Annotated in this window: 107 protein-coding genes and 6 pseudogenes (2 of these 113 running past the window's edge); 55 read left to right on the top strand and 58 right to left on the bottom strand. The window is 73.8% G+C overall.

Annotated elements, in window-relative coordinates:
* Nucleotides 1-74 (bottom strand): annotated as a pseudogene (locus ACLGIH_RS30230) (NAD(P)-binding domain-containing protein) (it extends 1,008 nt beyond the left edge of the window).
* 94 nt (nt 75-168) lie between these two features.
* On the opposite strand from ACLGIH_RS30230, the gene ACLGIH_RS30235 reads away from it, so the two are divergent.
* The 3 genes from ACLGIH_RS30235 to ACLGIH_RS30245 all read left to right on the top strand — a co-directional run bounded on the left by ACLGIH_RS30235 (nt 169) and on the right by ACLGIH_RS30245 (nt 1,906).
* Nucleotides 169-591, top strand: coding sequence for a YjbQ family protein (locus tag ACLGIH_RS30235; protein WP_416528452.1), 423 nt, complete (start codon nt 169-171; stop codon nt 589-591).
* Between the two features lie 194 nt (nt 592-785).
* The gene (locus tag ACLGIH_RS30240) at nt 786-1,286 is read left to right on the top strand and encodes a hypothetical protein (protein ID WP_416528453.1); all 501 of its coding nucleotides are present in this window, start codon (nt 786-788) and stop codon (nt 1,284-1,286) included.
* Nucleotides 1,286-1,906 (top strand): hypothetical protein, encoded by a 621-nt coding sequence (locus tag ACLGIH_RS30245; RefSeq protein WP_416528454.1) that lies wholly within the window; start codon nt 1,286-1,288, stop codon nt 1,904-1,906. Before ACLGIH_RS30240 ends, ACLGIH_RS30245 begins: the two co-directional genes overlap by 1 nt.
* Nucleotides 1,907-2,142: 236 nt before the next feature.
* Here ACLGIH_RS30245 and ACLGIH_RS30250 read toward each other — a convergent pair whose 3' ends face one another.
* Nucleotides 2,143-2,592 carry a hypothetical protein gene (locus tag ACLGIH_RS30250; protein ID WP_416528455.1) on the bottom strand — a complete coding sequence of 150 codons (450 nt, stop codon included), beginning with the start codon at nt 2,590-2,592 and terminating at the stop codon, nt 2,143-2,145.
* A gap of 3 nt (nt 2,593-2,595) precedes the next feature.
* Nucleotides 2,596-2,901 carry a hypothetical protein gene (locus tag ACLGIH_RS30255; RefSeq protein ID WP_416528456.1) on the bottom strand — a complete coding sequence of 102 codons (306 nt, stop codon included), beginning with the start codon at nt 2,899-2,901 and terminating at the stop codon, nt 2,596-2,598.
* 221 nt (nt 2,902-3,122) lie between these two features.
* Between ACLGIH_RS30255 and ACLGIH_RS30260 the strand changes: the two genes are divergently transcribed.
* On the top strand, nt 3,123-4,556 hold the full coding sequence (locus ACLGIH_RS30260; protein WP_416528457.1) for a WGR domain-containing protein: 1,434 nt from the start codon (nt 3,123-3,125) through the stop codon (nt 4,554-4,556).
* 19 nt (nt 4,557-4,575) lie between these two features.
* Here the strand turns inward: ACLGIH_RS30260 and ACLGIH_RS30265 are convergent, their stop codons facing one another.
* From ACLGIH_RS30265 to ACLGIH_RS30280, 4 genes are all read right to left on the bottom strand, one after another.
* A complete protein-coding gene (locus ACLGIH_RS30265; protein ID WP_416528458.1) occupies nt 4,576-4,998 on the bottom strand; it encodes a DUF350 domain-containing protein in 423 nt (140 codons plus the stop codon).
* Between the two features lie 202 nt (nt 4,999-5,200).
* On the bottom strand, nt 5,201-6,718 hold the full coding sequence (locus ACLGIH_RS30270) for a tripartite tricarboxylate transporter permease (protein ID WP_416528459.1): 1,518 nt from the start codon (nt 6,716-6,718) through the stop codon (nt 5,201-5,203).
* Between the two features lies 1 nt (nt 6,719).
* Nucleotides 6,720-7,256, bottom strand: coding sequence for a tripartite tricarboxylate transporter TctB family protein (locus ACLGIH_RS30275; protein WP_416528460.1), 537 nt, complete (start codon nt 7,254-7,256; stop codon nt 6,720-6,722).
* Nucleotides 7,253-8,236 carry a Bug family tripartite tricarboxylate transporter substrate binding protein gene (locus ACLGIH_RS30280; protein WP_416528461.1) on the bottom strand — a complete coding sequence of 328 codons (984 nt, stop codon included), beginning with the start codon at nt 8,234-8,236 and terminating at the stop codon, nt 7,253-7,255. Before ACLGIH_RS30280 ends, ACLGIH_RS30275 begins: the two co-directional genes overlap by 4 nt.
* Before the next feature lie 155 nt (nt 8,237-8,391).
* Between ACLGIH_RS30280 and ACLGIH_RS30285 the strand changes: the two are divergent.
* A pseudogene (locus ACLGIH_RS30285) lies at nt 8,392-8,640 on the top strand (ATP-binding protein); the annotation flags it as partial.
* Nucleotides 8,637-9,491 carry a response regulator gene (locus ACLGIH_RS30290; RefSeq protein WP_416528462.1) on the top strand — a complete coding sequence of 285 codons (855 nt, stop codon included), beginning with the start codon at nt 8,637-8,639 and terminating at the stop codon, nt 9,489-9,491. The pseudogene ACLGIH_RS30285 and the gene ACLGIH_RS30290, both read left to right, overlap by 4 nt.
* Before the next feature lie 26 nt (nt 9,492-9,517).
* On the opposite strand, the gene ACLGIH_RS30295 is transcribed toward ACLGIH_RS30290, so the two are convergent.
* From ACLGIH_RS30295 to ACLGIH_RS30310, 4 genes are all read right to left on the bottom strand, one after another.
* Nucleotides 9,518-12,388 carry an ATP-binding protein gene (locus ACLGIH_RS30295; protein WP_416528463.1) on the bottom strand — a complete coding sequence of 957 codons (2,871 nt, stop codon included), beginning with the start codon at nt 12,386-12,388 and terminating at the stop codon, nt 9,518-9,520.
* Nucleotides 12,389-12,664: 276 nt separating this feature from the next.
* The gene (locus ACLGIH_RS30300; RefSeq protein WP_416528464.1) at nt 12,665-13,774 is read right to left on the bottom strand and encodes a (-)-alpha-amorphene synthase; all 1,110 of its coding nucleotides are present in this window, start codon (nt 13,772-13,774) and stop codon (nt 12,665-12,667) included.
* Between the two features lie 54 nt (nt 13,775-13,828).
* Entirely contained in the window at nt 13,829-15,256 is a 1,428-nt protein-coding gene (locus ACLGIH_RS30305; RefSeq protein WP_416528465.1) for a cytochrome P450, read from the bottom strand.
* A 275-nt stretch (nt 15,257-15,531) separates the two neighbouring features.
* A complete protein-coding gene (locus tag ACLGIH_RS30310; protein ID WP_473246761.1) occupies nt 15,532-16,113 on the bottom strand; it encodes a TetR/AcrR family transcriptional regulator in 582 nt (193 codons plus the stop codon).
* 244 nt (nt 16,114-16,357) lie between these two features.
* On the opposite strand from ACLGIH_RS30310, the gene ACLGIH_RS30315 reads away from it, so the two are divergent.
* Genes ACLGIH_RS30315 through ACLGIH_RS30330 form a run of 4 tightly spaced genes read left to right on the top strand, consistent with a single transcriptional unit; the run spans nt 16,358 to nt 21,192 of the window.
* The gene (locus ACLGIH_RS30315; RefSeq protein ID WP_416528467.1) at nt 16,358-16,945 is read left to right on the top strand and encodes a 2Fe-2S iron-sulfur cluster-binding protein; all 588 of its coding nucleotides are present in this window, start codon (nt 16,358-16,360) and stop codon (nt 16,943-16,945) included.
* Complete coding sequence (locus ACLGIH_RS30320) at nt 16,942-17,952, top strand: FAD binding domain-containing protein (RefSeq protein ID WP_416528468.1); 1,011 nt, start codon at nt 16,942-16,944, stop codon at nt 17,950-17,952. The genes ACLGIH_RS30315 and ACLGIH_RS30320 overlap by 4 nt, the downstream gene beginning before the upstream one ends.
* The gene (locus ACLGIH_RS30325; protein WP_416528469.1) at nt 17,949-20,081 is read left to right on the top strand and encodes a xanthine dehydrogenase family protein molybdopterin-binding subunit; all 2,133 of its coding nucleotides are present in this window, start codon (nt 17,949-17,951) and stop codon (nt 20,079-20,081) included. Before ACLGIH_RS30320 ends, ACLGIH_RS30325 begins: the two co-directional genes overlap by 4 nt.
* On the top strand, nt 20,074-21,192 hold the full coding sequence (locus tag ACLGIH_RS30330; RefSeq protein ID WP_416528470.1) for an XdhC family protein: 1,119 nt from the start codon (nt 20,074-20,076) through the stop codon (nt 21,190-21,192). The genes ACLGIH_RS30325 and ACLGIH_RS30330 overlap by 8 nt, the downstream gene beginning before the upstream one ends.
* Nucleotides 21,193-21,199: 7 nt before the next feature.
* On the opposite strand, the gene ACLGIH_RS30335 is transcribed toward ACLGIH_RS30330, so the two are convergent.
* The 4 genes and pseudogenes from ACLGIH_RS30335 to ACLGIH_RS30350 form a co-directional block, all read right to left on the bottom strand.
* Nucleotides 21,200-22,975, bottom strand: coding sequence for a glycoside hydrolase family 15 protein (locus ACLGIH_RS30335; RefSeq protein ID WP_416528471.1), 1,776 nt, complete (start codon nt 22,973-22,975; stop codon nt 21,200-21,202).
* 9 nt (nt 22,976-22,984) lie between these two features.
* Entirely contained in the window at nt 22,985-23,773 is a 789-nt protein-coding gene (locus tag ACLGIH_RS30340; protein ID WP_416528472.1) for a polysaccharide deacetylase family protein, read from the bottom strand.
* Nucleotides 23,774-23,927: 154 nt separating this feature from the next.
* Nucleotides 23,928-24,838 (bottom strand): annotated as a pseudogene (locus tag ACLGIH_RS30345) (DMT family transporter).
* A 22-nt stretch (nt 24,839-24,860) separates the two neighbouring features.
* Nucleotides 24,861-25,712: an SDR family NAD(P)-dependent oxidoreductase gene (locus ACLGIH_RS30350; protein ID WP_416528473.1), complete on the bottom strand. Its 852-nt coding sequence runs from the start codon at nt 25,710-25,712 to the stop codon at nt 24,861-24,863.
* A gap of 186 nt (nt 25,713-25,898) precedes the next feature.
* Between ACLGIH_RS30350 and ACLGIH_RS30355 the strand changes: the two genes are divergently transcribed.
* The 3 genes from ACLGIH_RS30355 to ACLGIH_RS30365 all read left to right on the top strand — a co-directional run bounded on the left by ACLGIH_RS30355 (nt 25,899) and on the right by ACLGIH_RS30365 (nt 27,184).
* On the top strand, nt 25,899-26,102 hold the full coding sequence (locus tag ACLGIH_RS30355; RefSeq protein WP_416528474.1) for a hypothetical protein: 204 nt from the start codon (nt 25,899-25,901) through the stop codon (nt 26,100-26,102).
* Between the two features lie 160 nt (nt 26,103-26,262).
* Entirely contained in the window at nt 26,263-26,694 is a 432-nt protein-coding gene (locus tag ACLGIH_RS30360) for a DUF2267 domain-containing protein (protein ID WP_416528475.1), read from the top strand.
* The gene (locus tag ACLGIH_RS30365; protein WP_416528476.1) at nt 26,681-27,184 is read left to right on the top strand and encodes a DUF1360 domain-containing protein; all 504 of its coding nucleotides are present in this window, start codon (nt 26,681-26,683) and stop codon (nt 27,182-27,184) included. Before ACLGIH_RS30360 ends, ACLGIH_RS30365 begins: the two co-directional genes overlap by 14 nt.
* A 122-nt stretch (nt 27,185-27,306) precedes the next feature.
* Here ACLGIH_RS30365 and ACLGIH_RS30370 read toward each other — a convergent pair whose 3' ends face one another.
* Together ACLGIH_RS30370 and ACLGIH_RS30375 are read right to left on the bottom strand one after the other, a co-directional pair.
* Nucleotides 27,307-27,741, bottom strand: coding sequence for a DUF2267 domain-containing protein (locus ACLGIH_RS30370; protein ID WP_416528477.1), 435 nt, complete (start codon nt 27,739-27,741; stop codon nt 27,307-27,309).
* A gap of 151 nt (nt 27,742-27,892) precedes the next feature.
* Complete coding sequence (locus tag ACLGIH_RS30375) at nt 27,893-28,282, bottom strand: DUF5997 family protein (RefSeq protein ID WP_416528478.1); 390 nt, start codon at nt 28,280-28,282, stop codon at nt 27,893-27,895.
* Between the two features lie 82 nt (nt 28,283-28,364).
* Here ACLGIH_RS30375 and ACLGIH_RS30380 point away from each other — a divergent pair, with 82 nt between their 5' ends.
* Nucleotides 28,365-29,138 (top strand): LysR family substrate-binding domain-containing protein, encoded by a 774-nt coding sequence (locus ACLGIH_RS30380; RefSeq protein WP_416528479.1) that lies wholly within the window; start codon nt 28,365-28,367, stop codon nt 29,136-29,138.
* Between the two features lie 96 nt (nt 29,139-29,234).
* Here ACLGIH_RS30380 and ACLGIH_RS30385 read toward each other — a convergent pair whose 3' ends face one another.
* The 4 genes from ACLGIH_RS30385 to ACLGIH_RS30400 all read right to left on the bottom strand — a co-directional run bounded on the left by ACLGIH_RS30385 (nt 29,235) and on the right by ACLGIH_RS30400 (nt 34,266).
* Nucleotides 29,235-29,978: a DUF4142 domain-containing protein gene (locus ACLGIH_RS30385; protein WP_416528480.1), complete on the bottom strand. Its 744-nt coding sequence runs from the start codon at nt 29,976-29,978 to the stop codon at nt 29,235-29,237.
* A gap of 108 nt (nt 29,979-30,086) precedes the next feature.
* Nucleotides 30,087-32,921, bottom strand: coding sequence for a beta-L-arabinofuranosidase domain-containing protein (locus ACLGIH_RS30390; protein WP_416528481.1), 2,835 nt, complete (start codon nt 32,919-32,921; stop codon nt 30,087-30,089).
* Nucleotides 32,922-33,063: 142 nt separating this feature from the next.
* Nucleotides 33,064-33,771, bottom strand: a complete 708-nt coding sequence (locus ACLGIH_RS30395) for an HAD family hydrolase (RefSeq protein ID WP_416528482.1) — start codon at nt 33,769-33,771, stop codon at nt 33,064-33,066.
* 18 nt (nt 33,772-33,789) lie between these two features.
* Nucleotides 33,790-34,266, bottom strand: coding sequence for an Lrp/AsnC family transcriptional regulator (locus ACLGIH_RS30400; protein WP_416528483.1), 477 nt, complete (start codon nt 34,264-34,266; stop codon nt 33,790-33,792).
* 223 nt (nt 34,267-34,489) lie between these two features.
* Between ACLGIH_RS30400 and ACLGIH_RS30405 the strand changes: the two genes are divergently transcribed.
* Entirely contained in the window at nt 34,490-35,980 is a 1,491-nt protein-coding gene (locus ACLGIH_RS30405; RefSeq protein ID WP_416528484.1) for an FUSC family protein, read from the top strand.
* Between the two features lie 162 nt (nt 35,981-36,142).
* The gene (locus ACLGIH_RS30410; RefSeq protein WP_416528485.1) at nt 36,143-37,177 is read left to right on the top strand and encodes a lactonase family protein; all 1,035 of its coding nucleotides are present in this window, start codon (nt 36,143-36,145) and stop codon (nt 37,175-37,177) included.
* A gap of 227 nt (nt 37,178-37,404) precedes the next feature.
* On the opposite strand, the gene ACLGIH_RS30415 is transcribed toward ACLGIH_RS30410, so the two are convergent.
* The 7 genes from ACLGIH_RS30415 to ACLGIH_RS30445 form a co-directional block, all read right to left on the bottom strand.
* Nucleotides 37,405-38,328 carry a sirohydrochlorin chelatase gene (locus ACLGIH_RS30415; RefSeq protein WP_416528486.1) on the bottom strand — a complete coding sequence of 308 codons (924 nt, stop codon included), beginning with the start codon at nt 38,326-38,328 and terminating at the stop codon, nt 37,405-37,407.
* 138 nt (nt 38,329-38,466) lie between these two features.
* Nucleotides 38,467-39,447 carry an N-acetylglucosamine kinase gene (locus tag ACLGIH_RS30420; protein WP_416528487.1) on the bottom strand — a complete coding sequence of 327 codons (981 nt, stop codon included), beginning with the start codon at nt 39,445-39,447 and terminating at the stop codon, nt 38,467-38,469.
* Nucleotides 39,444-40,121 carry a uracil-DNA glycosylase gene (locus ACLGIH_RS30425; protein WP_416528488.1) on the bottom strand — a complete coding sequence of 226 codons (678 nt, stop codon included), beginning with the start codon at nt 40,119-40,121 and terminating at the stop codon, nt 39,444-39,446. Before ACLGIH_RS30425 ends, ACLGIH_RS30420 begins: the two co-directional genes overlap by 4 nt.
* Nucleotides 40,122-40,216: 95 nt before the next feature.
* A complete protein-coding gene (locus tag ACLGIH_RS30430) occupies nt 40,217-41,380 on the bottom strand; it encodes a WD40/YVTN/BNR-like repeat-containing protein (RefSeq protein WP_416528489.1) in 1,164 nt (387 codons plus the stop codon).
* A 105-nt stretch (nt 41,381-41,485) separates the two neighbouring features.
* Nucleotides 41,486-42,289, bottom strand: a complete 804-nt coding sequence (locus tag ACLGIH_RS30435) for a pectate lyase (protein WP_416528490.1) — start codon at nt 42,287-42,289, stop codon at nt 41,486-41,488.
* Nucleotides 42,290-42,647: 358 nt separating this feature from the next.
* Nucleotides 42,648-43,601, bottom strand: a complete 954-nt coding sequence (locus ACLGIH_RS30440; protein ID WP_416528491.1) for an IS481 family transposase — start codon at nt 43,599-43,601, stop codon at nt 42,648-42,650.
* 119 nt (nt 43,602-43,720) lie between these two features.
* A complete protein-coding gene (locus tag ACLGIH_RS30445; RefSeq protein WP_416528492.1) occupies nt 43,721-45,064 on the bottom strand; it encodes an FAD-dependent oxidoreductase in 1,344 nt (447 codons plus the stop codon).
* 196 nt (nt 45,065-45,260) lie between these two features.
* Here ACLGIH_RS30445 and ACLGIH_RS30450 point away from each other — a divergent pair, with 196 nt between their 5' ends.
* Nucleotides 45,261-45,710, top strand: a complete 450-nt coding sequence (locus ACLGIH_RS30450) for a DUF6214 family protein (protein ID WP_416528493.1) — start codon at nt 45,261-45,263, stop codon at nt 45,708-45,710.
* Nucleotides 45,711-45,719: 9 nt separating this feature from the next.
* On the opposite strand, the gene ACLGIH_RS30455 is transcribed toward ACLGIH_RS30450, so the two are convergent.
* Nucleotides 45,720-46,385 carry a DUF305 domain-containing protein gene (locus tag ACLGIH_RS30455; RefSeq protein ID WP_416528494.1) on the bottom strand — a complete coding sequence of 222 codons (666 nt, stop codon included), beginning with the start codon at nt 46,383-46,385 and terminating at the stop codon, nt 45,720-45,722.
* A gap of 190 nt (nt 46,386-46,575) precedes the next feature.
* Here ACLGIH_RS30455 and ACLGIH_RS30460 point away from each other — a divergent pair, with 190 nt between their 5' ends.
* Nucleotides 46,576-48,078 (top strand): LVIVD repeat-containing protein, encoded by a 1,503-nt coding sequence (locus ACLGIH_RS30460; RefSeq protein ID WP_416528495.1) that lies wholly within the window; start codon nt 46,576-46,578, stop codon nt 48,076-48,078.
* Here ACLGIH_RS30460 and ACLGIH_RS30465 read toward each other — a convergent pair.
* From ACLGIH_RS30465 to ACLGIH_RS30485, 5 genes are all read right to left on the bottom strand, one after another.
* Nucleotides 48,066-48,770, bottom strand: a complete 705-nt coding sequence (locus tag ACLGIH_RS30465) for a TetR/AcrR family transcriptional regulator (RefSeq protein WP_416528496.1) — start codon at nt 48,768-48,770, stop codon at nt 48,066-48,068. The two genes, ACLGIH_RS30460 and ACLGIH_RS30465, sit on opposite strands and share 13 nt — an antisense overlap.
* Nucleotides 48,771-48,921: 151 nt before the next feature.
* Nucleotides 48,922-49,167, bottom strand: coding sequence for a hypothetical protein (locus ACLGIH_RS30470; RefSeq protein WP_416528497.1), 246 nt, complete (start codon nt 49,165-49,167; stop codon nt 48,922-48,924).
* Nucleotides 49,168-49,435: 268 nt separating this feature from the next.
* The gene (locus ACLGIH_RS30475; RefSeq protein WP_416528498.1) at nt 49,436-50,161 is read right to left on the bottom strand and encodes a phosphatase PAP2 family protein; all 726 of its coding nucleotides are present in this window, start codon (nt 50,159-50,161) and stop codon (nt 49,436-49,438) included.
* Between the two features lie 155 nt (nt 50,162-50,316).
* Complete coding sequence (locus ACLGIH_RS30480) at nt 50,317-51,252, bottom strand: M56 family metallopeptidase (protein WP_416528499.1); 936 nt, start codon at nt 51,250-51,252, stop codon at nt 50,317-50,319.
* Nucleotides 51,253-51,337: 85 nt separating this feature from the next.
* Nucleotides 51,338-51,892, bottom strand: coding sequence for a DUF5134 domain-containing protein (locus ACLGIH_RS30485; protein ID WP_416528500.1), 555 nt, complete (start codon nt 51,890-51,892; stop codon nt 51,338-51,340).
* 159 nt (nt 51,893-52,051) lie between these two features.
* Here ACLGIH_RS30485 and ACLGIH_RS30490 point away from each other — a divergent pair, with 159 nt between their 5' ends.
* Complete coding sequence (locus tag ACLGIH_RS30490; RefSeq protein WP_416528501.1) at nt 52,052-53,797, top strand: FUSC family protein; 1,746 nt, start codon at nt 52,052-52,054, stop codon at nt 53,795-53,797.
* Nucleotides 53,794-54,351 (top strand): MarR family winged helix-turn-helix transcriptional regulator, encoded by a 558-nt coding sequence (locus ACLGIH_RS30495; RefSeq protein ID WP_416528502.1) that lies wholly within the window; start codon nt 53,794-53,796, stop codon nt 54,349-54,351. The genes ACLGIH_RS30490 and ACLGIH_RS30495 overlap by 4 nt, the downstream gene beginning before the upstream one ends.
* A gap of 22 nt (nt 54,352-54,373) precedes the next feature.
* Here ACLGIH_RS30495 and ACLGIH_RS30500 read toward each other — a convergent pair whose 3' ends face one another.
* On the bottom strand, nt 54,374-55,138 hold the full coding sequence (locus ACLGIH_RS30500) for a VOC family protein (RefSeq protein WP_416528503.1): 765 nt from the start codon (nt 55,136-55,138) through the stop codon (nt 54,374-54,376).
* 175 nt (nt 55,139-55,313) lie between these two features.
* Between ACLGIH_RS30500 and ACLGIH_RS30505 the strand changes: the two genes are divergently transcribed.
* Complete coding sequence (locus ACLGIH_RS30505) at nt 55,314-56,204, top strand: GNAT family N-acetyltransferase (RefSeq protein WP_416528504.1); 891 nt, start codon at nt 55,314-55,316, stop codon at nt 56,202-56,204.
* 92 nt (nt 56,205-56,296) lie between these two features.
* Here the strand turns inward: ACLGIH_RS30505 and ACLGIH_RS30510 are convergent, their stop codons facing one another.
* A complete protein-coding gene (locus ACLGIH_RS30510) occupies nt 56,297-56,689 on the bottom strand; it encodes a VOC family protein (RefSeq protein ID WP_416528505.1) in 393 nt (130 codons plus the stop codon).
* 70 nt (nt 56,690-56,759) lie between these two features.
* Here ACLGIH_RS30510 and ACLGIH_RS30515 point away from each other — a divergent pair, with 70 nt between their 5' ends.
* Entirely contained in the window at nt 56,760-57,299 is a 540-nt protein-coding gene (locus ACLGIH_RS30515) for a GNAT family N-acetyltransferase (RefSeq protein WP_416528506.1), read from the top strand.
* 18 nt (nt 57,300-57,317) lie between these two features.
* Here ACLGIH_RS30515 and ACLGIH_RS30520 read toward each other — a convergent pair whose 3' ends face one another.
* The gene (locus ACLGIH_RS30520; RefSeq protein WP_416528507.1) at nt 57,318-58,001 is read right to left on the bottom strand and encodes a glycerophosphodiester phosphodiesterase; all 684 of its coding nucleotides are present in this window, start codon (nt 57,999-58,001) and stop codon (nt 57,318-57,320) included.
* Between the two features lie 239 nt (nt 58,002-58,240).
* Between ACLGIH_RS30520 and ACLGIH_RS30525 the strand changes: the two genes are divergently transcribed.
* The 5 genes from ACLGIH_RS30525 to ACLGIH_RS30545 all read left to right on the top strand — a co-directional run bounded on the left by ACLGIH_RS30525 (nt 58,241) and on the right by ACLGIH_RS30545 (nt 62,862).
* Entirely contained in the window at nt 58,241-59,638 is a 1,398-nt protein-coding gene (locus tag ACLGIH_RS30525) for a DUF6421 family protein (protein WP_416528508.1), read from the top strand.
* Between the two features lie 44 nt (nt 59,639-59,682).
* Nucleotides 59,683-60,429: an SDR family NAD(P)-dependent oxidoreductase gene (locus ACLGIH_RS30530; protein ID WP_416528509.1), complete on the top strand. Its 747-nt coding sequence runs from the start codon at nt 59,683-59,685 to the stop codon at nt 60,427-60,429.
* Nucleotides 60,426-61,496 carry a threonine aldolase family protein gene (locus tag ACLGIH_RS30535; RefSeq protein WP_416528510.1) on the top strand — a complete coding sequence of 357 codons (1,071 nt, stop codon included), beginning with the start codon at nt 60,426-60,428 and terminating at the stop codon, nt 61,494-61,496. Before ACLGIH_RS30530 ends, ACLGIH_RS30535 begins: the two co-directional genes overlap by 4 nt.
* Before the next feature lie 80 nt (nt 61,497-61,576).
* Complete coding sequence (locus tag ACLGIH_RS30540; RefSeq protein ID WP_416528511.1) at nt 61,577-62,161, top strand: transglutaminase domain-containing protein; 585 nt, start codon at nt 61,577-61,579, stop codon at nt 62,159-62,161.
* Entirely contained in the window at nt 62,158-62,862 is a 705-nt protein-coding gene (locus ACLGIH_RS30545; RefSeq protein WP_416528512.1) for a B3/B4 domain-containing protein, read from the top strand. The genes ACLGIH_RS30540 and ACLGIH_RS30545 overlap by 4 nt, the downstream gene beginning before the upstream one ends.
* Nucleotides 62,863-62,895: 33 nt before the next feature.
* Here the strand turns inward: ACLGIH_RS30545 and ACLGIH_RS30550 are convergent, their stop codons facing one another.
* Nucleotides 62,896-63,624, bottom strand: coding sequence for a lysophospholipid acyltransferase family protein (locus ACLGIH_RS30550; protein ID WP_416528513.1), 729 nt, complete (start codon nt 63,622-63,624; stop codon nt 62,896-62,898).
* Between the two features lie 259 nt (nt 63,625-63,883).
* On the opposite strand from ACLGIH_RS30550, the pseudogene ACLGIH_RS30555 reads away from it, so the two are divergent.
* The 6 genes and pseudogenes from ACLGIH_RS30555 to ACLGIH_RS30580 all read left to right on the top strand — a co-directional run.
* Nucleotides 63,884-64,233, top strand: a pseudogene (locus tag ACLGIH_RS30555) (TlpA family protein disulfide reductase); the annotation flags it as partial.
* Nucleotides 64,234-64,375: 142 nt separating this feature from the next.
* Entirely contained in the window at nt 64,376-64,885 is a 510-nt protein-coding gene (locus tag ACLGIH_RS30560) for a flavin reductase family protein (RefSeq protein WP_416528514.1), read from the top strand.
* Between the two features lie 221 nt (nt 64,886-65,106).
* Nucleotides 65,107-65,907, top strand: a complete 801-nt coding sequence (locus ACLGIH_RS30565) for an electron transfer flavoprotein subunit beta/FixA family protein (RefSeq protein WP_416528515.1) — start codon at nt 65,107-65,109, stop codon at nt 65,905-65,907.
* A gap of 54 nt (nt 65,908-65,961) precedes the next feature.
* Complete coding sequence (locus tag ACLGIH_RS30570; protein WP_416528516.1) at nt 65,962-66,924, top strand: electron transfer flavoprotein subunit alpha/FixB family protein; 963 nt, start codon at nt 65,962-65,964, stop codon at nt 66,922-66,924.
* A gap of 188 nt (nt 66,925-67,112) precedes the next feature.
* Entirely contained in the window at nt 67,113-68,402 is a 1,290-nt protein-coding gene (locus ACLGIH_RS30575) for a DUF6986 family protein (RefSeq protein ID WP_416528517.1), read from the top strand.
* 263 nt (nt 68,403-68,665) lie between these two features.
* A complete protein-coding gene (locus ACLGIH_RS30580) occupies nt 68,666-70,435 on the top strand; it encodes a serine/threonine-protein kinase (RefSeq protein ID WP_416529517.1) in 1,770 nt (589 codons plus the stop codon).
* Here ACLGIH_RS30580 and ACLGIH_RS30585 read toward each other — a convergent pair.
* Complete coding sequence (locus ACLGIH_RS30585) at nt 70,381-71,247, bottom strand: hypothetical protein (RefSeq protein ID WP_416528518.1); 867 nt, start codon at nt 71,245-71,247, stop codon at nt 70,381-70,383. The genes ACLGIH_RS30580 and ACLGIH_RS30585 overlap by 55 nt on opposite strands.
* Nucleotides 71,248-71,254: 7 nt before the next feature.
* Nucleotides 71,255-72,331 (bottom strand): LacI family DNA-binding transcriptional regulator, encoded by a 1,077-nt coding sequence (locus tag ACLGIH_RS30590; protein ID WP_416528519.1) that lies wholly within the window; start codon nt 72,329-72,331, stop codon nt 71,255-71,257.
* Nucleotides 72,332-72,577: 246 nt separating this feature from the next.
* On the opposite strand from ACLGIH_RS30590, the gene ACLGIH_RS30595 reads away from it, so the two are divergent.
* The 3 genes from ACLGIH_RS30595 to ACLGIH_RS30605 all read left to right on the top strand — a co-directional run bounded on the left by ACLGIH_RS30595 (nt 72,578) and on the right by ACLGIH_RS30605 (nt 75,522).
* Nucleotides 72,578-73,534 (top strand): ROK family protein, encoded by a 957-nt coding sequence (locus tag ACLGIH_RS30595; protein WP_416528520.1) that lies wholly within the window; start codon nt 72,578-72,580, stop codon nt 73,532-73,534.
* 622 nt (nt 73,535-74,156) lie between these two features.
* Nucleotides 74,157-74,339: a hypothetical protein gene (locus ACLGIH_RS30600; protein ID WP_416528521.1), complete on the top strand. Its 183-nt coding sequence runs from the start codon at nt 74,157-74,159 to the stop codon at nt 74,337-74,339.
* Nucleotides 74,340-74,478: 139 nt separating this feature from the next.
* Nucleotides 74,479-75,522, top strand: a complete 1,044-nt coding sequence (locus ACLGIH_RS30605; RefSeq protein ID WP_416528522.1) for an NUDIX hydrolase — start codon at nt 74,479-74,481, stop codon at nt 75,520-75,522.
* 66 nt (nt 75,523-75,588) lie between these two features.
* On the opposite strand, the gene ACLGIH_RS30610 is transcribed toward ACLGIH_RS30605, so the two are convergent.
* Both ACLGIH_RS30610 and ACLGIH_RS30615 read right to left on the bottom strand, forming a co-directional pair.
* On the bottom strand, nt 75,589-76,305 hold the full coding sequence (locus ACLGIH_RS30610; protein WP_416528523.1) for an MBL fold metallo-hydrolase: 717 nt from the start codon (nt 76,303-76,305) through the stop codon (nt 75,589-75,591).
* Between the two features lie 70 nt (nt 76,306-76,375).
* A complete protein-coding gene (locus ACLGIH_RS30615; RefSeq protein WP_416528524.1) occupies nt 76,376-77,731 on the bottom strand; it encodes a dipeptidase in 1,356 nt (451 codons plus the stop codon).
* Between the two features lie 124 nt (nt 77,732-77,855).
* Between ACLGIH_RS30615 and ACLGIH_RS30620 the strand changes: the two genes are divergently transcribed.
* Complete coding sequence (locus ACLGIH_RS30620) at nt 77,856-79,097, top strand: geranylgeranyl reductase family protein (protein WP_416528525.1); 1,242 nt, start codon at nt 77,856-77,858, stop codon at nt 79,095-79,097.
* Here ACLGIH_RS30620 and ACLGIH_RS30625 read toward each other — a convergent pair.
* Complete coding sequence (locus tag ACLGIH_RS30625) at nt 79,087-79,542, bottom strand: nitroreductase family deazaflavin-dependent oxidoreductase (RefSeq protein WP_416528526.1); 456 nt, start codon at nt 79,540-79,542, stop codon at nt 79,087-79,089. The two genes, ACLGIH_RS30620 and ACLGIH_RS30625, sit on opposite strands and share 11 nt — an antisense overlap.
* 171 nt (nt 79,543-79,713) lie before the next feature.
* Between ACLGIH_RS30625 and ACLGIH_RS30630 the strand changes: the two genes are divergently transcribed.
* Together ACLGIH_RS30630 and ACLGIH_RS30635 are read left to right on the top strand one after the other, a co-directional pair.
* Complete coding sequence (locus ACLGIH_RS30630) at nt 79,714-80,418, top strand: TetR/AcrR family transcriptional regulator (RefSeq protein ID WP_416528527.1); 705 nt, start codon at nt 79,714-79,716, stop codon at nt 80,416-80,418.
* Between the two features lie 122 nt (nt 80,419-80,540).
* Nucleotides 80,541-81,707, top strand: coding sequence for an acyltransferase (locus ACLGIH_RS30635; protein ID WP_416528528.1), 1,167 nt, complete (start codon nt 80,541-80,543; stop codon nt 81,705-81,707).
* Between the two features lie 73 nt (nt 81,708-81,780).
* Here the strand turns inward: ACLGIH_RS30635 and ACLGIH_RS30640 are convergent, their stop codons facing one another.
* Both ACLGIH_RS30640 and ACLGIH_RS30645 read right to left on the bottom strand, forming a co-directional pair.
* The gene (locus ACLGIH_RS30640; protein ID WP_416528529.1) at nt 81,781-83,130 is read right to left on the bottom strand and encodes a polysialyltransferase family glycosyltransferase; all 1,350 of its coding nucleotides are present in this window, start codon (nt 83,128-83,130) and stop codon (nt 81,781-81,783) included.
* Nucleotides 83,131-83,133: 3 nt separating this feature from the next.
* Nucleotides 83,134-84,099 carry a glycosyltransferase family 2 protein gene (locus ACLGIH_RS30645; protein ID WP_416528530.1) on the bottom strand — a complete coding sequence of 322 codons (966 nt, stop codon included), beginning with the start codon at nt 84,097-84,099 and terminating at the stop codon, nt 83,134-83,136.
* 501 nt (nt 84,100-84,600) lie between these two features.
* Between ACLGIH_RS30645 and ACLGIH_RS30650 the strand changes: the two are divergent.
* Nucleotides 84,601-85,255, top strand: a pseudogene (locus tag ACLGIH_RS30650) (response regulator transcription factor).
* On the opposite strand, the gene ACLGIH_RS30655 reads toward ACLGIH_RS30650, so the two are convergent.
* Nucleotides 85,216-85,509 (bottom strand): DUF6332 family protein, encoded by a 294-nt coding sequence (locus tag ACLGIH_RS30655; RefSeq protein WP_416528531.1) that lies wholly within the window; start codon nt 85,507-85,509, stop codon nt 85,216-85,218. The pseudogene ACLGIH_RS30650 and the gene ACLGIH_RS30655 sit on opposite strands and share 40 nt — an antisense overlap.
* A gap of 84 nt (nt 85,510-85,593) precedes the next feature.
* On the opposite strand from ACLGIH_RS30655, the gene ACLGIH_RS30660 reads away from it, so the two are divergent.
* Nucleotides 85,594-85,974, top strand: a complete 381-nt coding sequence (locus ACLGIH_RS30660) for a MarR family winged helix-turn-helix transcriptional regulator (protein ID WP_416528532.1) — start codon at nt 85,594-85,596, stop codon at nt 85,972-85,974.
* A gap of 231 nt (nt 85,975-86,205) precedes the next feature.
* On the opposite strand, the gene ACLGIH_RS30665 is transcribed toward ACLGIH_RS30660, so the two are convergent.
* Nucleotides 86,206-86,946: a maleylpyruvate isomerase family mycothiol-dependent enzyme gene (locus ACLGIH_RS30665; protein ID WP_416528533.1), complete on the bottom strand. Its 741-nt coding sequence runs from the start codon at nt 86,944-86,946 to the stop codon at nt 86,206-86,208.
* Between the two features lie 70 nt (nt 86,947-87,016).
* Nucleotides 87,017-88,204 (bottom strand): MFS transporter, encoded by a 1,188-nt coding sequence (locus ACLGIH_RS30670; protein ID WP_416528534.1) that lies wholly within the window; start codon nt 88,202-88,204, stop codon nt 87,017-87,019.
* Nucleotides 88,205-88,578: 374 nt separating this feature from the next.
* On the opposite strand from ACLGIH_RS30670, the gene yicI reads away from it, so the two are divergent.
* Nucleotides 88,579-90,849 (top strand): alpha-xylosidase, encoded by a 2,271-nt coding sequence (gene yicI, locus ACLGIH_RS30675; RefSeq protein WP_416528535.1) that lies wholly within the window; start codon nt 88,579-88,581, stop codon nt 90,847-90,849.
* A gap of 512 nt (nt 90,850-91,361) precedes the next feature.
* Here the strand turns inward: yicI and ACLGIH_RS30680 are convergent.
* On the bottom strand, nt 91,362-92,321 hold the full coding sequence (locus ACLGIH_RS30680; RefSeq protein WP_416529518.1) for an ABC-2 transporter permease: 960 nt from the start codon (nt 92,319-92,321) through the stop codon (nt 91,362-91,364).
* A gap of 242 nt (nt 92,322-92,563) precedes the next feature.
* A complete protein-coding gene (locus ACLGIH_RS30685; RefSeq protein WP_416528536.1) occupies nt 92,564-93,160 on the bottom strand; it encodes a Dps family protein in 597 nt (198 codons plus the stop codon).
* Between the two features lie 244 nt (nt 93,161-93,404).
* Between ACLGIH_RS30685 and ACLGIH_RS30690 the strand changes: the two genes are divergently transcribed.
* The 6 genes from ACLGIH_RS30690 (at nt 93,405) to ACLGIH_RS30715 (ending at nt 98,083) form a co-directional block, all read left to right on the top strand.
* The gene (locus ACLGIH_RS30690) at nt 93,405-94,520 is read left to right on the top strand and encodes a Gfo/Idh/MocA family protein (protein WP_416528537.1); all 1,116 of its coding nucleotides are present in this window, start codon (nt 93,405-93,407) and stop codon (nt 94,518-94,520) included.
* Entirely contained in the window at nt 94,517-95,458 is a 942-nt protein-coding gene (locus ACLGIH_RS30695; RefSeq protein WP_416528538.1) for a DUF6807 domain-containing protein, read from the top strand. Before ACLGIH_RS30690 ends, ACLGIH_RS30695 begins: the two co-directional genes overlap by 4 nt.
* On the top strand, nt 95,452-96,213 hold the full coding sequence (locus ACLGIH_RS30700; protein ID WP_416528539.1) for a cupin domain-containing protein: 762 nt from the start codon (nt 95,452-95,454) through the stop codon (nt 96,211-96,213). Before ACLGIH_RS30695 ends, ACLGIH_RS30700 begins: the two co-directional genes overlap by 7 nt.
* Before the next feature lie 221 nt (nt 96,214-96,434).
* The gene (locus ACLGIH_RS30705) at nt 96,435-96,887 is read left to right on the top strand and encodes a phospholipase (protein ID WP_416528540.1); all 453 of its coding nucleotides are present in this window, start codon (nt 96,435-96,437) and stop codon (nt 96,885-96,887) included.
* Between the two features lie 66 nt (nt 96,888-96,953).
* Nucleotides 96,954-97,316, top strand: a complete 363-nt coding sequence (locus ACLGIH_RS30710; RefSeq protein WP_416528541.1) for an ArsR/SmtB family transcription factor — start codon at nt 96,954-96,956, stop codon at nt 97,314-97,316.
* A complete protein-coding gene (locus ACLGIH_RS30715; protein ID WP_416528542.1) occupies nt 97,313-98,083 on the top strand; it encodes an SRPBCC family protein in 771 nt (256 codons plus the stop codon). The genes ACLGIH_RS30710 and ACLGIH_RS30715 overlap by 4 nt, the downstream gene beginning before the upstream one ends.
* Here ACLGIH_RS30715 and ACLGIH_RS30720 read toward each other — a convergent pair.
* The 3 genes from ACLGIH_RS30720 to ACLGIH_RS30730 form a co-directional block, all read right to left on the bottom strand.
* The gene (locus ACLGIH_RS30720) at nt 98,080-98,724 is read right to left on the bottom strand and encodes a phosphatase PAP2 family protein (protein ID WP_416528543.1); all 645 of its coding nucleotides are present in this window, start codon (nt 98,722-98,724) and stop codon (nt 98,080-98,082) included. The genes ACLGIH_RS30715 and ACLGIH_RS30720 overlap by 4 nt on opposite strands.
* Before the next feature lie 603 nt (nt 98,725-99,327).
* Nucleotides 99,328-101,589: a heavy metal translocating P-type ATPase gene (locus ACLGIH_RS30725; RefSeq protein WP_416528544.1), complete on the bottom strand. Its 2,262-nt coding sequence runs from the start codon at nt 101,587-101,589 to the stop codon at nt 99,328-99,330.
* Between the two features lie 75 nt (nt 101,590-101,664).
* Complete coding sequence (locus ACLGIH_RS30730) at nt 101,665-101,949, bottom strand: heavy-metal-associated domain-containing protein (protein ID WP_416528545.1); 285 nt, start codon at nt 101,947-101,949, stop codon at nt 101,665-101,667.
* Nucleotides 101,950-102,181: 232 nt separating this feature from the next.
* Between ACLGIH_RS30730 and ACLGIH_RS30735 the strand changes: the two genes are divergently transcribed.
* Nucleotides 102,182-103,135 (top strand): hypothetical protein, encoded by a 954-nt coding sequence (locus tag ACLGIH_RS30735; protein WP_416528546.1) that lies wholly within the window; start codon nt 102,182-102,184, stop codon nt 103,133-103,135.
* A gap of 12 nt (nt 103,136-103,147) precedes the next feature.
* Here ACLGIH_RS30735 and ACLGIH_RS30740 read toward each other — a convergent pair whose 3' ends face one another.
* A complete protein-coding gene (locus ACLGIH_RS30740) occupies nt 103,148-103,927 on the bottom strand; it encodes a DeoR/GlpR family DNA-binding transcription regulator (RefSeq protein ID WP_416528547.1) in 780 nt (259 codons plus the stop codon).
* Between the two features lie 126 nt (nt 103,928-104,053).
* On the opposite strand from ACLGIH_RS30740, the gene ACLGIH_RS30745 reads away from it, so the two are divergent.
* On the top strand, nt 104,054-104,935 hold the full coding sequence (locus tag ACLGIH_RS30745; RefSeq protein ID WP_416528548.1) for an SIS domain-containing protein: 882 nt from the start codon (nt 104,054-104,056) through the stop codon (nt 104,933-104,935).
* Between the two features lie 17 nt (nt 104,936-104,952).
* Entirely contained in the window at nt 104,953-105,912 is a 960-nt protein-coding gene (locus ACLGIH_RS30750) for a class II fructose-bisphosphate aldolase (RefSeq protein WP_416528549.1), read from the top strand.
* On the opposite strand, the gene ACLGIH_RS30755 is transcribed toward ACLGIH_RS30750, so the two are convergent.
* Nucleotides 105,878-107,047, bottom strand: coding sequence for a methyltransferase (locus ACLGIH_RS30755; protein ID WP_416529519.1), 1,170 nt, complete (start codon nt 107,045-107,047; stop codon nt 105,878-105,880). The genes ACLGIH_RS30750 and ACLGIH_RS30755 overlap by 35 nt on opposite strands.
* A 74-nt stretch (nt 107,048-107,121) precedes the next feature.
* Here ACLGIH_RS30755 and ACLGIH_RS30760 point away from each other — a divergent pair, with 74 nt between their 5' ends.
* Together ACLGIH_RS30760 and ACLGIH_RS30765 are read left to right on the top strand one after the other, a co-directional pair.
* Nucleotides 107,122-107,772, top strand: a complete 651-nt coding sequence (locus ACLGIH_RS30760) for an alpha-ketoglutarate-dependent dioxygenase AlkB family protein (RefSeq protein WP_416528550.1) — start codon at nt 107,122-107,124, stop codon at nt 107,770-107,772.
* A 28-nt stretch (nt 107,773-107,800) separates the two neighbouring features.
* A complete protein-coding gene (locus tag ACLGIH_RS30765) occupies nt 107,801-109,039 on the top strand; it encodes an ROK family protein (protein WP_416528551.1) in 1,239 nt (412 codons plus the stop codon).
* A 26-nt stretch (nt 109,040-109,065) separates the two neighbouring features.
* Here the strand turns inward: ACLGIH_RS30765 and ACLGIH_RS30770 are convergent, their stop codons facing one another.
* A complete protein-coding gene (locus tag ACLGIH_RS30770; RefSeq protein ID WP_416528552.1) occupies nt 109,066-109,359 on the bottom strand; it encodes a hypothetical protein in 294 nt (97 codons plus the stop codon).
* A 91-nt stretch (nt 109,360-109,450) separates the two neighbouring features.
* Here ACLGIH_RS30770 and ACLGIH_RS30775 point away from each other — a divergent pair.
* Nucleotides 109,451-109,761, top strand: a pseudogene (locus tag ACLGIH_RS30775) (SHOCT domain-containing protein).
* A 269-nt stretch (nt 109,762-110,030) separates the two neighbouring features.
* Here the strand turns inward: ACLGIH_RS30775 and ACLGIH_RS30780 are convergent.
* Together ACLGIH_RS30780 and ACLGIH_RS30785 are read right to left on the bottom strand one after the other, a co-directional pair.
* Complete coding sequence (locus ACLGIH_RS30780; RefSeq protein ID WP_416528553.1) at nt 110,031-110,561, bottom strand: ATP-binding protein; 531 nt, start codon at nt 110,559-110,561, stop codon at nt 110,031-110,033.
* A 184-nt stretch (nt 110,562-110,745) separates the two neighbouring features.
* Complete coding sequence (locus ACLGIH_RS30785; protein ID WP_416528554.1) at nt 110,746-111,069, bottom strand: hypothetical protein; 324 nt, start codon at nt 111,067-111,069, stop codon at nt 110,746-110,748.
* Between the two features lie 344 nt (nt 111,070-111,413).
* On the opposite strand from ACLGIH_RS30785, the gene cds1 reads away from it, so the two are divergent.
* On the top strand, nt 111,414-111,441 hold the start of the coding sequence (gene cds1, locus ACLGIH_RS30790) for an L-cysteine desulfhydrase Cds1 (protein ID WP_416528555.1). The gene runs 1,139 nt beyond the window's last position; 28 of the gene's 1,167 nt are visible here — the first part of the coding sequence; it begins with the start codon at nt 111,414-111,416; the stop codon falls past the right edge of the window.

Raw genomic sequence — 111,441 nt, forward strand, 5'->3', positions numbered from 1 at the left:
AGGTGATAGGCGCTGGACAGCCCCGCCTGACCCGCGCCCACGACGACGACCTCGACCTCGTGTGTGTTGTTCACGTGTCTACCAACAGTGGGCCGATGACGGATCTTCCCGGCCCCCGGCGGTGGTCCCTTCGTGCCCCGGCCCGCCCCGTGCGTCAGGATGGGAACCATGTCAGATGCCTTCACCACCCGGGTCCTCAACCTCGCCACCGGCTCCACGGAGAGGGTCGTCGACATCACCGGCGACTGCGAGTCCTTCCTGCGGGAGGCGGCGGCCGGCCGCGACGGGCTCCTCAACGTCTTCGTCCCGCACGCCACCGCCGGGATCGCGATCATCGAGACGGGCGCCGGCAGCGACGACGACCTGCTGGCCGCCCTGCACAGCCTGCTGCCCGCCGACGACCGCTGGCAGCACCGCCACGGCCACCCCGGCCACGGCCGCGACCACGTCCTGCCCGCCTTCGTGCCCCCGCACGCCACCCTGCCCGTGGTCGGCGGCCGGCTGGAGACGGGGACCTGGCAGTCGGTGTGCCTGGTGGACACCAACGTCGACAACGAGAACCGCCAGGTCCGGCTGTCGTTCCTCGGCTGACCACGATCGCTCCCGGGCGCCGTGCCGCCGCACCCTCTGGCCGAGTCTGAGGAGGCGGACGGGCAGCGGCTCGTCTCCCTCGTGGCCGTCGATCCCTCTTCATGCTCCGGGCATGGTGGCCCTGATCGCGCGGATTCTTCTCCGTCGCCTGGGACTTCCCTGCCAGGATCGGACACGTGACATACGTAGTGACCGTGGACGCACACATCCCGGACGACACTCCGGAGATGGACCCGCTCCAGCGCGCCGGCGCCGTGGCGCTCATCGAGGACGGTTTCGACTCGGTCCATGCCATCGAGGGTCCCGACGGCATGGAAGCCGATCTCCTCGACAGCATCGTGGCCGTCTACCCGGGTGGAGCGCTGCTGAAAGTGTTCGTGGATGCGCCGGCCCTGGAATTCGCCGAGGAGGCGGTGCGATCGGTCGTGGGCGAACTGCTGGAACGGTCCGAGCTGCTGGCGCACTGGCAGATCGAGCGATGCGAGGTCGAACTCCACCCGGAGCTCAGGAGAGTCTCGAGGCCGCCGACGGCCCTGACGCCCCGCCCGATGACCCGGCCGACCGTAAGGCCCGGCATACCGAGCGTCACACAGCCGAGGACGACAAAGAGAGCTACGACGCCGAAGCGAGGACCGAGACAGTACGCGGTCGGATGCTGGCACTGGCAGGCGAGCTGCGCTCCTTCCCTCCCGTGATGTTCGGCGTCCTCGACGACGCAGACGACGAGGAAGAAGACGGGCACGGCGAGTTCGCCGTCTCGCCGGAGGACGCCAAACTCGCTGCCGGCGCATTGGTGTACACGACGGACACCTTGGTGGACCAGCTGTTCCAGGACGTGCAGACCCTGACGGAGGAGGACACCGACGCCGCCCAATGCGACGGGGTCTTGTGGCACTTCGAGGACCTTCCCCAGCGATACGCACTCCAGTACGACGCCCGTTTCGCCCGCCGCTTCCTCGTGACGGTGATCGCGATGACCACCCGCTTCACGGACGGCAGCTTCCAGCGGTTGAGCTGTGTCGCCGAGGAACTCGCCCTGAGGCTGCTGCTGAATGCGACGAACGTGGCCCTGGAGACATTCGGAATGCTCAACGACGGTGTCTCGGCTGCGCTCGACACTTTCGCTGACAACGTCTACGAGGACATGGACCACGAGTGGCTCTACGACGATTCCATGGACGGGATTGACGACAGCGCCGTCGGGGCGGCTGTCGGAGTCGCGCCCATGGTGTTGAAGGCGTGGTTCACACCGTTCGACGAGGGCGGGTACATCCACCCGTGTGCGGCTGATGAACCGGAGGGGACACCGCAGTGACTTCGTCCCGCTGCCTGAAACCGGCCGCGTCCGATAGCGCCTTCAACGCCCTGGTCACCTCGGTGGGCACGGGAAGGATGCCCGCCGTGGTCAGGTCCGCCACCGTGATCAGTGGGCCCGCGCACACCTCGCTGAAGAGGTCGGCCTGCCCCACAGGCAAAGGTCAGCGGTGATGAGCGGCACGGTACGGCACGGGTGTGGCACCCAGTGCGCGCACATGAAAAGGGCTGCGGTGATCAGCGGCCCGCCTCGATGGCGGCGTGGCGCCGCCGTCGAAGCTCCTCGCGTTCAACGTCCGGGATGGTCATCGACTCGGCGAGCACGGCGGCGAGCGCGTCCACTTCGGTGTTGTCGATCTCAGCGCGGAAGAGCCACCGGATGCTCTCGTCGCGCGTGATGAGGTCGACTGCCAAGCGCGCGCCTTCGTCCTGTGCAGTCGCTGCCCGGACGTATCGCACTTGGTCGATCGGGATGTCCCGACGGACCTCGCCTCGCTCAAGGAATGCACTCGCCCTGGCCGTGATGACGCGGCGGTCCGTGACGGCGACCAGTGTCTTCGCCACAGCCTTGTCCATCGCCGCCGCCACCTTCTCCTTCGCTCCGCCGAGGATCGCAGAAATCGGACCGAAGGCATGGAACTCGTCGGGGAAGCCGAGGACACGCAGGGTCTCACCGCCCTCAAGCAACCATCACAGGATACGAAGGTACGGCTCGAGGTCCAGCGATACGGGTGCGCAGACGACGCCTGGAGCCTCGAGCGGAGGGGCTGGCGGATGAAGAGCGTCGGCAAGGGGCTCGATGGCCTCCAGAAAACGGGCGGAGATTTCGCGGGCTGCTTTCGAGTCCCTCCGCTTCCCAGGTAGTGGCAGCGTGTCGCGACCGGAGAGCTCGGCGATGATTCGTAGTTCCCGCCTCAGCGAGACGAGGAGGCTCGTCGTCTCGGCGACAGCGGAGTCGAGCTCCGCGCGAGTGTCGCGCGCGATGACGTCGACCAACCGTGCCTCGTCAGCGTCCGAGCCCCTGCACGCCGGCGAATTGGCTCGGTGCGGCGCGTTGTCCGGTTGGTCTGGGTTGTCTCGACGGACGCCGGCGGACCCCAACGTCGCGCGGACCCCGCGCCGCGGGCGGATTGATTGTCAGTGGTGGCCCCTAGTGTTCGAGGCAGTGGAACCCGCGGAAACACGCCGCGGGGCTCGGCCTGGGGGAGAGGTCTGCGATGACGACGACATATCTGGAGCTGTCGCAGGACGGCGGGGGTGCGCACAAGTTCTACGAAGTCACCGTCGAGGGACAGGTCGTGTCCGTGCGCTACAGGCGCATCGGCGCCGCCGGGCAGACCCAGACGTCGACGTTCCCGACCGCCGAGAAGGCCCAGGCCGCCGCAGCCAGGAAGATCGGCGAGAAGGTGCGCAAGGGGTACGCCCCGGCGGTCCGGGGACAGCGCGCGCCCCGCGCGGTCACGCGGCGCCAGGTGACCTCGGCACCGTCCACGGCCCGCGCGGTGGCCCCGGTGCTGTGGCGGTTCCGCACCGGCTCCTCCGCGTTCGGCATCCACATCGACGACGAGCACTGCTGGGTGGGCAACCAGGCGGGTGACGTCTTCACGCTGGCGCACGGCGGCGAGGTCCTCGCCCGCTACCACCTGCCGGACGGCGTCAAGTGCCTGGTCGCCGACGACTTCTGGATCTACGCGGGCTGCGACGACGGACGGGTCTACGACCTGTCGTCCAAACTGCCCTTCGCCGCCTACGACATCGCCGCCGACGTCGACATCTTCTGGCTCGACATCCACGAGGGCGTGCTGAACGTCGCGGACCGCGCCGGACGGCTCACCGTCATCGACCACGAGGACGAGCACCAGTGGGCGCGCGGCGGACGCGGTGAGCACGCCTGGATGGTGCGCGCCGACGACCGCGCCGTGTACCACGGTCACTCGCGCGGTGTGACGGCCCACGCCCCGGACGGCGGCACCGAGTTGTGGCACACCCGCACCCAGGGCGGCGTCCTCTTCGGCTGGCAGGAGGACGACGCGGTGTACGCCGGGACGGCCCACCAGGTCGTCCACCGGCTCTCCAAGGCGACCGGTGCCCTGGAGGCGACGTACCGCTGCGACAGCGCGGCGTACTCGTGCGCCACCTCACCCGGCGGCCGGTACGTCTTCGCGGGGGACGCGGCCTCCTCGGTGTACTGCTTCGACCGGGACGGCACGCGGCTGTGGAAGCTCGGCACGGGCGGTGGGTCCGCGCTGTCCATGCAGTACCGCGACGAGCGGCTCTACCTGGTCACCACGGACGGCTCCCTGGTGTGCGTGGACGCGAGCGAGGCCGCGGTCACGGCCGCCCAGCAGGGCTCGGTGCCGGTCGCCCGCGACGTCAAGCTCGCCGCCACGCTGCCCACCTACGCGCCCGCCACGGCGGCCGCCGCCGTGGCGACCGTCGCCGCGGTCCCCACGGGGTCGGTGGTCGTCGAGTGCGTGCAGGAGGGTGGCCGGACGCGGGTGCACGTGGTGACCGAGGGCTACGACCGGTTGTGGAACGTCCAGTTCCCGCGGGCGATACGGGAGCCGGGCGCACGGTACGTCGTCGACGCCCTGCACCCGGCGTCGGGTGGCTTCTACCGGGTCCGCGGCGACATCCGGCGGCTCCGGTAGCGGAAGGGCCCGCCCCGGGTCAGGCGATGGAGGCGCACATGACGGCCGACACCGCGAGGTTGCAGGACGCCGTCACCCACACCGCGGGGTGCGGCTCCTGTTCGACCAGCGTCGCGCCCAGCCGCCCCGGCGTGATCAGGTCCAGCACCAGGAACGCCACGGCCATCATCACCAGGCCCAGCAGCCCGAACACCGCGGTGGACACCAGGCCCTTGCCGAAGTCGTCGTACGTCGTCCAGATCGAGGTGAACACGATGCCGCCGACGCCGAGCAGCGCGGAGCTGAGTACCACGGCGGCGTTGCGGTTGCGCTCCTCCCAGATCTGCCGGCCGAGCCTTCCGGGCAACAGGATGTCGACCAGGACGATGCCGAGGACCAGCAGAACCAGGCCGAGGGCGCCGTACGCGGTGGTCCTGCCGAGTCCGTTGACGATGTCGCTCATGGGGCTGCCGGCTCCGTGTCGTTGAAGGAGATCGTGGTGATCGTGGTCAAGGCGCTGCAAAATGTAGCGCACATGTTCGGCCAACTGACCGGCGGAGCCAGGCCTCGCACGAGGGGGACGGGGGCACCCGCCCCCCCTCGCTCACCGGCCTCGCTCGGGCCGTCACCACGGCCTCCGGCCCGGCCGCCGCACCGGACTCCGGTCAGGCCGCCGCACCGGACCCCGGCCGGTCCGGGCCGCGCCCGCGGACCACGAGCCGCTTCAGCAGCGGCCAGGCCAGCAGCAGCACGATCACCGCGTACACCGTCACGGAGAACGGTGTGTCGACCAGGCCCTTGACGCTGCCGTCGCTGATCTGGAGCGCGCGCCGCAACTGCTGCTCGGCGGCCGGGCCGAGGATGACGCCGATGACGGCGGGCAGCACCGGCAGTCCGTAGCGGCGCATACCGAACCCGACCAGACCGATGACCAGCAGCGTCACCAGGTCGACGACCTCACCGCCGACCGCGTAGGCGCCGACGGCCGCGAAGAACAGGATGCCCGCGTACAGGTAGGGCCGCGGAATGCGCAGCAGCCGTGCCCACAGCGGCGCCAGCGGCAGGTTCAGCGCCAGCAGCAGCACCATGCCGACGAAGAGGGAGGCGATCAGACCCCACACCAGCTCGGGCTCGCGCTCGAAGAGGAGCGGACCGGGCTGGATGCCGTACTGCTGGAAGGCGGCCAGCATCACGGCCGCGACCGCCGTCGTCGGCAGGCCCAGGGTCAGCATGGACACCAGCGTGCCCGCCGCCGAGGCCGACGCCGCCGACTCCGGGCTGGCCACGCCCTCGATGGCGCCCTTGCCCCAGTCGTCCTTGTGCTTCGACAGGCGCTTCTCCGTGACGTACGACAGGAAGGTGGGGATCTCCGCTCCGCCCGCCGGGATGGCACCGAACGGGAAGCCGATGAACGGGCCGCGCAGCCACGACTTCCAGGTCCGGCGCACATCGCCCCGGCCGAGCCACGGGCGGCCCACCGGGATCGGGCCCTCAGGGCTGCGCCGCAGATGGGCCGCCACCCACAGCGCCTCGCCGATCGCGAACAGACCGACCGCGACGATCACCACGTCGATGCCGTCGGCCAGTTGCAGCGAGCCGAAGGTCAGCCGCTGCTGCCCGGTCATCCGGTCCAGGCCCACCAGGCCGATCGTGAGGCCGATCAGCAGGGAGGCCATGCCCCTGATCCGCGACGAGCCCAGCACGGAGGTCACCGCGATGAACGCCAGCACCATGATGGCGAAGTAGTCCGGCGCGCCGATGTCCACGGCCAGGCCGGCGACCGTCGGGGCGAGCGCCACCAGCAGGATCGTGCCGACCATGCCGCCCGCGAAGTGGCCGATGGCCGCGGCGGCGAGCGCCTGCGCGCCGCGCCCCGACTTGGCCATCGGGTTGCCCTCCATCGCCGCCACGACGGCGGCGCTCTCGCCGGGGGTGTTGAGCAGGATGGAGGTCGTCGAGCCGCCGAACATGGCGCCGTAGTAGATGCCGGCGAACATGATGAACGCGGCGACCGGGTCCAGTCCGTAGGTCACCGGCAGCAGCAGCGCCACCGCCATCGCGGGACCGATGCCCGGCAGCACGCCGATCGCCGTGCCCAGCAGTACACCGAGGGCCGCCCACAGCAGGTTGAGCGGGGTCAGCGCGGTCTCGAAGCCGTTCAGCAGGGAGTCGAGGGTGTCCATGTCACAGCACTCCCATCAGCGGACCGCCGGGCAGCGGAACTCCGAGCAAGTGGTCGAAGACGAGGTAGGTGACGAGGGAGAGCACCGCGGCGATCAGCGGATCGCGGTCGAGGCGGCGGCTGCCGAGCGCGAAGGCGGCGCCCCAGAACAGCAGCGCACCGGCGACGGGGAAGCCGAGCGGCTCGATCAGCACGGCGGCACCGAGGAACACCCCGGCGAGCAGCAGGACCGTGCGCCAGTCGGCGGGCTCGGACAGGTCGACGTCCTCACCGCCCTCGGCCTCGCCCCGGCCGCCGCGCAGCACGTCCACCGCGAGCAGGGCGGCCACGACGAGCAGCCCGGCACCGACGACGACCGGCACCGTGCGGGGGCCCACGGGCCCGCGCTGGGTGATGTCCACGTCCATGGTGAGCGCGTCGGTCAGGACCAGCACACCGAGGGCCAGCAGCAGGACGCACACGCCCAGTTCGGAGTGCTCCCGCAGCCACGAGCGCTTCTCGGACGCCCCGGCGGCGGGCAGGTCGGTCCGTGTCGTCACAGTCCCAGCTCCTTCAGCACCGACACCACGCGCCTGTCCTGCGCCTCCAGGAACGCGCCGAACTCCTCGCCGCCGAGGAAGGCGTCGTCCCAGCCGTTCCTCTCCATCGACGCGCGCCACTCCGGCGAGTCGTGCAGCTTCTCGAACAGGCGGGTCAGCTTGTCGCGCTCGGCGTCGGTGAGGCCGGGCGGAGCGACGATGCCGCGCCAGTTGGTGAAGTCCACGTCGTAGCCGGACTCCACGAGCGTGGGCGCGTCGAGCCCCTCCACCCGCTCCGGGCCGGTCACCGCCAGCACCCGCAGCTCGCCCGCCTCGATCTGGTCCAGGTACTCGCCGACGCCGGAGACGCCGAAGCCGACCTTGTTGCCGAGGATCGAGGCGAGCAGCTCACCACCGCCGTCGAACGGGATGTAGTTGACCTGCTTCGGCTTGATCCCGGCGGCCTGCGCCATCAGCATCGGCGCGAGATGGTCGGGCCCGCCGGGCGACGAACCGCCGCCCACCGGCAGCTTGCCCGGGTCCTTCTTCCAGGCGGCGATCAGCTCGTCGATGGTCCGGAACGGGGAGTCCTCGGCGACCACGACGACATCCTGCTCCTCGGTGAGCCGGGCGATCGGCGTGGTGTCGGCGAGCGTCCTGGGCGCGTGGTTGGAGCGGACGGCACCCACCACGCCCAGGCCCATGGACATCGCGAGCCTGCCGTTGCCGTGCTCGCTCACCAGCTGGCTCAGGCCGACGGTGCCGCCGGCGCCGGGCAGGTTGAACACCTCGATGCCGTGGGTGAGTCCGGCGTCCTCGGCGTTCTTCGCGGCCGTGCGGGCGGTGATGTCGTAACCGCCGCCGGGGGTGTTGGGGACCATGAAGCGCAGGCCCGGTATCCGGGTGCCGGTGTCGGCGCCGTCGCCGGTCTTCAGCAGCGGCGGCCCGACCAGCACGAGGAGGGCGGCCCCTAGCAGGGCGAGGGGAGTACGCAGGCGCACGAATGCCACCACCTGTCGTTGCGTCGATCGGTACGGGAAGCCCTGGGGGGGGTGAGGGGCGTGACGTCGGCCACATGGTGCCCGCGCCCGGACGGCGTGTCTTCCTTGCGGAACCAACGGAGGTTGTGGTCATTGCGGTCACCGGACCGCCGGGGGAGACCGTCGTCCGCGACTCCGGGCCCGGCCCGGCACCCGAACCGGCCCGCGAGGACTGCGCACACGGCTCCGCCACCGGGGCCGCCCGGCAGGACGAGCCCGGCACCGGTCTGGCGCTCACCCGGCCGGTCTGCGAACGTCACGGCGGTGAGATCTCGGTGACCGGCGCCCCGGACGGGGCGACGTCCACCGCACGCACGACCGTCAGCCACCTCGCCGACGCGGTGGCGGAAGGAGCAGCACGATGAATGGGACGCGTGGTACGCCCGGTACGCGTGACCGGCGTGACACCCGCGGAACCGGCGACGCCCCCGGGCCCCGGCGAACGGACCGAGCGCCGGGCGCGGCCCGTCTGCCCGGCCTCGCCCGGACGATCGACGTCCTCGTGGTCGACGACGACTTCATGGTGGCTCGCGTGCACCGCGCCTTCGTCGAGCGCGTCGAGCCCTTCCGCGTCGTCGGCGTCGCCGGCACCGGCGAGCAGGCGGTCACCGCCGTCGACGAACTCCGCCCCGACCTGGTCCTGCTCGACCTGTACCTGCCGGACCTGTTCGGACTCGACGTCATCCCCCGGCTGCGCAGCGCCGGCCACGACTGCGACGTGATGGTCATCAGCGCGGCCAGGGAGGCGGACGCCGTCCGCGACGCCGTACGGCACGGCGTCGTCGACTACCTCCTCAAGCCGTTCGAGTTCGGGGACCTGCGGGGCCGCCTGGAGCGCTACGCCGCCCGGCGCGGACGCCTGCGGGACACGGTCGTGCGCAGCCAGGCGGATGTGGACCGAGTCCTGGCCGGAGCGGCGGCGCCCGCGGCGGCCCCGGCGCTGCCCAAGGGCATGAGCGTGGAGACCGCCGAACTGATCGGGCGCACCCTGCGCGCCGCCGACGGCACCCTGTCCGCCAGCGAGTGCGCGGCCCTGACCGGTGTCTCCCGGGTCAGCGCCCGACGCTACCTGGAGTACTTCCACACCGTCGGCAGCGCCGAGGTCTCCCTGCGCTACGGGGTCGCCGGCCGCCCCGAGCGCCGCTACCGCCACCGCGACCCGGCGGCCGGCCCCACGGGGCTGCCGGCCGGCGGCGAGGCACGTGCCCAGGGGTGACGGGGCGGGTACGCCCGCGCGCCCCGTCAGCGCCGGGGCCGCGGGAAGGCACCCAGCGCCCGGGCCAGGCCCGCCCGGTCGGTGCCGAGCTTGCGGTAGACCGAGGACAGCAGCTGCCGTACGCCCTGTTCGGTGAGCCGCAGTTCCTTGGCGACCACGGCCACCGGCTCCCCCTGGGCCGTCAGGTCGGCGGCCTTGCGTTCGCGCGCGGTCAGCGCGTCCGTCTGCCCGTACCGCAGCGGCAGCGGCCGGAGCCCGGCCGCGGACAGCTCCGCCCGGGCCCGGGCGGCCAGCCCTTCGGCACCGCAGTGCACGGCCCGTTCCAGCCCCTGGTAGAGCCGGTCGGCGGCCTCGGGCAGCCGGCCGCCTCGGGACAGGGCGGCGCCGTGCCCCACCAGCGCGCGGGCCAGTTCGTACGACGCGGGGGACCGCTCCAGCTCCGCGACCGCCTCCGCGTACCGGTCCAGCGCGGCCGCCCCGCCGGTCGCCTCGGCCTCCGCGTGCAGGGCCTGGCCGATCACGGAGGCGGCGCCGAAGTCCCGGGCCCGCGCGACCGCGTCCCGGGCCAGCCGCACCGCCCGGCCGGGGTCGGTGGGGGCCAGGGCAGAGGCCAGACGCAGCTGCCAGGGGCACCACGCGGGGTTGCGCCAGCCGCGCTCGTCGAGCCGGTCGCCGACCTGGGTGAGCAGCCGCTCGGCCGCCCGGTGCCGCCCCTCGGCCAGCAGCAGCTCGGCGTGGACGGTGCGAGGGTCGGGGTAGATGACGGCGTTGGGGACGACCTCGCCGTACCGGTAGGTGTCCGCGAGCCGGCGTGCGGCGGCGGTCCGGCCGCGGGCCAGCAGCGTCTGGACGAGGATGCCCACGGCGAACCACTGGGCGGGCACCGCTCCCTCCACCCGTTCGGCGATCCGCAGCCCCTCCCGGGCCAGCACCTCGGCCTCGGCCAGGCAGCCCCTCCGGTAGCGGATGTAGCCGAAGAGCGCGTTGCCCAGCGCCAGATGCGAGCCGCGCCAGCCCTTCTCCTCGCACTCGGCCATGCCCGCGGTGAACAGTTCCTCGGCCCGCCCCGGCTGGTCGGCGTACATGAACACCAGGGCGACCGACACCGGTACCTCGAAGCCGCGGTTGTCGTCGGTCCAGCTCAGTCCGCCGCGCAGGGCTTCCTCGGCGTGGGCGAGCGCGATGCGCCGTGGCTCGCCGCGCAGCAGGGCGTCCCAGGCGCGCAGCCCGAGGACGTAGCGCTCCTCCAGGCCGCGGCCGGGCAGCCGTGCGGCCAGCCGGGCCAGCCGGCGGGAACGGGCGGGAGAGTCGGGCTCGTCGGTGCGGAACGCGCTCCACACGAAGTGATCGGCCCGCATGCGCAGCCGGATGCGCGGATTCGGGTTCTGCCGGGCCTCCTCGGCGGCCACCGCCGCGGCCTGGGCCACCTGGTCGGTGTGGGCCAGCGCCTGGGCGAGCCGGTAGACGATGGAGGCGCGCAGGCCGGGGTCGACGTCCGGTTCCGCCAGGGCCTCGCGCAGATGGCTGACGGTGGCCGCGGGGTCCATCAGGAAGGTGGCCCGGGCCAGTTCGTGGAGCAGCGCGGCCCGGTCCTCCGGCGGCGGCGGTTCCTGGAGGGCCCGGGACAGCACCCGCCGGGCGGCCTCGGGAGCGCCGGCCCGCAGGTACTCGCGGGCGGCCTCCCGCAGGCAGGTGACCGCCGCGGGCCGTCCCTCGCACGGGACCTCCAGCAGATGCCGGGCGGCGGCGGTGGGGCCGAGCCCGGCGGCCCGGACGGCCTCCGCGGCGGCGTTGTGCAGGCCGACCCGCAGGCTCGGCGGGATCGCCCGGTACACCGTCGTGGCGATCAGCGGATGCACGAACTCCAGTCCGCCGCCGGGCCCGGGCGAGTCCGCCAGGATCCGGGCCGCGCGCAGCCGCTCGGTCGCCTCCGCGGCCTCCTCGCTGCCGACCACCGCGATGGCGGCCGCCAGGCCCGGTGCGACGGACGTGCCCAGCACGGCGGCGGCCCAGGCGAAACGGACCGTGGACGTGCCGAGCCGGTGCAGCCGGTCGAGCAGCCCCGGCCCCTTGACCGCCGAGGCGAGACTGCGCATCCTCGGCAACTCGTCCAGGGTGCCGCGCAGCCGTTCCTCGCCCAGCCGGATGGCGAGTTCGACGGTCTCGAAGGGGCTGCCGCCGGTCACCGTCCAGCACTCGGCGCAGAACTCGTCCTCGGCGGTCTCGCCCAGCTCCTCCCGGACGATCCGCGCCACGCCGTCCGCGGAGAGCGGGTCCAGGACGAAGGGACGCTCACCCTGGCGGACGACGAGCGAGCGGAACGCGTCCGCGCCCGGTGGCAGTTCGTCGGGCCGGTAGGAGGCGACGATCAGCAGCGGCAGGTCCTCGGTCCGCGGGGCGAAGGAGGCGAGCCAGCCCAGGGATTCGACGTCGGCCCAGTGCAGGTCGTCCAGCAGCAGCACGACGGGCGCCCGCCGCACCGACAGCTGCGTCATGACCCAGTCCAGGCCGTCGCGCACCCCGGTGGGGTCCGGAGCCCGGGCCGCGGACGCCGCCTCCAGGCCGAGCGCGGTGGCGACGATGTCGTACCAGCTGCCGAGGAAGGCCCGGCGCTCGGGCTCGTCCATCGCCGCCAGGGAGGGCTGAAAGAGCTGGCGCACCACCCGGAACGCCAGCTCCTGCTCGTTCTCGCCGCCCGTGCCGGACAGGACCGTGCACCCACGTGCCGCCGCCCGGACGCGGGCCTCCGCCAGCAGGGTCGTCTTGCCCATCCCGGCCGACCCGGTGAAGACCAGCAGCCCGCCCCGTCGCGCGTGCCGCGCTCCGCCCTCCGTGTCGCACAGGACGGACAACGCCTCGTCGAGCGCCTCCAGTTCACTGCGGCGCTCCAGTAACATCCGACGCCCGGTGCCCGGTTTCCGCAGCCCATTCGCCATGTGCCGTGCTGCTTCCTGTCGTCGGCCCTCGGAGAACAGCGCCGAGCGTAACCCCGCCCGGGGCCGGCTGCCCGGATCCTGAGACGACAAGGGCGAGAACGGGTGAACCGGCCGCGATCGTGGGTTGAGCGACCCTCGGCTCGGGTAGCGTCTTCCGAATGGGTGCCCGGTCGGCGCACGCGCAATCGGCTGCGGAGCCTGGCATGCCCCCTGCCGCGGCGGCCCGGCCCCTCCCGGTCAGCGCGCCGGCCGGTCCGGCCGGGTCACCACGGGCACCGCGGCCGCGTCCGCATAGCGCGGCACGGTGCGCGACCAGTAGTAGCAGCCGCGGATCCAGCCCGCCATGCCGTCCACATAGCCCACGCCTGCCGGGCTCAGCTCCGGTTCGATGCTCCGGTACAGCCGCTCGAACTCGGCGATGGCCGCGTTGATCCGTCCGATGGCCAGTGTGGCGGCCCGGGGCAGGGAGCAGCGGTGTGCGCGCTGGTAGGCGAGGGCGAGATTGATCAGCCCGCCCGTACGGTGCTCCTTCACCGCGGAGAACAGGTCGGGTATCCACACGGCGGCGTCGGCCGACAGTCGCGCCAGCCGGCGCATGACGGGGTGGTGCAGTTCCTCGGGGGCCAGCTCCCGGGACTGCGCCGCCTCGCACAGCGGGTAGAACGGCTCGACGCCCGCGATCAGCGCCCGTATCGACGTGCACACGCCGATCCGGACGGGAACGGAACGGCTCTGGGCCACCGCCTCGTACAGCAGCCCGTGCACGTACTCCCGGCTGTGCCACGCCCAGCGCGCCGCCTGTGCCGGGGTGCACCGCTGCTGGACCCGGCCGTAGAGGTCGGCCAGGGCCGCCCCGAGCGGTGTGCCGGGGGGCTGGTCGTCGCGCAGGATGCCGATGCTCTCGCACAGCAGGGGAAGCAGCCGATCCGGTCCGTCCCGGCCGATCTCCTCCGCCCGGTCGTCGAAGACGAACTGGTAGGCGATCTGGTCGGCCACGAGCTGGAGCAGCTCGGCGTCCATGGCCGGGCCGTTGTAGGCGGCCAGCTCGGCCGGGCGGGTGCGGACGATCATGTCGGCGACCGCCGGGTCGTCGGTCAGCCCCCAGCGCGCCAGCCAGGCGTCGACGCCTGCCGCGGCCCGGCGTCCATGGGGATTGGCGCGGAACGGGAACGGCATGTAGAGGGTGGCCTCGATCAGCTCCTTGAGGCTCCCGGCCGGGGCACCCGGAGGGACCTCGGCGAGGGTGGCCGGAGGGACCTGGGCGAGGGTGGCCGGAGGGACTTCGGCGGTGGCGGCCGGAGGGGCTTCGTAGGTCAGGACCTCGTACGTCGCGGGCGTCTTCGTCACCTGCGCTGTCACCTGCCAATCGGGGGAGTCCGGTTGTCGGGGGCGTTGTGCCGCTCAGGACGCTGTGGACGGCTCACCGGCCGTGCTGCCCGCCGGCCGCCGGGTCCGCGGCTCGCAGACCAGCACCAGGGACCGCGGGCCCAGCGTCGCCGCGGGACGCGGCCGGCCGACCGGGCCGGACACCGTGCGCAGCCGCCAGCGGTGGGCGACGGAGGCCATCGCCGCCACGGCCTCCGCCATGGCGAACGCGTCGCCGATGCACTTGCGGCTGCCCGCCGCGAACGGCAGCATCGCGCCGTCCGGCGCGCCTCCCGCCGCCGTGCCGCCCGCCGTCGCGCCCCCCGTCTGCGGCAGCCACCGCTCGGGACGGAACCGTTCGGGCTCGGGGAACGACGCGGCGCGGTGGTGCAGGAGGTAGGGGCTGTACAGCACGGTCGCGCCCCGGGGCAGCCGGCGCCCGGCCAGCTCCGTCTCGCGCGTGGTGATCCGGGTGAACAGCCACCCCGGCGGCCGCAACCGCAGTGTCTCCGTGACGACGCAGCGGGTGTACACGAGTCGGGTCAGCTCCTCGTGGCCGGGCACGGCCCGGTCGGCGAGGACCGCGTCCACCTCCTCGTGCAGCCGGCGCTCCGCCTCGGGATGGTCGGCCAGGAGGCCGAATGCGGACGCCAGGCACATCGCGGTGCTCTCGACACCCGTGAGCAGGAGCGTGACGAGCTGGTCGCGGACCTCGCGCCCGGAGGGCGCGTCGGGGCCCCCGGCGTGGGCCGCCGCCAGGAGCGTCCCCAGCAGGTCGTCGCGGGGCGCACCGTGCCCGCGCTCGGCGACGATCGCGTCGACCAGTGCGTGCAGCCGCGCGATCGCCCGGTGCCAGCGGCGGTTGCCGGGCGTCGGCAGCCGGAACAGGGCGTCGACCGGCACGACCGTACGGACGAACAGGCCCTGGACGACCGCGGCGAGGCACTCCCGCACGGTGCCGGCCCTGCCGGCGTCCAGGGAGTCGGAGAAGAGCAGCCGGCTGGTCACCCCCGTCGTCAGCGCCAGCATCGCCGCCGGGACGTCGATCCGCTGTCCGGCCCGCCAGCCGCGGCACACCGCCTCCGCCTCCTCGGCCATGACCCGCGTGTAGCCGGCCAGGTGGGAGGCCCGGAACGCGGGCTGGAGCAGCCGGCGCTGCCGCCGGTGGTCGTCCTGGCGGCAGGTGACCAGGCCGTCGCCCATCAGCGTGCGGAGCCGGTCGTACAGCGGCCCCCCTTTGTCGAAGGTGCGCGGGTCCATGAGTATTCGGTGGACCAGCCGCGGGTCGCAGGCCACCCAGGCGCGCCGGGGGCCCAGACGGATCTCGACCAGGTCGCCGTGGGCGGGCAGGGAATCCAGAAAGTCCAGCGGACGACGGAACAGTGCGATAGCGTGACCGGCGAACGGGAATATGCCAGGGGCTGTGCCTGACGTCCAGACGGGTTCGGACAGGGCCTCACTCATGGACCACCACCTCTTCGGCCGGCACACGGACGGAGCCGGTGGGATGCACCGGCCCGCTGCTCGAGTCATTGTTCTGCCCGGTCCAACTCCCCGTCGCCGTCCGGCATCCCCATTCCGCGGGGCGCACGGGTGCACGCACAGGCGTGCGGGCGGCACCCGCGTGACCAGGTCGTCCACGCGGTCCGGGGATCAGGGGCCGAAGGGTGTCGCCGAACGCCGCTCCGGCCTGCGTGACCACGGCCTTGCGCGACACCGCTCAGCCGCCGGAGCGGCGCTCACCGCCCGGGCGCCCCCGCCCGCAACCCGTCCATGACGAGGTCCAGCAGCCGGCCGGCGCGCTCCTGCCAGTCACCGCGCGGGTCGAGCTGCCACAGTCCGGCGATGGCGAGCAGGAAGTCGTCGGCGCTCACGCCGGGACGGATGGTGCCCGCCTCCTCGTTGGCGCGCAGCAGCAGTTCGGCGGCGTCCATCACGGGGGTGTTGGCGGGTCTGCCCGGGCCGCCCGGGGCGCTGACGGCCTGGCGGATGGCATCCGCGATGCCGGCCTTGGTCATGAAGAACCGGGCGAGGCGGTCCATCCACGCGCGCAGCGCCTGCTCCGGTTCCCGGTCCGCGAGCAGCTCGGCGGCGCTGTCGGCGACCTGCCGCATCTCATGGCGGTAGATCTCCAGGACGAGCGCCTCGCGGTTGGGGAAGTTGCGGTAGAACGTGCCCTGCCCGACGCCCGCCTTCTTCGCGATGGTGCTCAGCGGGACGTCCGCGCAGCGCGTCAGTTCGGTGAGGGCCGCGGCGAGGATCCGCTCGCGGTTGCGCTGCGCGTCACTGCGCAGCGGCACCTCCCTCTTCGGCTGCCGCACACGTCCTCCTGGCGAGTCCATGGCCGAATGACGACCTTGCTAACCGGACAGCTGTCCGTTACGTTTTCCATAGCGGACAGTTGTCCGGTTGTTTCCACCATAGCGGCGGATGCCGCTGCTGTGAGCAGGCCGACGGTCTCCGACCGCGGCAATCATCGGCGTGTCGCTCCCCGATCCCGACTCATTCCGCCACGTACCAGCGCATTTTCCTGTTTCCGTCTCCTGACGCAGAAGAAGGCTGATCATGGCCCCAGCTCCCTCGTCGACGCACAGCCACGTCGTTCTGAACGTCAACGGCGAGAAGTACCCCCTGTCCGTGGACCACCGCACCACCCTGCTCGACGCCCTGCGCGAGCGACTCGATCTGACCGGCACCAAGAAGGGCTGTGACCAGGGGCAGTGCGGCGCCTGCACCGTCCTGGTCGACGGACGCCGGGCCGTCGCCTGCCTGCAACTGGCGGTGGCGGCCGAAGGACGCGAGATCACCACCATCGAGGGCATGGCCGACGGCGACCGGCTGCACCCGGTGCAGCAGGCCTTCCTCGACCTCGACGGATACCAGTGCGGATACTGCACACCCGGCCAGATCTGCTCCGCCGTCGCCGTGCTCGAAGAACACGCGGCCGGCTGGCCGAGCGCCGCCACCGACGACGTGCGCCCCGAGGCCGGGCCGCCGCCGCTCGGCCCCGAGGAGATCCGGGAGCGGATGAGCGGCAACCTGTGCCGCTGCGGCGCCTACGTGGCCATCGTCGAGGCCGTGGCCCGCGCCGCCGACGCGGCCGGAGCGGCCACCGAAGGGACCACCGAAGAGGCCGAGGGGGCGACGGCGTGAAGGAGTTCGGCTACCGGCGCGCCGCCGACGTCCCCGAGGCGGTGGCCCTGCTCGCCGCCGACCCCGACGCCCGTTTCCTCGGCGGCGGCACCAACCTCGTCGACCTGATGAAGACCGGCGTCGAACGGCCCGCCCGGCTCGTCGACGTCCGGGAACTGCCCCTGGACCGCATCGAGTCGGCGCCCGGGGGCGGTGTGCGCATCGGCGCCACCGTCACCAACAGCGATCTCGCCGCCCACCCCGACATCCGCCGCCGCTATCCGGCGCTGACCCAGGCGGTGCTGGCCGGCGCCTCCGGACAACTGCGCAACATGGCCACCGTCGGCGGCAATCTGCTCCAGCGCACCCGCTGCGGCTACTTCACCGACGTGACCATGCCCTGCAACAAGCGCCTCCCGGGCAGCGGTTGCCCCGCCGTCGAGGGCGAGCACCACAACCACGCCGTCCTCGGCGCCTCCGACCACTGTGTGGCCGTGCACCCCTCGGACATGGGCGTGGCGCTGGCCGCATTCGACGCCGTCGTGTCCTACCAGACGGCGGACGGACCCGGGGGAGCCCCCACCCGGGGAGAGGTGCCGCTCGCCGGCCTCTACCTCCCCGTGGGCGACACCCCGCACCTGGAGACCGCGCTGCCGCCGGGCGCACTGATCACCGGCGTCACGCTGCCGCCGTCGCCCACAGCCGCCCGCTCCCGCTACCGCAAGGTGCGCGAGCGCGCCTCGTACGCGTTCGCCATCGGCTCGGTCGCCGCCGCGCTCGACGTCCACGAAGGCGTCGTACGGGACGTGCGGCTGGCCTTCGGCGCGGTCGCCTCCCGCCCGTGGCGGGCCCACGCCGCCGAACGGCTGCTGACCGGTGCCCCGGCCGACGCCGAGACCTTCGCCGCCGCCGCGGACGCCGAACTGGCCGCTGCCCGGCCGCTGCCCGGCAACGCGTACAAGGTGACGCTCATGCGCAACCTCGTCGTGGCCGTGCTCACCGAACTCGCCGAGGAGGCCGCCCGATGACCACCGCCCCCACCACCGACCGGACGGCCGCGAAGGGAGCCGTCGGCACCGCGCACACCCGCGTGGAGGGCCGCGACAAGGTCACCGGAGCCGCCCGCTACGCCGGGGAGTTCCCGTTCCCCGGCCTCGCCCACGGCTGGCTGGTCGTCTCCGCCGTGGCCCGCGGCCGGATCCGGGCGATCGACACCGCCCCCGTCCTGGCGATGCCCGGCGTGCTCGCCGTCCTGCACCACGGCAACGCCCCCCGTCTGACCACCGACTACGTCGGCATGCTCGGCGTCCCCGACCCGACCGCCGCCGTCTTCCAGCACGACCGGGTGCCGCACGCGGGCTGGCCCGTCGCGCTGGTCGTCGCCGAGACACCCGAACAGGCCCGCGAGGCCGCCGAGGCGCTCGCCGTGACCTACGACGAGGAAGCCCACGACGTCGACTTCACCGCCGGCCGGCCCGACGCCCGCCCCGCCGACGGCCACATGCCGGGCGTCACGGAGAAGGGCGACCTGGAGGCCGAACTCGCCGCCTCCACCGTCGTCGTGGACGCGGAGTACACCACTCCCGAAGAGCACCACGCCATGATGGAGCCGCACGCGGCGACCGCGCGGTGGGAGGACGGCCGGCTCGACGTCCTCGACTCCAACCAGGGCGCCACCTGGGTCCAGGGCGAACTGGCGAACCTGTTCGCGCTCGACCCCTCGGCGGTGCGGGTGCGCTCCGAGCACGTCGGCGGCGGCTTCGGCAGCAAGGGCGTCCGCGCCCACCAGGTGGCCGCCGCGATGGCCGCGCGCGCCCTCGAGCGCCCGGTACGCGTCGTGCTGACCCGCCGTCAGATGTTCACCCTCACCGGTCACCGCAGCCCCACCGCCCAGCGGATCAGGCTCGGCGCCGGCGCCGACGGACGGCTGCGCGCCCTGGAGCACCGCTCGGTGAACCGGACCTCGACCGTGTACGACTTCGTCGAGCCGGCCGCCGCTCCGGCCCGCGTGATGTACGACGCCGACGCGCACCGCACGGCCAACGAGGTGGTCCGCCTCGACGTGCCGTCGCCGACCTGGATGCGCGCGCCGGGCGAGGCACCGGGCGCGTTCGCGCTGGAGTCGGCGCTCGACGAACTCGCCGAGCGGTGCGGCCTCGACCCGATCGAGCTGCGCCTGCGCAACGACACCGAACGCGGGCCGGTGTCCGGGCTGCCGTTCGCCGGCCGCAACCTCGCCGCCTGCTTCCGCCGGGGCGCCCGCCGGTTCGGCTGGGCCGGCCGCGACCCGCGCCCCGGCATCCGCGAGGAGGGCCGCTGGCTGCTCGGCACCGGTACCGCCGCCGCGTCCTTCCCGGCGGGCGCGGGCCCCTCCACGGCGCTGCTGACGGCGGAGCCCGACGGCACCTTCACCGTGCGGATCGCCGCCGCCGACATCGGCACCGGCGCCCGTACCGCCCTCACCCTGGTCGCCGCCGACGCCCTTCGGGTGGCCCCCGACCGGGTCCGGGTGCGGATCGGCGACAGCGCCTTCGGGCCCGCGATGATCGCCGGCGGCTCCATGGGCACCCGCTCCTGGTCGTGGGCGGTCACCGCCGCCGCCGAGGAGCTGCGCGGGCGGCTCGGCCCGGGCGCGGACATCCCGCCGGAGGGCATCACCGTGCGCGCGGACACCACCGAGGCCGTCGGCGCCCTCGCCCAGCGGGAACGGCACTCCTTCGGCGCGCAGTTCGCCGAGGTCGCCGTCGACCCCGCCACCGGCGAGGTGCGGGTGCGCCGCATGCTCGGCGTCTTCGCGGCCGGCCGGATCGTCAATCCGCTCACCGCCCGCAACCAGCTCGTCGGCGGCATGACCTGGGGCATCTCCATGGCGTTGCACGAGGAGGCGGTGCGCGACCGGGCCACGGGCGGCCACTACGGAGCCGACCTCGCCGGCTACCACGTCGCCACGCACGCCGACGTGCCGCACATCGAGGCGGACTGGGTGGAGGACCCCGACCCGGACGACCCGGTCGGCATCAAGGGCATCGGCGAGATCGGCATCGTCGGCGCGGCGGCGGCGATCGCCAACGCCGTCTGGCACGCGACCGGACACCGCCACCGGCACCTGCCGATCCGGCCCGACCGCGTCCTCGCGGCGGGAGCCCCGGATGCTTGACCTCGCCGGTGAACTGAGCGACTGGCTCGCCGAGGGGCGCAGGTTCGCGGTCGCCACCGTCGTCTCCGTCGGCGGCAGCGCACCGCGCGGCCCCGGCGCCGCCCTCGCCGTCGACACGGACGGCACGGCGATCGGCTCGGTCTCCGGCGGCTGCGTCGAGGGCGCGGTGTACGACCTGTGCACGCAGGCCCTGAGGGACGGCACGCCGGTCCTGGAACGGTTCGGCTACAGCGACGAGGACGCCTTCGCGGTCGGGCTGACCTGCGGCGGAGTCATCGAGGTACTCGTCACTCCGGTCGGTGCGGACCCGGCGGTCCGGGCGGCGCTGACGGCGGCCGCCCGGGGCGGGACCGCCGCCCTCGCCCGGGTCGTCCGCGGCCCCGCACACCTCCTGGGGCGGGCCCTGCTGGTCCGCCCCGACGGCACCCGGCAGGGCGGACTCGGCGGCTCCGCCGAGCTGGACCGGGCGGCGGCGGCCGAGGCCCGCGCCCTGCTGGACGCGGGCCGCACCGGCACCGTCGGCATCACCGAGGACGGCTCACACTGCCCGGGCGGTCTCACGCTGCTCGTCGAGTCGCGCGTGCCACCGCCCCGCATGATCGTCTTCGGGGCGGTGGACTTCGCCGCGGCGCTGGTACGCGCCGGCCGCTTCCTCGGCCACCACGTCACCGTCTGCGACGCCCGGCCGGTCTTCGCCACCCCGGCCCGCTTCCCCGACGCCGACGAGGTCGTCGTCGACTGGCCGCACCGCTACCTGCGGCGCACCGCGACCGACGAGCGGACCGTGCTGTGCGTGCTCACCCACGACGCCAAGTTCGACGTGCCCCTGCTGACGGAGGCGCTGCGGATGCCGGTGGCCTACGTGGGCGTCATGGGGTCGCGCCGCACCCACGCCGACCGCGAACGCCGGCTGCGCGCCGCCGGCCTCGGCGAGCCGGAGCTGTCCCGGCTGCGGTCGCCGATCGGCCTGGACCTGGGAGCCCGTACGCCCGAGGAGACCGCCCTGTCCATCGCGGCGGAGATCGTCGCGGCCCGCCGCGGCGGCACGGGCGTGCCGCTGAGCGGGGTGGACACGCCGATCCACCGCGAGGTGACCGAAACGGCCGCCTGAGCCGCCGTCAGGGCAGCTCCGGCGCGCCGTCGAGGCGCACGGCGCACTCCAGCAGCAGCGCGTGCACGAAGGCCTGCGGGAGATTGCCGCGCAGCTGTCGCTGGAGGACGTCGTACTCCTCCGCGAACAGCCCGGACGGCCCGCAGGCCGCGCGGGTGCGCTCGAACCAGCGGAACGCGCCGGCGCGGTCGCCCAGCCGGCGGGTGGCGAGCGCCATGAAGAAGCCGCACAGCAGGAAGGCGCCCTCGGCCTCGCCGAGCCGCTGTCCCGGATGCTCGAAGCGGTACAGGTACCCGTCCTCGGCCAGCCTCGACGCGATGAACGCCCGGGTCGCGGCACCACCCTCGTCGTCCGGCAGCCCGCCCCGGGCCAACGGCACCAGCAGCGCGGCCTCGGCTCCGTCGTCGTCGGCGGCCCGGCGCCAGTGCCCCTCGGCGGTCAGGCACCGGCGCCGCGTCTCCCGGTACACGGCGTCGGCCAGGTCCGCGCAGCGGCGCCCCGCCCTGCCGGGCAGCACGCCGGCCATCCGGCGCAGGCCGGCCACCACGCTCAGCCGGGAGTGGGTCCACCAGCGCTGCTCCAGCTCCCACAGCCCGGCGTCCGGCCGCAGCCAGTTGCGCTCCACGGCGTCCACGGCCACGGCGGCGGCGCGCTCGGCGTCGGCGGTCAGCCGGTCGTGCCCGGCCGCCGCCGCGAACAGCTGGAGCACCTCGCCGAACGTGTCCAGCTGGAACTGCTCGGCGGCCCGGTTGCCGATCAGGTCGCTGCCGCCGGGGTAGCCCGGCAGCCGTACGGAGCGTTCCGCGCCGACCGGACGTCCGTCGACCGTGTAGGCGGGGTGCACCGCGTCGCCGTCCGCGAGGACGCGGTCGGCGACGAACCGCACGGCCTCGTCGAGCAGTTGGTGGGGACCGTGCGCGGCGACGGCGAGACCGGCGTAGCACTGGTCGCGCAGCCACGCATAGCGGTAGTCGTAGTTGCGTCCGCTGTTCGCCCGCTCCGGCAGGGACGTCGTGGCCGCGGCGACCATGCCGCCGGAGGCGCTGGTCAGTCCGCGCAGCACGGCGTACGCGTGGCGGGCGTCGCGCGGCGCCGCCAGCCGCGAGCAGTCCGGGACGGCACGCGGCCACTCCCGCTCGGTCGACCGCCACAGCGCGTCCGCGTCCAGGGGCTCCGTCTCCCGGCGCTCGGCCAGTTCCAGGACCAGGTCGTGGGTCTCACCCTCCCGGAGCAGGAGCTCCCCGCGCGCACCGGCGCCCGGCCGCCAGCGTGCCTCGGCCGCTCCGGCCAGCCGCAGCCGCAGTCCCCCTCCCTCGGCCGTCCACACACCGTCCGTGAGCCGGGGGCCGGGCATCCGGCCGCGCCCGAAACCGGGCCGTGGGTCGAGGTCCATGCGCAGCCGCGCGGTGCCCCGCCGGACGCGCATCCGGCGCAGCAGCACCAGCCGGTCCGGTCGCGAGGGCAGCGCCAGCGCCTCACGGCACTCGATCACCGCGTCGGCCGTCACCCACCGGCTCGCCCGGATCAGGGTGCCCTCCTCGTAGGAGCCGCCCCAGACGTGCCAGGGGTCCACCGGCTCGACCGTGAAGTGCCCGGCGCCGCCGATGAGCGCGGAGAACACGGCGTCGCTGTGCCAGCGCGGCGCGCACAGCCAGACGATGCGGCCCTCGGGGTCCACCACCGCGCCCCGCTCGCCGTCGGCGAGCACCGCGTACTCGCGCAGCACCCAGGGCGGGCAGGCGGGTGTCGGCGGGGAAGGGGACTGGTCGGCTCCGTGACGCATGGTCCACACCTATCCCGGCGCCCCGGACGGAAACGGACGGGGCCCTGAGGGTGGCCGGGCCGGCCGGCGGCCGACACCGTGCCCGGCGAGCGGGCCCACCGGCAGTCCCGCCGCCCGGCAGCCGCCCACGAGGTCCGGGAGGGCGCCGAGAGCGGCCCGCCGGCAGCCCGGCGTGGCGGCGTGGCCGGTGTCGTGCAGCAGGATCGTGCCGCCGCCGCGCAGGCCGGCCGCGACCCGCGCCCGCACGGAGGCGGGTGTGGCCGTCGGCGTCCAGTCCTCGCCCCACGCCGTCCAGAGCACCGGACGCGGCCCGGCCCGGCGGGCGGCGGCCCAGCGCCCGGCGGTGAGGCTGCCGTAGGGCGGGCGGTACCAGCGTGGTCCGCGGCCCGTGGCGTCCGCCACCGTGCGGACCGCGCGGAGCAGCTCGCGGACGTCACCGGCCGGCGACGGCAGCCAGGGCCGGTCGTGCCGCCGGCCGTGCACGGCCGGCTCGTGCCCCCGCCGCACCGCCTCCCGGGCCACCTCCGGGTGCCGGACGACGCTCTCGCCCAGCACGGAGAACGTCGCCCGCACACCCAGCCCGTCCAGCGCGTCGAGGAACCGCGGGGTGGACGCCGGGTCGGGGCCGTCGTCGGTGAGGGCGACGCGGTCGGACCGGCCGTGCCCGGACAGCTCCGGGAACCAGCGGCGGCGCACGCCGGGCAGCCAGGTCGCGGCCGGACCGGCGTGCGCCGGCGCGACGGCGACCGGCACGCCCGCCCACACCGCGCGCCGCCCGGCGCGGGACCGCTCACGCATGAGGTGCGCATCCTCCGCCGTATGCCGTGGCGGGCGTGGCGTACACGCCCGCGGCCATGCCCGTCCGCATCCGCTCGTCCGCTCGTCCGCTCGTTCGCTCATCTGCTCGTGTCTGCTTCTTTGTTCACTGCTTGTGTGTTCGTCTGCCCGTCCGCTACGTCTGCTGCCGTTGGCGGCTGCGGCCCCCGGGACTGCCGCGCACCGCCGCGGTGTCCCACGCGCCGTGCACCGACGGGGCCCGGACAGACCCAGGCTGCCCAGGCCGATCAGCGCCACACCGATCACCTCCGGCAGCACCCGCACCCCGAGCGCGATCTCCTCGCCGAACAGCGCCCAGCCCAGCGCGACACTGGTCAACGCGTCACCGAGGGTGAGCGCCGGTTGCGACGCCGCCAGGGTCCCGGCCCGCAACGCGCTCTGCAGCAGCAGGAAGGCGGTCACGCCGACGACCAGGGTCGCGTACGGCGGCCACTGCGTCAGCACCGAACCCACGCCCTGCGGAAGCCGGCCGGTGACCTCCTTGAGCAGCGCCGCCGTGCCCACGAACGACACCGCGGACGCCGATCCGAACAGTGCGGCACGCGGCGCCCCCCGTACCAGCCGGCCCCCTGCGGCCAGCGCGGTCACCACACCCAGCAGCACCAGCCCCGCCACCCACCAGCCGCCGGGCGACGCGGTGTCCCGGCCGGACGACGGGGCCGCGGCGCCCAGGAACAGCGCCAGCCCCGCCGCCAGGGACGCGAACGCCAGCCAGGTCCGCCGGTCCGGCCGCCGGTGGAAGACCACGCTGCCGATCATCAGGGTGAACAGCAGCTCACTGGCCATCAGCGGCTGGACCAGCGCGAGACTGCCCACCGCCAGCGCCGCGCCCTGCAAGACGGTGGTCAGGGCGAGCAGTGCCGCGCCGCCCACCCAGTACGGGTCGCGCAGCAGGGGCAGCAGCCAGCGCAGCGGGCGGCCGGAACCGTCGCCGATGTCCCGGGCCGCCGCCCGGCGCTGCAGGACCGAGGCACCGGCGTTGGACACCGCCGCGAGCAGGGCCAGGACGACGCTGAGCGGGTTCACCGGCGCCCACCGCCCCTCCCGCTCATCCGAACCGGGCGGCCATCGCCCGGAAGAACCCCGGGGCCGCGCCGCGGACCCGGCACGGCAGGCGCAGCCAGCCGGGCACGTACACCTCGTCCCGGCCCCGCACGGCCGCGTCCCGGATGGCGTCGGCCACGCGTTCCGGCGGCATCGGACGGGGCCGGGAACGCCGGTAGGGCGCACCCCGGCGCTCGAAGAACGGCGTGTCGACGACGGCGGGCACGACATGGCTGACGCCCACACCGGTGCCGCGCAGCTCGTAGCGCAGGGCGTCGGCGAAGACGCCGAGCGCCGCCTTGGCGGCGGAGTAGACGGCCTCGCCGCGCACGCCCACGCTGCCCGCCAGCGACCCGACGAGCACGACGCGACCCGATCCGGCAGCCACCATGCCCGGCAGCACCAGCCGCACCAACCGCAGGGTGGCCACCACGTCGGTGCCGATCACCTCGTCGATGGCGTGCGGGGGCATCTCCCGGAACTCCCCGGCCCAGCCGATCCCGGCGCCGGCCACCAGCAGGTCCACCGGGCCGAGGGTGGCCAGCGTGAAGTCGGCGAGCTGCCGGCCGGCGCCGGGCAGGGAGAGGTCGGCGGCGAAGGCGGTGGCCCGCGTCTCCTCGGCGACATCGCGCAGCCGGGCCGGGTCGCGTCCGCTGAGCACCATCTTCCAGGTCCCGTCGGCCGCCAGCCGGCGGGCCACGGCGGCACCGATCCCGGAGGACGCGCCGGTCACCAGCGCGGTGCCGGTCCGGGGAGCCGCCTCACCGGCCCGGTGCCCGGCCTTCGCGGAGTCGGCGTCGGGCGCGGCGACCGGCGGACCGGGGGTCGGCCCGGTGCGGGAGAAGGCAGGGACCATGTCGGACCACCTCGGCTGCGAGCGGGACGGGCGGTGAGGGAGTATCCCGGAGCCTAACGCCCGAAACGATCGGGTGTGACCCGTTATGGCGGGTGGTGGTGCACATGGCGTAAGCCGTCGGACCGGACAGGGCGGAAGCCGTCCGCGGCCGGTTCGGAACAGGCCGGGCGGGTGACCCCGACAGCCGTGCAGGCAGCACCGCGGGACGCCCGCCACACCCTGGTGAGCAGCGCCGGCATGGGCGCCGGAGACGACACGGTCGCCGCCGAACTGACGCGCCGCGCCCGGGAGCACGGCGACGAGGCCCGGGTCGTCGACGTCCTCTGCTGGAGCCGGTCGCGCGCACCGGCGCGGACGTGGTGCCCGTCTTCCACGTCGGCGCCCGGCTGACCGGACATCTGCGCGCCCGGGGCCTGCTGTCCGTCCCCAGCGCGGCCCTTGTGCTCGGCCTCGCCGGGACGCGGAACGCACGACGCCGAGGCGTCCGTTCGCCTGTTACGCCGCCCGCCCCGCGGGCACCCGGGCGGGGATCGTCAGAAGGAGGCGCGTCGTGAGAGCGGACGAATTCCTGGCCCGGGTGCGCGACCGCGGGGAGTACCACAGTCAGGAGGAGGCCGAGCAGGTCACCGAGGCGGTCCTGTGGGCGCTGGCCTCCCGGATCGTCCCCGAGGAGGCCACCGACCTGGCCGCACAGCTGCCCCCGCCGCTGGACGAGGCCCTGCGCCTGGAGCGCGGCACACCCGAGGTGTTCGACCGCGGGGAGTTCCTGCGGAGGGTGGCCCAGCAGACCGGCGCCCGGCCGCGCACCGCGGAATGGGACGCGTGCGCCGTGCTGTCCACGGTCACCGACACGGTGTCCGAGGGCCAGGTGGGCCATCTCCTGGCTCAGCTGCCGCCGGACTGGGCGGACCTGTTCGGCAGGCAGGGCGAACTGGAGCCGTCCGATGCGGGACGCGAGGGAGGTGCCGATGGCCGAGGGTGAGCAGCGCTACGCCAGCGGGGAGGAGACCCCGCTCGCCGGCTACGCAGCCCTGACCGCGGTCTTCGCGACGGGCGCGGGACTCTTCGCCGTGGCGGCGCATCGCCGGGGGCTGCGGCTGCCCGAGAGGGTACCGCCCTGGGACGTGGTGCTGCTCGGCACCGCGACGTTCAAGGCGTCCCGGCTGCTGACCAAGGACAAGGTCACCAGCTTCCTGAGGGCCCCGTTCACCCGGCGGCAGGGCGAGGGCAACGCCAGTGAGGTGATGGACGCACCGCGGGGCACGGGACTGCGCCGTGCCGTCGGCGACCTCGTCACCTGTCCGTTCTGCACCTCCGCATGGGTCTCGGGCGCCCTCGTCGCCTCGTACGCCTCCGCGCCCCGGGCCACCCGGCTGCTGTGCGCGGGGCTGAGCGCCGTCACCGTGTCGGACTGGTTGCAGTACGCGTGGAGCCTGACCGAGCAGAAGGCCGAGGAGGACGAGGAGGACTGAGCCCCCTCCGGTCGCCTTCTTCACCGGTCGCTCCGGTGTCTCTCCGGCCGGTCCGGCCGGAGAGACACCGGAGCGACGCCGGTCCGGGACCTCGGTCCCGGACCCGAACCTCGGTCCCGGTCTCAGACCTCGGTCTCCATGGCACGCGTGGTCGGCAGCAGCTCCCGGATGTCCGCCGGCAGCGCCCCCGCGACCTTGGTCATCTCCTCGGGGGAGACGAAGGAGTCCAGGACGTTCGGCACCGCGGCCGAGCGCCGGAGCGCTTCTTCCTCGCCGATGCCGGCCCGCCAGGCCACCCGGCCGGCGAACGCGGTGAGCCCGAAACGCTCGCCGCCCGCCGGCTGCCCGCTCCCGTCCGATGCCTCCGGCCCGCTCCCGACGGCGTCGGTCAGCCCGGCCAGCTCGTGCGGCAGCTGGGCGACCAGATGGTGGGCGAGCCCCTCGGGAAGCCGCTCGACCAGGGTGCTCAGCACGGCCGACACCGAGCGCTCGGCCTCCTCCCGGGCGCCCGAGTGGCTCTGCTCCTGGACGGTGTGGACCAGTTCGCCGTACTTCATGGGGCTCACTCCCTTCGCCGGACCGACCGCATCCGCGAGACGGGTTTCCCGCCGGGCGGCGGTGACACCGCCCGTGGACGGTCCCGGCGCGCGTCGGCAAGGAGCGCGGCCGGGTGCGCGACGTCGGGTGCGCGATGTCGGGTGAGCGGGGTCAGCCGCGCTCTTCCCGCTCGGTGTGCAGCTGCTTCACGCGGGAGGCCTCCTTGCGGACCTCGGCCTGGACGGCGCGCTCCCGCTCCAGCCACTCGGGCCGCTCGCGCTTCAGCGCCTCGATCTGGTCCGTGGTGAGAGCTTCGGTGACCCCGCCGCGGCGCAGTCCGGCGATGGAGACCCCCAGCTTGGCGGCCACCACCGGCCGCGGGTGCGGACCGTCGCGTCGCAGGTCCCGCAGCCACGCGGGCGGGTCGGCCTGGAGCGCGTTCAGCTCGGCCCGTGAGACGACACCCTCCCGGAACTCGGCGGGGGTGGCCTCGAGGTACACACCCAGCTTCTTCGCCGCGGTCGCGGGCTTCATGGTCTGGGCGTTCTGGTGCGACGTCATGGGGTCCAGGGTATCGAGCGTGTGCGCCGGCCAGGACCACACCGATGGCCGGGGCCCCGGCCACGCCCGGTAACCTGGCCGGGTGACAGGCTCGGAAGAAACCCCCGCGTTCCGGCTCGCCTACGTCCCGGGGGTGATGCCCGACAAGTGGGTGCGCATCTGGCACGAGCGGCTGCCGGACGTCCCGCTGTCCCTGACCCAGGTCACCGCGGCCGAGGCGGGCGACGTACTGCTGGGCCGCGACGCCGACGCCGGCCTGGTGCGGCTGCCCGCCGACCGGTCCCTCCTCAGCGCGATCCCCCTGTACACCGAGACCACGGTCGTGGTGGTCCCCAAGGACCACCTGGTCACCGCGGCCGACGAGGTGTCCGTCGCGGACCTGGCCGACGACATCGTGCTGCACCCCCTCGACGACGTCCTCGGCTGGGAGCGGCTGCCGGGCCGGCCGGCGCTCGAACGCCCCGCCACCACGGCGGACGCCGTCGAACTCGTGGCGGCGGGCATCGGCGTCCTCGTCGTCCCGCTGTCCCTGGCCCGGTTGCACCACCGCAAGGACCTGACGCACCGGCCGGTCGAGGACGCCCCGCGGTCGAGCGTGGCGCTGTCCTGGCCGGAGGACGCGCACACCGACCTGGTCGAGGAGTTCATCGGGATCGTCCGCGGCCGGACCGTCAACAGCACCCGGGGCCGCGGGCCCGCCCCGCAGCAGCAGCCCACCGGTAAGCAGCCCACCGGCAAGCAGTCCACCGGGAAGTCCGGTGGCGCCCGGCCGGCAGCCAGGGGTACCCGGCGCGGATCCGGTGCCGGAGCCCCGAAGGGCGGCGGCAGACGCGGCCGCCCCCGCCGCCGCTCGTAGTACCGGCCCGTAGCACCGGTCCGTGCCCGGCCCGCGCCCGCCCGCCGCCTCAGCGGCCAGTGCCCGGTCCTGCCTCGACCTGCCGCCTCGGCCGCCTCAGCCCGCCGTCGTCGGTGTCGGCGTCGGGGAGGTGGTGTTCACCTCCAGGCCCGGGGGCTCGGTCAGGGTGAGCACCGGTTCCCCGGGCCGGGGCGCGGGCGGGGTGAGCTGGGCCTCGGGCAGGCCGGGCGGGGCGGTCTGCTGGAAGTTGACCTGGTCGAAGTTGACCAGGCCGGTCTTCTCCAGCACGGTGATGTGGTCGAGCACGGTGTCGTTGGCCTGGTCGGCGAGCTGACGCACCAGTGAGTTCTTGGTGTTCGCCCGGATGTTCGCGATGGCCGGGAAGATCTGGCCGTGCGTGATGCGCATGATGTTGACCGCGGTGGTGTCGAACTGCCGCCCCGTGGTCCCGTCCACGGTCGACACGAACTGCTGCTGCTGCGGGGACGCCTGATTGGGCAGCGTGATGCCCAGCTCCGGCGCGATCCTGCGGCAGGTGGCGTCGAGCCGGGCGTGCCCCACGACCAGGTGCTCGCCGGCCTCCTTCATCTCCGGCGTCGTGCCCCGTTCGATGGCCATCAGCCCGAGCGGGTGCTCCCACAGCCCGGCGGCCCGGACCTTCACCACGAAGTCGCGGTCGGCCTCGGTGAGCGGCCCGAACCGGGTGTTCGTGATGACACGGTCCTTGCCACTGGCCGTGTTCTGCATCCCGAGCATGGCGGGGTAGGCGAGCGCGCTGAGGGTGAGGACCAGGGCACCGCTCACGAAGACGGTTCCTGCCGTGGTGCGCGTGATGCGCATCGGGCCTCCTGGGACGAAGACGAGCTCGGACACCAGGACATACGGATCCGCCGGGCGAACCGATCACCGCCGCGGGCAAAAAACCCGGGCGACGTTTCCCGGACCCGTTCAGGCCGCGTACGACGCCCTCCGCGCCGTCCGCACCACCGCGTCGCCCTCCGCCCTCCCGAGCAGACCGGCGGACACCCACGCGTCCACGGTGGACCGCACGTGCGTCACCAGGGCGCCCTTGCCGCGGAACGGGGCCGCGGCCCAGATCTCGTCGAGCAGTGTGGTGCCGTCGTCCCTGGCCGGGTTGGCCACCCCCGAGTCCGTGCCGCCGAAGATCACCCGGGGCTCCGCCCGCCGGACGTAGACGTGCGTCGGATCCTCGGTCCCCTCCGCGAACGGCGCCCACTCGATGCCGTCCAGCATGAAGTGCAGCGGCTTGCCGGGCACCGGGGTGAACGTGGGCAGCAGGTCGCCGCTCAGACCCGCGTTGCGGTACAGGCCCACCTCCAGGTCGCCGGTGGCGGCGTCGCGCGCGGCGAGGTTCACCGGGCCGTGGAACAGGGCTTGCAGGGCGGGGTCGTCGAGGGCCTTTTCCACCCGCAGCCGGAAGGGCACGGCGACGCGCACCACGTCCCCGCGCCGCCACCTGCGGGAGACGGTGAAGTAGCTGCCGGGCACCGGAGTGCCGGGCACAGCGCGGCCGTTGACGGTCACGCGGAACCCGGCGGTCGCCCAGGACGGCACGCGCAGCCGCAGGGCGAAGGCGGCGCCGGTGCCGTCGACGGTGAGGGTGCTGCCCTGCTCCCGCGGGTAGTCCGTGGTCTGGGTGACGGTGACACCCCGATCGGCCCAGGTCAGCGTCGACGGACTGTAGAGGTTCACGTAGAGCGCGGAGCCGTCGGCCTCGGCGAAGTACACCGAGTCCTGGTACTTCGTGGCACTCTCCAGACCGGTGCCCTCGCAGCACGTCGTGCCCTGCTTGGGCGTGTAGTCCCGCACATGACCGGGCGTGAGCCCGACGAAATAGGTGACGAGCGGCTTCTCCGGGTCCGGCGCGTCCCGCTTGGAACCGAGCACCTGGTTGTACAGGGCCCGCTCGTAGTAGTCCATGTACGCCGGGTCCTGCTCGTGGAAGAACAGCGTCCGGCTCAGCTTGAGCATGTTGTAGGCGCAGCAGGTCTCGGCCGTGGTCGCGCCGATCGTCCCGGCGATCACGTCCCGGGCCCTCCAGAACTCGCCGGTGCTGGTGCCGCCGATGGCGTACATGCGGTGCGGCACGACCATGCCCCAGAAGTTCCGCGCCGCGGCGAGGTAGCGTTCCTCGCCCGTCGCGTCGTAGAGCCGCACCAGGCCGGTGAAGATCGGTATGTGCTGGTTGGCGTGCAGCCCGTCCAGGACGTCGGTGTTCGCGGCGCACGCGTCGATGAGCCGGTCGAGGTCGAACAGCCGGGCGAGCGCGAGGTGTTCGGGGCGGCCGGTGAGCGTGTGCAGATCGCAGATCGCCTCCACGATGCCGCCGAACTCACCGCTGGAGAAGATGCCCCACATGCGCTGGAGCGTGGCGGCGGGCAGCCTCGACAGACGGGAGTGCATCCAGTCGGCCATTGCGGACGCGAGGTCGAGCGCGCGGTCGTCGCCGGTGGCCAGGTGAGCGTCCAGCAGGCCCCGCAGGATCTTGTGCGCGGTGTAGTACGGCGCCCACACCCTCGAGTAGTCGCTGCCCGTCATCGACTCCAGCTCGATGAACTGCGTCTCGGGGTACGCCGCCAGGAATCCGGGATGGCTGGGCCCGCCCCAGGTGCGGCGCAGCGTGGCGGTCAGGCCGCGGCCGGAGGCGTCGGCGAAGCTTCCCCCGCTCGTCTCGTCGAAGGCGTACGACGCGAGGTCGCCGCGCCCGGCCGCCGTGCCGGAAGCGCGGGCGTCCTGCAGCGCCCCGATCTCGGCGGCGGTCAGGGCGCGCGACCAGATGTTCACCTCCTCGAAGGCGCCCGCGAAGACCGGGTCGGCGGGATAGAGCGAGCGGCCGAGCCAGTGGTGGGCGAGCGGACCGAGGGCCGCCGGGGTCAGGGTCATCGCCGGGTTCCGCGCCACCGCCGCGCCGTTGACGTACAGCGTGCCGATGCCGTCGGCGAGCGTGACGGCCAGGTGGCTCCACCGGTCCAGGGGCAGCGGGGCGGTGCCGTTCAGGCCCTGCTCGCCGCCGGCCCCGCGGTCGGTGATGGCGAAGCGCGGCACGCCGTCGGCGTTGCGGGCGGCGAGGTACAGATAGCGGGTGGTGTCGTCACCGAAGTCGAACACCCGAGCCCAGGTGGTGTCGTGCCCGGGCCGCACCCAGGCGGCGAATGTGCACGCCGAGGCACCGTCGAGGAGGGTGGCGGGCAGGTCGACGTACTGGTAGGACCCGCGCACCTGCTCCGCCGCCGTGCCGAACCTGCCCGGCACGCTCAGCACGGCCGGGTCCCGCCGCAGCGCCGCGCGGACCTCCGTCAGCGCCCCGACCATGGTGTCGATCTTCTCGGCGAACCCCCGCTCCCCGGTGCTGCGGTACGCCTGGGACAGCATGGTCAGGAAGTGACCGGTGTAGTGGCCCCGGAGGTTGCCGTTGGCCTCCCCGTCCAGCCCCTCCCAGCCGCCGGGCGCCACCGCGCCGCGGGTGGACAGCCCGGCGTTGGCGCGGAAGACCTGGAGCAGCCGGTGCACGTCGTAGCCCCGGGCGTGGTCCAGCATCAGCCGCCGCTTGTCGGCGAAGACGCCCGGGCCCAGCGCCACGTCCTCCAGTCCGAACGGCCGGACGGACCAGGCCGCCGGCGCCCCGCCGGGCGCCGGCGGCCGCGCCGCGGGGCCCCGGCCGGAGGTCGTGTGCGACATACCGGATGCGTTCGCGGCACCGGACGTCCCGGCGGTGATCGCCGCGGCCAGCAGAAGGGTCCGCCGGGAGAGGGGCGCTGCCATGGGCTCCTCGATTCTTCGGTGGGGGGAAGCGCGGGGTGTGTCTTCGACGGCGAGAGGCGTTCGATATATCGATCGTCGTTCGAAAGGTCGCCCAGAAGATAAGGAAGAGGCGCAGGCGCGTCAACGGTACTGATGAGTACGGTCAGTTGGTCCGGACCGGCCGCGCCAGCCAGTCGTACGCCGTCCGCGCCGTGAACTCCGCCTGGCCGCCGCGGAGCAGCAGGTCGGCGGTGGCGAACTCGGGGGCGTCGGCCTGCGCGGGTACGTACGGGACCGCGATGCACCGCATGCCGGCCGCGTGAGCGGCGGCGGCACCCGGCGCGGCGTCCTCCAGCACCACACAGCCGGCCGGGGGCGCCCCGAGCCGGCCGGCCGCCTCCAGGAACACGTCGGGGGCGGGCTTGCCGTGCGCGACCTCGTCCGCCGATACGGCTGTCCGCAGATACGCGGCCAGCCCCGTTCCGGCCAGGACCGCCGCGATGGCCTCGCGCGACGACCCGGAGGCGACGGCCAGCGGAACGCCCTCGCCCGCCAGCAGCTCGACGAACGCCCGCATCTCCGGGTACACCCGCGTGGCGGCGCCGGCCAGCTCCAGGTACCGGCGGTTCTTCGCGGCGAGCAGCTCCTCCACCGGCACCGGCAGGCCGTACCGCCGCTTCCAGTCGGTGACCGTCTCCAGCGTGCTGATGCCGATGTACTCCTCGTGTTCCGTCCAGCCGAAGTCGATCCCGTACTCGGCGAGGGTCTGCCGGCCCGCCTCGCAGTAGGTGGGCTCGCTGTCCACGAGTGTTCCGTCGAGGTCGAAGACGACCGATACGCCGTCGAGCGATACGCCGTCGAGTGCGCTCATCGGTCCAGCGTCAAACGATCACTTCGCGGCCGTGCGCCCGATCGACTCCACCAGCGGCAGCAGCCGCTGCGGCACCCGCTCGCGCAGGGCCACCTCGGTGCGGGTGCGGACCACGCCGGGCATGCTGATCAGCTTCTGGATCACATCCTCCAGGTGCGCGTTGTCCCGCGCCACCACCCGGGTCAGCAGATCGCCGCCGCCGGTGATCGAGAAGGCCTCGACGATCTCGGGCACCCCGGCGAGCGCGTCCCCCACGTCGTCCAGATGCCCCTGGGTGACCTCGATGTGCACGAAGGCCAGCACCGGGTGGCCGAGTGCCGCGGGGGAGAGGCTGGGGCCCGTGCCGGTGATCACGCCGTCCCGCTCCAGCCGGTCGAGCCGGGCCTGCACGGTGCCGCGCGCGATCCCGAGGATGCGGGCGTACTCGCGCACACTGGTGCGCGGCTGCTCCAGCAGCAGCCGCAGGATGCGGGTGTCCAGCTCGTCCACCGCCATGGCGCCCGGCCTCCTCGTCCGTCGACTGGTCCCGAGATGGACCGATGGTCCGCTCGTGGCTGTCCCACGGCGGCCTTCACTGTACCAATGGCCCACCGGCGAAGCACTCACTTGAGCCAGTGGCGGTCGGGATGCTGATATGGAGGCGTCGATGGCGCTGCGGACTCCGCGGCGCCTTTTTCATGCCGACGTCGATCATCGAGTCCCAGGGGGGCGGTACGCAGTGCTGAAGAGGGTGTTCGTGGCTCCGGACCCGGGACGGGCGCGCCTGCGCTTCGCCACCCGGGCCGTTCTCGGCATCGGCCTCGCCGTCGCCGTCACCGGCCTCGCCGGGCACTCCCTCCCGGGTGCCGTCACCGGCGGGCTCGCCGCGCTGCTCGCCCTGTTCACCGTCACCGACGCCACCGTCCGCGGCCAGGCGGTGACCACCGCGCTGCTGCCGGTCGTCGGGCTGCCCGTGCTCGCCGCCGCGGCCGGGCTGCACGATCACCCGGTCGCCCGCGACCTCACCTTCCTCGCCGTCGTCGGGGCGGGCGTGTACGCCCGTCGCTGGGGCCCGCGCGGCCACAGCCTCGGCGTGTTCGCGTTCATGACCTTCTTCGTGGCTCAGTTCCTGCACGCCACCACCGACCAGCTCCCCGAGCTGACCGCCGCCGTCCTGCTGTCCGTGGCCACCGCCGCGGCGGTGCGCTTCGGCCTGTGGTGCTACGAGCGCCGCCTCCCGCCGCCCGCCGTGCCCGCGCCGCCCGCCGGCCGCGGCCTCGCCCGCATCACCACCCGCCAGGCGATCCAGGCGACGGCGGGCTCGGGCTTCGCCCTGGTCGTGGGCCAGCTGGTGTCCGGTCAGCGCTGGTACTGGGCCGTCGGTGCCACCTGGTGGATCTTCGTCAACACCACCTCGCGCGGCGAGACCCTGGTCCGCGGCTTCCGCCGGGTCCTCGGCACGGTCGTCGGCATCGGCCTCGGGCTGCTCGTCGCCGTCCCCGTGGACGGTGCGGCGGTGCCCAGCGCCCTGCTCGCCGCGGCCTGCGTCTTCGGCATCTTCTACACGGCCGCCGTGTCGTACTCCTGGATGATGCTCTGCGTCACGCTGCTCGCCGCACTCCTCTACGGCCTCCTGGGAGTGCTCACCCCGGGCCTGCTCGCCCTGCGGTTCGCCGAGACCGGCGTGGGCGCGCTCGGCGCCGTGCTCGCCGTGCTCCTGGTGCTGCCGGTCACCACCCACGCGGTCACCGACGGCTGGATCCAGCGGGCGCTGCGCTGCGTGCACGCCTGCACCGCCGAGGCCGCCGCCCGGCTCGTCGGCGTCGAGGGCGCCGACCCCGCGCCCCGGGTGGCCGAACTGGAGCAGCTGCTCGGCCGGGTGCGGCTGTCCGTCGCGCCGCTGGTGCACCCGCTGAACCCGATGCTCGGCCGCAAGCGGCGCGCCCGCCTGGTGCTGGCCCTGCTCGACGACTGCGCCCGCGAGATCCGGGGCCTGGTCGCCGTCGCCACCGACCCGGAGGCCTCGCACGACGCCCGCCTGGCCGCCGCCTGCTGGCGCGTCGAGGCCGCCGTCGAGGCGCTCACCGGCGGCGGAGCGGTCCCCGCGCACCCGGACCGGCCGCAGGCCGCCGAACCGGCGCTGGCCCACCTCCACGGCCTGGAACGGGCCCTCGCCGAGCTCGCCACGCCGCTGCGCAGCCCGTCCCGGTCGCCCCTGGTCGGTGCCTGAGCCGCCCCGACGGACCGACGCCCCGACCCTCCATTTGGTCTAGACCGCGCGTGATCGACTGCTACCGTCACCACGGAGACGGACGGCGGGGACGGCCCGCACGGTACGGGCCGCACCGGCAGCACCAGCAGCACGGGCGGCACGGGACGAGAGGGGACAGCGGTGGCAGAGGTCGGCAGGCGGCGGCGTCGGGCGTTCATCGGGTCGTTCACGGCGGCCGGCGGCCCCGGGATCGTGACCGCGGCCGTCGCCCCGGACAGCGGTGCGCTGACCGTGCTGAGCAGCACGGACGGCGTCCCCGACCCGTCGTACCTGGCCCTGGCGCCCGGCGCTGACCTGCTCTACGCCGTCAGCGAGAGCGAGGACGGGGCGGTGGCCGCCTTCCACGTGACCGGCGACAAAGCCGAGCCCGCCGGGCCGCCGGTGCCCGTGGACGGCAGCGGGCCCACGCACCTCTGCCTGTTCGACGGGCACGTCCTGACCGCCAACTACGGCTCCGGCAGCGTCACGGCCGTACCGGTGCGGCCCGACGGCAGCCTCGCCGAGACGCCCTCGGGCGTGCTCGTGCACACCGGCTCCGGCCCCCACCCGGCGCGGCAGCAGGGGCCGCACGCCCACCAGGTGCAGCCCGACCCGAGCGGGCGGTGGGCGGTCGACGTCGACCTCGGCACGGACTCGGTGCGGGTCTCCGAGCTGACGGACGGCGTCCTCACCGTGCACCGGGAGGTCGCCCTGCGCCCCGGCTCAGGCCCCCGGCACCTGGCCTTCCACCCGAGCGGCCGCCTGGCGTACGTGGCCAACGAACTCGCGCCGACCGTCACCGTCTGCCGCTGGGACCCGGCCGACGGAGTGCTCAAGCCGCTCACCGAGACCCCGGTGCTGCCGGACGCCCCGGCCGGCGACGCCTACCCGTCCGGCATCGTCGCCTCGCCCGACGGGCGCTTCGTGTGGACCGCGACGCGCGGCGAGGACGTGCTGTCGGTGTTCGCCGTCGAGGGGGAGGGGCTGCGCCTCACCGGCACGGTGCCCTGCGGCGGCCACTGGCCGCGGGCGCTCGCCGAGTCGCACGGCTTCCTCTACGTGGCGAACGAGCGCTCCGGGGACGTGACCTGGTTCGCGGTCGACGCCCGAACCGGCCTGCCGCGCCGCGCCGGCGCGATCGACGTCCCGGCGGCCTCCTGCGTGGTCTTCGGCTGACCCGGACCGGCCCCGGCGGACCGGACCGTGACGACTGCCTCCCGGTACGGACCGCCTCCGGCTACGACCGGCACCGAGTACGACCGCCACCGAGGACGGACCGCCTCCGGGCCACGACCGCCACCGAGGACGGACCGTCCCGGCTACGACCGCCCCGGTACGACGAAGGCCCGCTCCCTGTCCGGAGCGGGCCCTCTTGGTCGTACGGGACGAGCGGCGTACCTCGGTCAGCGGACCGGCGCGCCCTGCGGCTGCTGCGGGGAGATGCCCAGCGCCGTCGTGTACTTGGCCAGCGCCAGCTTGCCGATCGCCGGGTAGGGACCGAGCGGCTCCGCCATCGAGCAGCCCGCCTCCTTGGCGGCCTCCTCCAGCAGGCTCGCGTCGATCTCCGGACCGATCAGGTACGGCGCCAGCGCCAGCTGCTGCGAGCCGGAGGACCGCAGTTGCTCGGCCACGGAGGCGATCGAGCCCTCCTGGTCCAGGGCCGCCGCCATCACCGGCACGGCCAGCCGCGCGGCGAGCAGCATGCCGGTGATCCCGGCCGCCTGCACGGCCTCCTCGCCGCCCACGGAGGCCAGGATGATGCCGTCGGCCGCGGTCGCCACGGTGAACAACCGCGCCCGGTCGGCGCGGGCCAGACCGGCCTCGGACAGCCGCACGTGCAGCGCCTCGGCCAGCAGCGGGTGCGGGCCCAGCACATCGGTCAGCTCGGCCGCCACCCGGCTGTCCATCACGGCCTGACGCACCTGACGCAGCAGCGCGCTGTCCGGTCCGGCGACCAGCGGCACGACCACCGCGACGGGGCCGTCGGGCTCCTGGGCCTCGACACCGGCGGCGAGCGCCTGCTCGTAGCGGGCGGTGCGCTCCTCGGCGGCGCGCACCAGCACGGACTGCAGCGACGGGAACTCCCCTTCGTCCCCGTCGAGGTACCCGATCCGGGCGTCGAGGCCGGGCAGCTCGGAGCGCGCGATGCTCACGACCTCCTCGGCGAGCCCCCGCGTGGCGCTACTGGGCGTGCCCGGCACCGCGAGGACGAGCGCGGGCGCGCCCTCGGGAGCCACCAGGGGTTCGGGACGGCGGTGCCGTCCGGGCTGGCGGGGGCGCGGCATTCGTACTGGCAGGCCGGACGCGGGCCCAGTGGGGGAACTCATGGCGCCGCATGTTACTGGCTCGGCGGGCTCTGCTGTTCGGGGAGGGTGCAGGTGAGCGGTATCCGTCCGGTTTTGTCGGAAGAGTGATGTACGGATCGGACGACATCGGCACGATTCCCCTCCCTCCGGGGGCGGACGTCAGCCACCCGGGACGGTCGTCACGCTCAGCATCCTCGCGTCCCCCGGAAGGGTGAACGAGCCGGTCGCCAGGTCCACCGCGATGCGCACCGAGCCGTCCAGCGGATCGCCCGCGGCCGGCACCGTCCGCGCGTGCGGCAGCCGCTTCGCCAGCTCCTCCTCCAGCGGTACGACAAGGGGGGCGCCCATCTTCAGCAGCCCGCCGGTGACGGCGACCAGGGGCTCGCCGCCGGCCGGGCACACCGCGGCGGCCGAGTCGGCCATGTGCCGGGCGGCGGTGCGCAGGATGCCCGCGGCCACCGGATCGTCATCCGCACCGGCGGCCACCTCGGGGGCGAAGGAGGCGAGCACCGCGGGCCGGTCCGACCGCGGATACAGCCGGCCCGGCAGCCCCGCCACCGGCCCGAACCGCTCCTCGGCGCGGGCCAGCAGCCCCGCGGACCCGCCGTCGCGCCCGTCATGGGCGCGCAGCGCCGCCTCCAGGCCGGCCCGCCCGATCCAGGCACCGCCGCCGCAGTCGCCCAGCAGATGGCCCCAGCCGTCCGCCCGGCGCCACCGGGCCAGGTCGGTGCCGATCGCGATCAGGCCCGTCCCGGCGGCGACCACGGCGCCCGGCCGCGGGCCCAGCGCACCGACATAGGCGGTGACGGCGTCGGCGGCGAGCGCCACCGTCCGCGCGCCCAGCTCCCGCTCCAGGGCGCCGGGCAGTTCGGTGCGCAGGGAGTCCCCCAGTGTCGCGAGCCCGGCCGCCCCGACGACGACGGTGCCGATTCCCGCCACCCCGGCCTGCGCGGCCGCCGCCCGCGCCATGGGCAGCAGTTGCTCCAGCAGATGCCCGGCGTCGATGCCCGCCGCGCCGGTGCGCACCGGCTCCCGCGAGGTCCGCCGCCCCAGCGCACCGCGCTGTGCCGTACCGACGACGACGCGGAGCCCGGAGCCGCCGGAGTCGACCGCCAGGAAGGCGGGGGAGCCGTCCGTCACGGCAGACGCCAGTCCACCGGCTGGCCCCCCGTCTGCATCAGCAGGTCGTTGGCCCTGCTGAACGGGCGGGAGCCGAAGAAGCCGCGGTCGGCCGACATCGGCGAGGGGTGGGCGGACTCCACGGCGGGCAGCCTGCCGAGCAGCGGGCGGAGGTTGCGGGCGTCGCGGCCCCACAGGATGGACACCAGCGGCTTGCCGCGTCCGGCCAGGGCGCGGATCGCCTGCTCGGTGACCTCCTCCCAGCCCTTGCCGCGGTGGGCCCCGGGCTTGCGCGGGGCCGTGGTGAGCGCCCTGTTGAGCAGCAGCACGCCCTGCCGCGTCCACGGCGTCAGGTCCCCGTTGGACGGCTGGGGGAGACCGAGGTCGGTGTTCAGCTCCCGGAAGATGTTGACGAGGCTGCCGGGCAGCGGACGCACCTCGGGCGCGACCGAGAACGACAGCCCCACCGCGTGCCCCGGCGTCGGGTACGGGTCCTGCCCGACGATCAGGACCCGCACCTCGTCGAAGGGCTGCTGGAAGGCCCTGAGGACGTTCGGTCCGGACGGGAGGTAGGTGCGGCCGGCGGCGATCTCCGCGCGCAGGAACTCACCCATGGCGGTGATCCGCCCGGCGACGGGTTCCAGGGCCTTCGCCCAGCCCGCTTCGACGATTTCATGCAAGGGTCGTGGTGCCACGGCCGTCACCCTACTGCCGTACGGGCGAGGGCGATCAACCGGTGGCCGGGGCCCGACGGGACCGGGTCGCGGCTAGGTGCCCGTCCGACGGCGCGTCATCCGACGACCGCGGCCCGCACGCACAGCACGTCCGGCAGGTGGGAGGCCAACTGCCGCCAGCTGTCGCCGTCGTCGGCCGACGCGAACACCTCGCCGTTGCGGTTGCCGAAGTAGACGCCCGCCCGCTCCCCGTCGTCGATGTCGTCGGTGCACAGCGCGTCGCGCAGCACCGTGCCGTAGTGGTCCTCCTGGGGCAGGCCCGCCGACAGCGGCTCCCAGCTCTTGCCCGCGTCCGCCGTGCGGAAGACGCGGCAGCGCCGGTCGGCCGGCACCCGGTCCGCGTCGGCGTTGATCGGGAAGAGGTAGGCCGTGTCGCCCCGGTGCGGGTGGGCCGCCGCCGCGAAGCCGAACGTGGACGGCAGGCCCTCGCCGATGTCCGTCCAGTGCGCTCCGGCGTCGTCGCTGCGGTACACGCCCCAGTGGTTCTGCAGATAGAGCCGGTCGGGGTTGACCGCGTCCCGGGCGACCTTGTGCACGCACTGGCCGAACTCCGGGTTCGGGTCCGGCAGGAACACCGCGGACACACCGGAGTTGGAGGGCGCCCAGGTCTCGCAGCCGTCGGCCGTGCGGAAGACGCCGGCGGTCGAGACGGCGACGGTCACGGCCCGCGGATCACGGGCGTCGGTGAGCACGGTGTGCAGGCCCTCACCGCCGCCGCCCGGCACCCACTGCGACCGTGTGGGGTGTTCCCACAGCGGCCGGATCAGCTCGAAGGTCTCGCCGCGGTCCGCCGAGCGGTACAGCGCGGCCGGTTCGGTGCCCGCGTAGACCACGTCCGGCTCCGCGGCGGACGGGTGCAGCTGCCACACCCGCTCCAGCGAAGCCCCCGTGTCCTTGGGGAACTTGACGGCCGGCTGTGCCGGTTCGGTCCAGGTGCGGCCCAGGTCGTCGGAGTGGAACACCGACGGTCCCCAGTGCGCGCTGTCGCCGCCGGCCAGCAGCCGCGGGGTGTCGCCGCGGGTGTCGATGGCGACCGAGTACACGGCCTGCGCGTTGAAGTAGGGGGTCTCGTCGAACTCCCAGGTGCCACCCCGCCGGCGCCCGATGAACAGGCCCTTGCGGGTGCCCACGGCGAGCAGTACCTCGGTCATGCCGATCACCTCCGCGGCGTCCTCGTCGACGCCTTTGTCTCGGACACCGGCCAGTCTGCACCCGGGCACTGACAATCACCTCTGGGCCGCGCATCGACGCAGGTCACGGCGGTGGCGAGGCCGTGCGCGGCGCCCGGACCGGACGCCGCGCACGGCCGCTCGCACCGTGGGGGGCTAGCGGTAGGTGATGTCGGACGCCGCGTACCTGCAGTACGTGCCGTCCGGGCCGGAGCCGTTCGAGTCCGGCTCGTCGCCGTCGTCGTTGCCGATGTACTTCTGGCAGGGGACGATCTTCCGGCCGGAGTCCCCGACGATCGTGATGTTCCGCAGGGTGGCGCTGTCGCCGTAGTTGGTGTTGATGCCGGCGATCCGCCCGCCCTTCCAGGTCACCTCGACATTGCTGAGGTTGATCGTCCGCTTGTACTGCGTGGAGCAGTTGCCGCAGGAGCGGACGAAGGTGCCGAAGTTCCGTACGGCGAACCCGGAGACGTTCAGCGTCCCGGCGCCGTTGAACTGGAACACCTTGTCACTGGCCTCCTTGGCCCCACCGCCGGTGACCGTGTAGACGTTCGACGACGAGGAGCCGCGGAAGGTGGCCGCGTCTTCGCCGACGTCCTCCCACCAGACGTTCTGCAGCGTGCAACTGCCCTTGCAGTGGATGCCGTCGGCCGCCGGGGCGCCGATGATGACGTTCTTCAGCACGGCGCCGGGGGCCAGCTCCAGGATCGGTCCCTGGTCCTCGTCCTGGCCGCCGGAGCCCAGGGCGCCGGTGCCGTACAGGCGCTTCATCCCGTAGTCCTTGGTGCCGGAGACGGGGATGGTGGAGGAGACGCCCTGGCTGCCGTTGGGTGCCGGCCAGGTGGCGGCGTGTGCCGGACCCGTCTCGACAGTCATGACCATGCCAAGCGAGAGGCCCAGTGCGGCCAGCGCGGCGATCGGTGCGCGACCCCGGGTGCGCGGTCGTGTTGCAGACGCCATGTTCCGCTTCTTTCCGTTGTGGGGGATCGGATGGAATGGGGGGTGAGGGGAGTGGATGGGAGTGGATGGGAGTGGATGGGAGTGGAGAGGGGGCCGATGTCGGACGGTCATGCATATGACCATCGTGCGTGAATCTGGGCCGGTGCACTCCCGTGCGTGCGCGGGCGGCCCAGGACACGTCGACCTCTGGGGTTCCTGCCGCGTGCGGGGTGCGGCAGCGGGTCACGGTGCTGAACGGAACGTAGAGGGAAAGCGCTTTCTGGTCAACGCTCCGGACAGCCGTTATTCAGCCATCCGTCAAGAGACTTGGTGCCGCACCGCGCGAGCGCCCCGGCGGAGCGCCGGAGGCGGCCGCGGGCTAGCTGTATTGCCCTGTGAGGTTGGGGACGCGGCTGGCGGGTGGCTGGCCCTTGAGCGCGGTGTGTCCGCGGTGGTGATTGTAGGTGTGCAGCCAGCTGGGGAAGGCGTCACGTCTTTCCTGCTCTGACTGGTAGGGGCGGGCGTAGGCCCACTCGTCGAGCAGGGTGCGGTTGAAGCGTTCGACCTTGCCGTTGGTCTGGGGCCGGTAAGGCCGGGTTCGCTTGTGGGTGATCCCGGCCGCTGCCAGCGCGTCGCGCCAGGCACGGGAGCGGTAGCAGGAGCCGTTGTCGGTCAGGACCCGCTCGACGCTGATTCCCGCCTGTGCGAAGAAGGTCTGGGCCCGCTGCCAGAAGCCGGTGGCGGTCTCCTTCTTCTCGTCGGTGTGTATCTCGCTGTAGGCCAGGCGGGAGTGGTCGTCGACGGCGGTGTGCAGGTAGCTGTAGCCGACGCTGGACCGTTTGGCACGACCGGCCTGGCGGCCGAGGACCTTGTGGCCGCCGCCGTCGGGGATGTTGCCCAGCTTCTTGATGTCGACGTGGACCAGCTCGCCGGGCTTGTCGCGTTCGTAGCGGCGTATGACACGGCCCGTTGCCCGGTCCAGATGGGCGAGGCGGGCCAGGCCGTAGCGGGTCAGGACCCGATGCACGGTCGAGGGCACCAGGTGCAGCAGGTGCGCGATGCGAGCCGGGCCCCACCGGCGCAGCACGCGGACCTTGATGATGCGCCGCTCGGTGCGGGTCGGGGTGCGGCGCGGGCTCGTGTGCGGGCGGGAGGACACATCACTCATCCCGGCCTCGCCGGACGCCCGGTAGCGGTCGGCCCACCGCTGAGCGATGGTGGGCGAGACCTGGAAGCGTTCAGCGGCCCGGCGAAGAGTCCAGCCGTCCTCGACCACGCAGCGGGCCAGACGCAGCCGTCCAGTCTCGGTCAGGGGTGCATTACGGTGGGGCACGAGGGCCTTTCTGTTGGTGTAGACGTCGCAATCCACACCGAACCGGAAGGCCCTCACCTGTTCAAGATCCCTCAGCCGAGACCTGGCTCACCCGTCCACAACCTCCCCGGACAGAACAGCTAGCCGGCCGCCGACCGTGCCGCCGTCAGCAGCGACTCCCAGTCGGGCAGCTTCACCACGCCGCGCCCCAGGGCGGCACCCAGCTCGGCCTCGGCCCGCTCGATGGCCCGCCAGCCCTCCCACTCCACCGGCCGGAGCCCCTCGGCGCGCAGCGCGGTCAGCGGATCGGCGGGCAGGTCCTGACGGACGAGCACGGCGGCGTCCTCCAGCAGCGAGGCCACCGTCTCCTTCGCGCACGGGCGGTTGGTGCCGATGACACCCGTCGGGCCGCGCTTGATCCAGCCGGCCACGTACACGCCGGGCACGACGATGCCCTCGCGCACTACGCGCCCGGCCAGATGCGGCACCGTGCCGCTCGCGGCGTCGAACGGCAGCCCCTCCTGCGGTACCCCGCGATACCCGACCGACCGCAGCACCAACTGGGCCTCGATCTCCTCGTACCGGCCGGTGCCGCTCACCCCGCCGCGGCCGTCCGGCGCCGTCCGCTCGAAGCGCACGGCGCCCACTCGGCCGCCGTCGGCCAGCAGTTCCACCGGGCGCAGGAAGAAGCGCAGGCTGATCCGGTGGCCCGCGTCCGGCGGGGCCGGGGCGGCCCAGCCGCGCAGGACCTCCACGTTCCTGCGCTGCGCCCCCGGCAGTGCCGAAGGATCCGCGTACGCCGGGTCCAGTGCGGCCTCCGCCGGGTCCACCGAGACGGCCGTGTCCGGCAGTGTGCCCAGCTCGCGCAGCTCCTTGGTGGTGAAGCGGGCCTGCGACGGGCCGCGCCGGACCACCATGTGGATGTCCCGCACCCGGCCCGCGGTGAGCGCGGTGAGCGCCGCCTGCGGCATGTCGGTGCGGCTCAGCTCGGCCGGACCGCGCGCCAGGATCCGCGCCACGTCCACGGCGACGTTGCCCACGCCGATGACCACCGCCGAGCGCGCGCCGTGCACGAAGCCGTCGTCGACGGCGTCCGGATGCGCGCTGTACCAGGACACGAACTCGGTCGCGGACCAGCTCCCGGGCAGGTCCTCGCCGGGGATGCCCAGCCGCCGGTCGGTGGCGGCGCCCACGCAGTACACGACCGCGTGGTACAGCTCCCGCAACCGGGCGGCGGGCACACCGCCCGCACCGACCGGGACGCCGCCGAGGAAGCGGACCCGCTCATGTTCCAGCACCGCGCGCAGGGTGTTCTGCAGCGACTTGATCTTCTCGTGGTCCGGTGCCACCCCGTACCGCACCAGGCCGTACGGGCAGGGCAGCCGGTCCAGGACGTCGACATGGACCGCGGCGTCCTGCTGCACGAGGCTCTGGGCGGTGTAGCACCCGCTCGGTCCCGAGCCGACGACGGCGACACGCAGCACGGCGGGTCTCCCTTCCGCGGATGCTTCCAGCATGGCACCGCTTCCCGTCCGCTGACAGGGTGCCGCGCGCCCTGCGGACGCGTGTCGTTCGTATGGAGTGTGATCATGCGGTTACGTTGCGTGTGTGTTCGAAGCATCCTTCGCTGATCGTTCTCTTCAGCTTTGCGACCGCTCCCCGGGCGACGGTGAGACGTCCGTGCGGCATGCGTGGGACGTGTGCGAGAACGGCGGCACCACGTCGTGGTTCGAGGTGCGGCTGACCTTCGCCGACGGGGCCCGGGTGGAGGCGCTGGCCGTGCTGTCCGCGCAGGGTGTGCGGGTCGAGGACGTACGGGCCCAGCCGGCCCTGTCCCTCGACGACCTGGCGGCGCTCCCCGAGTGGCTGGAGGGCCCGCTGGCCGAAGCCTGCGGGCCGGCGTCCGACGGTGCGCGGCGTCCCGCCGGGCGCCGCGCCCGGCCGGTGTGGCCCGGCGGCCGGGAGGGGCAGCGGCTGCTGGCGCAGGAGTACCGCGCCGCTCAGCAGGAGGGCGCCGACCCCGTGCTGGCGGTGATGCGCGCGACCGGGCACAGTCGCCGCACGTCGCTGCGGATGATCGGCCGGGCGCGCGACGCGGGGTTCCTCACGCCGCGGCGGGCCCGGCGCTGATCCGGGCGGTCACAGCATCTCGCGCATCCGGGTGATCTCGCTCGTCTGCTGCGCGACCACGTCGTCCGCCATCTCCTCGATCTGCACGTTGTTGCCCTGCGCCTTCACGTCCGCGGCCATGGTGATCGCCCCTTCGTGATGCGTGATCATCAGCGTGAGGAAGAGCTGGTCGAACTCCTTGCCCTCGGCCGCGCGCAGCTTCTTCAGCTGTGCCTCGGTGGCCATTCCGGGCATCGTGGTGTGGTCGTGCCCGCCGTCCGTCTCCCGTTCCGTCCTGCCGTGCGACGTCAGCCAGCCCCGCATGGCGGTGATCTCCGGTCCCTGTGCGGCGGCGATGCGCTCGGCGAGCTTCTCGACCCGGCCGGACTCGGCCCGTTCCGGGACAAGGCCGGTCATCACCAGCGCCTGCTCGTGGTGCCGGATCATCATGCGGGCGTACTCCACGTCCGCGGAGTTGGGCGAGTCGTCGTCGGCGCGCTGCTGCGCGGCGTCCTCGGCGGACAGGGTGCGGTTGTCCTCGCCCGGCTTGCCCGGCGCGATCACCGAAGGCCCGTCCGACGCCGACCGGGTCTCCTCACCGGCGCCGCCGGAGTCGCAGGCCCCGAGGCCGAGGACGGCCAGAACGACCAACGAGGCGGTGGCGAGCGACGCGCGGGACGCGGGGCGGAAGAGCACGACGACCTCCTGGGCGGGGTGCGAGGGGCGGCACCTCGTGAGTGCCGTGACCGTCTTAGCACGCTTCCGCGTGTCACTGATCAGAAAACTTCAACCCGTTCCCGTTGCCCTCTGTTGGTATGAGCATGTCGAAGACAATACTGCCGGGGTGCGTCACCGTTCCCGAGCGAACGGAACGAGGGAGGAAACAGTGATCCTGTTGAACGACCCGCGAACGCGGCGTAGACGTCTGGGAGTTGCGGCGGCCGCCGCCGGGCTCCTGGCCGCGCTGGTCACCGCCGGTCCGGCCACCGCGATCCCCGACCCCGGGGACGGGCCGTCCGCGTCCCAGGAGGTACCGGGCAACGCCCGGGCCGAGGTGCGGGAAGCCATCGAGAGCGGAGAGATACCCGCCCAGGACGAGATCGTCCACTCCGACAACATCTCGCATCTCGCCAACATCCCCAAGGACGTGCTGCCCGGCACCAATTCGGACCTGGCCTTCCAGGGGAAGTACGCCTTCGCCGGCAACTACGACGGCTTCCGCATCTTCGACATCAGCAACCCCAAGGCGCCCAGGACGGTCTCCCAGGTGCTCTGCCCGGGGTCGCAGAACGACATCTCCGTCTCCGGCGACCTGCTGTTCCTGTCCACCGACTCCTCGCGCAGCGACAGCAGTTGCAACAGCACCACCCAGCCCGCGACCGAGAAGTCCTCCTGGGAGGGCATGAAGGTCTTCGACATCAGCGACAAGCGCAACCCGAAGTACGTCGCCGCGGTCGAGACCGCCTGCGGTTCGCACACCCACACGCTGGTGCCGGAGCGCCGCAACGTCTACATCTACGTCTCCTCCTACTCGCCGAACGCCGCCTACCCCGACTGCCAGCCGCCGCACGACGGCATCTCGGTCATCAAGGTGCCGCGCGGGGCCCCCGAGAAGGCGGCGGTCGTCGGCTTCCCCGTGCTGTTCCCGGGTGAGGGCCCGGACGGCGGCGGCAACCCGGGCGGGCCGACCAACCCGGGCGTGTCCAAGACCACCGGCTGCCACGACATCACCGTGCTGCCGTCCAGGGACCTCGCGGCGGGCGCCTGCATGGGCGACGGCATCCTGTTCTCCATCAAGGACCCCGAGCGCCCGAAGGTGATCGACCGGGTCCAGGACAACGTCAACTTCGCGTTCTGGCACTCGGCCACCTTCAACCAGAAGGCGGACAAGGTCGTGTTCACCGACGAGCTGGGCGGGGGCGGCGGCGCCACCTGCAACGCCGAGATCGGCCCGAACCGCGGCGCGAACGGCATCTACGACATCGTCGGCAAGGGCAAGAAGAGCAAGCTGGTCTTCCGCAGCTACTTCAAGATCCCGCGCCACCAGGCGGACACCGAGAACTGCGTGGCCCACAACGGCTCGCTGATCCCGGTCAAGGGCCGCGACATCATGGTGCAGGCCTGGTACCAGGGCGGTGTCTCCGTCTGGGAGTTCACCGACTCCGAGCGCCCGAAGGAGATCGCCCACTTCGAGCGCGGCCCGCTGAGCACCGACCGGATCGTCACCGGCGGTTCCTGGTCGGCGTACTACTACAACGGCTACATCTACTCGAACGACATCGCCAAGGGCTTCGACGTCCTCAAGCTCAGCGACCGTCGCACCGACCCGGCGCGGTGGGTGCACCTGCGGGAGCTGAACGTACAGACGCAGCCGGACTACTTCGACTGATCCGGCCCGTCCGGACGACCGCCCGGCGCGCACCCCGGTGCCGCCCCGGTCGCGAAGAACCGCGACAGATCCGCGTCGCACCTCCCGCCGGGCGCCTCGGCGCCCGGCGGGTCACCCAGCTCCCAGGCCAGCCGGTAACGGCGGAACAGTTCGGCCCGCAGTACCCGCACCGGCATCGGCGCCCCCGGCACCAGAGCGGCGTAGACGGCACCCATCAGCAGCGCCCGCAGCAGCGGGTAGTCGCCGTCGACGTCCCGTGACCCGTGCCGGGCGACGGTGTCCCGCAGCAGCTCGGCCAGCCGCCGCTGCTCCGGGCACTGCACAAAGCCCTCGGCCTCCAGCAGGCCCGCCATGTGCTGGCGCATCAGCACGGGCCGGTCCCGGGCCAGGCCCAGGATCGCGTCGACGGCCCGCGCCATCCGCTCCGCCCCGTCGTCGGTGCGCGGCTCGCGCTCCAGCGACTCTTCCAGCGTGCGGTGCATCAGCCGGTGCACGGCCGACTGCACGAGCCGGCGCTTGCCGGGGAAGTAGTACGACACCAGGCCCCGCGCCGCGCCCGCCCGGTCCGCGATGTCCGCGAGCGTGGTCGCCTCGTAGCCGCGCTCGCCGACCAGTTCCACCGCCGCCTGCAGCAGCCGCTCCTTCGACCGTCTCCGCAACTCCGCATTGACCGAGGCGCTTCGCGGGGACATTCTGTAACTCCTGCGTTGACTGGCTGGCAGCCAACTATACTCAGCGCATCCGGACCGGCACCCTGTGCGCCAGGTCCGGTTGCCGTCCGTCTCGGGCGACGCGGGGGATCGTCCGAGACGGACGGACGCACTGCGTGCCGTCGGGGCCCGGTTAAGCGGCCTCCTCCACCGCCGGCGGCTTCCGCCCGTTCAGCACCTGCCGCACCCATCCCTCGCTCAGCCCCAGCCCCGCCGCCAGTTCCGGCACCGGCACCCCGCGCCGGTAGGCCGCGCGCAGCGCCCTGTTCCTCCGGTCCTGGAGCCGCTCCACCGCACGCTTGCCCGCCACCGTCCGGTGCAGCACCACCGCCAGCCGCAGCAGCAGCCGGCCCAGCACGTCGTCGAACCTGCCTCGCACCTCAGCCCCCTGTCCGTACACCATCATCCGACCCGGACCACAACGGTCAGCGGTGCACGACACCACCACAAGGGCGTGGAACCGGCGCACGAACGCCTTCGGGGGGCTTCCCGGCGACCTGCGCTCGGCCCACCGGGTCCTTGCACCGCCCGCAGCCCGTCCGGCAGTTCGGCCACCGTTCATGTGCCGCTCGTACAGCGCGTCGTCCGGGCCGGGACGCGGCAGCGGCACCCGGCGCGCGGGGCACCGGCGACCCGGCGCGGCACACCTAGGGCCCACCCGGCGGGTCGCGCCGCGGACGGAGGGGCGGCCTTGCGGCCCGCTCCGGGTGCCCCGTCCGGTGGGCGAGGACCGCCAGCACCACCGTCAGCGCGCCCAGGAGCCAGCCGCCGACCACGTCCGTCGTCCAGTGGACGCCCAGCCACACCCGGGTCAGGGCGACGCCGACCGCGGAGACCACGGCGACGGAGAGCGCGGCCGAACGCAGCGCGCGCGGGGCGCCGTAGTGGTGCAGGAGCCACAGCAGCAGGCCGCACACGAGGGTGGCGGTCATGACGTGCCCCGAGGGGAAGGACGCGTAGTGCGCGCTGTCCACGGGGTCCGGCCAGACCGGGCGGTCGCGGCCCACCGCCGCCTTCAGCGCCTGCTGCATCAGGGCGCCGAGGGCACAGGCCACCGCCAGCCACCCGGCGGTCCACCAGGCGCCGCGCCGCACCCCGAGCCACAGTGCCACGGCTCCGCAGAGCACACGCATCGTCACCGGGTCCCACACCCAGTCCGTCAGGACGCGGAAGGCCTGGGTGACGCCCCGTTCCTCGACCGCCCAGCGGTGCGTGGTGTGCGAGACCTCCTCGTCCATGGCGACCAGCGGGCGCCACTCGGCCTCCACCAGGACGAGCAGCAGCGCGGAACACACGCCGAGCACCCAGGCGGTGCGCACGGCGGTGCGGGGCCGGCGAGGTCGGGGCGGGGAGTCGAGGGGCGGCGTCTGCATGCTGCGATCCTCGTGGAAGCGACCGCTCCGGGGCCAGTCCGGCCGGATCCGCGGCGGGGCGGTAGCCGGGTGGGCGGGCCGCCGGACCGCCAGGGCCTGCCCGGCGACTCCCGCCTGCCCCGTGGGCGGACGACGGGGATCCCCGGACAGCGCACCTAGCCCATGGCCCGCAGCCCCGGCACGAAGGCCACGAGGACCGGCACGACCGGCACCAGCGAGGCCGCCGCGGTCAGCCGCAGACGGTGGCCCGCCGTCAGCCGGTTCGGCGGCGTGAGCAGCCGGTGCACCCGCTGCGGAACCTGGGCCTGGGCCGCCGGGCACGGGCCGAACACCCCGCGGTCCTCGTTCAGTTCCACCAGGGCCAGGGCGGTCGTCAGCCGGCCGAAGCGGCGGGAGGCCATGTCGTCGGCCGCCAACTCGACCAGGCGGTGCATCTCGTCGCGGAACGCGGCGAAGACCGGCACCTGCGGGAACCCGCCCGCGAGCGCCGCCGAGCAGTGCAGCAGCCAGTCGTGCCGGGCCTGCGCGTGCCCCTGCTCATGGGCGAGGACGGCGTCCAGCCGGCGCCCCTCCAGGCGGCGCAACGCGGCGGTGGTGACGACCAGTTGCGGGGGAGTGCCGGGCAGCCACCAGGCGTCGGGGCGCTCGCCCTCCAGAACGACCAGCCGGTCCGCACCGGCGGTCTCGCCCGGCAGCAGCGGGGCGCGGTCGAGGAGTTGGGCCCGGTGCCGCCGGCGCCGCGCGCGGGCCCGCACGACCTCCCGGACCAGCATCGCGGCGCTCCACAGCCCGCCGCACGCCAGCGTGACCGCGGTCGTCGCCGCCCAGTGGCCGGCCGAGCCGAGCGCGTAGGCCTCGACGACCGCGCGCGGCGCCGTGGCGAACACGTGACCGCCCACCGCGTGCCACGCGGCCGCCGCGCTGAGCGTCATCGACAGCGCGCAGCACACCAGGACGGCCGCCACCACGCACTGCCACGCCCACAGCGCGACCACCGGTTCACGGTCCGGCCAGTCGGCCCGTGCGAGCAGCCGGGGCGCGGCGACGGCGGTCAGGGCACCGAGCAGCAACAGGGCCGCGGGGAGGATCATGGGAGCAGCCTATGAGTGCCGGCCCGCGCGGGGCAGGGCCCGCCGCGGCAAAGTGACGCAGTCAACGGCCGTGCGCGGACCGGCGTCACATCGTCAGCAGCATCGCCAGCATCGCGATGCCCATCGACAGCCGGCACGCCCGCGCCAGCTCCGGCCGGTCGCCCCACCCTGCGGCTGGGCTGCTGCCCGCGACGGCGGTCACCGGGACCAGACGCGTCCCGGTCAGCAGGACGTACCCGGCGAAGTAGAGCAGCAGGGCGCCGGTGAGCAGGGGGACGCCCGAGCCGACGTGGCCGTGGGCATGGGCGGGGGCGGGGGTGCCGGCCATCACGACCGACATGTAGACCATGGCCCCGGCGCCCACGAGGTGGTGCAGGTGGTGACGGCTGCTCCGGGCCGCCCACAGGGCGCGCAGCCCGGCGGCCCCGAACACGACGGCATATCCGGGCCAGGCCCAGCCGGGCGGGGTGAACACCGCCGCCGGGACCGCCATGGCGGCCATGCCGAATCCCATCAGCGCCTCGTCGCCCGCGGCGTGGCGCTGCTCCTCGACGCTGCTGCGCATCCGCAGCAGGCAGTAGGCGCCGGTCGCCGCGCACAGCGCGACCAGCAGCCACCCGGACGACGCCGGTCCGTGCACACGCACCTCCCCGCTCGACGGTCGGTCAAGGGATGCCCGGACCACGCGGCGCGCACGCGAGCGCAAGGGCGCACCCGGGGAGCGTGCGGTGGAACGCGAGAGCCACACCCGGACGAGAGGAAATCTTTTACGGGTAAAACACTTGCTAACATGACGCGCATGAGCAGTGCGACCCCCGCCCCCACCTCCGGCAACCGGCTCGGCCGGCGGCTGCCACTGGCCGGTGTGCTCCGGCTGCGCCGCCCCTCCGACATCTGGTTCAAACCCGCCCTGAGTTCGGTCGCCGCGGTCGCCCCGCCCAACCTGATCCTGCTGGCACTCGGCCGGCTCGACCTGGCGATGTACACGATGGCCGGGTCCCTGTGCGCCCTCTACGCCCACGACCGCCCCTACGCCGCCCGCGCCCGCGCGCTCGCCCGGGTGGTGCTCGGCATGCTCGGGGGCGTCGCCGTCGCCCTGGTCACCGCCTCGCTCACGCGCGACCCGGCCGTCCTCGTCACCGTCGGCGCCCTGCTGGCCGCCGCGCAGAAGGCGCTGTGCGACGCCACCCGCATCGGCCCGCCCGGCAACGTCGTCCTCACCTTCATCAGCTCCGCCTCCCTCTTCGCCCCGCAGACCCTCGGCCAGGTCCCCGGCCACCTGGCGACGGCCGCCGCGGCGGGCGCCTGGGCCTGGGCCGTCGGCATGGCCCCCGGCCTGCTCCGCCCGCACGGCCCCGAGCGCCGCACCACCGCCCAGGCCCTGCTCGCCGCCGCCGCGTACGCCGACACGCGCGGCACCGGCGACGGCCACGCCGCGGCCCGCGCCGCCGGCTACGCCGCCGTGCAGACGGCCCGGCAGTCGCTGCTGTCCGTGCCGACGACGGGCGCCCGCGCCGCCACCCGGTGTGCCCTGGAGCGGCTCGTCGTCCGCGCCGAGGTGGCGCTCGCCGCGCCCGCCGACGCCGACCCGGAGCGGCTGCGCGGCTGGGCCCGCGATCTGCGGGGCACCGGCCGCGTCCCCCGCACCGGGGACACCCGTGCCACCGCCGGCGAACTCCTCGGCACCGAAACCGAGTTGCGCGTCCGGCCGGTGCCGCTGTGGCGCCGGCTCGGCCCGCTCGCCCCGATCGCCGCACGCACCGCTCTCGGCTGCGCGCTCGCCGGGTACGCCTCCCTCGCCCTCGGCATCGGCCGCCCCTACTGGGCCCTGGTCACCGCCGCCGCTCTCTACCAGGCCAACCTCACCCTCACCTGGAGCCGGACCGTCCAGCGCGTCGTCGGCAACCTCGCCGGAGTGGTGCTGTTCGCCGCCATCGCCCCGCTCGCCCACCTCGGCCAGGCCCTGCTGGTCCTGCTCTGTCTGGCCCTGAATTTCGGCGCCGAGGCGCTCATCTCCCGCAACTACTGGCTCGGCAGCGTCTGCGTGACCCCGATGGCGCTGCTCATCACCGAGTTCGCCGGCTACCACAAGCCCGGTGAGCTGATCACCGAGCGGGCGGTGGACACCCTCGTCGGCGCCCTGGTCGGATTCCTCGCCGCCGTCGCCGTGACCAACCGCCGCGCGGGCGACCGCGTCGAGCACGCGCTGCTCGCCGCCGACCGCGCCCGCGAGCACGCCGCCCGCCTGCTGGCCGAGCCCGTCCCCGCCCCCGGTGCCCTGGAGGCCGCCCGGCGCTCCCTGGCCGCCGCCCTGGCCGACCTGCGGGCCACGGCCGACGCCGCGGCCGGCGAGTGGTGGCCGCGCTCCCTCCCGCAGGACCGGGTGGTCCACGCCGAGCAGGCCGGACACCGTACGCTCGCCGCCATGGTGCGGCACCAGGAGCCGCGCCCGGAACGGGCCATGGCGTCCATGGACGCCATGGACGCCATGGACGCGGACACAGGCTCGGACACGGACACCACGACGGAGGACGTACGGCCATGACGGCACCGGAGGAGCGCCCGCCGCACGAGACGGCGGCGACGGGGGAGGGGCGCGGGGACACCGTCGCCGGGGTCGTACGGCAGTGGCGGGCCGTCCACCCCGGCCTGGACACCGGGCCCATGGAGATCATCGGCCGCATCAACCGCTGCGCCGCCCTCCTCCAGCAGGCCGAGGACGCCCCGCTGCGCCGGGCCGGGCTCAGCCGCCCCGAGTTCGACCTGCTCGGCGCGCTGCGCCGGACCGGGCACGAGCTGACCCCGGGCGAACTGGCCCGGGAGACCTTCTCCTCCGGGGCCGCCGTCACCAAACGCCTCAAGCAGCTCACCGAGCGCGGCCTCGTCGAGCGACGCGGCGACACCCGTGACCGCCGCGTCGCCCACGTCCGCCTCACGGACGCCGGCCGCGACCTCGTCGACGCGATCCTCCCCGACCAGCTCGCCTACGAGACCGCCGTCCTCTCCGGACTGACGGCCCCGCACCAGGCCGACCTCGCCCACCTGCTCGGGGAACTGCTCGTCCGCCTCGAAGGCCGGCTGGGCGGCCTGCGGACGTGAGGAACCGGGCGCCGGGTGCGGCTCAGGGCTCGTCGCCCGCCCGGTACACCCCGAACATCGCCCCCTGCGGGTCCCGCAGCACGGCGATGCGCGGCCCGTCGGGCAGCGAGGTGGGGACCATGAGCGGGACCCCGCCGCTCTCCACCGAGTCGGCCGTGGCGGCGTCCACGTCCTCCACCGCGAAGTAGGGCAGCCAGTGCGGCGGCACCTCGTGCGGGAACTTGTCGTCCATCGCCACCATGCCGCCGAAGTCCGCGCCGCCCAGGCTCCACTGGGGGTAGCGGTCGGCGGTGTTCACCCGCCAGCCGAACACCGTGGTGTAGAAGTCGGCGGCCCGTTCGGGCTCCCGGGTCAGCAGTTCCACCCAGCCCAGTGTGCCGGGCGCGTTGAACCGTCCGGCTCCCGCGAAGGCGCGGGCCTGCCACAGCTGGAAGACGGCGCCCGTCGGGTCCACGGCCACCGCGAACCGGCCCGCGTCGAACACGTCCTGCGGTCCGAGCAGCACCGCCCCGCCGGCGTCCGTCACCCCCCGTGCGGCGGCGTCCGCGTCGGTCACGGCGAACGACACGTTCCAGGCGATCGGCTGGTCCGCCTGGTAGAGCGGCGCCAGGGCCGCGACCGGTGCGTCGCCGAGATGCGCGACCGTGTAGCCGCCGGTCTGCTGCCGCGCGTCCGTCTCGGGGCGCCAGCCGAACAGCTTGGTGTAGAACCGCTTGGCCGACTCCAGGTCGCTGGTCCCCAGCTCGGCCCAGCAGGGCCCGCCGGTCAGCGGGGCGTCGAGCTTCATGGCGTGGGCGTCCCTTCCGCGGTCGGTCGTTCCCCTCAGCACGCTAAGCCGGGGCCCGCGCCCCGGCCATCCGGCGAAAACCGGTGGTGTGCGCTCACCCGCCGACGTACCCTCTCACCCGTACCGCACACCGCATGGCGGCCTCCCGCTTCTTCAGCCTGCCCGGAGGTTCCCCATGCCCGCGCCCACGGTGCGCCCCTTCCGCCGCGACGACCGCGACCAGCTGACGGATCTGGTCAACGCGCACATCGCCGCCGTCGCCCCCGGCGTCTCCGTCTCCGTGAACACCGTCCTGAGCGCTCTGGAGCGGCAGCCCGACGAGTTCGTCACCGACCCGTGGGTGGCCGAGCGCGTGACGCTCGTCGCCGCGGCCCACCTGCTGCGCTACCGGGACGACGCCGAGGTGGGCGCGGCCTACCGGGACGCCGGTGCCGTCGACTGGTTCGTGTGCCATGTGCCGGCGTCCTTCCGGCCGGAGCCCGCACCTGCCGCCGACCTGCTGATGCACGCCTGCCTGGCCCGGTTCGCCCGCTGGGACGTACGCGTCCGGTACGCCGACGGAGCCCTGCCCGCTCCCCTCGTGTACGGCCTGCCGCGCCCCTGGCCGCACGTCCGGGCCGTCTACGAACGCGCCGGGTTCCGGCACACGGGCGACTCGGAGGTGATCCTGCTCGCGCGGACGGCCGACCTGCCCGTCGACCCGCCCGGCCGCGGGATCACGGTCGAGCGCACGCTGGGCGCGTGCGGCACCCGGTTCACCGCGTACGCCGACGGACGCGCCCTCGGCTTCGTCGAGGTGGACACGGCCCTGTCCCGCCCTGAGCGCCACGTCCGGGCCGCGGGCCTCGCCGACATCGGCAACCTGCACATCGATCCGGCCGAGCGCGGCACCGGCCTGGAGCGGCGGCTGCTCGCGCGGGCCGCCGACTGGCTGCGCCTGTGCGGCGTGGACCGGCTCGCCGCTTACGAGACGGAGGCCGACCGCACGGCGATCGCGGACCTGACCGGCGCCGGCTTCCGGGAACTGACCCGCACCGACCGGGGCTGGGAGCACCTGCCGGAATGAGCCGTCCGGACGCCCGGCCGGGACGGCGGGCGGACCATCAACCCGGCCGGGACGGCGGGCGGGTCGGACGCCCGGCCGGGACGGCGGGTGGGTCAGATGCCCGGCCGGTACCGCAGCGGATGGTCCGCGGGCACCTCGACCAGCACGATCGGCGTGCCGTCCGGGTCCGCGATCCACATCTCCACCAGCCCCCACGGCTCGCGCACCGGCGGCCGGACGATCTCCACGCCCTTGTCGCGCAGCTCCTCATGGACCGCTGCCGCGTCCTCGACCTGCATCCACAGCTTGAGACCGGGATCCACCGGGCCCTCGGCGCGGCCGGAGACCTCCAGGAACCCGCCGCCGAGGAAATAGACGGTGCCGCGCTCCGGCCCGGTGCCGAACTCGCGGTGGACGGCGAGCCCGAGCCGCTCGCCGTAGAAGGCGCGGGTCCGTTCGGGGTCGACGGGGCGGAGGAGCACACGGCTGCTGAGTACATGCACCATGCGGCGGAGCCTAGTGCGGGCGCTACGCTCTTCGAAGTCGTTGCCGCGCCGAGAACCGGAGATCTGCGCCATGGACACCGCCGCCACCGAACTGACCTTCCGCGACGCCGTCGACGCCGACGTCGACGAGCTGGTGGCGCTGATCGAGTCGGCGTACCGGGGAGAGTCCAGCCGGGCGGGATGGACCACCGAGGCGGACATCCTCCAGGGGCAGCGCACCGACCTGGAGGGTGTGCTGGAGGTCATCAAGTCGCCCGACAGCAGGCTGCTGGCCGTCGAGCGGGACGGGCGGATCATCGCCTGCTGTCAGCTCGAACACCGGGGCGAGTACGCGTACTTCGGGATGTTCGCGGTCAGCCCGGCGCTCCAGGGCGGCGGACTCGGCAAGGTGATCATCGCGGAGGCGGAGCGGCAGGTCCGCGCCGCATGGGGCGTGCGCGAGATGCACATGACCGTGATCTCCGTGCGCGAGGACCTCATCGCCTGGTACGAGCGCCGCGGTTACCGCCGTACGGGCCGGATGACGCCCTTCCCGTACGGCGACGAGCGCTTCGGCATCCCGCAGCGCGACGATCTGGAGTTCGAACTGCTGGTCAAGCCGCTGGTGTGACGCCTCGGCGGGCGGTGCTCACGCGGTGAAGCGGCCGGTGCGCTTGATCTCCGGGAAGTCGGTGGTCGCGCCGTCCAGCCCGAAGGCCCGCACGAGCTTCAGGTGCTGCTGGGTGTTGATCGTCCAGGAGAAGACCCGCAGATCCGCCGCGCGCGCCCGCTCCACGACCTCCAGGGTGAGCCGGCGGATGTCCAGGCAGACGGTCCCGGCCCCGGCGGCGACCGCACGGTCCACGACCTCGGGGCCGTAGTACTGGGCGACCAGCGCGGTCCGCACGCCCGGCACCAGCCGGGCGATCTCGACGATCGCCTCGTCGTGGAACGAGATCACCTCCACCCGGTCGGCGAGGTCCCGCCGCAGCATCACCTCGGCCAGCGTCCGTGCCGCCGCCGCGTCCTTGATCTCGGCCTGCATCGGCAGCGACACCGCGTCCAGCGCCTCCTCGAACACCGGCACCCGCTCGCCGAGGCCCGCGTCCAGCGTGCGCAGCTCGGCCAGCGTCTTCTCGGCGATCGCTCCGGTGCCGTCGGTCGTGCGGTCCACGTCCGCGTCGTGCATGACGACCAGCTCGCCGTCCTTGCTCAGGTGCAGGTCCAGTTCCACGACGTCGAGTCCGGCCCGCTCGGCGGCGACGAAGGAGCGCAGGGTGTTCTCGGGCTCGACGCCCGCCACTCCGCGGTGACCGATGGTGAGGAAGTTCAACGTTCCGCTCTTTTCCGTCGACGGCGGGGACCTCATCCGGACCGCTTCCCCCGTGCCGCCCCGGGTATACGGCCACCGGCCCCGGAGTTTCGGTGGTCCACCGCACACCCCGGCGAAGTACAGGAAAAAATGCGGCGAAGATGAGGCGGTGCAGGAGATTTTCCCGGGGCTCACTTGCTGGGAGAAAGCTCCTATGCCTACGGTGTGGTCACGCGAGGTTCTCCCGTGGAGGATGAGACATGACGGAAATTCTTGTGCAGGTGGGTGCGGAGGAGAAGGTTCCTCCGGCGAGCAGGGTGATTGAGCACCCGGCCTGGCCCGTGCTCAAGGATGCCGTGGAACGCATCCGGCCATGGCAGTCGAAGGACGGGGCGATCGACTTCGACGCCGAGGGCGCCCCGGAGCGCGCCGAGGCGGAGGACGCCGTACGCCGCGTGGCCGACGCGGTGCGGGAGCTGTCCCCGCTGCTGCCCCACGACCGCGCCTATCACGAGGCGCTCGTGACGGACCTGGGCCGCTGGGCCGACGGCGGCTTCGAGGTGCCCGACTTCCTGGACTCGCTGCTGGCCTTCCAGCCGGCCGCGAACCGGCAGGACGGCCTCCAGCACCTGGTCGTCTTCCCGATGTACACGCAGAACGGCAACCCGGACCGCAACCTCGAGGCGGTCGTGCTGCGCATGGTGTGGCCGGACTGGCTGGCCGAGCTGGAGCGCACCCGCTACGACAACCCGCTGTTCTGCGGCATCACCTTCGAGGACTTCACCTCGGGCTACGACACCAACTCCGCGGTGCTCTTCCCGGAGACCATCGCCGTGCGCGAGGCCCCCGAGCGCTTCACCTGGGGCGGCATCTTCTGCGACCGCGAGGCGGCCCGGTTCCGCCGGGTCACCGAGGCGGCCGTCGACATCCTCGGCCTTCGGCTGCCCGAGGACGTCGCCGCGATGGTGCACGACCAGAAGCGCTGCGAAGAGGCGTTCGTGCTGTGGGACATGGTCCACGACCGCACCCACAGCCACGGCGACCTGCCCTTCGACCCGTTCATGATCAAGCAGCGCCAGCCGTTCTGGATGTACGGCCTGGAGGAGCTGCGCTGCGACCTCACCGCCTTCCGCGAGGCCGTGGAGCTGGCCGGCGAGGGCGTGCCGCAGGCGCGCGACGTACAGGTCGCGGTGCTGTTCGACCGCATGTTCCGCTTCCCGGTCACCGGTGAGCGGGTCCGCAACTACGACGGCCTCGGCGGCCAGCTGCTCTTCGCCTACCTGCACAGGCACGATGTCGTCCGGTGGACCGACAACAAGCTCTCCATCGACTGGGAGCGGGCCCCGCAGGTCACCAACCAGCTGTGCGGCGAGATCGAGCAGCTGTACCGCGACGGCATCGACCGTCCCAAGCTGGTCCACTGGTTCGCCGGCTACGAGCTGGTCTCCACCTACCTCGCCCCGCACCCGGGGTCGAAGTGGGCCAAGGGTCCCGACGCCCTGGACCTGTCCCAGCCGCCGCGCAAGCTCGTGGACGACGTGCTTCCGGACGAGTTTCCGCTGAGCATGTTCTACGAGGCCCTGTCCAAGAAGCTCAAGAAGGTGATTGCCTCGACCAAGGGCATCACGGCGGACGGTGCCGGGCGGACGGCCGCGTGAGCGACCGCACCGACAGGCAGATTCAGGTTCGGGAGGCGAGGACCATGGGGAACGGGGCGCTTGACGGCGCGGTGATCGCGGTGGCCGGTGCGGGCGGCCCCGCCGGCCGGGCGGCGCTGCTGCGGCTCGCCGAGGCGGGAGCGACGGTCGTCGGCTCGGACAACGACCCGCAGCGGCTGGCGGAGGCGGTGGACGCGGCGCGCTATGCGCACGGCGGCGCGTCGGTCACCGGTGAGACGGTCGACCTGCTCGACCTGGAGACCACCCGCCAGTGGGCCGGCCGCATCGAGAAGGAGTACGGCCGGATCGACGGCCTGGTCCACCTCGTCGGCGGCTGGCGCGGCAGCCAGACCTTCACCAAGACGGACCTCGACGACTGGGAGCTCCTGGAGAAGCTGCTGATCCGCACGGTCCAGCACACCTCCCTCGCCTTCCACGAGGCCCTCCAGCGCAGCGACCGCGGCCGCTACGTCCTGATCAGCGCGGCCGGCGCGAGCAGGCCCACCGCGGGCAACGCCGCGTACGGCGCCGCCAAGGCCGCGGCCGAGGCGTGGACGCTGGCCATGGCGGACTACTTCCGCAAGGCGGGGGGCGAGCAGGGGCCGACGTCGGCGGCTGCGATCCTGGTGGTCAAGGCGTTGGTGCACGACGCGATGCGTGCCGAGCGGCCCAACGCGAAGTTCGCGGGCTTCACGGACGTCAAGGACCTCGCCGAGGCCGTCGCCGGTGTCTGGGAGAAGCCCGCCGCGGAAGTGAACGGAAACCGTCTGTGGCTGACCGAGAAGCCGTGAACCCCCCGAAGACCGACGCGCGCCGCCGGCACGACCCGGAGCACCGCGGTTTCGCCAGCGACAACTACGCGGGCGCCCACCCGGAGGTGCTGGCCGCCCTGGCCCTGGCCAACGGCGGGCACCAGGTCGCGTACGGCGAGGACGTCTACACCGAGAACCTCCAGCGGGTGGTCCGCAGCCACTTCGGGCCCACGGCCGAGGCGTTCCCGGTCTTCAACGGCACCGGCGCCAACGTCGTCGCGCTCCAGGCGGTCACCGACCGCTGGGGCGCGGTGATCTGCGCCGAGAGCGCGCACATCAACGTCGACGAGTGCGGCGCGCCGGAGCGGGTCGGCGGGCTGAAGCTGCTCACCGTCCCCACGCCCGACGGCAAGCTCACCCCCGAGCTGATCGACCGGCAGGCCTACGGCTGGGACGACGAGCACCGCGCCATGCCGCAGGTGGTCTCGATCACCCAGAGCACCGAACTCGGCACCCTCTACACGCCGGACGAGATCCGTGCCATCTGCGAGCACGCCCACGCCCGCGGCATGAAGGTGCACCTCGACGGTTCCCGGATAGCCAACGCCGCCGCCTCCCTGGACGTCCCCATGCGGACGTTCACCAACGCGGTCGGCGTCGACCTCCTCTCCCTGGGCGGCACCAAGAACGGCGCCCTGTTCGGCGAGGCGGTCGTGGTCCTCAACCCGGACGCCGTGCGCCGTATGAAGCATCTGCGCAAGCTGTCGATGCAGCTGGCGTCCAAGATGCGCTTCGTCTCGGTGCAGCTGGAGGCACTGCTCGCCAAGGACCTGTGGCTGCGCAACGCCCGGCACGGCAACGAGATGGCCCAGCGCCTGGCCGAGGGCGTGCGCGCGGTGCACGGGGTGGAGATCCTCTACCCGGTGCAGGCCAACGCGGTCTTCGCCCGGCTGCCGCACGAGGTGAGCGAGCGGCTCCAGCAGCGGTTCCGCTTCTACTTCTGGGACGAGGCCGCGGGCGACGTCCGCTGGATGTGCGCGTTCGACACCACCGAGGAGGACGTGGACACCTTCGTGGCGGCGCTGAAGGAGGAAATGGCGCGCTGACGCCCCGATGAGTGCATAGTTATGCGGTCACCCGAAAAGTCATTGACTGGCGGGTGATCGCATTCCTATGCTCTGCGGGCATGGAGCTGATCCAGCAGAACCCAGACCTGTCCGCCTATTTGGCCGCTGACGATGTGATCGACCACGACCATCCCCTGGTCCGGGACACGGCCGCCCGACTCGCGAAGAAGGCGGAGGACTCGTATGACTATGCGCGGCTGGCCTTCGAGTTCGTGCGCGACACCATCCCGCATTCGCAGGACGCCGGTGATCCTCGCGTCACCTGGCGGGCCTCGGACGTCCTGGAGCGGCGGACGGGCATCTGCTACGCCAAGGCCCACGCCCTGGCCGCCCTGCTGCGGGCGGAGGACATCCCGGCGGCGCTGTGCTACCAGCGGCTCGGCGTCGTGCACGGCCTGATCGCCGTACGGTTCAACGGCGCCTGGCACCGGCAGGACCCGCGCGGCAACAAGCCCGGGGTGGACGCCCGGTTCTCCCTGGACGGCGAGCGGCTGGCCTTCACGCCCGATGCCGAGTCCAATGAGCTGGACTACCCAGTGCTGTATGCTGCACCGCATCCGGTTGTGCTGGACGCTCTGCGCGAGGCCAGGGACCGGGAGCACCTCTGGCAGATCCTCCCCACCGCACTCCGAGGCAGGCGATGACCCTCACCCTGACCGTGTCCGACGAGGTGCGCGCGCTCGCGCCGGGCTTCACCCACGTCGCCGTCGAGGCGCACGGCCTGGCCAACGGCCCCAGCACCGACGCCTCCTCGGCCCTGCTCGACGAGGCGGCCCGCCGGCTCGCCGCACGTCTGGACGGGCGCGCCCCGCACGAGGACCCGCACATCGCCGCCTGGCGGGAGGCGTACACGGCGTTCGGCGCCAAGCCCTCGCGCACCCGCAACTCCGCCGAGGCGCTGGCGAAGCGGGCCCTGTCGGACGCGGGGCTGCCCCGGATCAACGTCCTCGTCGACCTCTACAACGCCATCAGCGTCGCCCACCTCGTCCCGGTCGGCGGCGAGGACATCGACCGCATCCGGGGCGGGATGCGCCTGGTACGGGCCACGGGCGAGGAGGAGTTCGTGACCGTCGCCGGCGGCACGGAGGTGGTCGAGCACCCGGAGGCGGGCGAGGTGGTGTGGCGCGACGACGCCGGAGTCACCTGCCGGCGCTGGAACTGGCGGCAGGGGCCGCGCACCCGGCTCACCGAGGCGACGACCTCGGGCATCTTCCTGCTGGAGAGCATGGCGCCGATGCCGGTCGCCGAGGCCGAGGCGGCGGCGGGGGAGCTGGCGGAGCTGCTGGAGAAGTTCAGCCCGGGCGCCCGCGTCACCGTGCACCCCGCCGCCCCGGCGCGCGGCTGAGCCCGTGTCCGCGCGGCTCTCCGGCGGCCGCGGTCAGTGCGCCTCGGCCGCCCGGACCTGCTCCGGCGTCGGGGCCGTGCCGCCGAGGTGGGCCGGCATCCACCAGGTGTCGTCCGGCCCCTTCGGGCGCACCGGATAGGCGCGCTGCGCCGCCTCCAGCAGCTCCTGCACGCGCTCGCGCAGCTGCCGGGTGATCGCGCCGGCGTACTTGTCGCGGGAGGCCTCGATCGCCTCGCCGACCCGGATGGTGATCGGGGTGTGGCTGCGCCTGAAGTTGCGCGGGTGGCCCTTGGTCCACAGCCGCTGCGTGCCCCACACCGCCATCGGGACCAGTGGGACGCCCGCCTCCTGCGCCAGCCGCGCGGCACCCGACTTGAAGCTCTTCAAGGTGAACGACTGGGAGATGGTGGCCTCCGGGAAGACCCCGATGATCTCGCCCGATCTCAGCGAGTCCAGCGCGTGCGCGTAGGCCGCCTCGCCCTGGCCGCGGTCCACCGGGATGTGCTTCATGCCGCGCATCAGCGGTCCGGAGATCCGGTGGCGGAAGACGGAGTCCTTGGCCATGAAGCGCACCAGCCGCTTCTGCGGCAGCGCGGCCAGGCCGTTGAAGATGAAGTCCAGATAGCTGATGTGGTTGCTCACCAGCACAGCGCCGCCCGAGCGCGGAATGTTCTCCGAACCCCGGCAGTCGATCTTGAGGTCCCACACCTTGAACATCGTGCGGGCGAGACCGATGACCGGGCGGTAGACGAGTTCTGCCATGGGCGGGACAGACCCTTCCTGTGTCTCTGCCTGGGAAGGGGGCTCCCAGTGGAAGTTACGCGGCCGTAGGTTTGCGGCTTGTCGCAGATGGTGCCCCAAGAACGGCCGGCGAACCAGCCCTGGTGCCCCTCGATGGCGAGATTCTCATCACGTCGGACCACTGTCCGGCCACGGGAATCCCCGCGGCCCCATGAACGCTGTACGAAAGAACGACCGGACGAGCGGTGGGCCCGGCGAGGGGAGACCATGACAGCCGCGAAGGCGGCGGAGCGGAGCAGGCGCGTGCGCGAGGTGGACGACGGCAAGCGGCTCGGCGCCCGGGAACTGGGCGCGGACCTCGGCGGACGCGCCACCCTCGTGCAGTTCTCCACCGCCTTCTGCGCCCCGTGCCGGGCCACCCGCACCATCCTCGGTGAGGTGACCGGCCTGGTCCCGGGCGTCGCCCACGTCGAGATCGACGCCGAGGCCCGACTCGACCTCGTCCGCGCGCTGGACATCCGCAGGACACCGACCGTGCTGGTCCTCGACGCCCACGGCCGCGTCGTACGCAGAGCCGCCGGTCAGCCGCGCAAGGCGGACGTGATCGCGGCCCTGGGAGAGGCGGTGTGATCATCGCCACTGCCGCCGCGAGAGGCCTTCCACATCCCGGGCGGTCACTTGACTGCCCATGCCAACGATCGACAGCCTGGCCGTATGCCCTGAGGCCTTCCACCCGTCCCGGCCCAGGGCGCAGCGCAGAAGGACATCCCCTATGACGGCCCCCTCCGACCTGGTCGCCCCCCGACTCACCGGCCCCGACCTCCTGCGGTCCGTCTTCCGGCGGCACGCCGCCGGAGTCGCCGTGATCACCGCGCGCGGTGACGCCGGTCCGGTCGGCTTCACCGCCACCTCCCTCACCTCGGTCTCCGCCGAGCCGCCCCTGCTCTCCTTCGGCATCGGCACCGGCTCCTCCAGCTGGCCCGCGATCGCCGCGGCGGAGCACGTCGGCGTGCACCTGCTCGCGGAGCACCAGCAGCACCTGGCGGCCACCTTCGCCCGCAGCGGGGCCGACCGCTTCGGGCCGCCCACCGCCTGGCACGACGGGCCCGAGGGCGTCCCCGTGCTGGACGACGTGCCCGCATGGCTCGTGGCCCGGGTCGTGGGACGCGTACCGGCCGGGGACCACCGCATCGTGCTCGCCGAGGTGCTGCTCGGCAGCGCCGGCGGCCCGGGCCGGCCACTGCTGTACCACCAGGGCCGGTTCAGCCGTCTGCGCGACTGACCGCCGCCGCCCGCCCGCCTGCGAAGCCGTCGAGTTCCGGTTACGCTGCGTTGCAAAGGTCACAGTTCAAAGCGCTTGCTTAGCGGGAACGAACTGGGTGTACTGACGAGTAATATTCCGGGTGGAGCGGGGCCCGCTCCGACCAGGGATCGGCCGCTTGGGGCGCCTATGCTGCCTGCAAGCAGGCAGCACTGAAATGACGATGCAGTAGGAGAGCCGGCGTGAGCTTGAGGATCGTTGTCACCGTGAAGTACGTGCCCGACGCCACTGGCGACCGGCACTTCGCCGATGACCTGACCGTCGACCGGGACGACGTGGACGGTCTGCTCTCCGAACTGGACGAGTACGCGGTCGAGCAGGCGCTGCAGATCGCGGAAGACCGCCGGGACAAGGGCGACGACGACGTGGAGATCACCGTCCTGACGGTCGGCCCGGAGGACGCCAAGGACGCGCTGCGCAAGGCGCTGTCCATGGGTGCCGACAAGGCCGTCCACGTCGAGGACGACGACCTGCACGGCACCGACGCCATCGGCACCTCGCTGGTGCTGGCCAAGGCGATCGAGAAGGCCGGCTACGACCTGGTGATCTCCGGCATGGCCTCCACCGACGGCACCATGGGCGTCGTCCCGGCGCTGCTCGCGGAGCGTCTCGGCGTCCCGCAGGTCACCCTGCTCTCCGAGGTCTCCGTGGAGGACGGCACGGTCAAGGGCCGCCGCGACGGCGACGCCGCCACCGAGCAGCTCGAGGCCTCCCTCCCGGCCGTCGTGTCGGTGACCGACCAGTCGGGCGAGGCGCGCTACCCGTCCTTCAAGGGCATCATGGCGGCGAAGAAGAAGCCGGTGGAGTCCTGGGACCTGTCCGACCTGGACATCGACGAGGACGAGGTCGGCCTGGAGAACGCCTACACCACCGTCGACTCCGCGGCCGAGCGCCCGGCGCGCACCGCGGGCACGATCGTCAAGGACGAGGGCGAGGGCGGCAAGCAGCTCGCTGAGTTCCTCGCGGGCCAGAAGTTCATCTGAGCCCGGTTTCGCTGACCGCCCCTCATCTTTCGCAAGCAGGAGAGAAGAAGTCCCATGGCTGAAGTTCTCGTCTACGTCGACCACGTGGACGGTGCCGTCCGCAAGCCCACCCTGGAGCTGCTGACCCTGGCCCGTCGCGTCGGCGAGCCCGTCGCCGTCGCCCTCGGAGCCGGCGCCGCCGACACCGCCGCCACGCTGGCCGAGCACGGTGCGGTGAAGGTGCTGACCCACGAGGCCGCCGAGTACGCCGACTACCTGGTCGTGCCGAAGGTGGACGCCCTGCAGGCCGCCTACGAGGCCGTGTCCCCGGCCGCCGTGCTGGTGCCGTCCTCCGCGGAGGGCAAGGAGATCGCCGCGCGCCTGGCGCTGCGCATCGGTTCCGGCATCATCACCGACGCCGTCGACCTGGAGGCCGGCGACGAGGGTCCGGTGGCCACCCAGTCGGTGTTCGCCGCCGCCTACACCACCAAGTCCCGTGTCACCAAGGGGACGCCGGTCATCACGGTCAAGCCGAACAGCGCGGCCGTGGAGCCGGCCCCGGCCGCCGGTGCGGTCGAGGCGCTGAGCGTGTCCTTCTCCGAGAAGGCCACCGGCACCAAGGTCACCTCGCGCACGCCGCGTGAGTCGACGGGCCGTCCGGAGCTGACCGAGGCCGCGATCGTGGTCTCCGGCGGCCGCGGTGTGAACGGCGCGGAGAACTTCGCGGTCATCGAGGCACTGGCCGACTCGCTCGGTGCGGCCGTCGGTGCCTCGCGCGCCGCGGTGGACGCGGGCTGGTACCCGCACACCAACCAGGTCGGCCAGACCGGCAAGTCGGTCTCGCCGCAGCTGTACATCGCCTCCGGCATCTCCGGCGCGATCCAGCACCGCGCGGGCATGCAGACCTCGAAGACGATCGTGGCGATCAACAAGGACCCCGAGGCCCCGATCTTCGACCTGGTCGACTACGGCGTCGTCGGCGACCTGTTCGACGTCGTCCCGCAGCTCACCGAGGAGATCAAGACCCGCAAGGGCTGACTTCCCCGACGCCGCGCCGAGGCCCCCGCGACCGCTCCCCGGTCCCGGGGGCCTCGCCCTTATCCGGTCGGCCGGCCACCCGATCGGCGTGCGAGACGGTGTTGACCAGCGGGAAGGTCGCCGGATAACTTCGCTCTGCGGATTGTTGATTCCGTAAAGCGGAAAACAATGAACAGGAGCGTGTGGGAATGGGGCAGCAGGAGAAGGTGGCGACGAGCCTCGCGGGCGCGGTCAGCGAGGAGATCAGCGCCTCCCTCGCACCGGTCGACGCGGAGCTGGAGCGCCGCTACCCCGGAGACCCCGGCACCCGCCAGCCCGTCCACACCGTCTACGTCCCCGGCGACGTCTTCGCCGCCGACACCGTCCGCTCCTGGGGTGACCAGGCCCTCGCGGCCCTCGACGAACACGCACCGGACGCCGAGTCCTTCGCCGCCGTCCTCGGCCTGTCGGAGGAGCTGGCCGAGCCGGTCTACGCGCGCGTGCGCGCCAAGCTGGAGCGGGAGCCGATCGAGGACCTGCGCGTCGACTTCGAGGACGGCTACAAAGGCCGCGACGAGGACCAGGACGCGGCCCGCGCCGCCCGCCTGATCGCCGAGGCCTGCGCCACCGGCACGGCGGCCCCGTACACGGGCATCCGCATGAAGTGCATGGAGGCTCCGGTGCGCGACCGGGGCATCCGCACGCTCGACGTCTTCCTCTCCGGCCTGATGCAGGCCGGCGGCCTGCCCGACGGGCTGGTCCTCACCCTGCCGAAGGTGACGTACCCCGAGCAGGTCACCGCCATGGTGCAGCTCCTGGAGGCCTTCGAGAAGGTGCACGGCCTGGCGCCCGGCCGGATCGGCTTCGAGATCCAGATCGAGACCAGCCAGTCCATCCTCGCCGCCGACGGCACGGCCACCGTGGCCCGCATGATCCAGGCCGCCGAGGGCCGCGCCACCGGTCTGCACTACGGCACCTTCGACTACAGCGCCTGCCTCGGAGTGTCGGCCGCCTACCAGGCCAGCGACCACCCGGCCGCCGACCACGCCAAGGCGATCATGCAGGTCGCCGCCGCCGGCACCGGCGTACGGGTCTCCGACGGCTCGACCAACGTCCTGCCGGTCGGCCCCACCGAGAAGGTCCACGACGCCTGGCGCCTGCACTACGGCCTCACCCGCCGGGCCCTGGCCCGCGCCTACTACCAGGGCTGGGACATGCACCCCGGCCACATCCCCACCCGCTACGCGGCCGTGTTCGCCTTCTACCGCGAGGGCTTCGAGCAGGCCGCCGGCCGTCTCGCCCGCTACGCCAACCACACCGGCGGCGACGTCATGGACGAGCCCGCCACCGCCAAGGCGCTCAGCGGCTACCTGCTGCGCGGTCTGGACTGCGGTGCCCTCGACGTCGCCGAGGTCGCCCGGCTCAGCGGTCTGACCCGCGCCGACCTGGAGGGCTTCGCGGCGCCGCGGCGCGGCGACCTGACCGCCACGGCGCACTAGCCGACCGCCGGTGCCCGCCGTGGAGCGGCACCGTCACCCCGGCCACCACCGGCCGGCGCCGTCACCGCCGCCCCGTAGTCTGTACGCCGCGCATCGAACGCGCCAGGTGTCACAGGAACGGGGCGGCAGTGTCTTCGGGGGAGTACGAACAGCACGGCCAGGACGGCCAGTACGGCCAGTACGGCCAGGACGGCCAGGACGGTCCCCACGGCCCGCACGCGGAGGGCGGCGGATCCGGGCCGGTCGGCGACGGCACCGGCCGGCTGCTCGCCGGGCGCTACCGTGTCGCGGCCCAGCTGGGGCGCGGCGGCATGGGGGTGGTCTGGCGGGCCGTCGACGAGGTGCTGGGCCGCGAGGTCGCCGTCAAGGAGCTGCGCACCTACACGGACGCCGACGGCCCGGAACTCGCCGGCCTGAGACTGCGGATGCAGCGCGAGGCGCGCGCGGCGGCCCGGGTACGGCACCCCGGTGTCGTCGCCGTGCACGACGTGACCGAGGTCGACGGCCGCCCGCTGATCGTCATGGAGCTGATCGACGGCCCGTCCCTGGACGACGTACTGCGCGAGCGGGGCACCCTCGACCCGCGCGAGGCGGCCCGGATCGGCACCGAGGTCACCGGTGCGCTCGCCGCCGCGCACCGGGCCGGCGTCCTGCACCGCGACGTCAAGCCCGGGAACATCCTGCTGGACCGCTCCGGCCGCGTGGTCCTCACCGACTTCGGCATCGCCACCATGGAGGACCCGGGCGACGGCTCGGCCACCCACCTGACCCGCAGCGGCGAGATCGTCGGCTCCCTGGACTACCTGGCCCCCGAGCGTGCCCAGGGCGCCGACCCGGGACCCGCCTCCGACGTCTGGGCCCTGGGCGCCACCCTGTACGCGGCCGTCGAGGGCGCCTCGCCGTTCCGGCGCACGTCGACCTTCTCCACCCTCACCGCGATCGTCACCGAGCCGCTGCCCGAACCCCGCCGCGCCGGACCGCTGGGACCGGTGCTGCGGCAGCTGATGGACAAGCGGCCGGAGTCCCGCCCGGACGCCGACCGGGCCGGCGACCTGCTGCGGGCGGTCGCGGACGCGCACGTCGCGGACCGGCCGACCGCGGCCCTGCGCGGCCCCGGGGCCCCGCCGTCACGGGCGGAGACGGAGCACAGCCTCCCGGCGGTGCCCCCGGGCTTCGGACCACCGCGGCCGGCGCCCCCGGCGCACGGCGGCGCGGAAGGCCACGGCCCCGGTACCGCACCGGACGCCGTCGGCTCGGCCCCCACCGGGCCCATGGCCTCCAGCCGGCCCCGCCGGAGGGGCCGGACGCTGCTCGCCGCGGCGGCCGTCACCGTCGTCCTCGCCGCGGCCGGTACGACGGTCGCGCTGCTGAACGGCTCGGACGGCAGGGAGAGCGGGGCCGCGGGCGCCGCGCCGGCCGAAGCGGCCGGTTCCGCCTCGCCCGGCCGGACCGCGCCGGAGCGGTCCGCCGACTCCAGGCCCTCCGAGCTGGGCGACGACGGCGACGACGGCGACGACGGCGACGACAACGCGTCGGCCGCCGCCGAGACGCCCGGCCGGTCCGCGTCGGCGCCCGCCGAGAAGGAGGCCTCCTCCGCCCCGGCCGGGCCGGCGGACGGCGGCAGCACGGGAGGCGGGGTCGGCTCCGGGGACGGCGGCACCGCCGGCGCGGGCGCGACGGGCGGCGGTACGACGGGCGGCGGTACGACCGGGGGCGGCGGCGCCACCGGGGGAGGCGGGACCGCCGAGTCACCGGCCTGCCACTCCATGGGCGGCGGCAAGTACAACTGCCAGGTGTGGCGCACCGCCACCTCCTACACCGCCTCCGGCGCCGAGGCCGGCATCCTCAACGCCGGCACCAACTACTTCTACTGCCAGCAGAACCTCGGCCGCCGCGAGACGCACGGCGAGTGGACCAACGTCTGGTGGGCGAAGACGGACGACGACAGCGGCAACACCGACGTGTACGTCAGCGACGTCTACATCCGGGGCGGCGCCAACGACCAGCCGGTCCCCGGACTCCCCGTCTGCTGACCCCCCACGTACCGCTCCAGACCGGACTCCGTCACCCGCTTCTCCTCGGCGAACAGCCGGGTGCCCCGCGCGCACAGCCCCCGGTCGGCGCGCGCCCGTGCGCAGAACTCCTCGGGCGTGGCACCGAAGAGCGCGCGCAGCGCGGGCGAGCCGACGAGGAGTTCGGTGAGCAGGGCCCGCTGGCCGGGGTGCACGCGCGGCGCCCCGCTGCCGTCGTGCAGCACCCCGTGCCGGTTGACGTAGGCGTACGCCCCGCGCAGCACGGTGCCGTCGGCCAGCTCGATCCGTACGTCGGGCGCGGGCAGCCAGGCGCGGTCGTAGTTGCCGGTCGGCACGGGCACTCCCTCGCTCGCGTCGATCACCGCGAGCTGCTCGGCGTCCAGCCAGATGACGAACAGCGCCCGGACGGCGTCGGGGGCGGCCACCGGCGAGGCGGACACGTAGCCCATGCGGCTCACGTGCGCGGAGACGCCGACGTCGACGCCGGTGACCCGGGCCCTGACCATGGGGACGGGTGCCGCGATGCCGAACTCGGCCATCTTGTGGCGCAGCTGGCCCGGACAGGCGTTGGAACCGATCGCGAGCAAGGGGACGCGGTCCTCGTGCACGAGCCGGTCCAGCGGCAGCATCCGGTCCCCGTCGAGCAGCCCGGACTCCGCCGGCCACGCCCCCGGGTAGAGCAGCGGGTGCTCGCGCGGCACGCCGGCCAGTCCGAGCGAGCGGAGCGAGCGCCCGGCGGGACGCGGCTCGTGCCCGGAGCGCCGCGGCCGGGTCCCGTCGGGGCGCTCCGGATCGCCGGTGTACTCCTCCATGCGCCGCTCAGCCCGCCGGTGGCAGCTCGCCCGAGCCGCGGGTGATCAGCCGGGTGGGCAGCTCGATGCGCTCGGGCACGAGCAGGGTGCCGTCCAGCTGCCGGAACAACCGCTCGGCGGCGGTGCGGCCGAGGGCCGCCGCGTCCTGGGCGACGACGGTGACGCCCGGCTGGAGCAGGTCGGCCAGTTCGATGTCGTCGAAGCCGACCAAGGCGACGGGGCGGGGCTGCTCGGCCAGCACGCGGATCACCGTGACCGTCACCCGGTTGTTGCCGGTGAAGACCGCGGTGACCGGACGCGGACCGGAGAGCATCTCCTCCGCCGCCCGGCGCACCCGCTCCGGGTCGGTGACGCCGAGGGACATCCAGGAGTCCTCGACCGGTATGCCGGCGTCCTCCATGGCCGCACGGTAGCCGCGCAGCCGCTCCGCGGCGGTGTGGATACGGGGCATGTCACCGATGAAGCCGATCCTGCGGTGCCCGTGCGCGATGAGGTGCGCCACGCCGTCCCGGGCACCGCCGAAGTTGTCGGAGAGCACCACGTCGGCGTCGATGTGGCCCGCCGGACGGTCCACGAACACCGTGGCGACGCCCGCCTTGAGCTCCGGCTCCAGGTACCGGTGGTCGTCGCCGACCGGGATCACCACCAGCCCGTCCACGCGGCGTGCGCACAGCGCGAGCACCAGTTCCTGTTCGCGGTCCGGGTCCTCCGCGCTGGAGCCGTTGATCAGCAGGGCGCCGTGCGCACGGGCCACCTCCTCCACGGCCCGGCTCAGCGGCCCGTAGAAGGGGTCGGCCAGGTCCTCCAGCACCAGGCCGATGCTGGCCGTGCGTCCCTTGCGCAGCACGCGGGCGCTGTCGTTGCGCCGGAAGCCGAGGGCGTCGATGGCCTCCTGGACCCGGCGCTCGGTGTCGGGGGTGACACCGGGTTCTCCGTTCACGACGCGGGAGACGGTCTTCAGACCGACCCCGGCCCGGGCGGCGACGTCCTTCATCGTCGGACGGTTGCCGTAACGGTGCCCGGCGGGGCGGTCGGGGCGGCGGGGCGATGCGGGCACGGTGCGGTGTCCTGTCCTGTCGTCCACGGAGTGCGTCGGCTCCTGTCGTCCACGGGGTGACGTCCACGGGGGATGCGTCGGTCATGCGTTTGTATGAGGATGTGGCGTCGAGCATAGAGCCTGGACAACGTTGTCAGAGGCAGGAGACACTGTCCAGCGCAATCTCCGGCCCGTGTCCCCCACCACGCGGCCGGACGGCTCCTGTTCCTCTGCTGTTTCTCGTATGTGTTCCTCATTCGTGTTGTTCATGGTTGACGGGGAGATCCGACACTGATGCACACCGACCTCGTGGCCGCGCTGGACATCGGCGGCACCAAGATCGCCGGAGCGCTGGTGGACGGCTCCGGCCGGATCCTGGTGCGCGCCCAGCGTGCGACGCCCGCGCGGCAGGACGGCGACACCGTGATGCGGGCGGTCGAGGAGGTGCTCGGGGAGCTGACCGCCTCGCCGCTGTGGGTGCGGGCCACGGCGGTCGGGATCGGCAGCGCCGGCCCGGTGGACGCCGGGGCGGGCACGGTCAGCCCCGTGAACGTGCCGGGCTGGCGCGACTACCCGCTGGTCCGGCGGGTCCGGGAGGCCACCGACGGGCTGCCCGTCGAGCTGATCGGCGACGGCGTGGCGATCACGGCGGCCGAGCACTGGCAGGGCGCCGCCCGCGGCCACGCCAACGCGCTGTGCATGGTCGTCTCCACCGGCGTCGGTGGCGGGCTGGTGCTGAACGGCCGGCTGCACCCGGGCCCCACGGGCAACGCCGGCCACATCGGCCACATCAGTGTCGACCTCGACGGCGACCCGTGCCCGTGCGGCGCCCGTGGCTGTGTGGAGCGCATCGCCAGCGGGCCCAACATCGCGCGCCGGGCCCTGGAGGGCGGCTGGCGCCCCGGACCGGACGGCGACACGTCCGCCGCCGCGGTGGCCGCCGCCGCCCGCACCGGGGACCCGGTCGCCGTGGCCTCCTTCGAGCGGGCGGCCCGGGCGCTGGCCGCCGGGATCGCGGCCACCGCGGCCCTGGTCGAGATAGACATCGCCGTGATCGGCGGCGGGGTGGGCAAGGCGGGCGAGGTGCTCTTCGCCCCGTTGCGCAAGGCGCTCACCGAGTACGCGACCCTGTCCTTCGTGCGGCGCCTGGCGGTGACGCCGGCCCGGATGGGCACGGACGCGGGACTGGTGGGTGCCGCCGCGGCCGCACTCGCCCGGACCCCGACGGGCCTGACCGCAGCGAGCGTCTGAGCGACCGAGCAGGAACGTTCCCCTCGAAGTTCGGCGGGCCTGGCCGGTCTGCCCGACCTGCCCGACCTGCCCTTGGCCGGTTCGGCGGGTGAACCGGGCGTCGGCCCGGCCGGCCTGTCCGTGGCCGGTGCCGTCACCGCCGTCGGTGCCGACGGGCCGGGCCGCCTCCGCGCCGGTCACGCCGGCGGCGAGCGCGCGGGCCGGCATCGCGCGGGCGGGTATCGCGCGGGTCTGCAGCGCGTGAGGAGGACGCCGGGCGAGGGTGACCCGGCTGCCGTCCGACCGGCTCCCGAGGACGACGGTGCCGGAGGCGCCCTTCCCGTCGTCCTCACCGGCCCCCACAGCCACCTCTGCACCGGTTTCGGCTCCGGCCCCCACAGCCACTTCCGCACCGCCTTCGGCCCCGCCCTCGACAGCGACCTCGACGCCCGCCCCGGAGACGACCGCCGCGCAGCCGCCCGCCGGTGCGGTGGACGGCGGTGCGTCCGGCGCGCACGCCGAGCCCCTGGGCGTATCGAGCCGCCTTGGCGTACCGGGTCCTGCCGTCGTCCGCCGGCACCTCATTGTCGGACCGGGCGGAAGACGGCGGTAACTTCTGCCCGCTCGGGCAGTTGAGCAGGGCATGAAGAAGCGCAGCATGCTCGCCATCGCCTCCCTCGCCACCGGCTTCGTCGTCGCGGCCGTCACTCCGTCCCACGCCGCGGAAGGGCTGCCGCTCGGCCTCGACGTGGAGGACACCCTCAGCTCCGTCGACATCGCTCCCGACAGCCTGGCCCCCCAGGACGACTCGGGCCGGGAGGACTGACGCGCACAGACACCGCCACGGCGCCGGCACCCCGCTCCAGGGGCGCCGGCGCCGTCGCGTCTGCGCCCTCAACTGCGGCTGGTTTCCGTGACAGGGTGGAGCGGGCAAGCCACAGGGGGCCAACAGAAGAGGGGGACCTGTGACCGTCGTCTGGATCAACGGCGCGTTCGGTGCGGGGAAGACCACCACCGCACGGGAACTGATCGAACTGATCCCGAACAGCACGCTCTTCGACCCCGAGGTCATCGGCGCGGCGCTCCCGCACCTGCTGCCGCCCAAGCATCTCTCCGAGGCCGGTGACCTCCAGGACCTTCCGATCTGGCGCCGCCTCGTGATCGACACGGCGGCCGCGATGCTCGCCGAACTCGGCGGCACCCTCGTGGTCCCCATGACCCTGCTCCGCCAGGAGCACCGCGACGAGATCTTCGGCGGCCTCGCCGCCCGCCGGATCCCGGTCCGGCACATCCTGCTCGCCCCGGCCGAAACGATCCTGCTGGAGCGCGCGGCGGGCCGGGAGGCCCCTGCGGACCCACCCGACGGCGGGATACGCCCGCGCCAGTGGTCCTCCGACCACCTGGAGCCGTACCGCACCGCCCTCGCCACCTGGCTCACCGCGGACGCCCACCCCGTCGACACCGGTGCCCTCACCCCGTACGAGACCGCCGCCCGTATCGCGGAGGCGGTCGGCAGTGGTGCCGTGCCCGCCTGCGACATAGTGCAGACGCCGGAGCCCACCACCGAGACGCTCGCCGCGGGTGTCCTGCTCTTCGACGAACACGACCGGGTCCTGCTCGTCGACCCCACCTACAAGCCCGGCTGGGAGTTCCCCGGCGGCGTCGTCGAACCCGGCGAGGCGCCCGCGCGCGCGGGCATGCGCGAGGTCGCCGAGGAGACCGGCATCCGCCTCGACGACGTACCCGCACTGCTGGTCGTCGACTGGGAACGCCCCACGCCCCCGGGCTTCGGCGGTCTGCGGCTCCTCTTCGACGGCGGCCGGCTCGACGCGGCCGAGACCGGCCGGCTGCTGCTGCCCGGCCCGGAGCTGCGCGGCTGGCGCTTCGTCACCGAGGAGGAGGCCGCCGGTCTGCTGCCCCCGGTCCGTTACGAGCGTCTGCGCTGGGCCCTGCGGGCCCGGGAGCGGGGGGCCGCCCTGTATCTGGAGGCGGGCGTCCCCGTGGGCTGACCGCGCGCCGGACCGCCCCCGGGTCCGCGTCAGCCGGGCGTGCCGTGCGCCCGCGCCGGGTCCGCGTCAGCCGGGCGTGCCGTGCGCCCGCGCCGACTCCCGCAGCGCCCGCGCGGCACCGCCGATCACGGGATCGCCGTGGCCGAAGCAGGCCACCTCGGTGTCGAGGGCCGCCAGCCGGCGGAAGGAGGCGAGGGCCAGGGCCCGGTCGGTGTTGAAGACACCGGGGATCACCTGTCCGCCGGAGGGCGAGGCCGCCACGGTGTCGCCGGTGAACAGCACGCCGTGGCGGGGAAGGTGGAGGGCGATGCTCCCCGGTGTGTGCCCGGGTACGTGCAGGACCGTCGCGCCGCCGCCGAAGTCCAGGACATCGCCCTCGGCCAGCCGGGTGACCCGGGCCGGCCGGGCGAAGTCGCCCCGCGGCAGCAGCTTCAGCGCCGCCTCGTGCAGCGGACGCTCCCAGTCCTCGTACACCGGCGGCGGACCGGGCTCCTCGCCCCGCACCACGGGCGCCTCCGCCTCGTGGGCGAGCACGTCGGCGCCGCTGAGGGCCGCGAACTCGGCCGCCCCGCCCGCGTGGTCCTCGTGGAAGTGGGTGAGCACGATGCGCGTCACGTCGCCGGGGGCGCGGCCGAGGGCGGTGACCGCCTCGGCGATCGGCGCCCCGGAACCGGCCGGTCCGGCGTCGATCAGCGTCCATGTCTCCTCGTCGTGCCAGAGATAGGCCTGGCCGACCGGGAAGCGCAGGAGATGAAGCCGGGGGAGGAGCTCGATGACGTCCATGGGACGACCGTAGAAGGGCCCCCGCCTCCAAGGCGGGGGCCTCTGCCGACAGCAGAGCGGCGGAGTGTGCTCAGCTCGCCGCGTAGTTGCGCAGGAACAGCGCCTCGGCCACCGACAGCCGCTCGAGCTCCTCCGGCGACACGCTCTCGTTCACCGCGTGGATCTGTGCCTCCGGCTCGCTCAGACCGATGAGCAGGATCTCCGCGCGCGGGTAGAGCGCGGCCAGGGTGTTGCACAGCGGGATGGAGCCGCCCTGACCGGCGTACTGCATCTCCCGACCCGGGTACGCCACCGCCATCGCGTCCGCCATGGCCCGGTACGCCGGGCTGGTGGTGTCGGCGCGGAAGGCCTGCCCCTGGCCGATCTGCTCGACGCTCACCCGTGCGCCCCACGGCGTGTGCGTCTCCAGGTGCGCCTGGAGCAGCTTGGTGGCCTCCACGGCGTCCACGCCCGGCGGCACCCGCAGGCTCACCAGCGCACGGGCCCCGGCCTGCACCGAGGGCGTGGCGCCCACGACCGGCGGGCAGTCGATGCCGAGCACCGTGACCGCCGGGCGGGCCCAGATGCGGTCGGCGACCGTGCCGGAGCCGATCAGCTGCACACCGTCGAGGACCTTGGCGTCCCTGCGGAACTGCTCCTCGTCGTAGTCCAGGCCCTCCCACCGGCTGTCCGCCGTCAGCCCGTCGACGGTCGTCGAACCGTCCTCGGCGCGCAGCGAGTCCAGCACCCGGATCAGGGCGGCCAGCGCGTCGGGGGCCGCGCCGCCGAACTGCCCGGAGTGCAGGTTGCCTTCGAGCGTGTCGACCTGCACCCGGACCAGGGTCATGCCGCGCAGGGTCGAGGTGACCGTCGGCAGGCCGGCCCGGAAGTTGCCCGCGTCGCCGATGACGATCGTGTCCGCCTCCAGCAGCTCCGGGTGCTCCTCGGCGTACCGTTCCAGACCGCCCGTGCCCTGCTCCTCCGAGCCCTCGGCGATCACCTTGACGTGCACCGGCACGCCGCCGTTCGCCTTCAGGGCGCGCAGCGCGAGCAGATGCATGATCACGCCGCCCTTGCAGTCGGCGGCGCCGCGCCCGTACCAGCGGCCGTCGCGCTCGGTCAGCTCGAACGGCGGCGTCGCCCAGCCGGCCACGTCCAGCGGGGGCTGCACGTCGTAGTGGGCGTAGAGCAGAACCGTCCTGGCGCCCTCGGGGCCGGGCAGGTGGCCGTACACCGACTGGGTTCCGTCCGGCGTGTCCAGCAGGGCGACGTCCTCGAAGCCCTCGGCGCGCAGCGCGTCGGCTATCCAGTTCGCGGCCCCCTCGCTCTCGCTCCTGGGGAACTGGTCGAAGTCCGCCACCGACTGGAACGCCACCAGCTCGGTGAGTTCGGCCCGCGCCCTGGGCATCAGCGAGGCGACGGTCTCGGCGACCGGATTCGACGACATGGGCACGCTCCTTGTGGGTGCGACGTTGTACCGGTGCGATCCTCGCACAGTGGCCTGCGGCGATGCCGCCGTAGGATGCGGGGGACATCAGCGGCAGGCGGCTTGATCGGAGCGGTAGACCATCGTGAGCGGCGAGAACTCTTCGGCGGACGACGCGCGTCAGGTGTGGGACGTCGTCGTGGTGGGCGCGGGACCCGCGGGGGCCTCGGCCGCCTACGCGGCGGCGGTCGCGGGGCGACGCGTGCTGTTGCTGGAGAAGGCGGACCTGCCCCGTTACAAGACCTGCGGCGGCGGCATCATCGGCCCCTCGCGCGACGCGCTGCCGCCCGGCTTCGAACTGCCCCTGAAGGACCGCGTGCACGCGGTGACCTTCTCCCACAACGGACGCTTCACCCGCACCCGCCGCTCCCGGCAGATGCTGTTCGGGCTGCTCAACCGGCCGGAGTTCGACCGGCAGCTCGTCGAGCACGCGCAGAAGGCCGGCGCCGAGCTGCGCACCGGCGCCACGGTGACGCGGGTCGAGCAGCACGGGTCGGCCGTGCCGGACCGGCGCACGGTCGCCGTGGTCCTCCAGGGCGGCGAGACGGTGCTGGCCCGGGCCGTCGTCGGTGCGGACGGCAGCGCCAGCCGGATAGGAGCCCATGTCGGGGTCAAGGTCGACCAGGTGGACCTGGGCCTGGAGGCGGAGATCCCGGTGCCGGACACGGTCGCCGAGGACTGGAAGGGGCGGGTCCTCATCGACTGGGGCCCCATTCCCGGCAGTTACGGCTGGGTCTTCCCCAAGGGCGACACGCTCACCGTCGGCGTCATCTCGGCCCGCGGCGAGGGCGCGGCGACCAAGCGCTACCTGGAGGACTTCATCGGCCGGCTGGGTCTCGCCGGTTTCGAGCCGGCCATCTCCTCCGGTCACCTGACCCGGTGCCGCGCCGACGACTCGCCGCTGTCGCGAGGCCGGGTCCTGGTGTGCGGGGACGCGGCGGGGCTGCTGGAGCCGTGGACGCGGGAGGGCATCTCGTTCGCGCTGCGCTCGGGTCGGCTCGCGGGGGAGTGGGCGGTGCGGATCGCCGAGGCGCAGGACGCCGTGGACACCCGCCGGCAGGCCCTGAACTACGCGTTCGCCGTCAAGGCCGGGCTCGGGGTCGAGATGAGCGTCGGCAAGCGGATACTGGCGGCGTTCGAGCGGCGGCCGGGCGTCTTTCACGCCGCGCTGACCGGACTGCGCCCCGCCTGGCGGGCGTTCAAGGAGATCACGCAGGGTTCGACCTCGCTGGGCGAGCTGGTCCGCGGCCGTCCCATGGCCCAGCGCGCCCTGACCGCCCTGGACCGCCGCCCGCCGGTCGCGGCGGACGGCGAGGTCAGCCGCTGACTTCGAGCCGGAAGACCGGGTGGTCGCCGGCGGACGCCATGATCTCCTCGTCGGAGGACCTGGCGGTGACCCCCTGGAAGTACTGGTCGACCTCCCAGCCCCACTTCTCCAGATAGCTCCGCAGGATCGGGAGCTTCTCCTCGTCGGGAAGCTCCACCGCGGTGAACTCGCGGACCTTGCGTCCGACGCGCAGCTCCCCGCCTCCGGCGACGCGCATGTTGCGCACCCACTGCGAGTGGCCGCGCGCCGAGACCAGGAACCGACCGCCGTCGTGGGTGTGCGGGTTGACCGGGAGACGCTGCATCCGTCCGCTCCTGCGGCCGCGGACGGACAGCTCCGCGGCGCCCGCGAGGCTGATGCCGTGCCGGGCGAGCCGGCCCACGAGCCGGTTGAACCGGGCGGCCACCGGGCCGGCCTTCAGGTAGTACGGCGATGCGGACGACATCCTGGCCTCCGGAAGGAGATGGGAGAGCGCCGCTCACTTCCGTGAGCACTGCTCTCGTTCGGGGTCCCAGTCTGCACGAGACGGGCACGGCCGTGCAAGAGCACTGCTCTCGTTCCTGTGCAGTGCTCTTGCTTGTGTGCACTGCTCTGACCCCATGGGACACTGACCGGCATGAGCAGCACCGCACACGGCGCCCGGGCGCGGGCGAGGACCGAGATCACCACCGCCATCAAGGACGAGGCGCGCAGACAACTCGCCGCGCAGGGCGCCGCCAAGCTCTCGCTGCGGGCCGTGGCCCGAGAGCTCGGCATGGTCTCCTCCGCCCTGTACCGCTACTTCCCCAGCCGCGACGACCTGCTGACCGCGCTCATCATCGACGCCTACGACTCGATCGGCGAGGCCGCCGAAAGGGCGCACGACGCGGCGGCCGGCACCGGTCCGGCCGAGCGCTGGGTCGCGGTGTGCCAGGCCGTACGCGCCTGGGCGCTGGCGCACCCCCACGAGTACGCGCTGATCTACGGTTCACCGGTGCCGGGCTACGCGGCCCCGCCGGACACCGTCCCCGCCGCCGCCCGGGTCGGTCAGGTGCTCATCGGCCTGGCGCGCGAGGCGTACCGCGACCCCGGCCGGCAGCCGGCCGAGCCCGCGCTCCCCGACGGGCTGCGGACGGAAGCGGCGCGGATGGCCGCCGACATCGCCCCCGACCTGCCGCCCGGTGTGGTTGCGGCGCTCGTCACGGCCTGGGCGCAGCTGTTCGGATTGATCGGCTTCGAGCTGTTCGGACAGTTCAACCAGGTGGTGGAGGACAGGGAGGCGTTGTTCCGGTACGCCGCCGCCCGGCTCGCCCACGGGGTGGGGCTGGACCGCGCGGAGTAGTGCGGCGGCCACCGCACCGGCCCGGCCCGGGAACCCGGCGTTCACCGGAAGGTCACGCAACGGCGGGCAATGTTCATCCCGGACGGCTTTCCGCCCGTGCCGGCCCTTCGTAGCCTGCACCGATGTCCCCAAGCCCGCCCGGACACCGGCGGGCACGCGCGTCCTACCCGGGAGTGACCCCCATCGCCGCCGAGCCGCTGACCGCCACCGAGTCCGTACGCACCCCGGACCCCGCCGCCGCGGGGGCACCGGCCGCGCGCCCCGGCACCGGGTACCGGTACGACATCGACCTCATCCGGGTGCTGGCCGCCGTCGGCGTCATCGTCTGCCATGCCGCAGGCGAACTGATGAAGGCGGTGGACCGCGATCCCTCGGGGGGCGGGCCCGTCTACTGGACCGCGCTCGCCGGGGACGCGCTGAGCCGGTGCGCCGTGCCGCTGTTCTTCGCGATCGCCGGCTGGGTCGTCCTCAGCGGGGCACCGCCGCGGGACGGCGGGCAGATCCGCAAGCGGCTGACCCGCGTCGCCGTGCCGATGGCCGTGTGGACGATCCTCTACCTGGCGTGGGACCGGGTGCGGGGCGTCAACTCCCGTCCCACCGCCCAGCTCGCCTGGGACGCCGTGTTCGGCTCCGTGCGGCCCGCCTTCCACCTGTGGTACCTCTACGCCTACATCCCGGTGATCCTGCTGCTGTCGGTGGCCGTCCTGGTCAGGGCGGGCAAGCGGCCCTGGGGCTCCGGTGCCGTCCTCCTCGGCCTGGCACTCGCCCCGAGCCTGCTGGACGACCTCTCGCGGCTTCTCGACGTCAGGATGCCCGACTTCGCCTGGCAGTTCGGCGTCTACCAGATCGTGTACGCGGTCGCCGGGGCCGTTCTGCTGTCGCTGCCGCGCCCGATGGTCACCGGCCGGCGGCGGCGACTGCTGTGGCTGGCCGGCGGGCTCTGCGCCTGGGCAGCGGTGGCGGTCTACGAGCACCGCGTGCACTTCCCGGGCCCGTACGCCTCGGTCGTGGTGGCGCTGCTGGCGGGGACCCTGCTGATGGCCCTCGACCGCATCACGGTGCCCGAGCGGTTCCGCCCGCTGCTGGGCAGGCTCGCGGGGGCCTCCTTCGGGGCCTACCTGGTGCATCTGCTGTTCCTGGAGGCCGTGGCTCCCCGTGTGGTGTCCGCGGATGCCGGTGGGCCGGCCGCCGTGGGCACGCTCGCCGTCCTCACGGTGGTCACGGTCGTGCTGTCGTTCGCCGCCGCCCTGCTGTGGACGCGGCTGCGGCTGGGCCGCTGGCTGGGCTGAGCCGCGCGGCGCGGACACACCGGAGCCCCGCCGTTCGGCGGGGCCCACTGCCGGCGGAGTACCGCCTTGGCCGCTACTTCGCGCCGCGCCGCACCGCCCGGCGTACGACGCGCTTCGCACGCCGCACCTGGAGCCTCGCGCGGGCCCGCGGGCGGCTGCCGGGAAGACCGAGTTCGGTCAGCCGCAGTACGGGGAAGTAGTAGCCGGGACTCCCGGCCAGGTTGCCGCGCAGCCAGCCCGCCGTCGACTCCCGCAGATCCGCGTACGTCTTGGGCTGCATGCAGAACCCCATCGCCCGCACCAGCGGGGACAGCGACTCGGGGGCCGCGCCGACGAGCGCCGCGGCCTGCCCGCGCTCCAGGTCGGGCACCAGGTGGTCGACGAGGGCGAGCGGCACGCGGTTGCTGTTCGGGTACGGCGTGAGACGCTCCATCACCATCCTGGTCCCCACCCGGGCGACGGGCACGCCGTAATAGGCGGAGGCGGTCACCATGGCCGTCGAGAAGCAGCCGACGACCAGCTCGGGACGGCAGTGGTGGTAGAGCGTCTCGGCCAGCAGCGGCGCGTCCAGCACGGTGAGCCGCACGCCCGCGTCCGCCGCCGCCTTGCTCAGCGCCGCCGAGTAGCTGGGCGGAGCCGTCGGGTGCGGCTTGAAGACCACCGACCGGTGCCCGGCCCGCGCGGCTCCCGTGAGCATGCGGACGTGGAGGTCCTCCTCCTCCTGCGCGGTCAGGATGTTGATGGCCGCCAGGTACTGGCCCAGCAGTACGGCCGTCGGCGCCTCCCGCAGCACGGGCGCCAGTTTCGGGTCGTCCGCCGCGTCCTGGGAGATCTCGTCGAGCACCGCGCGGAACGCGGAGTCCGGGACGACCTCGGGCTCGACGCCGAACTCGGACAGCAGCATCGGCCGCAGGCCCGGTATCAGGTCGAGATGGAGCAGCCGCCGGACACGGCAGCCGATGGTCAGCGGGAGCCGGTCACGGGTCGGGCCGTAGCTCATCAGGCCGTCGGCGTACACGTCGATGGCGCTCTCGGAGAAGATGGCCGCCAGCGCACGGGCCGGGTTGACCTGGATCGACTCCACGGCGAGCTCGATCGGGTCGCGTTCGCCGATGCCCCAGGCGAGACGGAACGCCCGCTGCCACAGCGTCGTGTCGTTCCCGCGCGGGCCCCAGGTGCTGGGGTGGTACGGGCTGATCGCCTCGTTCCAGCTCGTCACCGTGTCGAACCGGGCGGCTATGCGCCCGTGTCCGTGCATCTCGTCCAGGCGCAGGGCGGTCTCGGGTACGGCGGCGTTGTTCGAGACCAGCAGGATGCGCCGGGCCGCGTCGCGCGGGCCGAACCGGCCCGCGTCGAGCGCCGCGGCGAGGGTGGCCGCCCCGTACAGGGTCGAGACCTGGAAGATCTGGGTCTTGTGGGGCATGGATCAGGCCGCCTTCCGCCCGTCACGCAGGCGGTTGAGCAACCTGCTCCGCGTACTGTCGATGGTTCCGAGGGTCTCCTCCAGCACGTGCTGGGGCATCCGGTGGAGGGCGGCGCTCGCCTCGCGCCGCAGCCGCTGGGCCGCCGAGGCCTCGTACTCGTCCACCTTGCCGACGTGGAACGCGATCATGGCGCAGTAGGTCCGCACGGCCTTGGGGAGGAACCGCTCGGCCTCCGGGTCCTCCCTCACGTCCCGCAGCAGGGCGTCGTACGCCGGGATGAAGTCCAGTTGCCGGGAGTCCTTGATCTGGGTGAGCGACGTGGCCACTCCCCGCCGGTAGAACACCCCGTGCAGGCCGAGGGAGGCGTATGTCCGGGCTTTGAGATGCAGGCGCCATATCCACAGCCGGTCCTCGGCCGTGCGCAGCTCGGTCGCGAAGCGCATTCCGCCGTCGTCGAACAGGTGCCGGCGGTAAATTCCGGCCCAGACGAAGGGGTAGTCGACCATCGTCTCCCGGTCGGCCGGCGCTATTCCCTCGCGCGGATCCATCACGGCGTTGCGCAGCCGGGCCGGAGGCCGCCGGACCACCCGCTCGGTGCCGGTGGCCTGGACGTGATCGGTGCGGGCGAAGTCGCAGCCCAACTCCTCCACCGCGGCGACCAGTTCCGAGAGGTGTCCCGGTCCGTACCAGTCGTCGCCGTCCAGGAAGGTGAGGAACTCGCCGCTCGCCGCGTCGATTCCGCTGTTGCGTGCCTGGGCTATCCCCATGTTCGTCTCGTGCCGGATCACCTTCGCGCGGGGAAGCCGCTCGGCCCAGCGGTCGATCACCCATGGGGTGGAGTCCGTGGAGCAGTCGTCGACGAGCAGGAATTCGAAGTCGGGGTGCGCGTTGTTGGCCAGACTTCTCAGAGTGCTCTCGGCGAAGGCTCCCACATTGTGCATGGGGACGACGACGGACAGTTTCGGCACGCGGGCCTCTCAGCTCGAAGGGTGGGGATTGGAACAGGTTAACGATGTTCCCGAAAGGGACGGTGTCGGCCGAGGCGCGGAGAGGTGAACACCGTTCGCAGCGGATATGAATTCTCGGTGTCCCGTGCCTGCCGAAGGCGTTGTTCACAGGTGTTTCAGGGTGTCCGGGGTGTTCGCGGCGTTCAGGGTGTTCCGGCGGGGGACCGGGGACGGCGGGGCCGTACTTCGCGGGGAGTACATGGGGTCACCACGCGCGGGTGACGTCGAGCGGGGCGGCACGCGTCTGGCGTGGCGGCCATGGACGAGCAGCAGGCGAGCGCGGGCGGCCCGCCGCGGTGGTGGCGGCACGGGCCGCCGTGGTGGAACCCCTGGGGCGAAGAGGAGCGCCGCCCCCGGTGGCCTGGCGCTCCACCCTGCTGATCACGGCCTTCGTCCTGGTCGGCACGGGCTTCGCCGCCCAGGGACAGCAGGGCAGCGAGCCGTCCTGGACCCCTTCGCGTACTGCTCGCCGACGACCAGTCGCTGGTGCGGGCCGGCTTCCGGGCCCTGCTCGACGCCCAGCCGGACATCGAGGTGGCGGGGGAGGCCGCGGACGGCGAGGAGGCGCTGCGGTCCGTCCGGCGAACTGCGGCCCGACGTCGTCCTGATGGACATCCGCATGCCCGTGCTCGACGGCCTCGCCGCCACCCGCCGCGTGACCGGGGAGGCGGAGCTGAAGGACGTGAAGGTCGTCATGCTGACCACCTTCGAACTCGACGAGTACGTCTTCGAGGCGATCCGCTCCGGCGCCTCCGGCTTCCTGGTCAAGGACACCGAGCCGGAGGAACTGGTGCGCGCCGTACGGGCCGTCGTCGACGGCGACGCGCTGCGGTCGCCGGGCGTGACCCGCCGGCTGATCGCCGAGTTCGCCGCCCGCTCCAAGGAACCGGCGGCCGGCGACGCCCTGGCCGGCCTCACCGAGCGGGAGCGCGAGGTGATGGCCCTCGTCGGCATCGGCCTGTCCAACGAGGAGATCGCCCGCAGGCTGGTGGTCAGCCCGCTCACCGCGAAGACCCACGTCAGCCGCACCATGGTCAAACTCGGCGCCCGCGGCCGGGCGCAACTGGTGGTGCTCGCCTACGAATCGGGGCTGGTACGGCCGGGCTGGCTGGGCTGAGACGGGCGGCCGAAGCGGACCAGCACGCTCACCACGCGGACGAAGAAGACCAGGACGGCCGCCACCGTCCCCGCGGCGACCAGCGCGCGCCGTACGCCGGCCGGCAGCCCGAACACGTACGCCGGTCCCGCCACCGCTCCGAACAGCACCGCCGCGGCGAACGCCGCGCTGAACAAGGCGTACCCGATCTCGACGGTGATCGCGTCCCGCTCGGCCTGTGTGCGCCGTCCCCCGTGGCTGTGAGTGCTGGTCATGCCGGGAAGTCTTTCATGCGCCCGGATGCGCTGCCGCTTCCGCGCCGGCGCGGACGGCGCCCGCTCTCTGCTACGGTGCCGCGCATGGCGGGGACAAGGGGCGAACAGGCGCTCGTGGAGCAGTGGCGCGGCATCCTCGCGCTGCACGCCCGCATCCAGTGCGAGCTGGACCGCGCCCTGCACCATCACGGCCTGTGCGCCAGCGACTTCGAGGTTCTCGACGTGCTGGCCGCGAACCGGCCGTGCGCCTACCGCGTCCAGGAGATCTCCGAGCGGGTCCATCTGAGCCAGAGCGCCCTGTCCCGGCTGATCGCCCGGCTGGAGAAGGACGGTCTCGTCGAGCGCACCATGTGCGCGGAGGACCGGCGCGGTGTACGGGTCGGCCTCACCGCGAAGGGCCGCGCCCTGCACGGACGGGTGCTGCCGGTGCAGCGGGCGGTGCTGAGCCGCATGCTCGCGGACTGACCCGGCGTCCGCCCCGCACGACGCGAGCGCATCCGGCCCCGACGCGGACCGGCCAGGTCCCGCACGACGTTGGTCCTACCCGGCCCCGCGCGACGTTGGTCCTACCCGGCCCCGCGCGACGTTGGTCCGACCCGACCCGACCCGACCCGACCCGACCCGACCCGACCCGACCCGGCCCGACCCGGCCCGACCCGCACGACGCGGACGCCCGCCGCCTCGGCTGAGGCGGCCTCAGCTCCAGGTCACGGCCGAGGACTCGCGCCACAGGGCCGCGAGCGAGGCATCCCCGGTGACCTCAGGGAACGACAGCCGGTTCCACAGCGCCAGGTACAGTCGCGCCGCCTCCCCGGCCACCTCGCAGTCCGCGTCCCCGGCGTCGCCCCGCTCGGCCACCGGCGGCCGGTCCGACAGCCGCACGTTCCACACGGCGCCGGCCACGTCGGTCACCCGCACCCGCAGCAGGCGAGGCTCCTCGCTGCGGACCCGGCTCTTCGCGCGGGCGTGGAAGCCGAGCAGCAGCTCCTCGATGCCGTCAACGGCGAACGCGGCGTCGATGCCGTCCGGGGCGGCACCGGTGGCCGACTCCGCGTCGATCCGGTGCACGGTCGTCTCGTGCGCCTGACGCCGGGCCCAGAACGCCAGCGGCGACGGGGCCGGCAGGAAGTGCCAGCACTCCACGTCGGGGGCGGCGGCGGACAGGGTGTCGACGAGATACCGGTGCCCCTCGCGGAACCAGGCCAGCAACCCGGCGCCGTCGAGGTCGGGCTGCCCTCCGTCGGGGTGGTAGGAGGTGTGCCCCTCGGCGACGAACGCCGCCGCCCAGCGGTGGACCATTCCCGTGTGCCGCAGCAGGTCCCGTATCTGCCAGCCGGGGCAGCTCGGCACTTTGGCGTCGGTGCCCGCCGCCTCGGCGGCCGCCGCCAGCGCCCGGCCTTCCCGGTCCAGGACGCGCACGTACATGGCAGTCTCCATGCCAGGAGTGTGCCCCATGGAGTGCCCTCCAGGGGACGGCACGGTCCCACTGCCCGTGGGCGGCGGCGGGTCAGCCCCGGGCCGCCGTGCGCCGGGTCGCGCACGTGATGAGCACGGCCACCGCGGCCAGGGCCGCCACGCTGGTGAGCGCGGCCGGCAGGGAGAACCAGTCGGCCATGAACCCGATGGCGGGCGGCCCGAGCAACATGCCGCCGTAGCCCAGCGTGGACGCGGTGGCGACGCCGCCGGGGCCGCCCAGCGCCCCTGCCCGCTCCACGGCGACGGGGAAGATGTTGGCGAGCCCCAGTCCGGTGATCGCGAAGCCGAACAGCGCCGCCCACACCGAAGGAGCGAGCGAGCCCAGCAGCATGCCGGCCGCCGCCACCGTGCCCCCGGCCACCACCGTGCGGGTCCGCCCCAGGCGCTCCAGCAGGGTCGTGCCGGCCAGCCTGCCGACGGTCATCGCCAGCGCGAAACAGGCGTACCCGGCCGCCGCGAGGCCCGGTGAGGCGTCGAGGTCCTGTTCCAGATGGAGGGCGCCCCAGTCGGCCATGGCCCCTTCGCCGTAGGCGGTGCACAGGGCGATCACGCCGAACGTGATGACCAGGGCGCGGGTGCGGCCGGCCATCCGCCGCGGGGCGGCCGCCCCGTCCCGGGGAGCGTCCCGGAGAATCCGCTCCGGCGGGACCGGAGGCTCGCAGCGCAGCAGGGCACGGCCCGCCACCAGCGTGACCAGCAGGCCGATCACGGTCAGCCCGAGCAGGTGCCTCACCGGCGACAGCGACCCGGCGACGAGCCCGCCCAGCCCGGCGCCGATCATGCCGCCGAGGCTGAACGCGGCGTGGAAGCTGGGCATGACGGGCCGTTGCAGCACGGCCACCAGATCCACGGCCGCGCTGTTGAAGGCGACGTTGATACCGCCGTAGGCACTGCCGAAGACGAGCAGCACGGCGCCCAGGGCGAGCGGAGAGTGGGTGAGCGGCGGCAGGGCGACGCTCAGGGAGAGCAGGACGGCGCAGACGACGGTGACCGGATGGCTGCCGTAGCGGCGGCACAGACGTCCGGTGAGCGTCATGGTGACGACGGCGCCCGCGGAGACGCCGAGCAGGGCCAGCCCGAGGGCACTGGCCGAGGCGCCGGTCTGTTCCTTGATCGACGGGATGCGGACCACCCAGCCCGCGAAGACGAACCCGTCGAGGCCGAAGAAGACGGTCAGGGCGATACGGAGACGTGAGAGGTCGTTGCGGGGGCCCGGCACGGCGTTGTGCGATCGGGTTTTGTTTATTAGCGGCACAAACTCAGGCTAGGCGGGGTCGCAGGGCGGGGCAAGGGCATTGCGGCCTCGCCGTCGCGCAAGGGCGCAGGGTGCCGTCAGCCCCGGTGAAGCTGCTGCCGGTGAAGCGCTTCGACGGGGCTTGGCGGCCGACTGCCGAAGCCCTTGACCTGCTGCGGGACCCGCTGTTCCCCCTGCCGGCACCGACGCCGGGGCCCGGTGCTGGACGGCGCGGTCACGGTCGCCACCGGTCGGCGAATCACCCCAGTTCAAGGAGGTGTTCCTTCATGTATACCCCTGTTCTCCGCGGGTGCGGTGTGTACGATCGGAGCACTGCTGCCGCCTTCCCGAGGAAGATCATGAAGTTCACCGACGGCTTCTGGCTCACCCGTGAGGGTGTGCATCTCTCGTACGCCACCGAAGTACGTGACGTGCGCCTCGAATCGAAGCGCTTCACCACCCATGCCGCCGTGACGCGGGTGCCCCGCAGAGGCGACACCCTCAACGGGCCGCTGCTCACGGTCGCGTGCTTCTCGCCGGCCGAGGGCGTCATCGGCGTCCGGGTCACCCACCACGCCGGCAGACGGCACCGGGGCCCCGACTTCGCGCTCGCGGAGACTCCGGACGGCGCCGGTGCGGTGCGCCAGGACGGCACCGTCACCGAGCTGACCAGCGGCCCGCTGACCCTGCGGATGGACCGCGACGGCCCCTGGGCGCTCGCCTTCCTCGACGCGGACGGCCGGGAGCTGACCCGGGCGAACGCCAAGGGCACCGCCTTCGCCACCACCGGCGACGGTGCCCACCACATGCTCGCCCGGCTCGCGCTCGGCGTCGGCGAGCACATCTACGGCCTCGGCGAGCGCTTCACACCGTTCGTCAAGAACGGCCAGGTGGTCGACATCTGGCAGGCCGACGGCGGCACCAGCAGCGAACAGGCCTACAAGAACGTCCCGTTCTACCTCTCCTCCCGCGGCTACGGCGTCTTCGTCAACCACCCCGGCGCCGTCTCCTTCGAGGTCGGCTCGGAATCCGTCGGCCAGGTGCAGTTCAGCGTCGAGGACCAGACGCTGGAGTACTACGTCGTCGCCGGGCCGGCCCCCAAGGACGTCCTGGCCCGCTACACGGCCCTCACCGGCCGCCCGGCCCTGCCGCCCGCCTGGTCGTTCGGACTCTGGCTGAGCACCTCGTTCACCACCTCGTACGACGAGGAGACGGTGATGTCGTTCGTCGACGGCATGGCCGAGCGCGGCATCCCGCTGTCCGTCTTCCACTTCGACTGCTTCTGGATGCGCGAGTACCAGTGGTGCGACTTCCAGTGGGACCCGGAGGTCTTCCCCGACCCGGACGGCCTGCTCGCGCGGCTGAAGGCCAAGGGACTGAGGGTCAGTGTCTGGATCAACCCCTACATCGCCCAGAAGTCCCCGCTGTTCGAGGAGGCCGCCGCCCTCGGCCACCTGGTGCGCCGGCCGAACGGCGACGTGTGGCAGTGGGACCTGTGGCAGGCCGGAATGGGCCTGGTCGACTTCACCAGCCCCGAGGCCCGCGCCTGGTACGTCGCCAAGCTCAGACCGCTGCTCGACCAGGGCGTGGACTGCTTCAAGACCGACTTCGGCGAACGCGTCCCCACCGACGTGGTCTGGCACGACGGCTCCGACCCGGAGCGGATGCACAACTACTACACCCACCTCTACAACCGGACCGTCTTCGAACTGCTGGAGAAGGAGCGCGGGCAGGGCGAGGCCGTGCTGTTCGCGCGGTCCGCGACCGCGGGCGGCCAGCAGTACCCCGTGCACTGGGGCGGCGACTGCTGGTCCTCCTTCGAGGCCATGGCCGAATCCCTCCGGGGCGGCCTGTCGCTGTCCCTGAGCGGCTTCGGTTTCTGGAGCCACGACATCGGCGGCTTCGAGGGCACGCCCGACCCCGCCGTCTTCAAGCGCTGGCTGGCCTTCGGCCTGCTCTCCTCGCACAGCCGGCTGCACGGCTCGGCGTCGTACCGGGTGCCGTGGGAGTTCGGGACGGAGGCGGTCGACGTGGCCCGCCGGTTCACGCTGCTCAAACACCGGCTGATGCCGTACCTGTACGGTGCCGCCGTCGAGGCCCACCGCACCGGCGTGCCGATGATGCGGCCCATGGTGCTGGAGTTCCCGCGCGATCCCGCGTGCCGCCCGCTGGACCGCCAGTACATGCTCGGTCCGGACCTGCTGGTCGCCCCCGTGTTCACCGGGGACGGCGAGGTCGAGGTCTATCTGCCCGAGGGCACCTGGACCCACCTCCTGAGCGGTGAGCGGGTCACCGGACCGGCGTGGCGCACCGAGCGGCACGGCTACGACAGCCTGCCGCTGTACGTCCGTGAGGGCGCCGTCCTGCCGCTGGCCGGCGACGACCGTCGCCCCGACGGCGACTGGCTGGACGCCCCGACGCTGCTGGTCCACCCGTCCGCCTCGCCCGCGTACGGCGCCGCGGTGACCGTGCCCGGTCCGACGGGCGCGCCGGCCGCGACGTTCCGGGTGCGGCGCGAGGGCGATCTGCTGCGGGTCACCGCCGACGGCACCGACCGCCCGTTCACCGTGCGGGTGCCGGGCGGCGCGAGCGCCGAGGGGGCGCGGGAGGTGACGGTGCCGCTGGGGTGAGGGCACAGCCGGCCCGGGCGCGCGTGGCCGGGGTGCGGGAGATCCCCGGGGAGTTGCTGAGGTGAACTGCGCTCACGTCGAGAACGCGACCGACTCCGGGTGGCTCGTCGGCTTCCCGGCCCGGAGGCCGAGCGCCGCCTCCGATCGGCTGACCGTCCGGGAGTTGTCGCATGGTGAGGGAGCGGTGCGGCTGCGGGAAGGACCGGCCGCACCTGGAGCCACCGCCCGGCCATGCCGTCCGAGGCCGGCATGGCCCTGGAGACGGACGCCTCCGGATACCCGTATGTGTCGGAGATGTGTCCCGCTCTCCTCGATGCCCTGACTCCGGCGCGGACGTCCCGCACGTGCTCCGTCTTCCGCACGGCCACCGGGCGGCCGGCCCGCTGCCGGTCATCCGGTGATGCCCATGCGCTGCCCCGCGGCTGAGCCGGCTCTCCCGCTGCCTGGAGCGCGCCACCTGGGCGGGCGGCCACGCCGTCCCGGGCCGGTGCACGTCCGCACGCCCGGCACCGTCACGGGCCGGCGTGTGCCGGGTGCTTCTCCCGGCTCCCCGGGTGCCGGTGCCGCCAGATCCAGAAGACCGTGCAGGACAGCAACGCCCAGCCGGCCAGCACCAGGAAGGGGAACGCGTGCTGGTGGTCGGGGAAGTACACCGCCGTGTGCTGGGCGTTGACCGACGCACCGGGCGGCAGCCACCGGCCGATCTCGCCCAGCGGGGACGGCAGCAGCGCCCAGGACACCGCTCCGCCGGACGACGGGTTGCCCAGCAGCACCATCAGTCCCCAGGTCGGCAGCATCGCCCAGCGCCCGACCAGGGTGTTGAACATGGTGAAGACCATGCCGCTGGCGAACATGGTGAGTGCCAGGATCAGCCACGACTCCACGAAGGGCAGGACCAGGGCGCCGAGCAGCCAGTCCACCGCCGCCGCGATGGCGAACCCCCCGAGCAGCGCGTAGGCGGCCGTGAACGCGATGCGCTCGGGCGGAGTGAGGGCCCGGGCGTGCACGCTCAGCTGGATCGCCCCGACGAAGCCGATGATGACGGCGGCCAGCGAGATGTAGAAGATCGCCAGTCCGCGCGGATCGCCCTCCTGCAGCGGGTTGATGTCCCGCACCGTCACCGCGACCCCGGTCTGCCTGCCGACCTCGGGTGCCGCCTCGGCCAGTACCTGGGCCACCGAGGCGCCCGACGCGCTCGACAGGTCCAGGACCGCCCTGCGTCCGTCCTCGCGCAACTCGAAGATCGCGAAGACGTCCTGCTCCTCGACGGCCCGGCGGGCGGCGGCCGCGCTGTCATAAGGGTGCACCTTCACCGAGGCGTTGAGCGCCTTCTCCAACCCGGCCAGATAGGCACGGCCGCGGGCCTCGTCGTAGGAGCCGACCACCGCCGTGGGGATCGAGCGCGGCGTGGGATCGGCCATGGAGTAGGTGTAGGACCACGCGAAGAGTCCGGCCGCCGCGGCGAGGATCATCACCAGCACGGTGGCTGGCCACAGCGGTGACGCACGGAACGCGGACCACCGCTGCGCCGGCGTCGGCGGCCGGCCGTGCGCACCGTGCGCTCCGCCGCGCGGGACCTCGTGCGAATCGCGCGGGACGTCGTGCGTACCGTGCGGTTCGCTGTGCGTGCCGTGCGGTTCGCCGTGCGCGCCGTGTGGTGCGCCGTGCGCGCCGTGTGGGATGTCGGCCATGTCGTCCGGTCCGCCCGGCGCGGTCAGACGCGCACCAGGGGCGTGTCGACGAGGTGTTCGGCCACGAACCAGGCCTGGAGCTCGTTGGTGCGGATGACGTCCGAGACCAGGATGTCGTTGGTCCCGTCGTCGCCCTGCTCCTGGATGCGGGCGGCGGCGTCGTGGCACTCGGCGAGGATCAGCTCGTGCGCCTCCAGCAGCCGCGACAGCATGGCCGGCACCTCCTCCACGCCGTCCGGCGGGCGCCGCACCGTGGTGATCTCCGCGACGTGCCGGGGATCGCCGACGGCGACACCGCCCAGTGTCTGGACGCGCTCGGCCATCGTGTCGATCAGCTCCAGCTGCTCGCCCGCGTGCTTGTCCATCAGCAGATGCAGCTGGTAGAAGGTCGCCCCGCGCATCAGCCAGTGGTACTTCTTGTACAGGTCGTGCAGGATGCGCGTGTCCGCCAGGACCTTGTTGAGCCGCTGGCAGGAGTAGAGGCGGGCGCCCATGGACAGGGCCACGGGGAACTGCTTGACGGTGCCGAACTCCTGAATGACGCGGCCCTGCTGGTGCAGCCACGGCTGGCTGCCGTCGGGGTGCTGCGCCGCGGCCGTGGGCTTCGGATCGCTGGTCACGCCTGGACTCCTTCCGGGGAGCGACGGGGAGGGTGCCGGTGCGCCGCGCGCGGCCGGCGTCGGGGCCCCTGCGACAGTCGATCAGCCGGTCACGGGCCCCGCAAACGCTGCGACCCGAGTGAGGCACGCGAGGCGCGCGGGCGGTGCCGCCGAGGCCGGGAGAGGGGGTTGTCCGGACCACGGGCCGCCTCTAAGGTCATCCGGAGTGCAAGCGCTTTCTGTCGTCGGTGTCCCGGGAGTCCGCATGCCCCCACCCCCCGCCCGTCGCCGCGTCGCCGTCGTCGGCACCGGCGCCATCGTCACCGGCGGTCACCTGCCCGCGCTGCGGGCCCACGCCGACCGGGTGGAGCTGGCCGCCGCCGTGGACGTGGACCCCGGCCGGCTCGACGCCTTCCGGGCCCGCGCGGGCGGGACGGTCGCCGGGTACACCTCGGTCGGCGCGATGCTCGACGCCGTACGCCCCGACCTGGTCCTCATCGGCACGCCGCCGTCCCTGCACCGGGAGCAGACGGTGGCGGCGCTCAAGGCGGGTGCCTGGGTGCTGTGCGAGAAGCCGCTGTGCCTGTCGCTCGCCGAGTACGACGACATCGCGGCGGCCGAGGAGGCCTCGGGCGCGTACGCGTCCGTCGTCTTCCAGCACCGATACGGCTCGGGCGCCGAGCACGCCCGCCGGCTGATCACGAGCGGCGAGCTGGGTGCCCCGCTCGTCGCGCACTGCCAGACCACCTGGCACCGCGACGCCGCCTACTACGCGGTGCCCTGGCGCGGGCGCTGGGACACCGAGGGCGGCGGTCCGACCATGGGCCACGGCATCCACCAGTACGACCTGCTGCTGCACCTGCTCGGTCCGTGGGCGGAGATCCGGGCCATGGCCTCCCGTCTGGTGCACGCCACCGAGAGCGAGGACGTCTCCACGGCCCTGGTGCGCTTCGCGGGCGGCGCCCTGGCCACGGTGGTCAACAGCGTCCTCTCGCCGGACGAGGTGAGCCGTATCCGGGTCGACTGCGCCGACGCGACGGTGGAGCTGACCCACCTGTACGGCCACCGCAACGACGACTGGACCTACACGCCCGCCCGGCACGTCGACCCCGCGCGCGCCGCCGCCTGGCGCACCCCCACGGCCGACGTGCCCAGCTCGCACACGGCGCAGCTCGGCGCCCTCCTCGACGCCTGGGACGCCGGTACCCGGCCCCCGGGCAGCGGCGAGGACGCCCGCGCCACCCTGGAGTTCGCCGCCGCCCTGTACAAGGCGGCGTTCACCGGACGGCCGGTGCACGCGGGGGAGATCGGCCCCGGCGACCCCTTCTACGCCGTCATGCACGGCGACCACCCCGACTGGGCCCCGAAGGAGCAGGCATGAGCGGTGGCAGCGGCGCCATCCGGGTCAGCCACACCCACGGGGAGGACATCACGGTGACCGCGGCGAACGGTACCGAGATCCTCCGTTACGTCTACCGTCCCGACCCCGACCCGTTCGAGTCCCGCAAGCCGTACGCCCACCCGGTGCGCACCCTCGCCGGGCGCACGGTGACCGGGTACCGGCCGAACGACCACCGCTGGCACAAGGGCGTGCAGATGACGGCCAGTCATCTGTCCGGGCAGAACTTCTGGGGCGGCAACTCCTATGTCCACGGCCGGGGTTACCTGCCCCTGCCCGACCGCGTCGGCTCCATGCGCCACGACGGCTTCGCCGACCTCACGGTCGAGGCGGACCGGCTCGCCCTCACCGAGCACCTCACCTGGATCGAGAACGGCGGCGGGGCCTGGGCGAGTGAGGAACGCGGGCTGGCCGTCCACGCGGTCGACGAGGAGGCCGGCGCCTGGGCGCTGGACTGGTCGATCCGCCTCACCAACACCCGTGACGCCCCGCTCGTCCTCGGCTCCCCGACCACCGCGGGCCGTGAGATGGCCGGCTACACCGGTCTCCACTGGCGCGGTCCCCGCGACTTCACCGGCGGCACGGTCTTCGCCCCCGAAGGCGAGGCCGACGCCGGGAAGCTGATGGGCACCCAGAGCCCGTGGCTGGCGTTCACCGCCGAGCACGACGAGGCCGACGCGCACTCCACCCTCGTCTTCGCGCACGCGCCCGAGAACCTCGACGAGAAGTCCGCGATCCACCCCTCGCACTGGTTCGTACGCTCCGAGCCGACTCCCACGGTGGCGTTCTCCTGGGCGTTCTTCGAGGAGTTCGCGCTGCCGCCGGGGGAGTCCTTCGCCTACCGCTACCGGCTGCTGGTCGCCGACGGAGCCTGGGACCGCGACCGCGTCGGCACGTATCTGCGCCGCCTGCCGTGGTGAGCGACGCCGGACCCGCGCTCCCGCGCCCGCTGCCGGGCGCCGTGGGACTCTCCCACCTGACCGCCTACGACTGGACCGCCGCGGACGGCGTGTGCGGCGGCAGCCCGCACCTGCACCTGGTGTGCACGGAGGCGTACGTCGTCACCGGCGGCCGGGGCGCCGTGCAGACCCTGAGCCCCGACGGCTACCGGGAGATCCCGCTGGAGCCCGGCTGCGTCGCCTGGTTCACCCCGGGCACCGTGCACCGCATGGTGCAGGGCGGCGATCTGCGGGTCACGGTGCTGATGCAGAACAGCGGTCTGCCCGAGGCGGGCGACGCCGTCTTCACCTTCCCGCCCGAGGTGCTGGCCGACCCGGACGCCTACGCGGCGGCGGCCACGCTGCCGCCGGGCACCGAGCCGGAGACGGAGGCCGCCGCCCGCCGCCGCAGGGACCTCGCGGTCGAGGGCTACCTCGCCCTGCGCCGGGCCCTGGCCGCCGGTGACGACGGCCCGTACCGGGCGTTCCAGCGGGCCGCCGCCCGCCTGGTCCGCGGCCGGGTGCCCGGCTGGCGGGCGCTGTGGCGGGCCGGTGCGCTGGCCGCCGCGGAGCGCACCGGAGCCCACCTGGAGGCGCTGGCCGCGGGCGATCCGGCGTACCTCGGCGAGGCGACGGCCTACCGGGCCGAGCCGACCCGGCGCGGCGGCTACGGCATGTGCGGCCGCCGCGACGAGTACGCGCTGCCGGGGACCACGCTGCCGTACCAGGGGGAGTGAGGCGGCAGCGCCCGAGGCGCGCGCCGCGACGGGAAGTCGGGCCCGCGGCGACGGGAAGTCGGCCTCGTTCTCCGGTCGTTCACGCACCGCTCTTCCGTACTGCCGTGGAATTCACGGGGTGTTGCGGCGGCAAGGGTGTAACGACCTTGTTGAGACGCGAATCATCTTGTCATGAACCTGCGGCCCGAGGGGCGGGTCGCAGTGCCTCATGGAGGTGTGGGATGCACCGAAGACTCGCCACCGGCCTCGCCGCCTCGGCCCTCTCCGTCGTCACCGTCGTCGGCACCGCCACGGCGGCCGACGCGGCTCCCTCCGACAGGGCCCAGGTGCTCGCGAGCTGGACGCAGACGAGCGCGTCGAGCTACAGCCTGTGGGCCGCCGCCCGCGCCAACCAGGCCGCCTGGGCCGCGTACGGGTTCGACTGGTCCACCGACTACTGCTCCTCCTCGCCGGACAACCCGTTCGGCTTCCCCTTCAACACCTCCTGCGCGCGGCACGACTTCGGCTACCGCAACTACAAGGCGGCGGGGTCCTTCAGCGCCAACAAGGCCCGTCTGGACAGCGCCTTCCACGAGGACCTCAAGCGCGTCTGCGCCCGCTACAGCGGCGGTACGAAGACCGCCTGCAACAGCACCGCCTGGACGTACTACCAGGCCGTAAAGGCCTTCGGCTGACGGGAGTCCGTCTGCGGTACAGTATCAGCTGTCGCTTATATAAGCGGCAGCTGATACATTTTTCCCATGCACGCCTTCGATGTGCTCGCAGACCCCGTGCGCCGCCGGATCCTGGAGCTCCTGGCCGACGGCGAGATGACCTCGGGGGCTGTCTGCGAAGTCGTTCAGAGGGAGTTCGGGATATCCCAGCCGGCGGTCTCACAGCATCTGAAGGTGCTGCGGGACAGCGGATTCGCGACGGTGCGCCCGGAGGGCGCCCGGCGGCTGTACGCCGTCGGCACGGCGCCCTTCGAGGACATCGACGCCTGGCTCGACCGGTTCCGCCGCTTCTGGACCCCCCACCTGGATGCCCTCGCAACCGAACTGGCCCGCGGCAAGCGCGAGCGACGCCTGCGCGGCGCCGACGAACCACCGAGGAGTACGTCATGATCGACGTGACACACCAGATCAGCTCCGTCCGCCGCGAGGTCGGAAAGCGCACGCTCGAGGCGGGCGAGGCCCGTGTGGTCACGATCGGCCGCACCTACGACGCCCCGCTCGACGACGTCTGGGACGCGTGCACCAGCGCCGAGCGCATCCCGCGCTGGTTCCTCCCGATCAGCGGCGAGCTGAAGCTGGGCGGCCGGTACCAGCTGGAGAACCACGCCGGCGGCACGATCGAGAGCTGCGATCCGCCGCGGCGCTTCACTGCGACCTGGGAGTACGACGGCGACGTCAGCTGGATCGAGCTGAACCTGAGCGCCGAGGAGGACGGTACCCGCTTCGAACTCCAGCACATCGCGCACATCGACGACGAGAAGTGGGCGCAGTACGGGCCCGGCGCGGTCGGCGTCGGCTACGACCTGCTGCTCGTCGGGCTGACGCTGCACCTGGCGAGCGGTGGCGCCGCCGTCGACCCGGAGGAGGCCATGGCCTGGACGATGTCGGGCGAGGGGCGGCGGTTCATCAGGGAGAGCAGCGAAAGCTGGTGCACGGCGAACGTCGACGGCGGCACGGACCCCGAGGAGGCGCGCGGGGCCGCGGACCGGACCACGGCGTTCTACACCGGGGAGACTGGGGAGACCGGGGAGACCGGGGAGACCGGAGAGGCTGGAGAAACCGGAAAGGCCGGAAAGGCCGGAAAGGCCGGGGAGGCCGGAGAGGCTGGAGAAACCGGTAAGGCCGGCGAAACCGGGGAGGCCGGTAAGGCCGGCTAGTCGGCGCCTGCCGACCAGCGGTTCTCCGGCGGCCGGGTGGCCGCCGCCGCGGCCAGCGCGGTGGCCGCACTGGCGATGCCCAGCACGGCGCCGGCCGCCACGTCGCCCGGGTAGTGCACGCCGGTGTGCACCCGGGAGTAGCCGACGGCGCTCGCCAGGGCGCCGAGCGGGACGGCCGCCGCCGGGAGGGCCACCCCGACGGCGGTGGCGAACGCGACGGCCGACGCGGTGTGGCCGGACGGGAACGACGCCGACGCGGGCATGGGCACATGCCGGTCCACCGTGACCCGGGCCGCCTCCCGGTCCGGCCGGGGCCGCCGCACCAGGCGCTTGCCGAGCAGATTGGCGGAGGCCGAGGCGACGGCCACCGCCCCGACCCCGAGCAGGGCCGCCCGGCGCGGGCGCGCACCACCCAGGGCGAGGGCCCCGGCGATGCCGAGCGACAGTTTGGAGTGGTCGGCGGCGTGCGACAGCCGGCGCAGCGCCCGGTCCAGCGTGGGCGTCGGGGTGGCGGCCACCGCCGCGTAGAGGGCGCCGTCCACGGCACGCAGATCCCGCAGCACGGCGCCGAGCCGCCTCCGGCGGGGGCGGACCGGCCCTGGCGTGTCGCCGTCGGTGTCGGTGTCGGTCGGTCCGGTCATGGTCTCCTTCTCCGTGATGGGCGGTGTGCCGCGCCCCGGCGGTGGACCCGGTGGGCGGGGTGTGCGCGGACCACCGGGCGGCCGGTGCCGGCCGGCCGGCCGGTGTCCGGCCTTGCCCGGCCACCTGCCGCACCAGCCTGATCCGCGTCCCATCGGGCGGCGCCCCGGAGGGGCCCGTCCGGGCGACGGGAACGCCCACCGGCACACCTGCGCGGGTGTCCCTTGCGCGGGTGCCCCGCGCCTCCGCTGCCCCACGCGTTCCGGCGGACGTGGCGCGGCACACTCCACGCCATGAAATCGGCCCAGAGGAGCCGCCTGCTGCGGAAGCTGACCGCCGAGATGCGCGGGGTTTCCGCCGCACCCCCGCATCGCGGACTTCCTCGATCGCTCCCGTGCCCTGCGGGCCTGACCCCGCGCGTGCCCGGACGGCGGGGCGAGCCGGGGCCGAGGGCCGGTGGCCCGGCGTCCGGCGACGGCGCAGATCCGGCCCTCCCGGCGTTGTGGGCGCAGCAGCAGCGCCCCTCGACGGCTTCCTGCGGGCAAGCCGCCCGGCGTCCGTGTGAGACGGAACGCCGGGTGGCGGTTCACCCTTGTCGCGGGTGGTCACGCGGTGGCGCGGAAGGACCGCAGCCGCAGGGAGTTGCCGACGACGAACACCGAGGAGAAGGCCATCGCCGCCCCGGCGATCATCGGGTTGAGCAGTCCGGCCGCCGCCAGCGGCAGCGCGGCCACGTTGTAGGCGAAGGCCCAGAACAGGTTGGACCTGATCGTGCCGAGGGTGCGGCGGGCCAGCCGGATGGCGTCCGCCGCGGCGCGCAGGTCACCCCGGACGAGGGTCAGGTCCCCGGCCTCGATCGCGGCGTCCGTGCCGGTGCCCATGGCCAGCCCCAGGTCGGCCCGGGCGAGCGCGGCGGCGTCGTTGACCCCGTCGCCGACCATGGCGACCGAACGGCCTTCGGCCTGCAGCCGCTCGACCACGTCCACCTTGTCCTGCGGCAGCACCTCGGCGATCACGTCCTCCGGGGCGATGCCCACCTCGCGGGCGACGGACTCGGCCACGGCCCGGTTGTCGCCGGTGAGCAGGATCGGCCGGAGCCCGAGACCGCGGAGCCGGCGGATCGCCTCGGCGCTGGTGTCCTTCACCGCGTCGGCGACTTCCAGGACCGCCCGCGCCTCCCCGTCCCAGGCGACCACGATGGCGGTCCGCCCGGCCGACTCCGCCTCGGCCTTCGCCCGCTCCAGCTCCGCCGGCAGCCGCATCGCCCACTCGGCGAGCAGCCGCTCCCGCCCGACCAGCACCGCATGGCCGTCCACCACGCCCTGCACGCCCAGACCCGGTACGTTCGCGAAGTCCTCGGGCGCGGGCAGCGCCCCCAGCCTCGTCAGGGCACCGTCCGCCACGGCCCGCGCGACCGGGTGCTCCGAGGCGTGCTCCAGCGCACCGGCCAGGCGCAGCACGTCGGCCTCCGGCACACCGTCGGCGGTGTGCACGCCCAGCAGGGCCATGCGGCCCGTGGTGACGGTGCCCGTCTTGTCGAGGACGACCGTGTCGACGCGCCGGGTGGACTCCAGCACCTCCGGACCCTTGATGAGGATGCCGAGCTGCGCCCCGCGCCCCGTGCCGACCATCAGCGCGGTCGGCGTGGCCAGTCCGAGGGCGCAGGGGCAGGCGATGATCAGCACGGCGACGGCGGCGGTGAACGCGGCCGTCAGCCCCGCCCCGTTGCCGAGCCAGAAGCCCAGGGTGCCCAGCGCCAGTGCGATCACGACCGGTACGAACACCCCGGAGACGCGGTCCGCCAGCCGCTGCGCCGCCGCCTTGCCGTTCTGCGCGTCCTCCACCAGCTTCGCCATCCGCGCCAGCTGGGTGTCCGCGCCGACCCGGGTGGCCTCCACCACCAGCCGCCCGCCGACGTTGACCGTGGCGCCGGTGACCGCGTCGCCCACCGCCACCTCCGCCGGCACGGACTCGCCGGTGAGCATCGACGCGTCCACCGCCGAGGAGCCCTCGGCCACCGTCCCGTCGGTGGCGATCTTCTCGCCGGGACGCACCAGGAAGCGGTCGCCGACCCGCAGCTCACCCACGGGGATCTGCTGTTCGCCGCCGTCCCGCAGCACCGTGACGTCCTTCGCGCCCAGCTCCAGCAGGGCCCTGAGCGCCGCACCCGCCTTGCGCTTGGACCGGGCCTCGAAGTACCGCCCGGCCAGGATGAACGCGGTCACTCCGGCGGCGGCCTCCAGGTAGATGTTCCCGGCGCCGTCCGTACGGGCGATGGTCAGCTCGAAGGGGTGCGTCATCCCCGGCGTGCCCGCGGTGCCGAAGAACAGGGCCCACAGCGACCACAGGAACGCCGCCGACGTGCCCACCGAGATCAGCGTGTCCATCGTCGCCGCGCCGTGCCGGGCGTTGGTCAGGGCGGCCCGGTGGAAGGGCCAGGCCGCGTACGTCACCACGGGTGCCGCCAGTGTCAGGGACAGCCACTGCCAGTACTCGAACTGCAGCGCCGGCACCATCGCCATCGCGATGACCGGCACGGCCAGCAGCACGGCCGTGACCAGTCGCTGCCGCAGCGGCCGCAGCCCGTCGGGCCCCTCGCCGGCCCCCGCCTCGGGCGCGGGCTCGGTGCGCGGGGGCTCGGGCTCGTGGGCGGTGTAGCCGGTCGCCTCGACCGTGGCGATCAGGTCCGGGACGGAGACGTCACCGCCGTAGCTGACCTTCGCCTTCTCCGTCGCGTAGTTGACGGTGGCGGTGACCCCCTCCATCCGGTTGAGCTTCTTCTCGATGCGGGCCGCGCACGAGGCGCAGGTCATGCCGCCGATGGCGAGTTCGATCTCGGCCGGGGCGTCGGTCGTACGGGTGGTCATGGCTGCTCCTGATACGGGGTCCTCGGCCGGGACCCGGCGTGCGGGTCCCGGCGCGTACGGGGGAGTGCGGGTCGGTCAGAGGCGACCGGTCAGCTCGTAGCCGGCCTCGTCGACCACCTCGGCGATGACGGCGTCGTCCGGGGCGGCGGCGGAGGTGACGGTCACCCGCCCGGTGTCCAGGTCGACGTCGGCCCCGGTCACGCCGTCCAGCCCGCCGATCGCCTCGGTGAGCGTGGCCTTGCAGTGGCCGCAGGTCATCCCGGAGACGGCGTACGTGGTCGTGACGGCTTCGACGGCCGCCGTCACGGCGGTCGCGGTGGTCGAGCGCTGGCCGTCGGTGGAGCAGCAGGACGAAGGCATGGGGCCCTCCTGTGGGTGGTGCCGCACGGATGCGGATGGACCGGAGATGGATGGGGATACCGGCGCGGATACCGCCAGGGGGTATCCGTGCCGCCGGGGTCATGTATACCCCTGGGGGGTAAAGGAAGCAAGCCCGTGATCCGCTTGACTTGGTACCCCCTAGGGGTATGGTGAGCTGCATGAAGCGCCTCCCGAACGAGCGGAGGCCGGGAGGAACGAGGAGACGACCGCCATGCGCACCGGACTGAGGATCACCGCGTTCGCCGCCGCACTCGCCGCGACCTTCGGCACGGCCTACGGCGTGGGCCGGGGCATCGACCCGGTCGTCGCCGACACCGCCCCCGCCCCGCACGACCGGCACAGCCCGTCGGCCCCGGCGCCCACGGAGCACGCGGGCCACGACAGCACCCCGGCCGGCGGACTGCAGATCTCGGAGAACGGCTACACGCTCGACCTCGCCACCCCGCGCGTCACCGCCGGGCAGCGCACCGAACTCCGGTTCACCGTCCGCGACGACCACGGCCGCGCCGTCACCGACTACCGGCGCGAGCACGGCAAGGAACTGCATCTGATCCTGGCCTCGCGCGACCTGGTGACCTACCGCCACCTGCACCCCACCCGCGCCGCCGACGGCACCTGGAGCACGCCCGTCGAGCTGCCCCGCGCGGGCGGCTACCGGGTCTTCGCCGACTTCACCCCGCAGCGGAAGGGCGCGCAGAACCTCACCCTCGGCGCGGACCTCGCGGCCTCCGGAAGCTACGCGCCCGCGAACCTCCCGGCGCCGGCCGGCACGGCCCGGGTCGGCGACTACCGCGTCGACCTGTCAGGCACCCTGCGCCCGGGCGAGCCGGCCGGCCTGACCCTGAAGCTCAGCCGCGACGGCGAGCCCGTCACCGACCTCCAGCCCTACCTCGGCGCGTACGGCCACCTGGTCGCCCTGCGCTCCGGCGACCTGGCCTACCTCCACGTCCACCCGAACGGCGAACCCGGCGACGGCAGGACGAAGCCCGGCCCGGAGATCTCCTTCACGGCGACCGCGCCCACCGGCGGCACCTACCGTCTCTTCCTGGACTTCCAGCACGGCGGCGAGGTGCACACGGCGGCGTTCACCGTGCGCGCCGGACAGGCGTCCACCACGCCGGAACCGGCGCCGGAGACGCACCCCGACGACGGCCACGGGCACTGACGCGCCCCGCGCTCACACCGCGACGACCCGGACCCCGGCCTCCTCGAACCGCCGCACGGTGTCCGGGTCGGCCGCGCTGTCCGTCACCAGCGTGCCCACCGCCTCGACCGGGCAGATCCGGGCGAACGCCCGTCGGCCCAGCTTGCTGGAGTCGGCGGCGACGACCACGCGCTCGGCCCGCTCGCACAGCAGCCGGTTGATCGCGGCCTCCGCCTCGTCATGGGCCGCGGCGCCGTGCGCCACGTCGAGGGAGACCACGCCCAGCACCGCCACGTCGAGGGTGATCTGGCCCAGCACCCCGTCCGCGAGCGGCCCGATCAGCTCGTACGACTGGGCCCGCGCCACCCCGCCGGTCACCACGATCTTGAACTGCGGCCGCACCGCCAGCTCGTTGGCGATGTTGAGCGCGTTGGTGACGACCGTCAGCGCCGGCGTCCCCGACGCCAGGTCGCTGCGCACGGCCAGCGCACGCGCCACCTCCGTGGTGGTCGTGCCGCCGGTCAGCCCCACCGCCTCGCCGGGCGCCACCAGATCGGCGACCGCCTTCGCGATGCGCTGCTTCTCCGAGGCCCGGCGGGCCGTCTTGTACCGCAGCGGCAGCTCGTACGACACCCCGTGCACGACCGCGCCGCCGCGCGTGCGCACCAGCATCTGCTGTTCGGCGAGCTGGTCGAAGTCGCGGCGGATGGTCGCGGCCGACACCTCCAGCTCGGTCGCCGCCTCGTCGACATCCAGCCGGCCGCGTTCGACGAGCAGCTCCAGCAGTGCCTTCCAGCGGGCGTCGCGCGACATGCGCACCCTCCGTCTCTCGGTCCTCGATCGACCCTAGCGCACAACGATCTCCCGCTGAATGCTTGATTGTGCTCGAAAAGCCGCTATACCTTGCAGTAATAGTCACCGCTAAGGGAGGGGTGCGGGATGACGCACGTCGAGGACGAACTCACCAGCCAGCCCGGGTGCTGGACGCGCGCCGCGGTGGAGGCCGCGCAGCACGGCGCGGCACTTCCGGCGCGGGGGGAGCGGGTCGCCGTGGTCGGCTGCGGCACCTCGTACTTCATGGCCCAGGCCGCCGCGGTACTGCGGGAGGAGGCCGGCCACGGCGAGACCGACGCCTTCGCCGCCTCCGAGTTTCCCTCCGGCCGCGCGTACGACCGCGTCGTCGCCCTCACCCGCTCCGGTACCACCACCGAAGTACTGGAACTGCTGGGCCGGCTGCGGGGCCGTACCCGCACCGTCGCGATCACCGCCGACCCGGACACGCCCGTGATGGCGGCCGCCGACGACGTGGTCGTCCTGGACTTCGCCGACGAGCGGTCGGTGGTGCAGACCCGGTTCGCCACCACGGCCCTCACCCTGCTCCGCGCCCACCTGGGCCGGGACACCGACGCGGCTGTCGCCGACGCCCGCACCGCGCTCGCCGCCGAGCTGCCCGCGGGACTCGTCGAGTGCACCCAGTTCACTTTCCTCGGCCGGGGCTGGACCGTCGGGCTGGCCAACGAGGCGGCGCTGAAGATGCGCGAGGCCTCGCTGTCCTGGGCCGAGGCCTACCCGGCGATGGAGTACCGGCACGGCCCCATCAGCATCACTACCCACGGCACGGCCACCTGGATGCTCGGCGAACCGCCCGAGGGACTGGCCGAACAGGTCCGGCGGACCGGCGGACTGTGGGTGGCCGGCGGCCTCGACCCGCTCGCCGAACTGGTCCGCGCCCAGCGGCTCGCCGTAGCCGTCGCCGCCGCCCGCGGCCTCGACCCGGACCGGCCCCGCCACCTCACCCGCTCGGTGATCCTCGCCCCCTGACGCCCGAAGGACATCCCGTGCCCCTCGCCACCACCGGCGGCCTGGTCACCCGCGCCGCCGCCGCGCGGTCCGCCGTCGCCGCCTTCAACATCATCACGCTGGAGCACGTCGAGGCCGTCGTCGCCGGCGCCGAATCCGTGGCCGCGCCCGTCGTCCTCCAGGTCAGCGAGAACGCCGTGAAGTTCCGCTACGGACGGCTGCTGCCGCTCGCCCGCGCCGCCGTCGCCGCCGCCGAACGCGCCAGCGTGCCCGTCGCCCTGCACCTGGACCATGTGCAGAGCGACAGCCTGCTCCGGCAGGCCCCGGACGCCGGGTTCAGCTCCGTGATGTACGACGCCTCCCGGCTGCCGTACGCCGAGAACCTGGCCGCGACCCGCGCCGCCGCCGACTGGGCGCACGCCCAGGGGCTGTGGATCGAGGCGGAGCTGGGCGAGGTCGGCGGCAAAGCCGGGCCGGGCGGGTGGGGGAGCGGGCGCCCGGGCGGGTGGGGGAGCGGGCGCTTGGCTGAGCGGGGGAGCGGGCGCTCGGCTGAGCGGGGACGCGGTGCGCGCCCGCCGCTCGACGCGCACGCGCCCGGCGCCCGTACCGACCCGGCCGAGGCCCGCGCCTTCGTCGCCGACTCCGGTGTGGATGCCCTGGCCGTCGCCGTCGGCAGCACCCACGCGATGACCACCCGCACCGCCACCCTCGACCACGACCTCCTCAAGCGCCTGTCGGCCGCGCTGGACGTGCCGCTCGTGCTGCATGGCTCCTCCGGAGTCCCGGACGGCCAACTCGCCGCGGCGGTCGCCGGGGGCATCGCCAAGGTCAACGTCGGCACCGCCCTCAACGCCGCCATGACCGGCGCCGTCAGGGAGTACCTCGCGGCGAACCCGGAAGCGGTCGACTCCCGCGGCTATCTGACCGTGGGGCGCCAGGCCATGGTGCGGACCGTCACGGAGATCATCCGCGTCGTCGACCGGACGGGCCCCGCCTGACCGCCTTCAGCACCACGAACTTCGGGTCGCTCGCCACCAGCTGACTGTTGCCGAACACCCGCCGCAGCTTGACGTGGTAGCCCAGATGGCGGTTGCCGATCACCCACAGCTCGCCGCCCGGGCGCAGCACCCGCCGTGCACCGGTGAACATCCGCCACGCGGTGGCGTCGGTCGTCGCCTGGTGGGAGTGGAACGGCGGGTTGTTGAGCACCAGGTCGACACTGCCGTCCGGGACGCCGGTCAGCCCGTCGCCGACCCGGAACTCGGCGTGCCCGGGCACTCCGTTCGCCTTGTACGTCGCCTCCGCCGAGGCCACCGCCTGGAAGGACTCGTCGGTGAACAGGACCTCGGCGCCGGGGTCGGCCAGCGCCACCGCCGTGCCGACGACGCCGTTGCCGCAGCCGAGGTCCACCACCCGCCGGGCGCGGCCGTCCCGCGGCGGCCGGTCCGGCAGGTGCTCCAGGAAGAACCGGGTGCCGATGTCGAGCCGGTCGGCGCAGAAGACGCCCGCGTGGTTCACCACGGTCCGGCCGGAGACCGGGCCGATGCCCTCGGGGAGCCGGTAGGTCAGCGGCCAGGGGTTGGCGGGCCGCCGAAGCGCGGGGTCCGGCGCGCAGAAGATCAGCCGGGCCTTCTGCTCGGCGAGGGAGGTGCGGGTCGGTCCGAGCACGCGCTCGAACAGCGTGAGCGTGGAGGTGTGGATCTCCTTGACCATGCCGGTGCCGACGACGACCGTGCCCGCGTGGACCGCGGGCGCCAGCCGCAGCAGCTGGTCCTCCAGCAGGGCCAGGCTCTTGGGCACGCGCACCAGCAGTACGTCGATCCGGGCGGGCGGCGGGTCCTGCGTGGTCAGCAGCCGCACCGCGCCCGGTGCGACACCGTTGCGCGCCAGGTTGGCCCGGGTCGCCTCCTGCGCGAGGTACGAGTCGGTGATCTGCACCGGTTCGTGCGCCGCCAGCGCCGTGACCAGCGCCCCCCAGCGGTCGCCGACGACCACCACCGTGCCGGACAGCGGTACCCGTTCCTCGGCGAGATGCCTCAGCAGGTACGCGTCGGAGGCGTCCCAGGCGCGCAGGCGCTCGCGCGGGTCCTCGGGGAACCGGGCCAGCGGGAACTCGCCCCACGGTGTCGTCATACGGTCGGTGCGGTCGTTCATCGCGTCCAGGCTAGCCGAGCCGCAGCTCAGGCCCTGTCCGGCAGGATGGGGGCATGGACGCCGAGCTGTTCCCCAGGGTCCGGGACGAGGTCGCGCCGGGCGCGGTGCACGTACCGGACTGGCTGGACGCCGAGCGGCAGCGCGGGCTGCTGGCGGCCTGCAGGGAGTGGGCCCGCCCGCCCGCCGGGCTCCGCACGGTCCGTACCCCCGGCGGCGGCACCATGACCGCCCGCCAGGTGTGCCTGGGCCTCCACTGGTATCCGTACGGCTATGCCCGCACCGTCGTCGACGGCGACGGTGAGCCCGTCAAGCCCTTCCCCGCCTGGCTCGGCGACCTGGGCCGCCGCGCGGTGGCCGACGCGCTCGGCGCGGAGGCCGCGACGGGAGCGGCGTACGACATCGCGCTGATCAACTTCTACGACGCCGGTGCCCGCATGGGCATGCACCGCGACAGCGACGAGCGGTCGGACGCGCCGGTGGTGTCCCTGAGCCTCGGCGACACCTGCGACTTCCGCTTCGGCAACACCGAGACGCGGACCCGCCCGTACACGGACGTCGAGCTGCGCAGCGGCGACCTGTTCGTGTTCGGCGGTCCCTCCCGCTTCGCCCATCACGGCGTCCCCCGGGTGCACGCGGGCACCGCGCCGCCGGAGTTGGGGCTGACCGGCCGGCTGAACGTCACGCTACGGGTCAGCGGCCGGTAGCCGACCGGATCATGGGAGACTCGGCCTCATGAGCGGCAAGGCGGACCCCCGGGCGGCGGGGGACGGGACCACCTCCAGGACGCGGCTGGACCGGGGGCGTGGTGCGCTCGGGCCCGCGTTGGAGCTCGTCCACACCGGACGGGCCCCGACGCGCGCCGTGCTCACCGCCGAACTCGGCGTCACCCGGGCCACCGCCGGCGCGGTCGCCGCGGAGCTGGAGGCGCTCGGCCTGATCCGGGTGGACGCCCGGCCCGGCGCGGCGGCCGGCTCGCAGGGCCGCCCCTCGCACCGGCTCGCGGTCGCCGAGGACGGCCCGGTCGCCCTCGCCGCCCAGGTGCACGCGGACGGGTTCCGGGCCGCCCTGGTCGGACTGGGCGGCCGGATCGTCGCCACCGCGCCCGGCTGTGAGGTCGTCGACGCCGACCCGGCGAAGGTGCTCGGCTCGGTCGTCGAGGCGGGCGCCGGGCTGCTGCGGCAGACCGGGCGGCGCTGTGTCGGCGCGGGCCTCGCCGTACCGTCCGCGGTGGCCGAACCCAAGGGCCTCGCGCTCAACCCCCTGCACCTGGCCTGGCCCGCGGGCGCGCCCGTCCGCCGGATCTTCGCCGAGCAGGTGCGCGCCGCGGGCCTCGACGGCCCGGCGTTCGCGGCCAACGACGTCAACCTCGCCGCGCTCGCCGAACACCGGCACGGTGCCGGGCGCGGCGCCCGCGACCTGCTGTGCGTGGCCACCGGCCACCGCGGGGTCGGCGGCGCCCTGGTCCTCGACGGCCGCCTGCACACGGGCAGTTCGGGCCTCGCGCTGGAGGTCGGCCACCTCACCGTCAACCCGGAGGGCCGCTCCTGCCACTGCGGCAGCCGCGGCTGCCTGGACGTGGAGGCCGACCCGCTGGCCTTCCTCACCGCCGCCGGCCGCGAGCCCGGCCCCGAGGTCTCCCTGCTCCAGCAGGCCAACGACCTGATCCGCGGCCACTACACCGACCCGGCCGTCCGCACCGCCGCCGAGTCCCTCATCGACCGCCTGGGCCTCGGCCTGGCCGGCCTGGTCAACATCCTCAACCCCGACCGCATCATCCTCGGTGGCCTGCACCGCACCCTGCTCGACGCCGACCCCGAGCGCCTGCGCGCGGTGGTCGCCGAACGCAGCCTGTGGGGCCAGAGCGGCGGCGTCCCCATCCTGCCCTGCACTCTCGACCACAACAGCCTGGTCGGCGCCGCCGAACTGGCCTGGCAGCCGGTCCTCGACGACCCGCTGGGGGCGCTGGCCTAGGACCAGGCGCTTGAGGCGGCCGAGGATCACCCGGTGCGGACGTCCTGGTGCAGCCCCGTCGAGGCCACCAGGCGCACCTCCGTCTCCCGGGACAGCGGCGGTGGATCCGCGGCCCGTCCGCCGAGCCCGTACGGCGTCAACCGCACCACCGCGCCCCGCCGGGCGCCCGGAACGCGGCCGGTTCCCCGCGGGCCGCTCAGACGTCGACCGTTTTCCCGGCCGGGCAGCCACGGACTGGCGAGGAACCCGTGGTCGTGGGCGTCGCACACGCCCGACTCGCCCGGCAGCACATCCCCGGGCACCGTCCGGACGGCACTCACTTCCGACGCTCCCGGGGCCCAACGCCTCCAGCCCCGGCGCCGACAGGTGCGGGACCCGGTACACGTCACCGCCGGCCGTCCGGGGCGCCCCGTGGGCCCAGAGCGAGAAGTGGACCGGTACATACCCCCGTGGATCCTGTTCTTCCCGCTGATCTGGCGCTGATCTGGGCGGCCGTCGTCGTCGGCGCCGTGGCGCTGCTGCACCGCACCGTGTGGCGTGGGCGGCGAGGGCCTGGCCCGTGGCGCGCCGCGGCGGCCGGCCACCGCCCGCCGGGTGACTCGCCCGTCGCCGTGCTCGGCCGCCGCTTCGCCTCCGGCGAGATCGACGAGGACGAGTACTGGCGCCGGCTGTCCGTGCTGGACGAGCAGTTCGGCCGGACCGGCAAGGACGGCCCGGTATGACCGCGCCGCCCGTCACACGGGCCGCCGCCCGGGAGCGTCGGCGCCGTGAAGGTGCGTCACATGGGCCGCCGCCCGAGGGCGTTGGCGCCGTGCAGCTGTGCCCCGGTGGCGACACCACCGCCCGCGCGGAGCGGCGCAGTGGCCCCGGCGGGGCGCGCGGCAGGCGCCCTCGCGGGGCTTCGGCCGGCCCGGCGTGCGGCCCGCCCGCACCTGCTGCGGGCCGTCGCCGCCGGGTGACCGCTCCGGGCGTGAGGAGGGTCACCGCCCGGTCAGCCGGCAACGGCCGACCGGGCGGGAGCGGGTTGCGGCCGGCCGAGGCCCACGGGCCCGACCTTGGCGAACGCGTCGGCGGGCACCTCCTCGACCAGGCACCGCGGCGGGCGCGCGACGGCGGGCGGCGCGGACGCGGGCGTGGGCAGCGTGAACCAGACGACCTTGCCGGACTCGCCGTCCGGCCGGGCACCCCAGCTCTCGCTCATCGCGGCCACCATGGCCAGGCCGCGCCCGGTGGTCGCGAGCGGATCGGCGTCGTCCACCACGGGAAGACGCGGGTCGTGGTCGTGCACCGAGACCGTGACCCGGTCGAGCAGCAGCTCGATCTCCACGGTGCACGTCTTGTCGGGGCGGGCATGGAGGTGGACGTTGGTCAGCAACTCCGTCACACCGAGCGCCGCCCGGTCGATCAGGGAATCAAGATGCCAGTAGCGCAACTGCGCAGATACGATTCTGCGGACCTGGCCGATCCGCGACGGCAGGGCTTGGAGCTCCACCGTGCAGTGCCTGCTTGGGTGACTGATCACGGCTGCGACTCCCCGACATAGAGGTCCGGAAGAACACGACGTTCGGATCCAGCAGGCGCCTGCGTCATACCACCGCCTGCTGTCATGGCCGGCGGGCTGGTTCGCAGCGTTATCGCCGGTAAACCCAGAGTGACGTGAGACCAGCGTGACGCAAGGGGTGAGGCACCGCAACTTACGGACATGTTCAGCCGCTGCGCCCCGCCGCCCGGCGTACGGCCTCGATGAAACGGTGTGCCGCGGGCGGGCCCGGCTCGCCCGGCGCGGGGTCGTTCTCCTTGAGGGTCAGCAGGTACCGCTTGCCGCCCAGGTCCGCCAGTGCCCGGTCCCCGGCCGCGAACCAGGGCCTGGAAGCGCGCACCGCCTGCACCGGCGCACTGTCGATCTCGGTGCCGTAGCTGGTGAGCAACTCCAGCCTGCCGCCGCTGATCCGGACCTGCCCGGCCCGGGTGAGCGAGCGCAGGCGCTTGTCGATCCGCACCCCGGTGGCCGTGAACTCTGGCTCCGCCATGCCGCCGCCCCCTCGTAGCGCGTCGGTGCGCCGGACCGTACTCCGCCTGGGCCGGTACCGGCTCGTGTCGTGCTCCAGTGTGCGCCCGTGGCGGGACGTCCGCCCCGCCCGGTGCAGTCTGCCCCCACCCGGAGCCGGAGCACCAGCCCGCGTGGCCTGCTTCCGGGGGGCGCACGATGCATACGAGCATGTGTACCCCTGCCACCCCTGCGCCCCCGTCCCCAGGGGCGCCTTGGGGGCGCTCAAAGGGGCGTTTATGCAGGTGAGAAGCGTGCCGAAGGTGCTTATGATCGGTGTGTCGGGCGCGCGACGCGCCATCGGCGCGCAGCGTAAGGAGCCCCGCCGTGAGTACCTCCCAGCCGATCCGAACCG

It is taken from the genome of Streptomyces hamibioticus, from assembly GCF_047946815.1.
In the GTDB taxonomy this organism is placed as follows: Bacteria; Actinomycetota; Actinomycetes; order Streptomycetales; family Streptomycetaceae; genus Streptomyces.

Coding starts and splice junctions, on each gene's coding strand:
- ACLGIH_RS30325 (WP_416528469.1), top strand. CDS start 17,949: ATGACCACCGCCCCCACCACCGACCGGACGGCCGCGAAGGGAGCCGTC.
- ACLGIH_RS30395 (WP_416528482.1), bottom strand. CDS start 33,771: ATGAGCGCACTCGACGGCGTATCGCTCGACGGCGTATCGGTCGTCTTC.
- ACLGIH_RS30370 (WP_416528477.1), bottom strand. CDS start 27,741: ATGAAGTACGGCGAACTGGTCCACACCGTCCAGGAGCAGAGCCACTCG.
- ACLGIH_RS30500 (WP_416528503.1), bottom strand. CDS start 55,138: ATGAAGCTCGACGCCCCGCTGACCGGCGGGCCCTGCTGGGCCGAGCTG.
- ACLGIH_RS30570 (WP_416528516.1), top strand. CDS start 65,962: ATGGCTGAAGTTCTCGTCTACGTCGACCACGTGGACGGTGCCGTCCGC.
- ACLGIH_RS30435 (WP_416528490.1), bottom strand. CDS start 42,289: ATGGCGTCTGCAACACGACCGCGCACCCGGGGTCGCGCACCGATCGCC.
- ACLGIH_RS30510 (WP_416528505.1), bottom strand. CDS start 56,689: ATGGTGCATGTACTCAGCAGCCGTGTGCTCCTCCGCCCCGTCGACCCC.
- ACLGIH_RS30465 (WP_416528496.1), bottom strand. CDS start 48,770: ATGTCCCCGCGAAGCGCCTCGGTCAATGCGGAGTTGCGGAGACGGTCG.
- ACLGIH_RS30245 (WP_416528454.1), top strand. CDS start 1,286: ATGTTCGGCGTCCTCGACGACGCAGACGACGAGGAAGAAGACGGGCAC.
- ACLGIH_RS30710 (WP_416528541.1), top strand. CDS start 96,954: ATGCACGCCTTCGATGTGCTCGCAGACCCCGTGCGCCGCCGGATCCTG.
- ACLGIH_RS30665 (WP_416528533.1), bottom strand. CDS start 86,946: ATGGAGACTGCCATGTACGTGCGCGTCCTGGACCGGGAAGGCCGGGCG.
- ACLGIH_RS30745 (WP_416528548.1), top strand. CDS start 104,054: ATGACGCACGTCGAGGACGAACTCACCAGCCAGCCCGGGTGCTGGACG.
- ACLGIH_RS30585 (WP_416528518.1), bottom strand. CDS start 71,247: ATGGAGGAGTACACCGGCGATCCGGAGCGCCCCGACGGGACCCGGCCG.
- ACLGIH_RS30495 (WP_416528502.1), top strand. CDS start 53,794: ATGACGGCACCGGAGGAGCGCCCGCCGCACGAGACGGCGGCGACGGGG.
- ACLGIH_RS30630 (WP_416528527.1), top strand. CDS start 79,714: ATGAGCAGCACCGCACACGGCGCCCGGGCGCGGGCGAGGACCGAGATC.
- ACLGIH_RS30765 (WP_416528551.1), top strand. CDS start 107,801: ATGAGCGGCAAGGCGGACCCCCGGGCGGCGGGGGACGGGACCACCTCC.
- ACLGIH_RS30550 (WP_416528513.1), bottom strand. CDS start 63,624: ATGGCAGAACTCGTCTACCGCCCGGTCATCGGTCTCGCCCGCACGATG.
- ACLGIH_RS30680 (WP_416529518.1), bottom strand. CDS start 92,321: ATGATCCTCGCCGCGGCGGCCGGACTCTTCGCGTGGTCCTACACCTAC.
- ACLGIH_RS30525 (WP_416528508.1), top strand. CDS start 58,241: ATGACGGAAATTCTTGTGCAGGTGGGTGCGGAGGAGAAGGTTCCTCCG.
- ACLGIH_RS30315 (WP_416528467.1), top strand. CDS start 16,358: ATGGCCCCAGCTCCCTCGTCGACGCACAGCCACGTCGTTCTGAACGTC.
- ACLGIH_RS30235 (WP_416528452.1), top strand. CDS start 169: ATGTCAGATGCCTTCACCACCCGGGTCCTCAACCTCGCCACCGGCTCC.
- ACLGIH_RS30480 (WP_416528499.1), bottom strand. CDS start 51,252: ATGATCCTCCCCGCGGCCCTGTTGCTGCTCGGTGCCCTGACCGCCGTC.
- ACLGIH_RS30260 (WP_416528457.1), top strand. CDS start 3,123: ATGACGACGACATATCTGGAGCTGTCGCAGGACGGCGGGGGTGCGCAC.
- ACLGIH_RS30705 (WP_416528540.1), top strand. CDS start 96,435: ATGCACCGAAGACTCGCCACCGGCCTCGCCGCCTCGGCCCTCTCCGTC.
- ACLGIH_RS30400 (WP_416528483.1), bottom strand. CDS start 34,266: ATGGCGGTGGACGAGCTGGACACCCGCATCCTGCGGCTGCTGCTGGAG.
- ACLGIH_RS30415 (WP_416528486.1), bottom strand. CDS start 38,328: ATGAGTTCCCCCACTGGGCCCGCGTCCGGCCTGCCAGTACGAATGCCG.
- ACLGIH_RS30655 (WP_416528531.1), bottom strand. CDS start 85,509: ATGACCAGCACTCACAGCCACGGGGGACGGCGCACACAGGCCGAGCGG.
- ACLGIH_RS30385 (WP_416528480.1), bottom strand. CDS start 29,978: ATGCGCATCACGCGCACCACGGCAGGAACCGTCTTCGTGAGCGGTGCC.
- ACLGIH_RS30295 (WP_416528463.1), bottom strand. CDS start 12,388: ATGTTACTGGAGCGCCGCAGTGAACTGGAGGCGCTCGACGAGGCGTTG.
- ACLGIH_RS30600 (WP_416528521.1), top strand. CDS start 74,157: ATGAAGAAGCGCAGCATGCTCGCCATCGCCTCCCTCGCCACCGGCTTC.
- ACLGIH_RS30530 (WP_416528509.1), top strand. CDS start 59,683: ATGGGGAACGGGGCGCTTGACGGCGCGGTGATCGCGGTGGCCGGTGCG.
- ACLGIH_RS30290 (WP_416528462.1), top strand. CDS start 8,637: ATGAATGGGACGCGTGGTACGCCCGGTACGCGTGACCGGCGTGACACC.
- ACLGIH_RS30640 (WP_416528529.1), bottom strand. CDS start 83,130: ATGCCCCACAAGACCCAGATCTTCCAGGTCTCGACCCTGTACGGGGCG.
- ACLGIH_RS30505 (WP_416528504.1), top strand. CDS start 55,314: ATGCCCGCGCCCACGGTGCGCCCCTTCCGCCGCGACGACCGCGACCAG.
- ACLGIH_RS30720 (WP_416528543.1), bottom strand. CDS start 98,724: ATGACCGGACCGACCGACACCGACACCGACGGCGACACGCCAGGGCCG.
- ACLGIH_RS30265 (WP_416528458.1), bottom strand. CDS start 4,998: ATGAGCGACATCGTCAACGGACTCGGCAGGACCACCGCGTACGGCGCC.
- ACLGIH_RS30545 (WP_416528512.1), top strand. CDS start 62,158: ATGACCCTCACCCTGACCGTGTCCGACGAGGTGCGCGCGCTCGCGCCG.
- ACLGIH_RS30690 (WP_416528537.1), top strand. CDS start 93,405: ATGCCCCCACCCCCCGCCCGTCGCCGCGTCGCCGTCGTCGGCACCGGC.
- ACLGIH_RS30715 (WP_416528542.1), top strand. CDS start 97,313: ATGATCGACGTGACACACCAGATCAGCTCCGTCCGCCGCGAGGTCGGA.
- ACLGIH_RS30475 (WP_416528498.1), bottom strand. CDS start 50,161: ATGCAGACGCCGCCCCTCGACTCCCCGCCCCGACCTCGCCGGCCCCGC.
- ACLGIH_RS30350 (WP_416528473.1), bottom strand. CDS start 25,712: ATGGTCCCTGCCTTCTCCCGCACCGGGCCGACCCCCGGTCCGCCGGTC.
- ACLGIH_RS30695 (WP_416528538.1), top strand. CDS start 94,517: ATGAGCGGTGGCAGCGGCGCCATCCGGGTCAGCCACACCCACGGGGAG.
- ACLGIH_RS30785 (WP_416528554.1), bottom strand. CDS start 111,069: ATGGCGGAGCCAGAGTTCACGGCCACCGGGGTGCGGATCGACAAGCGC.
- ACLGIH_RS30730 (WP_416528545.1), bottom strand. CDS start 101,949: ATGCCTTCGTCCTGCTGCTCCACCGACGGCCAGCGCTCGACCACCGCG.
- ACLGIH_RS30515 (WP_416528506.1), top strand. CDS start 56,760: ATGGACACCGCCGCCACCGAACTGACCTTCCGCGACGCCGTCGACGCC.
- ACLGIH_RS30540 (WP_416528511.1), top strand. CDS start 61,577: ATGGAGCTGATCCAGCAGAACCCAGACCTGTCCGCCTATTTGGCCGCT.
- ACLGIH_RS30735 (WP_416528546.1), top strand. CDS start 102,182: ATGCGCACCGGACTGAGGATCACCGCGTTCGCCGCCGCACTCGCCGCG.
- ACLGIH_RS30615 (WP_416528524.1), bottom strand. CDS start 77,731: ATGTCGTCGAATCCGGTCGCCGAGACCGTCGCCTCGCTGATGCCCAGG.
- ACLGIH_RS30635 (WP_416528528.1), top strand. CDS start 80,541: ATGTCCCCAAGCCCGCCCGGACACCGGCGGGCACGCGCGTCCTACCCG.
- ACLGIH_RS30375 (WP_416528478.1), bottom strand. CDS start 28,282: ATGACGTCGCACCAGAACGCCCAGACCATGAAGCCCGCGACCGCGGCG.
- ACLGIH_RS30725 (WP_416528544.1), bottom strand. CDS start 101,589: ATGACCACCCGTACGACCGACGCCCCGGCCGAGATCGAACTCGCCATC.
- ACLGIH_RS30595 (WP_416528520.1), top strand. CDS start 72,578: ATGCACACCGACCTCGTGGCCGCGCTGGACATCGGCGGCACCAAGATC.
- yicI (WP_416528535.1), top strand. CDS start 88,579: ATGAAGTTCACCGACGGCTTCTGGCTCACCCGTGAGGGTGTGCATCTC.
- ACLGIH_RS30755 (WP_416529519.1), bottom strand. CDS start 107,047: ATGACGACACCGTGGGGCGAGTTCCCGCTGGCCCGGTTCCCCGAGGAC.
- ACLGIH_RS30760 (WP_416528550.1), top strand. CDS start 107,122: ATGGACGCCGAGCTGTTCCCCAGGGTCCGGGACGAGGTCGCGCCGGGC.
- ACLGIH_RS30560 (WP_416528514.1), top strand. CDS start 64,376: ATGACGGCCCCCTCCGACCTGGTCGCCCCCCGACTCACCGGCCCCGAC.
- ACLGIH_RS30365 (WP_416528476.1), top strand. CDS start 26,681: ATGGCCGAGGGTGAGCAGCGCTACGCCAGCGGGGAGGAGACCCCGCTC.
- ACLGIH_RS30330 (WP_416528470.1), top strand. CDS start 20,074: ATGCTTGACCTCGCCGGTGAACTGAGCGACTGGCTCGCCGAGGGGCGC.
- ACLGIH_RS30740 (WP_416528547.1), bottom strand. CDS start 103,927: ATGTCGCGCGACGCCCGCTGGAAGGCACTGCTGGAGCTGCTCGTCGAA.
- ACLGIH_RS30490 (WP_416528501.1), top strand. CDS start 52,052: ATGAGCAGTGCGACCCCCGCCCCCACCTCCGGCAACCGGCTCGGCCGG.
- ACLGIH_RS30660 (WP_416528532.1), top strand. CDS start 85,594: ATGGCGGGGACAAGGGGCGAACAGGCGCTCGTGGAGCAGTGGCGCGGC.
- ACLGIH_RS30270 (WP_416528459.1), bottom strand. CDS start 6,718: ATGGACACCCTCGACTCCCTGCTGAACGGCTTCGAGACCGCGCTGACC.
- ACLGIH_RS30625 (WP_416528526.1), bottom strand. CDS start 79,542: ATGTCGTCCGCATCGCCGTACTACCTGAAGGCCGGCCCGGTGGCCGCC.
- ACLGIH_RS30335 (WP_416528471.1), bottom strand. CDS start 22,975: ATGCGTCACGGAGCCGACCAGTCCCCTTCCCCGCCGACACCCGCCTGC.
- ACLGIH_RS30610 (WP_416528523.1), bottom strand. CDS start 76,305: ATGGACGTCATCGAGCTCCTCCCCCGGCTTCATCTCCTGCGCTTCCCG.
- ACLGIH_RS30390 (WP_416528481.1), bottom strand. CDS start 32,921: ATGGCAGCGCCCCTCTCCCGGCGGACCCTTCTGCTGGCCGCGGCGATC.
- ACLGIH_RS30305 (WP_416528465.1), bottom strand. CDS start 15,256: ATGAGTGAGGCCCTGTCCGAACCCGTCTGGACGTCAGGCACAGCCCCT.
- ACLGIH_RS30340 (WP_416528472.1), bottom strand. CDS start 23,773: ATGCGTGAGCGGTCCCGCGCCGGGCGGCGCGCGGTGTGGGCGGGCGTG.
- ACLGIH_RS30575 (WP_416528517.1), top strand. CDS start 67,113: ATGGGGCAGCAGGAGAAGGTGGCGACGAGCCTCGCGGGCGCGGTCAGC.